This window comes from Herbaspirillum chlorophenolicum, assembly GCF_001189955.1.
GTDB lineage: Bacteria > Pseudomonadota > Gammaproteobacteria > Burkholderiales > Burkholderiaceae_D > Herbaspirillum > Herbaspirillum chlorophenolicum.
Genome location: NZ_LFLT01000009.1, coordinates 56,656 through 153,577, shown reverse-complemented (window position 1 = coordinate 153,577; position 96,922 = coordinate 56,656). Strand labels below are relative to the sequence as shown.

85 protein-coding genes, 3 tRNA genes and 1 pseudogene (1 of these 89 cut by a window edge) are annotated in these 96,922 nt (G+C 62.2%); 58 read left to right on the top strand and 31 right to left on the bottom strand.

What is annotated here, in order from left to right:
• Positions 1-112: 112 nt before the first annotated feature.
• Positions 113-484, top strand: coding sequence for a COG4315 family predicted lipoprotein (locus tag AKL28_RS08475; RefSeq protein ID WP_050467678.1), 372 nt, complete (start codon positions 113-115; stop codon positions 482-484).
• A gap of 36 nt (positions 485-520) precedes the next feature.
• Here AKL28_RS08475 and AKL28_RS08470 read toward each other — a convergent pair whose 3' ends face one another.
• Positions 521-2,572: a site-specific recombinase gene (locus tag AKL28_RS08470; RefSeq protein WP_050467693.1), complete on the bottom strand. Its 2,052-nt coding sequence runs from the start codon at positions 2,570-2,572 to the stop codon at positions 521-523.
• A 331-nt stretch (positions 2,573-2,903) separates the two neighbouring features.
• Between AKL28_RS08470 and AKL28_RS08465 the strand changes: the two genes are divergently transcribed.
• The 3 genes from AKL28_RS08465 (at position 2,904) to AKL28_RS08455 (ending at position 14,051) form a co-directional block, all read left to right on the top strand.
• Positions 2,904-3,092, top strand: coding sequence for a hypothetical protein (locus AKL28_RS08465; RefSeq protein ID WP_050467677.1), 189 nt, complete (start codon positions 2,904-2,906; stop codon positions 3,090-3,092).
• A 315-nt stretch (positions 3,093-3,407) separates the two neighbouring features.
• Complete coding sequence (locus AKL28_RS08460) at positions 3,408-3,596, top strand: YjfB family protein (protein ID WP_050467676.1); 189 nt, start codon at positions 3,408-3,410, stop codon at positions 3,594-3,596.
• A gap of 486 nt (positions 3,597-4,082) precedes the next feature.
• Positions 4,083-14,051, top strand: a complete 9,969-nt coding sequence (locus tag AKL28_RS08455) for an Ig-like domain-containing protein (protein WP_082221417.1) — start codon at positions 4,083-4,085, stop codon at positions 14,049-14,051.
• Between the two features lie 13 nt (positions 14,052-14,064).
• On the opposite strand, the gene AKL28_RS08450 is transcribed toward AKL28_RS08455, so the two are convergent.
• The 4 genes from AKL28_RS08450 to AKL28_RS08435 are packed head-to-tail and all read right to left on the bottom strand — an operon-like array spanning position 14,065 to position 19,854.
• Positions 14,065-16,170, bottom strand: a complete 2,106-nt coding sequence (locus AKL28_RS08450) for an HlyD family efflux transporter periplasmic adaptor subunit (RefSeq protein WP_082221416.1) — start codon at positions 16,168-16,170, stop codon at positions 14,065-14,067.
• Positions 16,167-17,528: an efflux RND transporter periplasmic adaptor subunit gene (locus tag AKL28_RS08445; RefSeq protein ID WP_050467673.1), complete on the bottom strand. Its 1,362-nt coding sequence runs from the start codon at positions 17,526-17,528 to the stop codon at positions 16,167-16,169. Before AKL28_RS08445 ends, AKL28_RS08450 begins: the two co-directional genes overlap by 4 nt.
• Positions 17,525-18,331, bottom strand: coding sequence for an efflux RND transporter periplasmic adaptor subunit (locus tag AKL28_RS08440; RefSeq protein ID WP_050467672.1), 807 nt, complete (start codon positions 18,329-18,331; stop codon positions 17,525-17,527). The genes AKL28_RS08445 and AKL28_RS08440 overlap by 4 nt, the downstream gene beginning before the upstream one ends.
• A gap of 14 nt (positions 18,332-18,345) precedes the next feature.
• Positions 18,346-19,854 (bottom strand): TolC family protein, encoded by a 1,509-nt coding sequence (locus AKL28_RS08435; protein ID WP_050467671.1) that lies wholly within the window; start codon positions 19,852-19,854, stop codon positions 18,346-18,348.
• A gap of 867 nt (positions 19,855-20,721) precedes the next feature.
• On the opposite strand from AKL28_RS08435, the gene AKL28_RS08430 reads away from it, so the two are divergent.
• The 4 genes and pseudogenes from AKL28_RS08430 (at position 20,722) to AKL28_RS08415 (ending at position 24,640) form a co-directional block, all read left to right on the top strand.
• Positions 20,722-21,030, top strand: a complete 309-nt coding sequence (locus AKL28_RS08430) for a helix-turn-helix domain-containing protein (RefSeq protein ID WP_050467670.1) — start codon at positions 20,722-20,724, stop codon at positions 21,028-21,030.
• The gene (locus AKL28_RS08425; protein ID WP_050467669.1) at positions 21,027-22,358 is read left to right on the top strand and encodes a type II toxin-antitoxin system HipA family toxin; all 1,332 of its coding nucleotides are present in this window, start codon (positions 21,027-21,029) and stop codon (positions 22,356-22,358) included. Before AKL28_RS08430 ends, AKL28_RS08425 begins: the two co-directional genes overlap by 4 nt.
• On the top strand, positions 22,355-23,254 hold the full coding sequence (locus AKL28_RS08420) for a pseudouridine synthase (protein WP_050467668.1): 900 nt from the start codon (positions 22,355-22,357) through the stop codon (positions 23,252-23,254). Before AKL28_RS08425 ends, AKL28_RS08420 begins: the two co-directional genes overlap by 4 nt.
• Before the next feature lie 79 nt (positions 23,255-23,333).
• Positions 23,334-24,640: pseudogene (locus tag AKL28_RS08415) on the top strand (M20/M25/M40 family metallo-hydrolase).
• 68 nt (positions 24,641-24,708) lie between these two features.
• Here AKL28_RS08415 and AKL28_RS08410 read toward each other — a convergent pair.
• Complete coding sequence (locus AKL28_RS08410) at positions 24,709-25,377, bottom strand: GntR family transcriptional regulator (RefSeq protein WP_050467667.1); 669 nt, start codon at positions 25,375-25,377, stop codon at positions 24,709-24,711.
• A 146-nt stretch (positions 25,378-25,523) separates the two neighbouring features.
• Here AKL28_RS08410 and dctP point away from each other — a divergent pair, with 146 nt between their 5' ends.
• From dctP to AKL28_RS08335, 15 genes are all read left to right on the top strand, one after another.
• A complete protein-coding gene (dctP, locus tag AKL28_RS08405; RefSeq protein ID WP_050467666.1) occupies positions 25,524-26,546 on the top strand; it encodes a TRAP transporter substrate-binding protein DctP in 1,023 nt (340 codons plus the stop codon).
• Positions 26,543-27,115: a TRAP transporter small permease gene (locus tag AKL28_RS08400; protein ID WP_050467665.1), complete on the top strand. Its 573-nt coding sequence runs from the start codon at positions 26,543-26,545 to the stop codon at positions 27,113-27,115. The genes dctP and AKL28_RS08400 overlap by 4 nt, the downstream gene beginning before the upstream one ends.
• Positions 27,112-28,461 carry a TRAP transporter large permease gene (locus tag AKL28_RS08395; RefSeq protein ID WP_050467664.1) on the top strand — a complete coding sequence of 450 codons (1,350 nt, stop codon included), beginning with the start codon at positions 27,112-27,114 and terminating at the stop codon, positions 28,459-28,461. Before AKL28_RS08400 ends, AKL28_RS08395 begins: the two co-directional genes overlap by 4 nt.
• Positions 28,462-28,463: 2 nt before the next feature.
• Positions 28,464-30,131: a malonate decarboxylase subunit alpha gene (gene mdcA / locus AKL28_RS08390; RefSeq protein ID WP_050467663.1), complete on the top strand. Its 1,668-nt coding sequence runs from the start codon at positions 28,464-28,466 to the stop codon at positions 30,129-30,131.
• 20 nt (positions 30,132-30,151) lie between these two features.
• Positions 30,152-32,242, top strand: a complete 2,091-nt coding sequence (locus tag AKL28_RS08385) for an alpha/beta hydrolase domain-containing protein (protein WP_231602372.1) — start codon at positions 30,152-30,154, stop codon at positions 32,240-32,242.
• A gap of 41 nt (positions 32,243-32,283) precedes the next feature.
• Positions 32,284-32,598: a malonate decarboxylase acyl carrier protein gene (gene mdcC / locus AKL28_RS08380; protein ID WP_050467662.1), complete on the top strand. Its 315-nt coding sequence runs from the start codon at positions 32,284-32,286 to the stop codon at positions 32,596-32,598.
• Positions 32,595-33,491, top strand: a complete 897-nt coding sequence (locus tag AKL28_RS08375) for a biotin-independent malonate decarboxylase subunit beta (protein ID WP_050467661.1) — start codon at positions 32,595-32,597, stop codon at positions 33,489-33,491. The genes mdcC and AKL28_RS08375 overlap by 4 nt, the downstream gene beginning before the upstream one ends.
• Before the next feature lie 11 nt (positions 33,492-33,502).
• Positions 33,503-34,252 carry a biotin-independent malonate decarboxylase subunit gamma gene (gene mdcE, locus AKL28_RS08370; protein WP_050467660.1) on the top strand — a complete coding sequence of 250 codons (750 nt, stop codon included), beginning with the start codon at positions 33,503-33,505 and terminating at the stop codon, positions 34,250-34,252.
• A gap of 13 nt (positions 34,253-34,265) precedes the next feature.
• A complete protein-coding gene (gene mdcG / locus AKL28_RS08365) occupies positions 34,266-34,985 on the top strand; it encodes a malonate decarboxylase holo-[acyl-carrier-protein] synthase (protein WP_156226271.1) in 720 nt (239 codons plus the stop codon).
• Complete coding sequence (gene mdcB / locus AKL28_RS08360; RefSeq protein WP_050467658.1) at positions 34,973-35,944, top strand: triphosphoribosyl-dephospho-CoA synthase MdcB; 972 nt, start codon at positions 34,973-34,975, stop codon at positions 35,942-35,944. The genes mdcG and mdcB overlap by 13 nt, the downstream gene beginning before the upstream one ends.
• Positions 35,945-35,946: 2 nt before the next feature.
• A complete protein-coding gene (locus tag AKL28_RS08355) occupies positions 35,947-36,897 on the top strand; it encodes an ACP S-malonyltransferase (protein ID WP_050467657.1) in 951 nt (316 codons plus the stop codon).
• Between the two features lie 339 nt (positions 36,898-37,236).
• Positions 37,237-37,485: a DUF6139 family protein gene (locus AKL28_RS08350; RefSeq protein WP_050467656.1), complete on the top strand. Its 249-nt coding sequence runs from the start codon at positions 37,237-37,239 to the stop codon at positions 37,483-37,485.
• 60 nt (positions 37,486-37,545) lie between these two features.
• Positions 37,546-37,797, top strand: coding sequence for a hypothetical protein (locus tag AKL28_RS08345; protein ID WP_050467655.1), 252 nt, complete (start codon positions 37,546-37,548; stop codon positions 37,795-37,797).
• Positions 37,798-38,004: 207 nt separating this feature from the next.
• On the top strand, positions 38,005-38,937 hold the full coding sequence (locus AKL28_RS08340; protein ID WP_050467654.1) for a 2-hydroxyacid dehydrogenase: 933 nt from the start codon (positions 38,005-38,007) through the stop codon (positions 38,935-38,937).
• Positions 38,938-39,086: 149 nt separating this feature from the next.
• Complete coding sequence (locus AKL28_RS08335; protein ID WP_050467653.1) at positions 39,087-39,566, top strand: acyl-CoA thioesterase; 480 nt, start codon at positions 39,087-39,089, stop codon at positions 39,564-39,566.
• An 86-nt stretch (positions 39,567-39,652) separates the two neighbouring features.
• On the opposite strand, the gene AKL28_RS08330 is transcribed toward AKL28_RS08335, so the two are convergent.
• Positions 39,653-40,447, bottom strand: a complete 795-nt coding sequence (locus AKL28_RS08330; protein WP_231602371.1) for a 2-keto-4-pentenoate hydratase — start codon at positions 40,445-40,447, stop codon at positions 39,653-39,655.
• Between the two features lie 51 nt (positions 40,448-40,498).
• A complete protein-coding gene (locus AKL28_RS08325) occupies positions 40,499-40,945 on the bottom strand; it encodes a CopD family protein (protein ID WP_050467652.1) in 447 nt (148 codons plus the stop codon).
• A gap of 172 nt (positions 40,946-41,117) precedes the next feature.
• On the opposite strand from AKL28_RS08325, the gene AKL28_RS08320 reads away from it, so the two are divergent.
• Both AKL28_RS08320 and AKL28_RS08315 read left to right on the top strand, forming a co-directional pair.
• Positions 41,118-41,975 (top strand): MOSC domain-containing protein, encoded by an 858-nt coding sequence (locus AKL28_RS08320; protein WP_050467651.1) that lies wholly within the window; start codon positions 41,118-41,120, stop codon positions 41,973-41,975.
• Between the two features lie 182 nt (positions 41,976-42,157).
• Entirely contained in the window at positions 42,158-43,309 is a 1,152-nt protein-coding gene (locus AKL28_RS08315) for a branched-chain amino acid ABC transporter substrate-binding protein (RefSeq protein ID WP_050467650.1), read from the top strand.
• Positions 43,310-43,410: 101 nt separating this feature from the next.
• On the opposite strand, the gene AKL28_RS08310 is transcribed toward AKL28_RS08315, so the two are convergent.
• The 3 genes from AKL28_RS08310 to AKL28_RS08300 all read right to left on the bottom strand — a co-directional run bounded on the left by AKL28_RS08310 (position 43,411) and on the right by AKL28_RS08300 (position 45,774).
• On the bottom strand, positions 43,411-43,905 hold the full coding sequence (locus AKL28_RS08310) for a hypothetical protein (protein WP_050467649.1): 495 nt from the start codon (positions 43,903-43,905) through the stop codon (positions 43,411-43,413).
• A 404-nt stretch (positions 43,906-44,309) separates the two neighbouring features.
• The gene (gene galU, locus AKL28_RS08305; RefSeq protein WP_050467648.1) at positions 44,310-45,335 is read right to left on the bottom strand and encodes a UTP--glucose-1-phosphate uridylyltransferase GalU; all 1,026 of its coding nucleotides are present in this window, start codon (positions 45,333-45,335) and stop codon (positions 44,310-44,312) included.
• A gap of 40 nt (positions 45,336-45,375) precedes the next feature.
• Positions 45,376-45,774, bottom strand: coding sequence for a hypothetical protein (locus AKL28_RS08300; protein WP_156226270.1), 399 nt, complete (start codon positions 45,772-45,774; stop codon positions 45,376-45,378).
• Positions 45,775-46,147: 373 nt separating this feature from the next.
• Between AKL28_RS08300 and AKL28_RS08295 the strand changes: the two genes are divergently transcribed.
• The 8 genes from AKL28_RS08295 (at position 46,148) to AKL28_RS08265 (ending at position 52,938) form a co-directional block, all read left to right on the top strand.
• Entirely contained in the window at positions 46,148-46,402 is a 255-nt protein-coding gene (locus tag AKL28_RS08295; RefSeq protein WP_050467646.1) for a GlsB/YeaQ/YmgE family stress response membrane protein, read from the top strand.
• Positions 46,403-46,599: 197 nt separating this feature from the next.
• Positions 46,600-48,249 (top strand): phosphoglucomutase (alpha-D-glucose-1,6-bisphosphate-dependent), encoded by a 1,650-nt coding sequence (pgm, locus tag AKL28_RS08290; protein ID WP_050467645.1) that lies wholly within the window; start codon positions 46,600-46,602, stop codon positions 48,247-48,249.
• 155 nt (positions 48,250-48,404) lie between these two features.
• Positions 48,405-48,611, top strand: coding sequence for a hypothetical protein (locus AKL28_RS24815; RefSeq protein WP_050467644.1), 207 nt, complete (start codon positions 48,405-48,407; stop codon positions 48,609-48,611).
• A gap of 187 nt (positions 48,612-48,798) precedes the next feature.
• Complete coding sequence (locus AKL28_RS24810; protein ID WP_169801829.1) at positions 48,799-48,948, top strand: hypothetical protein; 150 nt, start codon at positions 48,799-48,801, stop codon at positions 48,946-48,948.
• A 3-nt stretch (positions 48,949-48,951) separates the two neighbouring features.
• On the top strand, positions 48,952-49,368 hold the full coding sequence (locus AKL28_RS08280) for a hypothetical protein (protein ID WP_156226269.1): 417 nt from the start codon (positions 48,952-48,954) through the stop codon (positions 49,366-49,368).
• A gap of 521 nt (positions 49,369-49,889) precedes the next feature.
• Positions 49,890-50,495: a bifunctional adenosylcobinamide kinase/adenosylcobinamide-phosphate guanylyltransferase gene (cobU, locus tag AKL28_RS08275; protein WP_050467642.1), complete on the top strand. Its 606-nt coding sequence runs from the start codon at positions 49,890-49,892 to the stop codon at positions 50,493-50,495.
• Positions 50,489-51,436 (top strand): adenosylcobinamide-phosphate synthase CbiB, encoded by a 948-nt coding sequence (gene cbiB / locus AKL28_RS08270; RefSeq protein ID WP_050467641.1) that lies wholly within the window; start codon positions 50,489-50,491, stop codon positions 51,434-51,436. Before cobU ends, cbiB begins: the two co-directional genes overlap by 7 nt.
• Before the next feature lie 32 nt (positions 51,437-51,468).
• The gene (locus AKL28_RS08265; RefSeq protein ID WP_050467640.1) at positions 51,469-52,938 is read left to right on the top strand and encodes a cobyric acid synthase; all 1,470 of its coding nucleotides are present in this window, start codon (positions 51,469-51,471) and stop codon (positions 52,936-52,938) included.
• Positions 52,939-52,984: 46 nt separating this feature from the next.
• Here the strand turns inward: AKL28_RS08265 and AKL28_RS08260 are convergent, their stop codons facing one another.
• Together AKL28_RS08260 and AKL28_RS08255 are read right to left on the bottom strand one after the other, a co-directional pair.
• On the bottom strand, positions 52,985-53,182 hold the full coding sequence (locus AKL28_RS08260) for a hypothetical protein (RefSeq protein ID WP_050467639.1): 198 nt from the start codon (positions 53,180-53,182) through the stop codon (positions 52,985-52,987).
• A 97-nt stretch (positions 53,183-53,279) separates the two neighbouring features.
• On the bottom strand, positions 53,280-54,152 hold the full coding sequence (locus AKL28_RS08255; protein WP_050467638.1) for an HDOD domain-containing protein: 873 nt from the start codon (positions 54,150-54,152) through the stop codon (positions 53,280-53,282).
• A 128-nt stretch (positions 54,153-54,280) separates the two neighbouring features.
• Here AKL28_RS08255 and AKL28_RS08250 point away from each other — a divergent pair, with 128 nt between their 5' ends.
• A complete protein-coding gene (locus tag AKL28_RS08250) occupies positions 54,281-56,653 on the top strand; it encodes a DUF3141 domain-containing protein (protein WP_050467637.1) in 2,373 nt (790 codons plus the stop codon).
• Between the two features lie 100 nt (positions 56,654-56,753).
• On the opposite strand, the gene phnX is transcribed toward AKL28_RS08250, so the two are convergent.
• Genes phnX through phnD form a run of 5 tightly spaced genes read right to left on the bottom strand, consistent with a single transcriptional unit; the run spans position 56,754 to position 61,242 of the window.
• Positions 56,754-57,581, bottom strand: a complete 828-nt coding sequence (gene phnX, locus AKL28_RS08245; RefSeq protein WP_050467636.1) for a phosphonoacetaldehyde hydrolase — start codon at positions 57,579-57,581, stop codon at positions 56,754-56,756.
• A gap of 27 nt (positions 57,582-57,608) precedes the next feature.
• Positions 57,609-58,694, bottom strand: coding sequence for an iron-containing alcohol dehydrogenase PsrA (gene psrA, locus AKL28_RS08240; RefSeq protein ID WP_050467635.1), 1,086 nt, complete (start codon positions 58,692-58,694; stop codon positions 57,609-57,611).
• A 33-nt stretch (positions 58,695-58,727) separates the two neighbouring features.
• Complete coding sequence (phnE, locus tag AKL28_RS08235; protein WP_050467634.1) at positions 58,728-59,579, bottom strand: phosphonate ABC transporter, permease protein PhnE; 852 nt, start codon at positions 59,577-59,579, stop codon at positions 58,728-58,730.
• Positions 59,579-60,379 (bottom strand): phosphonate ABC transporter ATP-binding protein, encoded by an 801-nt coding sequence (gene phnC, locus AKL28_RS08230; protein ID WP_050467633.1) that lies wholly within the window; start codon positions 60,377-60,379, stop codon positions 59,579-59,581. The genes phnE and phnC overlap by 1 nt, the downstream gene beginning before the upstream one ends.
• Entirely contained in the window at positions 60,376-61,242 is an 867-nt protein-coding gene (phnD, locus tag AKL28_RS08225; RefSeq protein ID WP_082221414.1) for a phosphonate ABC transporter substrate-binding protein, read from the bottom strand. The genes phnC and phnD overlap by 4 nt, the downstream gene beginning before the upstream one ends.
• Before the next feature lie 175 nt (positions 61,243-61,417).
• Between phnD and AKL28_RS08220 the strand changes: the two genes are divergently transcribed.
• The 4 genes from AKL28_RS08220 to AKL28_RS08205 all read left to right on the top strand — a co-directional run bounded on the left by AKL28_RS08220 (position 61,418) and on the right by AKL28_RS08205 (position 63,552).
• Positions 61,418-62,278 carry a LysR substrate-binding domain-containing protein gene (locus AKL28_RS08220; RefSeq protein ID WP_050467632.1) on the top strand — a complete coding sequence of 287 codons (861 nt, stop codon included), beginning with the start codon at positions 61,418-61,420 and terminating at the stop codon, positions 62,276-62,278.
• A gap of 77 nt (positions 62,279-62,355) precedes the next feature.
• Positions 62,356-62,658: a Dabb family protein gene (locus AKL28_RS08215; RefSeq protein WP_050467631.1), complete on the top strand. Its 303-nt coding sequence runs from the start codon at positions 62,356-62,358 to the stop codon at positions 62,656-62,658.
• A gap of 11 nt (positions 62,659-62,669) precedes the next feature.
• Positions 62,670-63,104 carry a PaaI family thioesterase gene (locus tag AKL28_RS08210; RefSeq protein ID WP_050467630.1) on the top strand — a complete coding sequence of 145 codons (435 nt, stop codon included), beginning with the start codon at positions 62,670-62,672 and terminating at the stop codon, positions 63,102-63,104.
• 28 nt (positions 63,105-63,132) lie between these two features.
• The gene (locus tag AKL28_RS08205; protein ID WP_050467629.1) at positions 63,133-63,552 is read left to right on the top strand and encodes a GNAT family N-acetyltransferase; all 420 of its coding nucleotides are present in this window, start codon (positions 63,133-63,135) and stop codon (positions 63,550-63,552) included.
• Between the two features lie 10 nt (positions 63,553-63,562).
• Here the strand turns inward: AKL28_RS08205 and AKL28_RS08200 are convergent, their stop codons facing one another.
• Positions 63,563-65,170, bottom strand: coding sequence for a methyl-accepting chemotaxis protein (locus tag AKL28_RS08200; RefSeq protein WP_050467628.1), 1,608 nt, complete (start codon positions 65,168-65,170; stop codon positions 63,563-63,565).
• A 302-nt stretch (positions 65,171-65,472) separates the two neighbouring features.
• Between AKL28_RS08200 and AKL28_RS08195 the strand changes: the two genes are divergently transcribed.
• Positions 65,473-66,795, top strand: a complete 1,323-nt coding sequence (locus tag AKL28_RS08195) for a dicarboxylate/amino acid:cation symporter (RefSeq protein ID WP_050467627.1) — start codon at positions 65,473-65,475, stop codon at positions 66,793-66,795.
• A gap of 315 nt (positions 66,796-67,110) precedes the next feature.
• Here the strand turns inward: AKL28_RS08195 and AKL28_RS08190 are convergent, their stop codons facing one another.
• The 3 genes from AKL28_RS08190 to ygfZ are packed head-to-tail and all read right to left on the bottom strand — an operon-like array spanning position 67,111 to position 69,342.
• Positions 67,111-67,959: an NRDE family protein gene (locus AKL28_RS08190; protein ID WP_050467626.1), complete on the bottom strand. Its 849-nt coding sequence runs from the start codon at positions 67,957-67,959 to the stop codon at positions 67,111-67,113.
• A complete protein-coding gene (locus tag AKL28_RS08185; RefSeq protein WP_050467625.1) occupies positions 67,950-68,249 on the bottom strand; it encodes a DUF4936 family protein in 300 nt (99 codons plus the stop codon). Before AKL28_RS08185 ends, AKL28_RS08190 begins: the two co-directional genes overlap by 10 nt.
• Positions 68,250-68,277: 28 nt before the next feature.
• Entirely contained in the window at positions 68,278-69,342 is a 1,065-nt protein-coding gene (gene ygfZ / locus AKL28_RS08180) for a CAF17-like 4Fe-4S cluster assembly/insertion protein YgfZ (protein WP_050467624.1), read from the bottom strand.
• Positions 69,343-69,509: 167 nt separating this feature from the next.
• On the opposite strand from ygfZ, the gene mltG reads away from it, so the two are divergent.
• From mltG to AKL28_RS08160, 4 genes are all read left to right on the top strand, one after another.
• Positions 69,510-70,490, top strand: a complete 981-nt coding sequence (gene mltG, locus AKL28_RS08175) for an endolytic transglycosylase MltG (RefSeq protein WP_050467623.1) — start codon at positions 69,510-69,512, stop codon at positions 70,488-70,490.
• Between the two features lie 31 nt (positions 70,491-70,521).
• Entirely contained in the window at positions 70,522-71,130 is a 609-nt protein-coding gene (gene tmk / locus AKL28_RS08170) for a dTMP kinase (RefSeq protein WP_050467622.1), read from the top strand.
• A gap of 12 nt (positions 71,131-71,142) precedes the next feature.
• A complete protein-coding gene (locus AKL28_RS08165; protein ID WP_050467621.1) occupies positions 71,143-72,189 on the top strand; it encodes a DNA polymerase III subunit delta' in 1,047 nt (348 codons plus the stop codon).
• A 61-nt stretch (positions 72,190-72,250) separates the two neighbouring features.
• Complete coding sequence (locus AKL28_RS08160; protein ID WP_050467620.1) at positions 72,251-72,757, top strand: GNAT family N-acetyltransferase; 507 nt, start codon at positions 72,251-72,253, stop codon at positions 72,755-72,757.
• 102 nt (positions 72,758-72,859) lie between these two features.
• Here the strand turns inward: AKL28_RS08160 and AKL28_RS08155 are convergent, their stop codons facing one another.
• Positions 72,860-75,061, bottom strand: coding sequence for a TonB-dependent receptor (locus tag AKL28_RS08155; RefSeq protein ID WP_082221419.1), 2,202 nt, complete (start codon positions 75,059-75,061; stop codon positions 72,860-72,862).
• Positions 75,062-75,502: 441 nt separating this feature from the next.
• On the opposite strand from AKL28_RS08155, the gene AKL28_RS08150 reads away from it, so the two are divergent.
• The 4 genes from AKL28_RS08150 to AKL28_RS08135 all read left to right on the top strand — a co-directional run bounded on the left by AKL28_RS08150 (position 75,503) and on the right by AKL28_RS08135 (position 78,770).
• Entirely contained in the window at positions 75,503-76,663 is a 1,161-nt protein-coding gene (locus AKL28_RS08150) for an ATP-binding protein (protein ID WP_231602370.1), read from the top strand.
• 46 nt (positions 76,664-76,709) lie between these two features.
• Positions 76,710-77,258 carry a response regulator transcription factor gene (locus AKL28_RS08145; RefSeq protein WP_050467618.1) on the top strand — a complete coding sequence of 183 codons (549 nt, stop codon included), beginning with the start codon at positions 76,710-76,712 and terminating at the stop codon, positions 77,256-77,258.
• 61 nt (positions 77,259-77,319) lie between these two features.
• Positions 77,320-78,099, top strand: coding sequence for a TatD family hydrolase (locus AKL28_RS08140; protein ID WP_050467617.1), 780 nt, complete (start codon positions 77,320-77,322; stop codon positions 78,097-78,099).
• Positions 78,096-78,770: an ankyrin repeat domain-containing protein gene (locus AKL28_RS08135; protein WP_050467616.1), complete on the top strand. Its 675-nt coding sequence runs from the start codon at positions 78,096-78,098 to the stop codon at positions 78,768-78,770. Before AKL28_RS08140 ends, AKL28_RS08135 begins: the two co-directional genes overlap by 4 nt.
• 75 nt (positions 78,771-78,845) lie before the next feature.
• Here AKL28_RS08135 and AKL28_RS08130 read toward each other — a convergent pair whose 3' ends face one another.
• The 3 genes from AKL28_RS08130 to hpnD form a co-directional block, all read right to left on the bottom strand.
• Positions 78,846-79,988 carry an alpha-hydroxy acid oxidase gene (locus AKL28_RS08130; RefSeq protein WP_050467615.1) on the bottom strand — a complete coding sequence of 381 codons (1,143 nt, stop codon included), beginning with the start codon at positions 79,986-79,988 and terminating at the stop codon, positions 78,846-78,848.
• Between the two features lie 253 nt (positions 79,989-80,241).
• A complete protein-coding gene (hpnE, locus tag AKL28_RS08125; RefSeq protein WP_331456555.1) occupies positions 80,242-81,636 on the bottom strand; it encodes a hydroxysqualene dehydroxylase HpnE in 1,395 nt (464 codons plus the stop codon).
• The gene (gene hpnD, locus AKL28_RS08120) at positions 81,603-82,436 is read right to left on the bottom strand and encodes a presqualene diphosphate synthase HpnD (RefSeq protein WP_050467613.1); all 834 of its coding nucleotides are present in this window, start codon (positions 82,434-82,436) and stop codon (positions 81,603-81,605) included. The genes hpnE and hpnD overlap by 34 nt, the downstream gene beginning before the upstream one ends.
• Before the next feature lie 325 nt (positions 82,437-82,761).
• Between hpnD and AKL28_RS08115 the strand changes: the two genes are divergently transcribed.
• Positions 82,762-83,598: an HDOD domain-containing protein gene (locus tag AKL28_RS08115; RefSeq protein ID WP_050467612.1), complete on the top strand. Its 837-nt coding sequence runs from the start codon at positions 82,762-82,764 to the stop codon at positions 83,596-83,598.
• A gap of 57 nt (positions 83,599-83,655) precedes the next feature.
• Here AKL28_RS08115 and hpnC read toward each other — a convergent pair whose 3' ends face one another.
• From hpnC to AKL28_RS08095, 4 genes are all read right to left on the bottom strand, one after another.
• On the bottom strand, positions 83,656-84,465 hold the full coding sequence (gene hpnC / locus AKL28_RS08110) for a squalene synthase HpnC (RefSeq protein ID WP_050467611.1): 810 nt from the start codon (positions 84,463-84,465) through the stop codon (positions 83,656-83,658).
• A gap of 81 nt (positions 84,466-84,546) precedes the next feature.
• On the bottom strand, positions 84,547-85,731 hold the full coding sequence (locus tag AKL28_RS08105) for a GGDEF domain-containing protein (protein ID WP_231602369.1): 1,185 nt from the start codon (positions 85,729-85,731) through the stop codon (positions 84,547-84,549).
• Between the two features lie 319 nt (positions 85,732-86,050).
• Positions 86,051-86,332, bottom strand: a complete 282-nt coding sequence (locus AKL28_RS08100; protein ID WP_050467609.1) for a hypothetical protein — start codon at positions 86,330-86,332, stop codon at positions 86,051-86,053.
• Positions 86,333-86,404: 72 nt separating this feature from the next.
• Positions 86,405-86,491 (bottom strand) — tRNA-Leu (locus AKL28_RS08095).
• A gap of 270 nt (positions 86,492-86,761) precedes the next feature.
• On the opposite strand from AKL28_RS08095, the gene AKL28_RS08090 reads away from it, so the two are divergent.
• The 9 genes from AKL28_RS08090 (at position 86,762) to AKL28_RS08050 (ending at position 94,842) form a co-directional block, all read left to right on the top strand.
• A complete protein-coding gene (locus AKL28_RS08090; protein ID WP_050467688.1) occupies positions 86,762-86,956 on the top strand; it encodes a DUF1653 domain-containing protein in 195 nt (64 codons plus the stop codon).
• 86 nt (positions 86,957-87,042) lie between these two features.
• Complete coding sequence (locus tag AKL28_RS08085; RefSeq protein WP_050467608.1) at positions 87,043-87,531, top strand: CreA family protein; 489 nt, start codon at positions 87,043-87,045, stop codon at positions 87,529-87,531.
• A gap of 309 nt (positions 87,532-87,840) precedes the next feature.
• Positions 87,841-89,190, top strand: coding sequence for a trigger factor (tig, locus tag AKL28_RS08080; RefSeq protein WP_050467607.1), 1,350 nt, complete (start codon positions 87,841-87,843; stop codon positions 89,188-89,190).
• 48 nt (positions 89,191-89,238) lie between these two features.
• The gene (gene clpP / locus AKL28_RS08075) at positions 89,239-89,865 is read left to right on the top strand and encodes an ATP-dependent Clp endopeptidase proteolytic subunit ClpP (RefSeq protein WP_050467606.1); all 627 of its coding nucleotides are present in this window, start codon (positions 89,239-89,241) and stop codon (positions 89,863-89,865) included.
• Between the two features lie 240 nt (positions 89,866-90,105).
• Positions 90,106-91,371 (top strand): ATP-dependent Clp protease ATP-binding subunit ClpX, encoded by a 1,266-nt coding sequence (gene clpX / locus AKL28_RS08070; protein ID WP_050467605.1) that lies wholly within the window; start codon positions 90,106-90,108, stop codon positions 91,369-91,371.
• A 285-nt stretch (positions 91,372-91,656) separates the two neighbouring features.
• Positions 91,657-94,065: an endopeptidase La gene (lon, locus tag AKL28_RS08065; RefSeq protein ID WP_050467604.1), complete on the top strand. Its 2,409-nt coding sequence runs from the start codon at positions 91,657-91,659 to the stop codon at positions 94,063-94,065.
• 279 nt (positions 94,066-94,344) lie between these two features.
• Positions 94,345-94,617, top strand: coding sequence for an HU family DNA-binding protein (locus AKL28_RS08060; protein ID WP_050467603.1), 273 nt, complete (start codon positions 94,345-94,347; stop codon positions 94,615-94,617).
• Positions 94,618-94,662: 45 nt separating this feature from the next.
• Positions 94,663-94,738, top strand: a tRNA-Val gene (locus AKL28_RS08055).
• Between the two features lie 27 nt (positions 94,739-94,765).
• Positions 94,766-94,842: transfer RNA gene (locus AKL28_RS08050), tRNA-Asp, on the top strand.
• A gap of 302 nt (positions 94,843-95,144) precedes the next feature.
• Here AKL28_RS08050 and AKL28_RS08045 read toward each other — a convergent pair.
• Positions 95,145-96,098: an alpha/beta hydrolase family protein gene (locus AKL28_RS08045; protein WP_331456554.1), complete on the bottom strand. Its 954-nt coding sequence runs from the start codon at positions 96,096-96,098 to the stop codon at positions 95,145-95,147.
• 269 nt (positions 96,099-96,367) lie between these two features.
• On the opposite strand from AKL28_RS08045, the gene AKL28_RS08040 reads away from it, so the two are divergent.
• Positions 96,368-96,922: the 5' portion of a sensor histidine kinase gene (locus AKL28_RS08040; RefSeq protein ID WP_050467602.1), read on the top strand. It continues 1,230 nt past the right edge of the window; 555 of the gene's 1,785 nt are visible here — the first part of the coding sequence; its start codon is at positions 96,368-96,370; its stop codon lies beyond the right edge, outside the window.

Below are 96,922 nucleotides of genomic sequence, written 5' to 3'. Positions count from 1 at the left end.
GGACACTAGACGCAAAAATATCTTTCCCGGACTGGAATAATCGGGGGAACTTGGCGTATACCGAGTCAAGGGTATGGCAAACCGCGCAACCCGGCCAAAAAAAGGAAACGACATGAGACTGCTTGCAACTTCCCTGATCGCGCTGGCTTGCGCCGGCGCCTCGCTGGGCGCATTCGCACAGGGCGCCGGCGTGAAAGCCATGAATGGCGTGTTGACCGACAGCAAGGGCATGACCGTCTACACCTTCGACAAGGACGCCGCCAACAGCGGCAAGAGCGCCTGCAACGGCCCTTGCGCCAAGCTATGGCCGCCGGTCATGCCGATGGGCACGCCATCCGCGCCGTATTCCAGCATCACCCGCGACGATGGCAGCGCCCAGTTAGCCTATGACGGCAAGCCGCTGTACCTGTACGAGAAAGACAAGAATCCGGGCGACCGCGATGGCGACAACTTCAAGGACGTCTGGCACGTGGTCAAGCCATAAGGCCGGTTTCCGGGCCGGCCACCAGGCCCGGCCCGGTTATGGCTGCCGTGTGCCATCGGCCGGTTCGGCGGGCGCCTGCTGCGCATCCTTGGGCGGCCAGAAGAATTCCCCCGGTTTTTTGAGGAAACGGGCCGACAAGGCCTTGAGCAGCTTGCCGCCTTGGCGGAAACGCACCTGCCTCGAACGCAGCGCCACGAACAGCGCCAGCGCAAAACTCACCCACAGGTTGATCGCGCCCACTGCCAGCACGCCCACCGCCGAGAGAATGAAGGTGTGCATGCCTACGCCCCACTGCAGCGCTTCCATCGAGATCGCCAGATTGGCCGCCGAGAAGGTGATGTGGCGGATGTCGATTGGCAGGCCGAGCAAAAAGCCGATGGTGCCGATCGTTCCCAGCATGATGCCGAAGTAGAAATTCCCCATCAGGCCGCCCAGGCCGGTTTCCAGGTAATCCCCCAGCCGTTGCGCGCGGCGCTGGCCGATGACAGCGGTCAGCCAGCGCGCCCGCACCACGCGCTGCGACATGCGGGTGTAGAGCGCCTTGTTGTCGTAGTAGCCCGAGATCAGCCCGGCCATGAACAGGCATACGCCGGCGATGGCGGCGTGGAACAGCGCCAGGCTGCCGATCGGGTCGAGGTCGTGTAGCAGGTGGGCGGCCTTGTCGGCGTCGACGAAGTGCGAGCCGGTCAGGTGGAAATACCCCGTCACCAGCAAGTAAGCCATCGGGAAGGCCAGCGTCAGGTTGCCCAGCACCGCGATGAACTGCGTGCGGAATACCTGCACGATGATGTCGACCAGGCTTTCGATATCGATGTTGCGGCCGTCGCCGCTGCGGTGCAGGGCGGCGGCGATGCGCGAGGCGGTCATGGCCGGCTGCTTGGTGGCCACGGTGAAATGCAGCACGTGGATCAGCATGAAACCCAGCGAATAATTCATGCTGAACAGGAAGGCTTCCACCAGCGGCGCGGCATGCAACTTGGAAAATATAATCTTGACCAGCGCCATGAAGCCGATGATGAAACCGGCGCCGGCGGCCGAGCGGTACATGGCGCCGAATTCGCGGCGGTTCTCCGCGATGTAGTGCTCGCCGGTGCGGCTGGCGTTTTCGGTGATATTGCGCGCCAGCAGGTTGATGTTGCCGGCCAGGAGTCCGCGGATGGTGTACTTGCGGTTGTGCGCCTCCACCAGTTCCATCGCCAGCGCGAAGCCGATCCGGCGCTTTTCCTGGGCATCTTCATCGGTGTCGGGCTCCGCCAATGCCAGCAGCTGGCGCAGGCGCAGCAGGTTCTGCTCCAGCCGCAGCAGGCGGTAGGTGAGCGACACGCTGGTGCCGATGCGCAGCGCATGCTTGCGGATCTTGTCGACCACTTCCTGGCATTGGTCCAGCAGCACCAGCACATGCCGCGCATCCTCCATCGGCGCGGTCTCGTCCTGCATGCGGCGGCGGTAGCTTTCCATCCAGGTGTGCAATTCCACGTTCTGCATCAGGAACGGCGATTCGAAGGCCTTGACGTCGCTGTAGATGCGGATCAGCTCCGGCTCCATGCCGATGGCGCTGATGCGGTAGGAGAGCACTTGTATCGCTTGCAGCAATTCGGTCAGCGTCTTTCCTTGGTCCGGCAGGTTGGCATTGTGCGGCAGTGGTGGCGTTTGCCCCGCCGTGGCAATGGTTTGCCACAGCGCGTCCCATGCTTCGAATGGCACGGCCTGCAGCCACAGGTGATCGCGCGCATCGGGGAACACGATATCGAGGCAATCCTGCAGGTTGCGCTCATCCAGCGCCGGCGGCAGCACGCGATAGGCAAAGCGGCGGCGCAGCTCATGGAAGAAGCCGTCATTGGAAAGAATGCCGGTATCCGTGTACAGGCTCACCTGGCGCCGTACCGACAGCAGGTGCAGGAGGTAGCTGCGCAGCGCTGCCGCGTAGTGCGGATTATCGTGCAGCAGCCGCGTCAGCGTCAGCACCTGGCCAAGCGCCGAGGCCGGATCGCTTTTGCGCACCGGGCGCAGGCACGCAACCAGTTCGCTGATGCCGGAGAGGTCGCTGGACAGCGGGGCGGAAGCAATTTTTTCGAGGGCAGGCAGCATGAAGTCTTCGTCAGGGAAAAGGGGCAAGTCTAGCGGCGAAGTTTACCTTGCCGGATCCCGGGAGAAATTAACATCTGAAAATTAAGGTAAGGACGATGTAATCACTGTTAAGACTTCGATGGTGCTTGCCGCTAACACATGTGCTTATTGAGTAAAGGGCGCACCTGCATGCTTGTCGGATCAAGAGGCGGCAGGATGTGCGGCGGCATGAGGAAGGGCTGGCGGCAGTTGCGCCAGCCCTTCCATGCATGCCATCGCACGGGGCCGATACGCATGCAATATGCGCGCTTTACGCGATGGCATCCGGTTGCACTTCAATCAAGGAGTTCCTATGGAGATGGCAACTATCGCCAGCGGTGCAGCAACTGCCTGGCTGGTTAACAAGGCGGCGCAGTCCGTCGGCGTGGATTTGACCAAGGTCGCCAAGAATGTGGCGAACGACGTGGTCGATACCGTGGGGGCTGTTCTCAGCCTGCCAGCCAATGTCAATATAGGCCGCATCATCAACACGATAGCCTAGGCATGATGTGCGCAGCAGTTGGGCGCATGTACTTGGATCGCATCCCTCGGGATGCGATTTTTTTGTTCTCATTCAGGTAATGCTTCGGGAGTGTGGCAAGACGGTGAACACTCGTGGATGGCGGGAAAAATCTTTACCGATTTAGTATTTTCTTGATTGTTTGCTAATGAGAATGCCAAACATGTCATGAAAAAAATCACCTTTACGTATTTAAAATCCTTGATCGGTGTAAAGAAACGGGATTGAATGCCGTTATGCAGATACTGTCTGGTTCAATTTGGCCGGCAGTAGTCTTGTCCTTAAAAGGAGTGGTCCATGGATGTTACGCAAATTGCTTCGCTGGCGAGCAACCTTGCCTCGGCGCAAACCTCCGACTCGGTCAATGTGCTGATGCTCAAGAAAGCGCTGGATACACAGGCTGCAGCTGCTATCGGAGTGTTGCAGGCATTGCCGCCGGTTCCGGCAAATCCTAATATCGGCCGTAACGTGAATACGACCGCCTAAACAGTTGTCGTCGGATTTTCAGAAATCGCAGCCTTCGGGCTGCGATTTTTTTTGCCGGTCATCGAGGTGATCGAAGGCGTGCGATCAGTGAAAAGAGGAACGGAACGTAGCGTCTCGGCAGTTGATGCTTTGATTTCATTGAAATTTTTTTGTATTTATCTCAATTTTTTCCTTGCCGAGCATATGGAACTAAGGAAAGATGATTGTCAGCAAGTGTAAAGAGCTGAGACAAGAAGGCCATTGAAAAGATTACCTTCCTCGTTTTGCCCACATCCAGAATCTCATCGGTCTCCCGGCTGCCTGCAATGCGAAAGACAAGGCTTGCGGCGGCCGTACTTATTCGATGGCACGGATGAGCCCCGTCGAAGATGTCAGGGAAGCGCGGGGCTGATAGCAGCGACGGAATAAGATCCGGCCAAAGTTCGAATCACAGCGATTCAGAAGTCTGAAGACTTCATTTCATTGACGTTTTTGAGGGGATTCGTCATGAACGATATTCGCGTTCCTTTTCGCGTATTGCACACGCAACGCACACCATCATCCGCAGCATCGCCACGCCCGTTGCTGCGGCGTTCCTCGCACCTGTTGTCGCTGGAACAGCGCTTCATGTTCGACGCCGCTGCAGTCGCCACCGCTGCCGATGCCGCGCATAACAACGATACGCACGATGCTGCCCATGCGGCGGAAGCCGCAGCCGCCCATCTGGTGCGCGCAGCCGACCCCGGCGCCAATGACGGCAAGAAAGAAGTGGCGTTCGTCGACACCTCGTTGGCCAATTACAAGACGCTGGAAGCCGGGATAAGAGCCGGGGTGGCGATCGTCGAATTCGACGGCAGCGCTGATGGCTTGGCACAGATTGCGCAATGGGCGCGGAACAATACCGGCTATGACGCCATTCACATTCTTTCACACGGTTCCGAGGGCAAGCTCGATCTCGGCACCATGGTGCTGGATGAGTCGGCGCTGGCATCTGATACGGTCAAGGCGGAACTGGCCGACATCGGCCGGGCCTTGAATGCCGGCGGGGATATCTTGCTGTACGGTTGCGACATTGCCGCCGGCAGCGATGGGCAGCTCTTCATCAACGACATCGCACGTCTGACCGGCGCCGACGTGGCCGCATCCACCGACCCTACGGGGGCGGCCGGCCTGGGCGGCAACTGGGTATTGGAAGCGCATGCGGGCGACATCCAGGCCCGCACCCTGCAGATCGACGGCTACGAGGGGCTGATGGGCGTCGTCAACTTTGGCGCCGGCGATATTCCGGGCAATACCCAATCCGTGACAACGCGGGTTGATGGATACGACTTCACGTTTTCAGCAAAATCGGGCTCGACGATTGGCTATAACGTCATTGGAGGAAAGGGCGGCATCTATAGCAGGTCGTCTTCGGCTGCCGATGGCGGCTCCATCACCATTACGGCACCGGTCGGTTATACCTTTGACTTGACGTACCTGTTTGTGAACTGGTCATCGTCCACGGTGCCGACTGCCAACGTGACCGTCACCTATTCCGACGGCAGCACCCGAACGGCTTCGGTTCTGCTCTCCAGTTCCGGGGAAACCGTTAATCTTCCGTTTTCCACGTCCACCATCACAAAGATCGAAATCAGCGCAGGGAGCAGCACCAATTTCCGGGATTTCACCATCACCAACGTCAAGCAGATCCCCGTCGTTACCGACAACAACATCTCGATCATCTCCACCGGCACCGGCCTCGGCGGCGCCTACAAGATCGGCGACACGGTGACCGCGCAGTGGAATAACACCAGCAGCGGCGACAACAGCAGCGGTATTGTGGCGATGGCCTTCGATTTCAGCCAGTTCGGCGCCAGCGCTTACGTCTATGGCACCAATGCCAATGGGATATGGACTGCCAGCTACACCATCACCGCTGGCAACATCGATGCAGTCAACCGCAATGTTTCGGTACTCGCCTCCAATGGCAGCGTGGTCACCCGAGGCGCCGACAGCACCAACCTGACCGTCGACAACATCGCCCCCACCATCACGGCTGGCCAGATCTCGATCACCGGTGCGACCGGCGTCGGCGGGGTGTACAAGATCGGCGACGTGGTCACTGTCACGTGGAACAACACCGCCTCAGGCGACAACAACAGCGACACGATCTACGGTGTCACCGTGGACTTCAGCCAGTTCGGCGGATCGACCGTGGCGGCGACCAATGCCGGCGGCATCTGGACCGCCACCTATACCGTCACCGCGGGATCGATCGATGCGCTTAACCGCACCGCAGCAGTGACAGTCATGGACGATGCCGGCAACACCACGGCGCGGGCCTCGAGTTCGGTCAAGGTAGATAACATCGTACCGACGGTCGTCATCACCAGCAGCACGGGCAATCTTGCTGCCGGTGAAACCGCTACCATCACGTTCAATTTCAGCGAAGACCCGGGCAGCAGTTTCACCCTGGGCGATGTGGCGGTGGTTGGCGGTACGCTATCGGCCATTACCGGCAGCGGCTTGACCCGCACGGCGGTGTTCACGCCGACAGCCAATATCAACAATGGCACGGGCAGCATCACCGTGCTGGCCGGCAGCTATACCGATGCCGCGGGCAACAGCAGCGGCGGCGCCGTCTCCTTCTCGCTGAGTTATGACACGCTGGCGCCGAATGCGCCGTCGGTGCCGGTGATGAGCAGCGCGTCCGACACGGGCGTGTCCAATTCCGACGCCATCACGCGTAACACCACGCCGACCTTCACTGGCACTGCCGAAGCGAACGCAATGGTGATTCTTTACGACACCAATGGCCTCACCGTGCTGGGCACGACGAGGGCCGACGGCAGCGGCAACTGGTCCATCACGACATCGGCGCTCAGCGAGGGGACGCATGTTATCCAGGCCTCGGCCGTGGACAGCGCCGGCAATGTCAGCCAGCGCTCGGCAGGCCTGGTGGTCGTCATCGACACCACGCCGCCGACGGTGGTCATCAGCAGCAACGTGGCGACCCTCAAGATCGGCGAGACGGCCATCATCACCTTTACCTTCAGCGAAGACCCTGGCAGCTCGTTCAATCTGGGGAGCATAGCGGTCAGCGGCGGCACGCTGTCGGCCATTACCGGCGCCGGACTGACGCGCACGGCGATCTTCACGCCGACGGCCAGCACCAACAATGGCACAGCCAGCATCACCGTGGCAGCGGGCGGCTATACCGATATCGCGGGCAACAGCGGCGGCGCGGGGGCCATGCCGACCTTGACTTTCGATACGCTGGCGCCGAATGCGCCACCGGCGCCGGTGATGGACAGCGCCTCCGATACGGGCGTGTCCAATACCGACAACATCACCCGCAACACCACGCCGACCTTCACCGGGACGGCCGAAGCGGGGTCTACCGTGACGCTGTATGACACCAATGGCACCACGGTACTGGGAACTGCGGTGGCGACGGGAGGGACCTGGTCCATTACCGTCTCCGCGTTAAGCGAGGGCACGCATAACATTACGGCGCGCGCCACCGATGCGGCGGGCAACAGAAGCAGCCGCTCCACCGGACTGGCCGTGACCATCGACACCACACCGCCAACGGTGACTATTACCAGCAATGTGGGCAGCCTCAAGAGCGGCGAGACAGCCGTCATCACCTTTACCTTCAGCGAAGACCCGGGCAGCACGTTCACAGCAAGCGATGTGGTGGTCAGTGGCGGGACGCTGTCGGCCATTACCGGTACCGGGCTGACGCGCACGGCAGTCTTCACGCCGACGGTCAACACCAACAGCGGCACGGCCAGTATTACCGTGACTGCGGGCAGCTATACCGATGTGGCGGGCAACAGCGGCGGCGCGGGGGCCATGCCAACCTTGACGTTCGACACGCTGGCACCGAATGCGCCGTCGGTGCCGGTGATGGACAGCGCCTCCGACACGGGCGTATCCAATTCCGATGCCATCACCAGCAACACAAGACCCACCTTCACCGGCACGGCCGAAGCGGGCTCCACGGTGATTCTCTATGACAGCGACGGCATCACTGTGCTGGGATCGGCTATCGCTACCGGCGGCAACTGGTCTATCACGACATCGGTGCTTAGTGAGGGTACGCATATTCTCCATGCCACGGCCGTTGATGCCGCCGGCAACACCAGCCCGCGTTCGACCGGGCTGGTGGTCGTCATCGACACCACACCGCCGACGGTGACTATCACCAGCAATATGGCCAGCCTCAAGAGCGGTGAGACGGCCACCATCACCTTTACCTTCAGTGAAGATCCGGGCAGCACGTTCTCTGCAAGCGATGTGGTGGTCAGCGGCGGGACGCTGTCGGCCATCACCGGTACCGGGTTGACGCGCACGGCGGTCTTCACGCCGACGGCCAATACCAACAGCGGCACGGCCAGCATTACCGTGACCGGGGGCAGCTATACCGATGCAGCCGGCAACAGCGGCGGCGCGGGAGCCATGCCAACCTTGACGTTCGATACGCTGGCGCCGAATGCGCCGTCGGCGCCGGTGATGGACAGTGCCTCCGATACGGGCGTGTCCAATACCGACAACATCACCCGCAATACCACGCCGACTTTCACCGGAACGGCCGAAGTCGGGGCGACCGTCACGCTTTACGACACCGACGGCACTACGGTACTGGGAACTGCGGTCGCGACAGGAGGTAACTGGAGCATCACCGTCTCTGCGCTGAGCGAGGGCACACATACCATCACGGCCCGGGCCACCGATGCCGCAGGAAACGTCGGCGCCAGATCTACCGGACTGGGTGTGACGATCGACACTACGCCGCCGACAGTGGCGATCACCAGCAATGTGGGCAGCCTCAAGAGCGGCGAGACGGCCACCATCACCTTTACCTTCAGTGAAGACCCGGGCAGCACGTTCACGGCAAGCGATGTGGTGGTCAGCGGCGGTACGCTGTCGGCCATCACCGGTACCGGCTTGACGCGCACGGCGGTCTTCACGCCGACGGCCAACACCAACAGCGGCACGGCCAGCATTACCGTGACCGGGGGCAGCTATACCGATGTGGCGGGCAATGGCGGCGGCGCAGGTGCCTCGCCCACGCTGACCTTCAACACTTTGGTACCCGATGCGCCATCGGTGCCGGTGATGAGCAGTACATCCGATACGGGTGTCTCCAGCAGCGACGGCATCACCAGCAATACCACACCCACCTTCACCGGCACGGCTGCGGCCGGTACGACCGTGACCCTGTATGACACAGACGGGACCACTGTGTTGGGAGTGGGGATTGCCGACGGTAGCGGCAACTGGTCCATTACCACTTCTACGCTTGCCGAAGGCAGCCATACCTTGCATGCGACGGCGACCGACGGCTCAGGCAATGTGAGCGGCTTGTCGGCGGCAGCAGCGATCACTATCGACACCACACCGCCAACGGTGACTATTACCAGCAATGTGGGCAGCCTCAAGAGCGGCGAGACGGCTACCATCACCTTTACCTTCAGTGAAGATCCTGGCAGCACGTTCACGGCAAGTGATGTGGCGGTCAGCGGCGGGACGCTATCGGCCATCACCGGCTCCGGGCTGACGCGTACTGCGGTTTTCACGCCGACGGCCAATACCAACAACGGCGCGGCCAGCATTACCGTGACCGCGGGCAGCTATACCGATGTGGCGGGCAACAGCGGTGGCGCGGGCGCTACGCCTACACTGACTTTCAATACCCTGGTGCCGGCAGCCCCTTCGGCGCCGGTCATGGCCAGCAGCTCGGATACGGGCGTTTCCAACAGTGACGGCATTACCAGCATCACCACGCCCACCTTCACCGGGACAGCCGCGGCCGGCACGACCGTGACCCTGTATGACACAAACGGGACCACCGTGCTGGGAACAGGTATTGCCGACGGCAGCGGCAACTGGTCGATTACCACCATCACGCTTGCCGAAGGCAGCCATACCTTGCATGCGACGGCAACCGATGGCGCCGGCAATGTGAGCGGCTTGTCAGCGGCGGCAGCCATCACCATTGACACCACGCCGCCGACGCTGGTCATCAGCAGCAACGTGGTAACTCTCAAGATCGGCGAGACCGCCATCATCACCTTTACCTTCAGTGAAGATCCAGGCAGCACCTTCACGCTGGGCGATATCGTGAGCATTGGCGGCACACTGTCATCCTTTTCTGGCAGCGGCCTGACACGCACGGTGATCTTCACCCCCACGGCGAACACCAACAACGGCACGGCCAGCGTCATCGTGTCGGCCGGCCGCTATACCGATATCGCCGGCAACAGCGGTGGCGCGGGGGCCATGCCGACCTTGACGTTCGATACGCTGGCGCCGAATGCGCCATCGGCGCCGGTGATGGACAGTGCTTCCGACACGGGTGTGTCCAATACCGACAACATCACCCGTAATACCACGCCAACCTTTACCGGAACGGCCGAAGCAGGGGCTACCGTGACGCTGTATGACACCAATGGCACCACGGTGCTGGGAACTGCCGTGGCGACGGGAGGGAGTTGGTCCATTACCGTCTCTGCGTTGAGCGAGGGTACACATACCATCACGGCCCGGGCCACCGATGCCGCAGGAAACGTGGGCGCCCGCTCCACGGGGCTGGGGGTGACGATCGACACCACGCCGCCAACCGTTTCCGTCAGCAGCAATATTGCCAATCTGGCAGTCGGTACGACAGTCACCATCACGTTCACTTTCAGCGAAGATCCCGGTTCCACCTTCACCGCAGGCGATGTAGTGGTTAGCGGCGGCACGTTGTCGGCGATCACCGGAACCGGGCTCACGCGCACGGCAATTTTCACGCCGACGGCGGGCGTCAGCAACGGCACTGCCAGTGTCGCTGTTGCCGCCGGCAGCTATACCGATGCCGCCGGGAACAGCGGCAGCGGCGCTACCTCGCCCCTGTTGAGCGTGCATACGCTGGCGCCGGATGCGCCGTCGGCGCTTACGCTGGTCGGGGGCACGAACAACATCATCAACAGCACTACGCCCACTATCATGGGGACGGCCACGCCGGGTACGCTGGTCACGGTCACGCTCTACGACAGCAATGGCATCACCGTGCTGGGGACCACTGCAACGGCCGGCGGTACCTGGTCAATCACGACATCGACCCTGAGCGAAGGCGTCCATACCATTCACGCCCTGAGTACGGATGCTTCGGGGAATACCAGCGCAGTTTCCACCGGGCTGACCATTACGATCGATATCACGCCGCCGACGGTGGTCATCAGCAGCAACGTGGCGAGTCTCAAGATCGGCGAGACGGCCATCATCACCTTTACCTTCAGCGAAGACCCTGGCAGCTCGTTTAATCTGGGCAGCATAGCGGTCAGCGGCGGCACGCTGTCGGCCATTACCGGCGCCGGACTGACGCGCACGGCGATCTTCACGCCGACGGCCAGCACCAACAACGGCACAGCCAGCATCACCGTGGCAGCGGGCGGCTATACCGATATCGCGGGCAACAGCGGCGGCGCAGGTGCCATGCCGACCTTGACGTTCGATACGCTGGCGCCGAATGCGCCACCGGCGCCGGTGATGGACAGCGCCTCCGATACGGGCGTGTCCAATACCGACAACATCACCCGCAACACCACGCCGACCTTCACCGGGACCGCCGAAGCGGGGTCTACCGTGACGCTGTATGACACCAATGGCACCACGGTACTGGGAACTGCGGTGGCGACGGGAGGGACCTGGTCCATTACCGTCTCCGCGTTAAGCGAAGGCACGCATAACATTACGGCGCGCGCCACCGATGCGGCGGGCAACAGAAGCAGCCGCTCCAACGGACTGGCCGTGACCATCGACACCACACCGCCAACGGTGACTATTACCAGCAATGTGGGCAGCCTCAAGAGCGGCGAGACAGCCGTCATCACCTTTACTTTCAGTGAAGACCCGGGCAGCACGTTCACGGCAAGCGATGTGGTGGTCAGTGGCGGGACGCTGTCGGCCATTACCGGTACCGGGCTGACGCGCACGGCAGTCTTCACGCCGACGGCCAACACCAACAGCGGCACGGCCAGCATTACCGTGACTGCGGGCAGCTATACCGATGTGGCGGGCAACAGCGGTGGCACAGGTGCCTCGCCCACGCTGACCTTCGACACGCTGGCGCCGAATGCGCCGTCGGTGCCGGTGATGGACAGTGCTTCCGACACGGGCGTATCCAATTCCGATGCCATCACCAGCAACACAAGACCCACCTTCACCGGTACGGCCGAGGCGGGCGCCACGGTGACGCTGTACGGTTCCAACGGAATGGCTGTCCTGGGATCAGGCGTTGCCGACGGCAGCGGCCACTGGTCCATCACCGTATCGGCCCTGACCGAAGGCACGCACGAAATCGACGCTTCGGCCACCGATAGCGCCGGCAATACCAGTAACCGTTCTTCTGCGTTATCCGTGACCATCATCACGACGGCGCCGACCCAGACAGTGGGCAATGTGAACTTCTCGGCCCCCGGAGGCATGCTGGCAGGCGAGCTCGTCACGTCCAGCACTGCACACACCATCTCCGGCACGCTGAGCGCGGCGTTGGGCGCGAACCAATCGGTCGAGGTATCGCTCGACAACGGCGCCACCTGGTCAAGCGCGGATGCCACCATTGGCGGCAATACATGGAGGATCGACGGCACGCTCAATGCCGCCGGCTCGACCATCAAGATCAGGGTCGTGGATGTCGCCGGCAATACCGGCGCGACATGGTCGCAGGCCTATACGGTGGATACGACGCCGCCTGTCGTGGCATCGGTATCGGTACCGCCCGACGGCACGTATTCGCTCGGACAGAACCTGGATTTCGTCGTCCATTTTTCCGAAACCGTCATCGTCAATGCCAGCGGCGGCATCCCCTCCATTGCACTGACTCTCGATACCGGCGGTACGGTGCAAGCCACCTATGTCTCCGGTTCCGGAACTGACAGCCTGGTATTCCGCTACACGGTCGGCAACAATGTGCAAGACCTGACCGGCGTCACGGTAGGCGCATTGGCGACCAACGGCGGGCAATTGCGGGACGTCGCGGGCAACGATGCGGTGCTGGCGCTCAATGCCATGGGCAGCACGGCCGCGGTCAATGTGGATGGCCTCGACCCGCATGTAGTCAACGTCAATATCGCCAACGGCAGCGGCGCTTACGGGGCCGGCAGCGTCATCACCATCGTCATCACCTATGACCGCCCGGTGGCGGTCGATACCTTCGGCGGCACGCCTTCGTTCAGCCTCAACAGCGGCGGCGTGGCAACCTATGCCAGCGGCGCGGGAACCTCGACGCTGGTGTTCACCTATACGGTCGCGGCCGGCCAGAATACGGCCGGGCTGGATCTGGGCGGGGCGATGCAGCTCAATGGCGGCGTCGTGACCGATGCGCTGGGCTTCCAGGTCAACGCCTTGCCGACATTGAGTGCGGCATTGAGCAGCCATCCCAATATCGTGATCGACACCATTCCTCCGGCCACGCCGGCCATTGACCGCGTCGACACCAGCGGCCCGCAGCCGGTGTTTGGCGGATCGGCCACATTGGGCAGTGGCGAACGGCTGACGGTGACGGTGGGCGGCGCGACATATAACGTTATCGTGGCGGCCAATGGCAGCTGGAGCCTGAACCTGGCCAGTGCCACACCCAGTAGCGGCAGCCTGTCGCTGGTATCGGGCGGCAATTACACCGTGACTGTCACCGCCATCGACCTGGCCGGCAACAGCAGTAGCGCCAGCACCACGCTGCAAGTGTCGGCCTCGACTCCTCCATCTGTGCTCAGGCCGGTCTTCAGTCGCGCACTGGCGTTCCTGTCGCCGCCGTCGCTGCCGTTGTTCATGTCAAGAACCGATACCGGCAGCGGCGGCAGCGAGCCGACGCTGGTCGTGTCGTCATTCGCGTTGCCCGAATGGAGCCGTGACTTGTCAGAGCCGTCCTCGGCGGAACAGGAGGGGACGGGCGTGCCGGCCGACGCCAAGCTGGCCGATCCAACGGTTCAGAGCAAGCTGACGGTAGGCGGCGGTTTTGCCGTGGCAGTGCTTGCCGGGGGGCAGCCGGGCGACGGGCTGGTGGTCAAGCAGGGCATTCGCGACCAGATGCTGGCGGCTACCAGCTATACCGAGTTCTTCGTGCCGACGGATGCGTTTGCCCACGCTGATCCGCGCGCTGCGGTTTATCTGTCGGCAACCAAGGACGACGGCAAGCCCCTTCCTTATTGGGTGAGCTTCAATCCCGCGACCGGCAAGTTCATCATCGACGCCAAGGCTTGCCTGACGGCCGATGTCAGCGTGAAGGTGGTGGCGTACGACAGTCATGGGAAGGCCGTGGCCACGCAATTCCACATTCGCGTCGGCGAGCAAGGTGCCAATGCGAATTCGGGCGGCAATACCTCGGGCATGTCGCTCGAACATGCCGGTTGTATTGCCTTGTCCGAGCAGATCAGGTTGGCGGCGCAGCCGCATCGGAATGGGATGGTCGAACATCTTGCCAGGCTGGCGGCCACATTGCCTGCCTGATGGGTTGCTCGCCTTAGAACCCGGCCTCGCGCCGGACCACTGCCAGCGCACCGCGCAGATAGCGCCACGCCGGTACGGTCCATTGGCCGCTCAACACTACCGTGCCGCGCCACGCATGTTGCGCCGCCGTGTCGTCGGCCTCGCGCACCTTGAGCGTGACGCGGTAGACCGGCCGCTCGGGGTAGATCTGTCCGTTCTTTTCACGGGCGACGACGGTGCCGCCGAACAGGCTTGCCAGCTCCGCTTCCGGCAAGGTGCGGCTGGCATCGCGGTCGATGCCGATCACTTCCAGCGTGGCGGAAGGGCCTTCAGGCGCATCGGCATGGAAGTGTGCGGTGTCGCCGGTCTTGATCAGATTGATTTCGTCTTCGTCGAGGTAGGTCACCACCGTCAGGCCCTGGTCCGACACCAGCCGCGCCAGCGGTTCCTGTCGCGTCAGCCATACGCCCGGCTGCATGTCCGGCGACAGATCGCGCAGCACGCCGGAAAATGGCGCTACCGGTGCATAGCGCACGGCATCGGCATGGATGGCGGCGATCTCGGCTTGCGCCGCGCTCAATTGCTCCTGCGCCACTTGCCATTGCGCACGCTGTTCGGGATCGAATGGGGCGGCGGTGATCTGCCATTGCAGCCGTTCTTCGCGCGCCGTGGCGGCGCGCAGGCGCCCCTCCAGTTCCGCCGACGACAGCTGCAGCAAGATCGTGCCTGCTGCGACATGCTGCCCTTCGGCTACCGGCATGGCTTGTACCTGCGCACGCAGCGGCGCGTACAGGACCAGTTGCGCTGCCGGGCGCAGCACGGCGGATGTACTGATACGGGCCGGCCAGGGGACGACCAGCAATAGCAGCAACAGCAGGGCGATCGCGGCGCTGAGGCGGGTGCGGCGGCTGCGCCGGATGGCAGGCCACAGCGTTTTCCATGCCTTGAGTTCCTGGACAAACGGGCGCAACACAAACCAGCCGATCTCGACCATGAACAGGAAGATGCCCACGGCCTTGATAAAGAATGCGTAGACCAGCGCGGCGATACCGAGGAACACGGTGAGCCGGTAGATCCATGTCGCATAGGCGAACAGGATCAGGCTGGTGCGGCGCGCGCGCGGAAAATGTTCCGGCGGCGCCTCGCCCAGCGCGAACAGGCGCTCGCGCAGGTCCCAGCGCGCCAGCGCGAATGCGCGCGCATGCAGGTTCGGCATCTGCAGCCAGTCCGAGAGGAAGAAGTAGCCGTCAAAGCGCATGAACGGACTGGCGTTGATGGCCAGCGTGGCGATCAAGGTGGTCGTCGCCAGCAAGAACGCCAGCGATTTCAAGGTGCCTTCGGGCAGCAGCGCCCAGGCCAGCGTCGACCACGCCGCCACCGCCAGTTCGGTCAGCACGCCGGCGCCGACCACTGCCAGGCGCTGATGGCGTTCGGTCAGTTTCCAGACATCGTTGGTATCGGTATAGGCCACCGGCCACAGCACCAGGAACGCCACCCCCATGGTCGGCACCCGGCAGCCGAACCGCTTGGCGGTAATGGCATGCCCCAGCTCATGCAGCACCTTGACCGCCGTCAGCGCGATGCCGTAGCTGATCAGTCCGCGCCAGGAAATGGTATCCACCAGCGTGGCCGAAAACGACTCCCACTGGCGGAATACTTCGATGGCGCCCCAGCCCAGCGCGGCCAGCGTCAGGGCCAGGAACAGCCGCGAATAGAACAGCGACAGGCGCGGCGCCCAGCGTGTCAGCCAGGCGTCGGGCCGCACCAGCGGAATGCGGAAAAACAGGTAGTTGTGCAGCAGGCGATGGCCCCAGCCGCCGCGCCGTTGCTGCAGGCGCGCGGCATAGTCGGCAGCGGCGCCGGCCTGGGGGCGCAGCAACTGGTTCTCGCGCAAGAACAGCAAGGCGGACTCGACGTCGTCCGGCGCGAGTTGCAGCGCGGTGTCATGGCTGACGGCAGCGGCCACCGCTCCGGCCTCGCCCAGATGCCAGCGCCGCAGCATCTCGAAGGTCGGCCAGTCGATCTGGAAGAACTGGTTGCGCACCGGGTCGTGCAAGGTGTGGCTGGGTTGGCCGTCGGCCAGCATTGGTCCGGGCAGCAGCGCCAGCTCTTCTCGCAAGGCGGGCAGCGGGATTCTCATAGGCCGACATGCTGGCGGATGACGGCCAGCGGCCGGCGCAATATCCAGTACACCAGCGGCACCCACGGGCCGGACAATTTGGCCGTGCCCTTGAGCCCGACACGCAGGTCGGACTGTGCCGCCAACCGTGCGCGCACGCGATAGGCATAGCTGCCGTCCGGACGCGGCACGGCGTCATGCGCTACATAGCGCAGCCGCGCCTGTACCGCGGACAGCGGCGAGGACGCCAGGTACAGCTTCACTTCGGCCTCGTCGGTCAGGGGAATGGCGTCGCCGATGGGAAGCCAGGCCTCGACTTCCACATCGCCGGGCATGGCGATGCGCATGATGCGCTCGCCGGTCTGCACCGGCCTGCCGATCCATTCACTGGGGTCGTCGAACAGTGCGATGCCGGCTTGCGGCGCCACGACGCGCGAGCGCTGGAACTGGTCGCGGGTGAAATCGGCCTCGGCCTGCTTCTCTTCGATCTTGCCGCCGAGGTTGGCTAACTGTGTCTTGGACCTGGGGTCGGACAAGGCTTGCTGGGCGTACTGGCGATATTCGGCCTGTGCCGTGGCCAGCCCCTGGGTGGCGATCTCCATGCGTGTGGCGATCGGCGCTTCGTCGAAATTGAACAGCGGCTGGCCGGCCTTGACCTGCTCATTGGGCTGCACCTGGAATTGCGCGATGACGCCGTCCAGCGGCGCGCGGATGAGCGCCGGATTGGCAGGCACCAGCTCGCCTGGCGCCAGCACCGATAGCCGCACCGGACACAGCAGCGCGAGCACGATCAGGGCGGCGAGCAACGCACGCCGCTGCCGCCACCAGGGTTTGGCCGGATTGGGGGCCAGCGCGGTCTTGAGCGTGTGGCCCAGCCGCCGCCAGGACCAGGCCGATGAGGTCGCCTGCTGGCGCGACCAGGCGTAATGCCAGGTATCGCCCCATTCCTTGAACAGCGCGACGGCTTCCTCGCTCCAGGGTACATCGGCGGCAAACAGCAGGCCGCCGCCGGGGAAGGGCAACCACAGGCCGTAAGGCGGTAGCCACTGGGCCCATTGCCCGGCCAATGCCAGCGACAGGCAGTGCGGGTCGACGGCAGCCGCATCAGGCTGGTTCTCCGCCAATGTGCGGCAAGCCTGGTCCAGCCATTGCGCGTAAGGCGCATTGGCTTCGGGTTCGATCACGCCCGACAAGGTATCCACCCCGCGGTCGGCCAGCCATAGGGCGGCCTGGCGATAGGCGCCCAGCGCATGGCTGTCGTTGACCATCAGGAAGCTCAATTCCTCCACGCTGCGCGCAGCCCGGGCGCGGCGGCCCAGGTCCAGCAGCACCAGCAGCGGATGGCGTACCGGTGCGGCGGCTGTCGGCTGTTGGCTCATGGCGGTGCGATCAGCACCTTGCCGCTCATGCCGGCCATCAGCTCATCGAACTGGCCGTCGATGGCAGCGGTGAGCTTGACCGACTGGCTGACCGGGTCCACGCGCGCACCGATGCGCAGGATCTTGGCTGGATAGTTCTTGCCGGTTTCGTCAATGGCGACATTGAATTTCTGGTTCGGCTTGAGCCACACCAGCCATTTGCTGGGCACGATGAAATCCAGTTCCAGCACCGAATCGTCGAGGATATCCAGCAGCGCCTGGCCCGGCTGCACATATTGTTGTTCGCGCGCGCGCTGTTCGGCCACGCGGCCGTTGAACGGCGCGGGGATGCGGCATTTGTCCAGCGAGATGTTCATGTACGACACATCGGCGCGCGCCTTGTTGGCTTCGGCCTGCGACACTTCCAGTTCCAGCTTGCTGACCGAGTTCAGTTCGGCCAGCCGCTTGTTGGCGCTGTAGGTCTGGTCGGCCGCGGCCAGTGCCGCCTTGACCTTTTGCAACTGGGCCTGCTGCAGCGAGCAGTCAAATACGATCAGCGTCTGGCCGGCACGGAAGCGGGCCCCTTCGGGAACCTCGATGCGATTGATCTTGGCGCCGACTTCCGCCGCCAGCGTGGTGTAGCGGCGCGGCGCCAGTTGCGCGCGGATGTCCTGCTTTTCTATTGCGGAGCGCGGCGCTGCAGACGGCGCCATTGGTGTCGGTGCGGCAGGAGCCGTGGGCTGCGCCAGTCCCTCCGCGAAAGGTACCAGCGCCAACAGGCTCACCGCAATGGCGAACCGGTAGCGAACAGGTGATGCAAACATGGAATTCCTTGTCTTTACTTTGCAGCAGCAGCTGCTGCTGCATCCGTTGCCGGCGGCACGGCCGCGCCATCCTGCCATTGCTGCATGGCGTCGCCCACTTGTTTGGTGAGCTGTTCGAGCGAGAGTTCGTTCACGCTGCCGATGTCGGGTTCCATTCCCAGCGTGGCCTGCAGCTTGCCGCGCATGTTCTGCACTTGCGCCATGGACTGGTAGCGGCGCAGCAGGCTGACGATGGCGGCGGCGTTGTTGGAGACCTGTTCCAGCCGGCTCTGCGTTTGCATCATCTCGCGGTTGCGGCTGTGCTCGGCGATCTTCTCGTCGGCATGCCAGATTTCGTCGGAGCGCAGATACTGGCGATAGGCGGCCTCGTACTGCAGGCGCGAGAGATAGACCTGCGCCAGCACGGTCATCTGCGTGGCGATGCGGCGCTGGTCGGCCAGCTTCACGCCGGCCTCGGCGAATCTTTTCTGGGACGGCGCGGCGAGCAGGTTGAAGATGTTGTACGAGAGCTGCATGCCGGTCTCGTTCCAGGTGTTGTTGATCATGTAGCGATCGCTGTCGTGGCGGATGCCGGCATTGAACGACAGGTTGGGAAACAGCTTGAGCATCGTGCGCTTGGTTTCTTCCACGGCAATGCGGCTGCTGTATTGCTGTTCGCGGATGTCGGCATTGTGCGTCATGGCCAGTTCTTCCATCTGCCGCATGGGCATGCCCAGCAACGGAGTGGCAAGGCGGTCGTCCGGTTCCACGACGCGGAAATGCATATCCAGCGGCGCGTTCATCAACTGCGCCAGTTCCAGGCGTCCGACGGACAACTCTTGGTCGATGTTTTCCAGCAGGCGCAGGTTCTCCAGCAACTGGCGCTGGTAGCGCAAGGCATCGATCGGCGAGCGCACGCGTTCGGACTCGGCACGGCGCGCATCCTCCAGGGCGCTCTCGGCATTGATGATCGCCAGGGTCACCTGCTCATTGAGCTTCTGGGCGCTGGCAGTGCGCCAGAAGGCGCTGACCACGTCCTGCACCAGGAGGTGCATGGCCTTGCGGCGGCGTTCGGCGGCGATCAGCACACGGTCGGCCTGCTGCTTGGCGGCGATATAGCTCAGGCCGAAGTCGAGCAGGTTCCAGGTCAGGCCAAGGTCGTAGGTGGTATGGGCGCGGTCGGAGGACACGTAGGGATGCGCCAGCGACGGCTGGCCGGTGACCGAATCGACGCTGTTGGTGATGAGGTCCTTGTTGCGCCGGCTGTAGCCGGCCTGCGCCATGAAGCGCGGCAGCATGTCCCAGGTAGCGGTGTCGAGCTGGTTGAGGGCGAGCGCCTCTTCCATCATCTTGACGCGGCGATCGAGGTTGTACTTGAGCGCGCGTGCGATAGCTTCTTCCAGCGTCAGCGGCGCCGTGATGGGAGGCACGTCCTGCTGCGCGGCGGCGCGATCGGCAGCCGTGCGCGTTGCCAGCTCGGCTTCCGAATACGGTTGCACACCCACCGAGCCGCAGCCCGCCAGCAGCAATGCGGCAACCAGCACAGCTAATGTGCCTCCTGGAGGCTTGAGTCGATGAGAAGCAACAGAAACAAATGAACGAAGAACGTGCAAGCGCAAAGCCGCCATCACTTAACCTTTTTTGTCGAGCAGCCGATGCGAAATCGCGCTGTCATAAGGTGCTGTACACGCCCCCGCGCGTACACACGGAGAAGGGATCCCCGCCCTGGTGGTGTAAATTCTATGGAGACTTTATGGAGGGCGATCTGTAAAGAAGATGCGGTTTTGATGCGTTGTTTTCCAGCGGAACAGATATTGTGCGCCGCAACCTTTCCGTCGGAGCAGATGCCGTGCGTGTGTTGGCCATCGCATCTGCCACGCATGGCGATGCGTGTTCATCAATTACGTTTCAACAGAACGAGTCCGTTACGCAACATCCACCAGCATTTCTCTCATCTTTTGGCCGCCAGGCCAGTCAATTTCACGATGCGCGTTTCTAAAGAAAAAACAGAATGGCAAAGCTGGGCATTCTTAAGGTTTCGCCATGCCGGACGGGGACGTAAGGTTGGGTTTCAGATTTGGATGAGGGATGTGGGGCGAATATTGAGGGGGAGCAGGTGCAACTCCAAGCGGTATGGCCGGGAAGTGGGGGATGATTGGAGTTGGGAGAGAAGGCCGGCATTCGCCGGCTTCTTTTTTTGCGGACGCGTTTTGCGGCGCGGATCGATCGAATGCATAAAGGTCGGAAGCGAAGGTTTTTGCCAAGCCAGCCGGGTGTTCTTACCTAAGGCAGCGATCAAAATGCCTGTTTTATTGGTCTTTTGCAAAAATAAACAATAAATTAGTCATTTCTTGTTTTGAACAGTTTTTTGGGTGAAAATACATTCTCCACCCGAATACCGAGGCATCCCCATGGCCAGCATCCTAGACATCGGTGAACAGATCCGGCGTGCCCGCAAGGCCCGCAAACTGAGCGCGGTCGATCTGGCGGCCCTGGCGGGCATCCATCGCAATACGCTGCTGGCGCTGGAAACCGGCAAAGGCAATATCGAACTGGCCAAGCTGCTGGCCATTTGCGGCGAACTGGCGCTGGAACTGGAGCTGGTGCCGCAGGCGGTGGCCCGGCTGCGTCGCGCCGATGCCGACTCCGCCGGTTCCGGAAGCATGACCGAGCTGTCCGAACAATTGCACGGTTTGATGAATAAGCGGAGCCGTTCATGAGCATGCTGCGTTCCCTGCGCATCCGCCTGGGGCTGGTCGACGTCGGTTCGCTGTTTGCCCTGGATGACGGTCGCTGCTACTTTCGTTTTGACGACGCCTATGCCGCCAACGCCCAGCGCCCCGTGCTCTCGCAGCTTTATCTGGCCTCCAGCGAAGAACGCACCGCCGCCCAGCTTCTCAACCCGACACTGGCCGTCAATCGCGGCGATGGCAAAGGCGGCTTGCCGCCGTTTTTCCAGAACCTGCTGCCAGAGGGGCAGCTACGCAAGCACCTGATACAGCGTGCAGGCTTGCCTCCGGACGACGAGTTCGGCCTGCTGGCCTATTGCGGCAAGGACCTGCCCGGCGATGTCTCGGCACTGGCCGAACAGCTCGATGACAAGCACATGGGGCGCCTACTCGGCCAGGGGCATGACAGTTACGAAATGAGTTCGGGGCAGTCGCCGGTGCCGGATGGCGAATCGCTTTCCGGCGTGCAGCCGAAACTGGCGCTGGTACAGGAGGGCGGGCGCTATGTGATGCGTTCCAAGGACCGGCAGGGCAGCCATTTCATCGCCAAGTTGCCAGCCTCCGACTATCCCAACATGCCGCAGGTGGAATTCGCTTCGCTGACGCTGGCTGCCGCTGCCGGCGTCGATGTCTGCACGTTCGCATTGGAACCGCTGTCGGCGATCGCCGATCACCTGCCGTTCGGTTTGCGCAACGATGCCAGCCGCTTCCTGCTGGTGCACCGTTTCGACCGCGACGCGCCCACACCCACCGGCCGTTTGCATATGGAAGATTTTGCCCAGGTCACCGGTACCGCGCCCGGCGCCAAATATGCGGGTACCTATGCCGCCATCGGCATGGTGCTGCAGGAGCGCAGCGCGCGCGGCGCGGACGATGTGTTTGAACTGCTGCGGCGGATCAAGGTGAACGAGCTGCTCGGCAATTTCGATGCGCACCTGAAAAACTTCAGCCTTCTCTACCGCACGCCGCAGGAGGCAGTCCTGTCGCCGGCCTACGATATCGTCGCCTATGCCGCTTATGTCGGCGGCAATGGCCATGCCCTGAATTTCGTACCGGGGCAAAAGGGCAAGCAACTGCTCACGCCGGCCATCCTGCGCCAGCTCGCCAATATCCTGGGCATTCCGGAACCCAAGCTGCAGGCGGTATTGGTCGACACGGTGGCGCGCGCCATGACGCACTGGCCGGCGCTGATCGCCCAATTGCCGTTCACCGATGCCCAGCGTGGGAGGCTGCTGGCGCATATCGACGCCAATGCCAGCGTGGCCGCATGGCGGCGGCGCGCGGCGCGCAAGCAAGCCGTGCGAGGAGGGCAGGAGTGAGGCCCACGCCTACCTTGCCGGTGCGTGACGGGCTGTCGCCCAGTTATCTGTGGCTACAGCCGGGGCCGTGGCCCGACATGCTGTCCTTCCTGGTCGAACGCCTCACCGCCGTTGCGCCGCAAGTGTGGCGCGAGCGCATGCTGCGCGGCGAAGTGCGCAACCAGCACGGTGAAGCGCTGCGGCCGGAAACACCTTACCGCAGCGGCGACTGCATTTTTTATTACCGCCAATTGCCGCAAGGCGAAGAGCGCATTCCGGTGGAGGAAAAGATCCTTCATGTCGACAGCCATCTGCTGGTGGCCGACAAGCCGCATTTCCTGCCGGTGATCCCGACCGGGCGTTTCGTGCAGGAGACCTTGCTGGTGCGCCTGAAGAAAGAAACCGGGCTGGAGCATCTCACGCCGATCCATCGCCTGGACCGCGAGACGGCCGGCGTGATCGTGTTCTCGCACAATCCGGACAGCCGCGGAAAGTACCAGTCCATGTTCCAGCGGCGCACCATGTACAAGGTGTACGAAGCCATCGCGCCCTTGCGCGCGGAACTGCGATTGCCCGTGGTGCATCGCAGCCGTGTGGAAGAAATTCCAGGGCAATTCTTCAAGATGTACGAGGCGCCGGGCGAGCCCAATTCGGAAACGCATATCTCACTGGCCGAGCCGCGCGGCGAGCTGGGCTTGTACCGTCTCGAACCGGTGACGGGGCGGCGCCATCAGTTGCGCGTGCACATGGCGTCGCTGGGCATTCCGATCCTCAATGACTTGTTCTATCCGAATGCGGTGCCGGTCGGTGTGGCCGATGACCTCGACAAGCCGCTGAAGCTGCTGGCGCGCTCATTGTTCTTCATCGATCCGCTGGATGGCAGCGAACGTCATTTCCACAGCGAACGCACCCTGTGAGATTCCGAACAGGTTCTGAAAACGATGCCGCTACAATTGCTACCCGCAAGACCATGATCCATCCAAGAGAGAGACACAGATGACATTTAATTTCGCACTGCATAAGAAAACCCCTCTGAAAATTCTTGCCGCCACACTGTTCGCACTCGGGGCGCAATCCGCGCTGGCCGCACCGCAGGCGCCGTTCTACGACATGGCGCAACAAGAGAAGGCCGGCCTGATCGACACCATGCGCGACCTGGTCGGCATCGAGTCGGGCAGCCAGGATCTGGAGGGGCTGGCGAAGATCGCCGCGCTGATCCGCGACCGCCTTGCCGCGCTCGGCGGCAAGGTCGAGCTGCTGGATGCGCCCGAGGTCTACCGCATGGGCGACACGCCGGAGAAGATCGGCCAGATCGTGCATGCCGAGTCGTGCATGCCGAGTTCAAGGGCACCGGCAAACGCAAGATCATGCTGATCGCGCACATGGATACCGTCTACTTGCGCGGCATGCTGAAAGACCAGCCGTTCCGCGTCGATGGCAACAAGGCCTACGGCCTGGGCATTGCCGACGACAAGCAGGGCATCGCCACCATCCTGCATACCATCGCCATCCTGCAGAAGGCGGGTTTCAAGGACTATGACACGCTGACCGTTCTGATCAACGGCGACGAGGAAATCAGTTCACCGGGCGGACGCAGCCTGCACACGAAATACGGCGCCGAGCAGGACGTGGTGCTGTCGTTTGAAGGCGGCGGGGCCGACGGGCAGCTGCGCCTGGCTACCAGCGGCATCGCCGCGGCTTACCTGAATGTGGCCGGCAAGTCCTCGCATGCGGGTGCGGCGCCGGAGAAGGGCGTCAACGCGCTGTACGAGCTGTCGCACCAGCTGCTGCAGCTGGACAAGCTGTCGCAGCCCGAGCGCGGTTTGAAGCTGAACTGGACCGTGGCCCAGGCCGGCACCAACCGCAACGTCATCCCGGCCACCGCCAGCGCACAGGCCGATGCGCGCGCGCTGAAGGTGAGCGACTTCGAGCAGCTGCAACAGCGCTTGAACGACGGCATCAAGAAGCAGTTGATCCCCGAGGCCAAGGTCAGCGTGAAGTTCGAGATGCGTCGTCCGCCGCTGGAAGCGACGCCGGCCTCGCGCAAGGTGTCGGCGCATGCGCGCACCATCTATGAAGAAATCGGCATGCCCTTGAAGGTCGCGGAAGTCGCCACCGGCGGCGGTACGGACGCGGCCTTCGCGGCCCTGAAGAGCCGTGGCGCGGTGATCGAAGGCATGGGCCTGAGCGGCTTCGGCGCGCATTCCAACGATGCCGAATATGTGCTGCTCGATACCATCGTGCCGCGCCTGTACCTGTCCACGCGACTGATCATGGATGTGGCGCAGGACAAGGTGAAGTGAAGTTGAAGCAGAAGTAAGGCAGGACAGGCGGCGGCCCCGATGACGGGCCGCCGTTTTTCTTTGCAGATTCAGGCCGCCGACTTCAGCTGGTGCAGCGACGCCACCAGGTCCGCAAAGCGCTGCCCCTGGATCATGATGTGGTGGCGCAGCACCTCTACGGTCTTTTCCGCATCGCCCGCAATGATGGCGTCGACTGCGGCTTCATGCTCGTCGAAAGACATCTTCAGGCGGTCGCGCACCCGTAACTGCAGGCGCCGGTATGGGCGCAGCCGACGGTGCAGCGCACGGGCCTGTTCGGCCAGGAAGCTGTTGTGGCTGCCGGCGTAGATGCGGTCGTGGAAGGCTTCGTTGAGGTAGAAGTAGGCATCCGGGTCGGACGCATCGCGCGCCGCCTTGCAGGCCTGGTGCGCCGCCATCAGCTCGGCGTGTTCGGCCGGCGTCATGCGGCGCGCGGCCAGGCGGCCGCACATGGCTTCGAACTCGGCCATCACCTCGAACATTTCAATCAGTTTCTGCGGACCGATCTCGGCCACGATGGCGCCGCGGCGCGGACGCATCTCGACGATGCCCATCGAGGCCAGCTGGATCAGCGCCTCCCGGATCGGCGTGCGCGAGACCCCGAATTCCTCTGCCAGCGAGGTCTCATCCAGATGCTGGCCCGGTGCCAGCTTGCCTACGGCGATCATTTCTTCAATCGATTCGCGCAGGGTTTCAGAGCGTGTCTTGGCGGTTTCCATCTGGCTATCTTTCGTTGTTGCATCCAAAACAATTATTTTAAATTGGATTGATGCTTGACAATGTATTCGTTTAAAGAGAAATTGTATACACGATGAGATTAAAAAAACACACGTAGCATCCATCAATCCTAGGAGGAGACTCAAACATGACTTCCAAGACACGTCGGCATTTGCTTGGCGCGCTCGCTGCCGCACCTTTCCTGGCAGGCTCGCAACTGGCCTGGGGCCAGACCACGAACCTGAAGATTTCGCACCAGTTTCCCGGCGGCACCATCACTGAAGGCGACTTCCGCGACCGCCTGGTGCGCATGTTCGCCCAGCAGGTCAGCGAGCGCACCAAGGGCAGCCTGAAGTTCGAGATCTATCCCGGCTCTTCGCTGATGAAGACCAATGCGCAGTTCTCCGCCATGCGCAAGGGCGCGCTGGACATGTCGCTGGTGCCGCTAAACTACTCCGGCGGCGAAGTCCCCGAAACCAATATCGGCCTGATGCCGGGCCTGGTAACGTCCTACCAGCAAGGCGCATCGTGGAAGAACGCCGAAGTCGGCAAGGAGCTGGCGCGCATCCTGGGTGAGAAGGGCGTGGTCATCGTCAGCTGGATCTGGCAGGCGGGCGGCGTGGCTTCGCGCGGCAAGCCGATCGTCGATCCGGCCGATGCCAAGGGCATGAAAGTGCGCGGCGGCTCGCGCGAGATGGACCTGATCCTGAAGGAAGCCGGTGCCGCCGTGGTGACGCTGCCTTCCAACGAAATCTACGCGGCGATGCAGACCGGCGCCATGGATGCGGCGATGACCTCGTCGACTTCCTTCATGTCGTTCCGCCTGGAAGAAGTCGCCAAGGCGCTCACCACCGGACGCGACAAGGCCTACTGGTACATGTTCGAACCGCTGATGATGTCCAAGGCTGTATTCGACCGCCTGTCCAAGGACCAGCAGGCCGCCATCATGGCCGTGGGCGCCGACATGGAGCAGTTCGCCATGAAGGCGGCGCAGGCCGATGACATCGCCGTGGCCCAGGTCTACCAGAAGGCCGGCGCCAAGGTGGTCGACCTGAACGCGGAAGTGGTCAAGAAGTGGCAGGACATCGCCCGCAATACCGCCTGGAAGGATTTCGCCGGGCGTAACGCCAGCTGCGCCAACCTGCTGAAGCTGGCGGAGAAGACCCTATGAGTCACGGTTTCGAGATGCCGGGCGCCGCCCCGGCGCGGCCGGCGGTGCCGGCCAGCCCGCCTGTGGCGTGGCTGGCCGCGGCGCTGGAGAAATTCCACAAGCTGGCCGTGTTCCTCGGCATGATCGCGCTGGTGGTGACATCGTGCATCCTGACCTATTCGGTGGTGGTGCGTTATTTTTTCCACCATCCCACCGACTGGCAGGATGAGGCATCGGTATTCATGCTGGTGGGCGTGATTTTCCTGTGCTCGGCCTATGTGCAATCGCTGCGCGGCCATATCGGCATCGAAGCCCTGGCGGGTTTCCTGTCGCCGGTCGCCAACCGTGTGCGCATGTTCATCGTCGACCTGGTGTCCTTCATCTTCTGCGCATTCTTCGCATGGAAATCGTGGACGCTGTTCCATGAGGCCTGGGTGGATGGCCAGACTACATCGTCGACCTTTGCACCGCCGCTGTGGATTCCCTACTCGATGATGGCGCTGGGCATGACCGTCCTCACGCTGCAGCTTCTGGTGCAGGTGCTGGTGCGCATTACCGGCACGGTGGAAGCGAAGGAGGGCGCACAATGAGCCCGCTCATGCTTGGGGTCCTGTACGGGATCGTCACCATCGTCGTCATGTGTTCCGGCATGCCCATCGCCTTCGCGCTGGGCGTGGTGGCTACCGGTTTCATGTACGTTTTCATGCCTGAGTCTTCGCTGGACACCATCACCCAAAACGTCTACGAGGAGATCGCCTCGATCACGCTGCTGTCGATCCCGCTGTTCATCCTGAAGGGGGCGGCGATAGGTAAATCGCCCGCGGGCAAGGACCTGTATTCGGCCATCCATGCCTGGCTCAACCGCGTGCCGGGAGGACTGGGCATCGCCAACGTGTTCGCTTGCGCGCTGTTCGCCGCCATGGCCGGTTCCTCGCCCGCGACCTGCTCGGCGATCGGTTCGGCCGGCATTCCTGAAATGCGCCGGCGCGGCTATTCGCCGGGATTCGCGGCAGGCATCATCGCCGCCGGCGGCACGCTGGGCATCCTGTTGCCGCCGTCGATCACCATGATCCTGTACGCGGTGGCGGCCGAGCAGTCGCTGGGCCGCCTGTTCCTGGCAGGCATCGGCCCGGGCGTGTTGCTGGTGCTGTTGTTTGCTGGCTATGCCGTGTTCCGCGCCCGCAAGGAATACAAGATGGCGCATGCGATCTACAGCGCGGGTGGCGCCAAGTCGGCCTATCTGGATGACGAGCACTTCACATTGGCGCAGAAGGTGGAAATGCTGCCGCGCGTGCTGCCGTTCCTGATCCTGCTGATCGGCGTGATGGTGGCGCTCTATGGCGGGCTGGCCACGCCATCCGAAACCGCCGGCCTGGGCGCGCTGCTGGCGCTGGTGCTGATCGCCATCGTCTACCGCATCTACAAGCCGCGCGAGATCGCTCCCTTCCTCAGTTCCACCATCAAGGAATCCGGGATGCTGCTGCTGATCATCGGCATGTCGCTGCTGTATTCCTACGTGATGAGCTACCTGCACATCAGCCAGTCGGCGGCGCAATGGGTGGTCGACCTGCACTTGTCGAGGTGGCTGCTGCTGGCGGTGATCCTGTTGATGGTGATCGTGCTGGGCTTCTTCCTGCCGCCGGTCTCGATCATCCTGATGACCGCGCCCATCATCCTGCCGCCGCTGAAGGATGCCGGTTTCGACCTGATCTGGTTCGGCATCGTGATGACGGTGGTGATGGAAATGGGTCTGATCCACCCGCCGGTGGGGCTGAATTTGTTCGTGATCAAGAACATCGCGCCGGACATCCCCCTGGGCGACGTGATCAAGGGCACCATTCCTTTCCTGGCGCTGATGTTCCTGGCGGTTGTGCTGTTGTGCATGTTTCCTGGCATCGCGACCGCATTGCCTGACTTACTGATGGGAGTGAAGTAGATATGAGTGGTAGCGAACGCGTCTGGAACGCGCGCCAGAAGAACCGGGACAACCGGCTGGCGCGCGCCGTGGCGGTGCTGGGCGGAAAACTGCAGGGCAAGATCGCGCCGGCGGCGCAACTGGCCGACCTGCTGTATGCGGTGATCGAGCCGGGCGACCGGGTCTGCGTCGAGGGCAACAACCAGAAGCAGGCCGACTTTCTGGCCAAGGGCCTGGCCTCGCTCGACCCGGCGCGCGTGCATGACCTGCACATGCTGTTTTCGGTGCTGGCCTTGCCGGAACATCTGGACGTGTTCGAGAAAGGGATCGCGTCGAAGCTGGACTTTTCCTTCTCCGGCCCGCAGGCAGGCCGGCTGGCGAAACTGGCATCGGCCGGCCGGCTCAATATCGGCGCGATCCATACCTACCTTGAGCTGTTCGGCCGCTACTTCATCGACCTGACGCCGCGTGTGGCGCTGGTGGCCGCGCAGGCGGCCGACCGCCACGGCAACCTGTACACCGGGCCGAATACGGAAGACACGCCGGCGATTGCCGAGGCCACGGCCTTCAGCAGCGGCATCGTGATCGCCCAGGTCAACGAGATCGTCGACGAGCTGCCGCGCGTGGACATCCCGGCCGACTGGGTCAGCTTTGCCATCAAGGCGCCCACGCCGCATTACATCGAACCGCTGTTCACACGCGACCCGGCGCAGATTTCCGAAATCCAGGTACTGATGGCGATGATGGCCATCAAGGGCATCTACGCCGAATACGGCGTGCAGCGCCTGAACCACGGCATCGGCTTCGACACCGCCGCCATCGAGCTGATCCTGCCGACCTATGCCGAGTCGCTCGGCCTGCGCGGCAAGATCTGCAAGCACTGGGCGCTCAACCCGCATCCGGCGCTGATCCCCGCCATCGAGGCCGGCTTCGTCGAATCGATCCATTCCTTCGGTTCCGAGCTGGGCATGGAGGAATACATCCGCGCCCGGCCCGACGTGTTCTTCGTCGGCCCCGACGGCTCCATGCGCAGCAACCGGGCGTTCTCGCAGACGGCCGGCCACTACGGCTGCGACATGTTCATCGGCTCCACGCTGCAGATCGATTTGCAGGGCAATTCTTCCACCGCCACGCTGGGCCGCATCGCCGGTTTCGGCGGCGCCCCCAACATGGGCGCCGACGCGCGCGGCCGGCGCCATGCCAGCCCCGCCTGGCTGAAGGCCGGGGAGCAGGCGCGCGCCGGCAGGAACACCATCCCGCGCGGCCAGAAGCTGGTGGTGCAGACGGTGGAAACCTTCCGCGAGCACATGCAGCCGGCCTTCGTCGAACGGCTGGATGCGTGGCAACTGGGCGAGCAGGCCAAGATGCCGATCCCGCCGGTGATGATCTACGGCGACGACGTGACCCACATCCTGACCGAGGAAGGCATCGCCAACCTGTTGCTGTGCCGCACCGACGAGGAGCGCGAGCAGGCCATCCGCGGCGTGGCCGGCTATACGCCGGTGGGCCTGGCGCGCGACAAGCGCATGGTGGAAAACCTGCGCGACCGCGGCGTGATCCGTCGCGCCGAAGACATGGGCATCGACAAGCGCCTGGCGACCCGCGACCTGCTGGCAGCCAAGAACATGAAGGATCTGGTGCGCGCTTCGGGCGGCTTGTACAACCCGCCCAAACGTTTCCGCAACTGGTAATAATGATCAGAGGAAAAAGCGTGAGCTACGCAACATTATTTTTCGCGGTGCTGGCGTCTTCCGTTGCCGTCGGTGCGGCCGCCCGGGTGACAGAAATCAAGATCGACAAGGTGGAAAGGATTTCGGAGGGACCCCAAGCCTATGAAAAGATATTAGGAAGGGCGTTTGGCACGCTTGATCCCAAAGATCGAAGAAACAAAGACATTACCGACATCTCCCTTGGACTTGGCGCCGATGGGATGCTGCACTATGAAGCCAAGTTCACCTTGGTAAAGCCGGTCGATATGAAGGTATCGAGCGGTTTTCTGTGGCATGACGTGCCCAATCGAGGCGAGGCAGCCAGTCCCGGAGGGCTGGAGACGGACGCGGGAGACATGATGCTGTGGTCCGGATGGCAAGGCGATAATGCCGGCCTGACCGCGATTCCGAAAGACCGGACGACTGGGCTGACGCATTGGGTTGCATTGCCGATGGCTAGAGTCGATGGCGCCTTGGTCACAGGCAAGGTCATGGCCAGAATCGTCAACCAGGAGGGCAAGGATTCGAAGCCTCTCATCGTCCACCGGTTCCCTGTTCCCTATCCTCCCGCCACGCTGGATACGGCTGCCGCGGTGATGAAAACCCATCTGAGAGAAACGGTGCGCGGGGAGGTGACTGAAGGGCCGGACATTCCGTCATCGGATTGGGCATTCGCTAAATGCGATGCGAATCATCCGTTCCCGGGCAGGCCGATTGACATCACCCCCGGCAAGGCAGATCTTCCCGTGCAAATTTGCATGAAGAATGGCTTCGATCCCAAATTGGTTTATCAGCTGGTTTATCCGGCGACCGGAGCTTATGTGCTGGGGGCGGGCATGGCCGCGTTCAGGGACGTAGGATCGTTTTTCAAGTATGCAACAAAGGACGATGCAGGCGTCGCCAACCCTGTTGCGGGCGCGGTTCGGGGGAGTGCGATAAGAGGTGTTTCCCAGTCGGGGAATATGCTTCGCCAGTTCATCTTCATGGGCATGAATGAGGATGAGAAGGGGCGCAAGGTATACGACGGCGCGTGGGCCAGAATTGCCGGCCGCCGGGTCTCCATCAATTCACGGTTTGCGCAGCCGGACGGAACGCTCGAGCTTTACATGATGGGAAGCGAAGGCCCGCAATGGTGGACCGAGTGGGATGACGCCGTCCGGGGCTTGCCGAAAAAATCCATCTTTACCCGCTGCGAAAAAAACGGCACTTGCCCGAAGGTGTTTGAGAGTTTTGGGTCTGCCGAAGTCTACGCGCTGAAAATGACGCCTGAATGGGTCGGGACCGACGCCAAATCGGATATTCCGCTCCCGGCCAATGTGCGCCGCTACTACATTGCATCGACTACACATGGCGGCAACAACGGCGGCTTCAACTGGCAACCGACGACCTCTGCCCAACCGACGTGCCCGGGAAACAATTTCGGAAAAGGGACGCTGGCCGAGAACCCCATCGCTCACATCGAGATGGAGAACGTGCTGAAGGTCGCCATGCGTTCATGGGTGTTGAATAATACGCAGCCGCCGGCGAGCCGGTATCCCACCATCAAAGATGGGAACCTGGTGATCGCGAGCAAGGAAAATATCGGTTTTCCTTCGAACATCCCGGGGATTCCGGACACGATCTTCTCTCCCGATAACTTCATCTTCCCCATCCTTGACTACAACTGGGGTCCCCAGTTCGACCACAGTGAAGCATCGGGTATTCCGACGAATCTGCCGCCGCCCATCAAATCGGTGATACCCATGATGGCGCCAAGGGTCGATGCCGACGGCAACGAAATAGGCGGCGTTCCAACGGTTCTTGCGATGGCGCCATTAGGGACCTACCTGGGCTGGAATATCACGGCCGGCGGATTCCACGCCGGGCAAATCTGCAACTATATCGGCGGGTATGTGCCTTTTGCGAAGACCAAGGAACAGCGCACGGCAACCCGTGATCCCCGTTTGTCGCTTGAAGAACGGTATAAGGATCACGCGGGCTACGTGAAAGTCGTGATAGAGGCCGCCAACAAGGCTTACGCGGAGGGCTACCTGCTTGGGATTGACCGGGACCGCCTGATCCGGGAAGCAAGAGATAGCCAGGTGCTACGCTAAAACACGTAATCACAAAGAACGAAATAACAACGACATCCCCTATGGAAACCTTAACTTTTCATTTTGAAAACGGCGTGCGCCGCCTCAAGGCCAACCCCGAACTGGTCGGCGTGGTCAGTTCCGGCAACCTTGAGGTATTGATCGAGAACGCCGCCCTCGGCGGCGGCTGCGCGATCGAGGTCAAGACCGCCGCGCGTGGCTTCGGCGCCATCTGGGAGGCGGTGATGAACGACTTCTTCCAGCGCTGGCAGCTGGCCGACACGCGCATTTCCATCAACGACATGGGAGCCACTCCGGCGGTGGTCAGCCTGCGCCTGGACCAGGCCGTTGAATCCATGGTGGAGGAAGCCAAATGAGTGCCAGCTACCTGGAAGCCACCGCGCGCGAACGCATCCTGCAAGTACTCGATGCCGGCAGCTTTGCCGAATTGCTGCCGCCCGCGCAGCGCGTGGTCAGCCCGCATTTGGGGCAACTGGATGCCCCGGTCTCGTTTGACGATGGCGTGGTGATCGGCGAAGGCACGCTCGACGGCCGCGCGGTGATGGCGGCGGCGCAAGAGGGCGGCTTCATGGGCGGCGCGGTGGGCGAGGTGCATGGCGCCAAGCTGGTCGGTTTGCTCAAGCGCGCCATCCGCAAGAAAGCCGCGGGTGTGGTGCTGCTGCTGGAAACCGGCGGCGTGCGCCTGCATGAGGCCAACGCCGGGCTGATCGCCGTGTCGGAAGTGATGCGCGCCGTGCTCGATGCGCGTGCTGCAGGCATTCCGGTGATCGTGCTGGTGGGTGGCGCCAACGGCTGCTTCGGCGGCATGGGCATCGTGGCGCGCTGCGCCAGCACGGTGATCATGTCGGAAGAAGGACGGCTGGCGATGTCCGGACCCGAGGTGATCGAGACCGCCAACGGCGTGGAAGAGTTCGACTCGCGCGACCGTGCCCTGGTCTGGCGCACTACGGGTGGAAAACACCGCTACCTGATCGGCGATTGCCAGGTGCTGGTCAATGACGATGTCCATGCTTTCCGCGCCGCCGCAGCGGAGGCGTTGAAGAATGCCGGTCCGACTGCGCTGACGCTGCAGGGACTGGAAGCAGAACAGGAAGTGCTGCGCCAGCGCATTGCGCGTTTCGGTGACGCCCACGATCCGATGGATATCTGGCAGGCGCTGGGCGTGGCACAGCCGGAAGCGGTGCCGATGCTGGAAGCGGAACCCTTCGTCGCCCTGGCCGATGCCCATCGCGTCCGTACCCAAGCATAAGGAATTCAGGCATGCAAACCGCAGTCAATACTGCCGCAGAGGTCAAACAGGTCGACTGGCGCGCGCTTGCGCAGCAGTTGTTTCCGCAGGGGCATGACATTGCCGGGAAGGACAATTTCCTGTCCGGCACGGCCCAGGTCGATGGCGCCACCGTGACCGTGGTCGGCACCACCGGCCATACGCCGATCGGCATCGAGATCGCGCTGGCGCAGGCGGCCAGTATCCTCGACACGGTGCGCGCCCATCCCGGCCGCGCCATCGTCATCCTGGTCGATACGCAGGGCCAGCGCCTGCGCCACCGCGACGAGATGCTGGGCATCAACAGCTACATGGCGCATCTCGGCAAATGCGTGGAACTGGCGCGCCGTTCCGGCCATCGCGTGGTCGGGCTGGTCTACGACCAAGCCTTGTCGGGCGGCTTCATCACCAGCGGGCTGATCGCCGATGCCTGCTATGCCTTGCCGGACGCCACCATCCGCGTCATGGGCTTGCCTGCCATGGCGCGCATTACCAAGGTGCCGCAAGAGCGCTTGACCGAACTGGCCCAGAGCAACCCGGTGTTCGCTCCCGGCCCGGAGAACTATCTGCGCATGGGCGGCGTGGCCGAGATCTGGAGCGGCGATCTGGCGCAGGCGCTGTGTGACGCACTGGCGGTGGATCGCTCGGCCGACCGGCGCGCCGTCACCGGGCTGGAGCGCGGCGGGCGCAAGCTGGCCCAGCGCGTCATCGATGCCGTGGCCGACGATGTGCCGCTCGATTGAACGGGATTGCCGCATGCATGAACGCCATCATCTTGTCTGGCTGAGCGAAGCGGGCTGGCAGCGCGCGCAGGAGCGCGCGGGAGATGCCCGCCAGCGCGAGGCAATGGTGCGCTGGCAGCAGAACCGCTGGCCGGTGGTGGTGCGCCGCGCCGACGCCGATGCGGGTATCGACGCCGCTGCCGGCGATATCTGCGCCGGCATCGCCTTGCCGCCCGACGCGCACGGCAACAAGCCGCGTATCGCCTTGCGCCTGCATGCCTCGGAAGTGGCGGCCAGCCATGCGCCTTTCCTGCTGCGCGACATTGCCGCCGCGCGCTTGCCGGGTCTGCCGCCAGTATGGCATGAGCAGATGGCGCAATTGCAGGAAAGCATGGCGCGTGAAGGGATTGCACTGGCCGTATTCGGTTCGCTGGCCTGGCAGGCCATCACCGGGCAGCAATATGTGCGCGGCGGATCCGATATCGACCTGCTGTTCGAACCGGCCAGCCAGGAGCAATTGGCACAAGGTGTGCGCCTGCTGGCTTACCACGCGATGTTCCTGCCGCTGGATGGCGAAATCGTCTTCCCCGGCGGCGTCGCGGTGTCGTGGAAGGAATGGCGGCAGGTCGCCGTCAAGGGGGGCGATCCCGACAACAAGGTGCTGGTCAAGACGCCGGATGCGGTGAGGCTGGAGCGCGTCGGCGTACTATCGGCAAGCCTGCCGCAACAAGGGGGCCAACGATGCGCAGCCTGAACCGGCCCGCTGGGCAGCCAAGGGAGAATTGGCGCGCCGCGCTCGCGCCGGTGCCGCATTACACGCAGAAGCGCCGCGATGTCCGCGACAACCTCGCTTTCAGCCGCACGCTGGCGCGCCTGGCGCTGCGCAGCCTGTACCAGGAGCTGGTGCTCTATCCCAAGCCGGGGCTGGTCTCGCTGGTGGATAACGGTAGCCATCGCGATATGGACGCGTCCACTTTCATGCGCAGCCTGTTTTCGCTGCGCCGCTATTTTTTCCTGATTGCCGAAGCCGGCATGCAGGGGGCTCCCTTCAAGTATCTGCAGCGCCTGGCGATTGCCGCGGAAGAGCGCATGCTGCGCGCCACCGGCGGCGTCAACACCCATCGCGGCGCCATTTTCGCGTTGGGCATGCTGTGTGCGGCGATGGCCTATTGCCGTGCGCAGAAGATGCCCCTGTCGGACGCGTCGATACGCGCCACGCTGCTGATCCAATGGGGCGATGCGCTGGCCAGCCACACCCATGCGAATGCGCAAGGCCAGACCAGCCACGGGCAACAGGTGGCCGCGGCCCATGCCGTGGGCGGCGCGCGCGAGGAGGGGGCGCTGGGGTTCCCGTCGGTGTTCGAGATCGCGTTGCCGCGCATGCGCCAGACGCTGGAACATGGCCGCGACTGGCAAGAGGCCAAGATCGATGCCTTGTTCGCATTGATGCAGCATGTCAGCGACACCAATGTCTACCACCGTGGCGGTGAACAGGGTGCCGCGCTGGTGCGCGGGCGCAGCGCCGATTTCCTGGCCGCCGGCGGCACCGCCAATCCCGGCTGGCATGCGATGGCCATCGATTGCCATCGGGCCTTCGTGGCGCAGCGCCTTTCGCCGGGCGGTGCGGCCGACCTGCTGGCGGCGGCTTGCCTGGTGCATCAGGCGTGTGCGCTGGGCGAAGGTTCCGGCTTGCCGTTGCGCGGGAGGGGTTAAGCATGCGCCTGGCAATCCTTTGCCCCGGCCAGGGCGGCCAGAATCCCGCCATGTTCGACATGGCGCGCGCTGACGCGAACGGCGCCGCTTTCCTTGCACAATGCGGACTGCAACAGTGGCTGGATGCGCCGCTTGCCGATGTGCTGGCCGACCCGCAGCAGCTCTATGCCAACCGCTATGCACAACCGTTGATTGTTGCAGCCCAGCTTGCCGCCTGGCATGCCATTGCCGATGAGCTTGCCGCTATTGCCGGTACGCCCTCGGTAGTGGCCGGCTATAGCGTTGGCGAATTGTCCGCCTATGCGGTGGCGGGCGTGTTCGATGCCGCAGAGGCCGTCGGTATTGCAGCGCGGCGTGCAGGCTTGATGGATGTTGCCCGGCAACAGGCGCCTGCCATGCAGCGCGAGCAGGGCCTGATGTCGGTGGGGGGAGTGGCAGGCGCTGCGGCGCGTGTTGTGCTGCAACGCCATGGCGCGTATGCCGCCATCGATACCGGCGAAGAGTCGCTGATTGCGGGGGGCGCCAGCCGCGACCTGCGTGCCGCCGCCGACGAGCTGGCCGCAATGGGCGCGCGCACCGGCGAGCTGCCGGTCGGGCTGGCTTCGCATACGCCGCTGATGCAGGCAGCAGTCGCCCCGTTTTCCGATGTGCTGGCGCAGGCTTCCTGTTCGACGCCGTCGCTCACCTTGCTGGCGGGCGTTACCGGGCAGGCCGTCGATGATGCTTTGCAGGCCCGCAGCTTGCTGGCAAGACAACTAGCCGAGACCATCCAGTGGGCCGCCTGCATGGATGCCTGCGCCGAACGCGGCGTCACGGTCGCGCTGGAGCTTGGGCCTTGCTCGGCGCTGTCGCGCATGCTGCGCGAGCGCCATCCGCAGATCGAATGCCGTTCCCTGTCCGATTTCCGCAGCTTTTCCGGAGCGCTGGCCTGGCTGCGGCGCCAGGCCGGTTGAGGCCGGCTGGAAGCGGATTGCCTGTCCTGCCGCGATTACCCCATCCAATGGCTGCTCTACACCGATAGCCGACGCGGGGAGGGCTGGCATCCCCCCTGTGCAAGTGCTATGTTGAAGGCGTGGATGCTGTAAAGCCTTGTCCCATCAGGGTACCGATGTCTGGTATGAGCATTGCCCTGCAATTTCGCATTGCGCTTCGTATCGCATCCCTGCCTGAACTAATGAAACAGGGCCAAGTCGGACAAGTAAGCCGCGTTGCCATGGTGCGGCGCGGGCTGTGCTTGCATCTGTATTCGCAGCATTCCGCAAACAGTGTTCAACCCGACCAGGAGGCCTACGATGAAAGTCGACGTTTACAAACGCCCGGACAGCGACGGACTGTTTTCCTATTTAGTCATCCCGCATCAAAAGCCATTGCCGGAGGAGGTCACCAATACCGATTGGCAGATGCATGAACGGGACGTCAATTTCGAGCGCGACGGACGGCGGCATTTCACGCTGCAGTCGGAAGACGCATTCGTACAGATCAGCCAAAAGGGCTATGCCATCACCCATTTGAGCGACCGCGCCGGCGATGGCGCTTCATGATGCCGCGCGCTGCGGTGTGCCTGTAGCACAATGCAACATGAACCAAAGGAGGAAACCGTCATGCCAACCGAACACATGGGCGACTACGATATCGAGTACTCGGGCGTACGCGTGATCGGCGGCGAAGAGTGGGTGGCCAATGTGGCCATCTTTGGGCCGTCGCACAATCCCATGCACCGCAATCCGGTGTTCCCGTCGCAACGGGTGCTGGCCGACCAGACCTTCGGCGATGAAAAATCGGCCGAGCAGGGGGCCTTGCAGGTAGCGCATGAGCTGCTGGAATGCAGCCGGCACGCGGGGCGGCACCACTGATCCGATGCCGCTGGCGCCCGTTGCGCGCCAGCGGCATCGGGCCAGCCCAGCCATCATGACGCCGGCAGAGCAATGGCGCAGGCGCGGTGGCATGGAAATCGCATAGGGAAAGACGCGCACCCGACGCAAAGGCCGACGCATACAGTTGGCCGCTTTTCACCATAAAATGTCGGGCATCGCGATTTTTCAAATTAACGCCCCGACCCTATGAAGCCGCCACTGCTCGTCCTGATCCACCTCTCCGATTCCAGTTTCGCTACCATCAGCGAACACTACGACATCCTCTACGCCCCCGACAAGCAACGCCGCGCCGACATGATCGCCGGTCCGGCCAAGCACGTTGCGGTGGTGCTGACCAATGGCGGCACCGGGCTGACCGCCGACGAGATGCGCGCCTTGCCGCGCCTGCAACTGGTGTGCGCGTTCGGCGCCGGCTATGAAAACGTCGACGTTGCCCACGCCGAGTCGGCCGGCATCGACATCGCCACCGGCGCCGGCACCAACGAGGACTGTGTGGCCGACCATGCGATGGGTCTCCTGCTGGCCACCGTACGCCATATCCCGGCGCTGGACCAGACCACCCGCGCCGGGGGCTGGCGCGACAGCCTGCCGCTGCAGCCCCAGGTGACAGGCAAGCGCCTGGGTATCGTCGGCCTGGGCAACATCGGCAAGAAGATCGCCCGCCGTGCCGCGGGCTTCGACATCGACGTCGGCTATTGCAACCGCAAGAAGCGCGACGACGTCGATTTCCACTATTTCCCGGACGTGGCGCAACTGGCCGCCTGGGCCGATTTCATCATCATCGCCGCGCCGGGCGGGGCCGATACCAAACACCTGGTGTCCGAGCGCGTGATCAATGAGCTGGGCCCCCAAGGCTACCTGGTCAACATCGGCCGCGGCAGCATCGTCGATACCGCCGCGCTGGCGGCCGCCTTGCGCGAGGGCCGCCTGGCCGGCGCAGGGCTGGATGTCTACGAGAGCGAACCGAAGCCGCCGCAGGAGCTGATCGGCTTGTCCAATGTGGTGCTGACGCCGCACATCGCCGGCTGGTCGCCGGAATCGATCGATGCTTCCGTGCAACAGTTCCTGCGCAACTGCGAAGAGCATTTCGCTGCCGCCGAGCCGGTGGTACGGGCCTGAGCAGGGATTTTGCGGGGCTTTTGAGGGCCGGAAGGCGCCTCAAGGCTGCCCAAGGCTGGTAATATCTGCGGCCACCGGATCGTGCGGGGACGCGTTCCGGCTTTCATTCATTTCAAACGCTGACAGCAATACAGAGAGAGCCAAGCACCATGGATCTGCCATCTCACCAACTCACCATGACGGTCCTGATGACGCCCGACATGGCCAATTTCGCCGGCAATGTGCACGGGGGCACCATCCTGAAGCTGCTGGACCAGGTCGCCTATGCCTGCGCCAGCCGCTACGCGGGCCAGTATGTGGTGACCCTTTCGGTTGACCAGGTGATGTTCCGCCAGCCCATCCATGTGGGTGAACTGGTGACTTTCCTGGCCAGCGTCAATCACACCGGCACTTCGTCGATGGAGATTGGCGTGAAGGTGGTGGCGGAGAATATCCGTACCCAGGAAACGCGCCACGTCAACAGCTGCTTCTTGACCATGGTAGCCGTGGACGACCAGCGCAAGCCGATCGCGGTGCCGCCGCTGCGGCCGTTCTCCCAGGAAGAGAAGCGCCGCTTCGAAGCGGCGGTGCTGCGCAAGTCGCTGCGCAAGGAACTGGAGCGCCGCTTTGAGGAAGCCAAGCCGGGCTGATGGTTGACCACCTTGGGCATCGTCGTGCACCAAAGAAAAACGGGATAGCAAGCTATCCCGTTTTTTTATTGCGCTTTGCGGCTGGCTCAGGTGAGCTCAATGGTTACCGTGCCCAGCGGTCCCAGGTCAGCCAGGATGCGTTGGCCGGCGCGTACCGACAATGGCACGATGGTCGAGCCGCTGGCGACGATCTGGCCTTCTGCCAGCGTCAGCCCATGCTGGGATAGTTCGTTGGCCAGCCAGGTCAGCGCGATGCGCGGGTCGCCGAGTACTTGGGCGCCGCTGCCGTCGCGCTGTTCGCCGCCGCTGATGCGGCCGAAGGTCTGGAGCGCGGCCAGGTCGAGCGAGCGCCAGTCGATGCTGGCCGGCGCGCCCAGTACGAATTGGTCGGCGCAGGTGTTATCGGCGATCAACTGGGCGGCGCCAACCTGCTTGAAGTTGTCGTAACGGGTATCGGGGAGCTCGATGGCGGGGTAGACCGAGCCCACCGCATCAATCACTTCGTCTTGCGAGTAAGGCGCGGTGCGCGGCGGCAAGGATTTGCGCATGCGGAAGGCGACTTCCACCTCGATCACGCTCATCAGGCTGTTTCCCAGCGAGATGACGGCGCCGTCGCGATGTACGCGTTCGGCCAGCAGGCGGCCGGCCAGTGGCGCATCGATATTAAGCAACTGCTGGCCACCGGGGCCGGTGGCGCCGATCTTCCATCCGGCTAGCGGCGCAAAACTGTGCGCTTCCAGCCGTGCCTGGATGGCGTAGGCTTCCGCGCGGTCGGTCGGACGCAGTTCCTGCGGCAACTGTTCGATGCGGCGTCCATGCGCCCAGCAGTCCCATAGCAGGTCGGAGGCCTGCTGGCGTTGTGATTCAGTCAGCACGTACATTTCCCCTTATTGTTGATTGTGGCGATGGCAGCGTAATGCCGATGTTGCGGCTCAGGCCATCATCGGCCCCAGCGTGCCGATAGCGATGGTCAGCAGGCCGAGGCACAGATTGATGCTCACCAGCACGCGGATCTGGCGCAGGGCGCGTGAGGCGCGGTCCCAGTCCTGCTGGGCGGCGGCCAGTTTCAGGCGGCGGAACGGCGCGAAGAATATGTGGCCGAAAATCAGCATCATCAGGATGCCGATGCCGGCCATTGCGTGGACATAGGGCGGCGCGTGGCCACCCATCAGCAGCATCATGTGCAGGCCGCTGCCCAGCACCAGCGCAATGGAAATCCATACCCAGATGAAGAAGCCGCCCAGCGTCGCCGCCATCAGCACCAGGCGCTGCGGCGGCTGCAACACTGCCAGCGCCGGACGCAGCGCCATGTGGGCGAAGAACATGCCGCCGACCCAGATGGTCAGGCCAAGCAGATGGAAAAATTTCGCAATCAGCATTTCAATCCCGTCAGGTAAGAAGCGATTCGCACATTGTCGCATGACAGTGCGCCCGGCGTCGTTTCGCCGGATGGAGAGCGGGATGCCTGTGGTAATGTCATGCTGGAATGGCAAGGCCGTATCGCGTCATTCTTTAGCAATACGGTGACGATCATCGGGAACAGGGAAGGACATGACAATACTCAGCGCAATCAATATCTACCCGATCAAGTCCTGCGGCGGCATCGCCCTGGAGCAGGCGAGCATCGGCCCGCTCGGGCTGGCGCTGGACCGCCACTGGATGGTGGTGGACGGCGCAGGAGAATTCCTGACGCAACGCAGCCATGCGCGCATGGCCTGCATCACTCCCCGTTTCGTGGACGGCGCGATGCTGCTGTCCGCCCCAGGCATGCCCGAACTGCAGCTGGCGGCCGCCGGTGAAGATGGCGCAAGCGTTCAAGTGCAGGTGTGGAAGGACCGCATTGCCGCACTGGACCAGGGCGAACGCGCCCGCCAGTGGTTTTCCGCCTATCTGGAAACCGATGCCCGCCTGGTGCGCTTCGACCCGAATGAAGCGCGCGCCTGCAGCGAACGCTGGACTGGCGAGCACCGTGCGACGACGCAATTTTCCGACGGTTATCCGCTGCTGGTAATCGGCCAGGCATCGCTGGACGACCTGAATGCGCGGCTGGGCGCCAAGGGCGCGCCCGCGTTGCCGATGGAGCGTTTTCGCCCCAATCTGGTGATAGAAGGGCTGGAGGCTTACGAGGAAGACTTCATCGATACCATCACCCTGGAGGATGGCGATGGCGGCGCGGTGGAGCTCAAGCTGGTGAAGCCCTGCGCACGTTGCCCGATGCCGGGAATCGACCAGCGCACCGGCCTGCGCGATCCGCAATGGCCGGACGAGCCGCTGGATACGCTGGCAACCTATCGTGCCAATCCGCGTGTGGATGGCGGCTTGACCTTCGGCCAGAATGCCATCGTCATCGGCGGTGTCGGCGGCACCATACGCGCAGGGCAGGCGTGTGGCTGGGAATTGAATTTCTGAGCCGAAGGCAGGCTGGCAGTTGGAAGTAGGCGCGAAACCTGCTTAGGCATCTGCAAGCGCTGGCAGCGCGGCATGAAACGGGATGGCGCAAGGGCACGGTGACGGGCTCCGATCACTCGGCAGCCGCCGGAGCGAACCGGTATCGGATCGAAAAGGGAAAAGAAAAAGGAAAGGGACAGGGAATGAGGAAGAGGTTCTTGGTTGGCGCCGTCATGCTGGGAATGGCGGCGCTGGGCATGCTGCCCGCATCCGGGCAGGCGGGTGAAAGGACTGTGGTGATCGGCCTGGCGGCGCCGATGAGCGGATTGTCGGGGAGTACCGGCATCAGCCTGGAACACGCGGCGCAATTGGCGATAGACGACCTCAACGAGACGCCGCCGGTGATCGGTGGTGACAAAATCACCTTCAAGCTGTTGCCGCAGGATGACCGTGCCGACCCGCGTACCGGGGAGCTGATCGCCGAATACCTGGTCAAGAGCAAGGTGGCCGCCGTGGTGGGCCACTGGAACAGCGGTGTCGGCATTCCTGCTTCCAGGATCTATGCCGCTGCCGGAATACCGCATGTGTCGCCGGCAGTGACTTCGCCGACCTATACGCAGCAGGGTTTCCCGACTGCCTTTCGCATCGTCCCGCATGACGGCGATGGCGCGCGCCATACCGCGGAATATGTGGTCAGGGAAATGAAGGCCAGGAATATCGTCGTCATCGATGACCGTACGGTTTTCGGCGCCGGCTATGCGGCCGAGTTCAAGAAAAGCGTAGCCGCACTCAATGCCAAGGTCGTCGCGCATTACACGGTCAGCAGCAAGAGCTCGACCTTCAACCACATCCTGCCGGCTGCGCGCAGCCTCAATCCCGATGTCGTCTTTTTTGCCGGCATCGACGCGCAGGCGGCCCAGCTGGTGAGCGAACTCCGCCGTTTGCAGATCACGGCGCCGCTGGTGGGCATCGGGGGCATGGTCGGTCCCACTTTCCTCAGGCTGGCCGGGCCGGCGGCCGAAGGCACCATCGTACTGGAGCCGGGGCCGCCGTCTTACAAAGGGGCGCAATGGACCCGTTTCGAGAGCGCATGGAAGGCCCGGTACAAGGAAGACATTTACCTTTACGCTCCCTTTGCTTACGACGCCGTGCGCACCATTGCCGCTGCCATGCGCGATGCCAACTCGGTGGACACCGACAAGGTGACGACGGAACTGCACAAGATACGTTATCGGGGCATCACCGGGGCCATCTCCTTCGACAAGGACGGGAACCTGCGCGATCCGGTCTTTACGCTCTACGAAGCCAAAGGCGGCCGTTGGCGAGTGATCAAGACGATAGAGGACAAGAGCTGAGCCCGTCAAAAGCGGCCGGCCCATGAAAAAACGCACCGTAAAGACGGTGCGTTTTTTATTTGCCGCGCCAGGTGCAGCGCGGCGCGCCCTGTAGCATGCGCTTACTTCTTGGGGCGGCCGACCTTCAGCGGCGTCAGGCTGCTGAGGATGTCCTTCAGGTCAGCGATCTTCAGGTTCTTGATCAGCGACACGCCGATACGCAGCAGGTCGCTCTTCTTGATCTCGACGCCAACCTTCAGGCAAGACTTCTTGACTTGCGCCAGCACCGCATACTCGTTTTCCGGCATGGTGAAGCTGTCGCGCACTTGCTTGACCTTCTTCGGCTTGGCAGCCTTTTTCTCGGCCTTGGTCGGTGCGGCAGGCTTCTGCGCGGGCTTGGCCGGCACGGCTACAGGCTTCTTGGGTGCAGGTACTGCGGCCTTTGCCGCAGCGGCAGGCGCCTTGGGAGCAGGGGCTGCAGCTTTTGGCGCGGCCTTCGCGGCCGGGCGCGCTGCCGGCTTGGCGGCAGGCTTTCTTACGGCCGGCTTGGCTGCAGGTGCAGCCTTGGCTACGGGCTTTTTCTTTGCGGTTGTTGCTGCTTGAACTCTGGTTGCCATGAACCCTCCTCTGAAAATTAATATAAACAATATATATTGTTTGGGCCGCTGTCGCAATCCGGGCGGCAGCATGTGAACGATTCCATCATGTTTTGCTTGTGTTGCAAACGTTTACATAGTGTATTTCTGTGTTGAAAAAAGACAAATAGATGGAAAGAAGAGGTCGCCACCCAGCGGGACTGGAAAGAAAGGCCCGGGAACACGGGCAGAAAAGAAGCAGATCAGTGCCATGCCGGCGATCCTAGCAAGCTCAGGTTAAAGCTTTGTGACAACGCAGGAAAACAATTTACGTCGGAGCGGCCGGCAAGGCAGGCCCGGAGCGGCGGCGGGGCGAGGGAAAATAAAAAAGCAGCCCGGCCGCGAACGGCTGGACTGCCCAAAGGACTTGGTACTCTACGGGAGGCTTACATGAAACGGCGGGTTGCTGCCGGCTTGCTGTCGCTAGCCGCAGGCAGCGGGCGGCGCTGTTGCGCCGCGGCGGGTTCGAATTCCTGGCTTTCGCCGTTCTTGGCGACGGCAACCTTCAACTGGGCGGTTTGCTGAAGATCATGCTCGGTTTTGAAGTCGCGCAGGAAATGCGCGAAGTCGCTGCCGATTTCCTTGTGCTTGATCCCCATGGCCACGGCGGCTTTCAGGTAGCCCAGCTTGGAGCCGCAATCGAAGCGCCGGCCTTCGTAGCGATATGCCAGGATCTGTTCCGCCGCCAGCAGGGCCGAGATCGCATCGGTGAGCTGGAGCTCCCCGCCGGCGCCGGTGGTGATGTTTTCCAGGTGTTCGAAGATCGCCGGTGTCAGCACATAGCGGCCGACCACGGCCAGGGTGGAGGGGGCGGTGTCGGGCGTCGGTTTTTCGACGATGCCGCTGAGCTGTTCCAGCCGGTCGCGGTACCGGGTGCCGCTGACGATGCCGTATTGGCGGGTATCCTGGCGCGGCACGTCCTGCACGGCCAGCAGGCTCTTGCCTTCGCGTTCGAACATGTCGGCCATCTGCGCCATGACATTTTTCTGGCCGGCGTCGATATCCATGAAATCGTCGGCCAGCAGTACGGCGAAGGGCTCGTTGCCCACCAGCGGCTTGGCCAGCAGCACCGCATGGCCCAGGCCCAGCGGTTCAGCCTGACGCACGTAAGCGCAATTGATATGTTTGGGGATCACGTTCCTGATGGTTTCCAGCAGCTTGAGCTTGCCGGCGGCCTCCAGTTCGCTCTCCAGCTCGTAGGCCTTGTCGAAATGGTCTTCGATGGCGCGCTTGTTGCGGCCGGTGACGAAGATCATGTCGGTGATGCCCGCTTCGACGGCTTCTTCGACAGCGTACTGGATCAATGGTTTGTCGACGATAGGCAGCATTTCCTTGGGTTGCGCCTTGGTGGCGGGCAAGAAACGGCTGCCCAGACCGGCGACAGGAAAGACTGCTTTGGTGATTTTTGTCATGGTAGACCCAAGTAGAGGTTGATTGATGGACGTGGCGTCCTCACCCATTGCTGCGCAGGCTCCAGGCCTGTTTCTTTTCGGTCGTTTTCAATCTCAGGTAGGCCAGGCAGCCGTGGAACAGCGGCGCCGCACCGGGAAAGGCCTGGCTCAGCAAGCCGGTGGCCATATCCAGCAGGGCGCTCCCGGCGTGCAAGCGGTGCTTTCCGGGAACCGGCGCAAGCCGGTCATCGAACGTGATGCGGCGTTCAAGGTTGCCTTCATTGAGCAATTCAAGCACCGATGCCAGTTGCGGAGCCTTGATCGAAATCTGGCGCAGCAGTTGCATCGACTCCTGCGCATGCGCCGCCATGTCGTCACGCTCAGTTTGTCCCGCGGCTGCAGTGCTTTCGCGGACGGGAAAGGTCTGTGAGTGTTCCGGGCATAGTTGGGGGGTATGCATGGCGTCGTGGCTTTCGGTCTGTACCTGCGATTGTCGTGAAGCGGTTGGGTAAGGCAGGGCAGTTGTCTGGCGCCCGGCCGGATTGCCGGTTGCCAATCCCGCTTTTCGTGTTTGACGCAAGCTTAAAAAAAGCCCCGGATGCCAGCTATAGGAAACCCGCTTTTTGAGATGTAGGAAAACAGGAGGAAAACACCGCACCGATCTATACGCTGCGTATGGGCCACGGCAGCCGGGCTTGTCCTACAAGAAAATGGGCCGCTGTCCGATAGCTGGAGGGGAAGCGGCTCCCTATCATTACCTCATCTGTCGCTACCGTCTGTACGGCGTCAGCCGCGAGAAGTCCCATCCACAACATCAAACGAAAGGGAACATCATGGATCATGGAATCATTGCCTGGCTCATCATCGGGGCCGTTGCCGGCTGGCTGGCCGGCGTGCTGGTGAAGGGCGGCGGCTTCGGCTTGCTGGCCGATATCCTGATCGGCATCGTCGGCGCCGTGATCGGCGGCTGGTTGGCCGGATTGCTGGGCATTGCCGTCGGCGGCGGCATTCTGGCATCGATCATCACTGCCACGCTGGGCGCGATCATCTTGCTCGTTATCGTCAGGGCCTTTTCCAGGCGCGCTTGAGTCTGCACCGTTAGAAAAAAAACAGAAAAACGCCCGATGCCTGTGCATCGGGTGTGTTTTTCTGTTTTGTCCGATACGGCAAGCTTGCCCTACAATGCCGTCTCGACAGCTTTACGGTTGTGCATGAGGAGCATTGAGCACACCGTGCCTGCCAATACGCCTGACCTTGTTTCCATCCATCAAGAAAAAGCATCTCCATGAGTAGCGCCAATCCACTGGCCGGCAAACGCGCGGCACCATCGGCACTGGTTAACCTGCCAGTCCTGCTCTCCAATTACTACAGCCTGCGCCCCGATATGGGCGAGGCCACCCACCGGGTTGCCTTCGGCACGTCCGGGCATCGCGGCAATGCCAATGCCCACAGCTTCAATGAGTGGCATGTGCTGGCCATCACCCAGGCCATCTGCGACTACCGCAATGGGCAGGGTTTCACCGGCCCGCTGTTTCTGGGCATCGATACGCACGCCTTGTCCGAGCCGGCCTGGCATAGCGCGCTGGAAGTACTGGCCGGCAACGAAGTGGTGACCATGCTGGCCGAGGGCAGCCCTTATGCGCCTACGCCTGCGGTATCGCACGCGATCCTGGCGCACAATCGGCTTAACCGGTCGGCCCTGGCCGACGGCATCGTCATCACGCCTTCGCACAACCCGCCGGACAATGGCGGCTTCAAGTACAACATGCCCAACGGCGGCCCGGCGGATTCCGATGTCACGGGATGGGTCGAGAAGCGCGCCAACGCCTATCTGGAGAAGCGCCTGGAAGGCGTCAAACGCCTGAGCTTCGAGAAGGCGCTCAAGGCGGGCACCACGCGCCGCTACGACTATCTCGACAGCTATGTCAGCGACCTGCCCAATATCATCGACCTGGCGGCGATCTCCGGCGCCAATGTCCGGATCGGCGTCGACCCGCTGGGCGGCGCCGGCGTGCATTACTGGTCGGCCATCGCCGACCGCTACAAGCTCAACCTGGAGGTGGTCAATACCGAGGTCGACCCCACTTTCCGCTTCGTGCCGCAGGACTGGGATGCGCAGATCCGCATGGACCCGTCTTCGCCGTACGCGATGACCGAACTGATCGCGTTGAAGGAGCGCTTCGACGTCGCGTTGGCCTGCGATACCGACCACGACCGCCACGGCATCATCGCCAGGAGCACGGGCTTGCTGCCCGCCAACAATTATCTCGCCGTCGCCGTCTATTACCTGTTCAGCCACCGCCCCGCATGGCGCGCCGGCGCGGCGGTCGGCAAGACCCTGGTGTCGAGCCAGATGATCAACCGTGTGGCCGCCCATCTCGGCCGCAAGCTGCTGGAAATGCCGGTCGGCTTCAAGTGGTTCGTCGATGGCCTGTATGACGGCAGCATCGCCTTCGGCTGCGAGGAGAGCGCGGGCGCCTCCTTCGTGCGCTTCGACGGCCAGCCCTGGAGCACCGACAAGGACGGCATTACCGCAGCCTTGCTCGCCGCCGAAATGACGGCGCGCACCGGCAACGATCCGGGCCAGATCTACCAGGAACTGACGCAGCAACTCGGCGCGCCGCTCAACGGCCGTATCGAAGCCGCTGCCACGCCGGAGCAGAAGGCGCGCCTGTCCAGGCTTTCGCCCGACGATGTCAGCTCGACCGAACTGGCCGGCGAGACCATCCGCGAAGTGCTGACGACCGCACCGGCGAACGGCAAGCCCTTCGGCGGCCTCAAGATCGTCACCGACAGCGGCTGGTTCGCCGCGCGCCCGTCCGGCACCGAAAACATCTACAAGATCTACGGCGAAAGCTTCCGCGACCAGGCGCATCTGGACAAGATCTTCGCCGAGGCGCAGGAGATCGTGACGCGTGCACTGAAGGCAGGCTGAGCGAGCATCTTCGCTTGCCCGCGAACGCCGGTTGCCGCAGGGTAACCGGCGTTTTTTCTTCCGGACTTCCTACATGCGAATTCTCCAATGTCCTGTTGCCTGACCGTGGCCGCATCCATAGGATGGTGGGATACATTGAGGCAGGAGGGCTGGAGATGAACAAGCGCATGCCACCGGGCGCGCAAGCTGCCGCCGCAAGCCACGCCAGAGACAAGCGTTTCGGCGGCAATTGTGCGCTGACCGGCAAGCACAAGCTGCCGGTGCCGGAGAGCGACGAGCCGCAAGCGGTGGAACCTGACGGTACCGAAGACCCCGGCGCCAGCGCCGACGATGGGTTGATGTCCGGTCAAGGCAAGAATTAAGCCTTCGGCGTATTGTTCACCTGAACTCTGACTGCGCACCTGGAGACAGCCATGCACAAGCCTCAAGATGTCCCGCCGGTGGAGGTTCCACCCCTGGACCCGACGCCGCCGCAGGACCCGATTCCCCACCAGCATCCCAGCCGGCAATGAGCCATGCCGCCGGTCGATGCGCAGCAGGAGGAGCAGTTTGAAAACCGCTTTGCATACACCGCAGGAAACGCCGCCGATTCCCGATCCGCATTTGCCGCCGCCAGAATTGCCCGACGACGACCCGATTCCGGTCGAGGATCCGCCGCTCAACCCGCGTCCTTCGGACAAACCTATCCGCATGCAGTAAAAAATGAAGGCGGCCTTGCGGCATGAGGTGCATTATTGGGAGCAATGCTGGTTTCGTATAGAGGAGCTTGTCATGCATCAACCGGATTCCCTCATCCCCCATTTCGCCCGGATGCTTACGGCGGGTATCGGCTGGGCCATTGCCATGCCGGTGGTGCCGGCGCATCCGGCAGCGCCTGCCGACCGGGATCGCCGGCGTAGCCACAGCGCACACGAACCCGCGGTGAAACAAGCCTCGTCCGACAATGAGATCGGCCGCGGGATCATCGAGGACGATGCCCGCAAACTGGCCGCGCAAAACAAGACAGTGCGCAAAAACGAACGCGACAAGCAAGCGCGCAAGCTGGAGGCGGAAATGGACCAGGCGCTGGCCGATACCTTTCCGGCCAGCGATCCCATCGACCGCTCGTCAGGGCCTTGATGCCGCTGATTGCCGCCGATGTTTCCTTGTTGGCAAGATGGGGCGCCCGTATCCGGTTGCCCTGAGAAGGCCCGGACTTTATACTGCGCGGCGTAGCATCGCTTCAGGTGTTCGGCGCGCAACAGGGGGCACCAAGCCACTGAGCTGAAGCGAATTCAAGGTTGCATCGCGGAGGGCGATCGTACTTGCAGCTTCCACCATTGCAGTTGAAATCCATCAGGCCGGCATGCACCGGCCGATTTGCCGTATGCGAGACGGATTCACGGACTGGGCGATTTTTCGGCATATGTGCCGGCCGCAGCCGTATTTCCGTTACTGGCTCCCGATGCCTTTTCCTGAACGGCGCTCCCACTCCATACCTATTCATCGCACATGGCGAGCGCCGGTTCGATTCTGGCGCGATTCATTCCTCCGAGAGCAAGGTGGCGTATCGCGCACGAACAATCATGCGGCCGCTGATGTGCATACCTGCTTCCATTGGATGAAATGATGTTCGAAGACCGCTGGCAAGGGGAACCCATATGAACGCGACGCAATCGCGGCGCATCCTGATCTTTGGCGGGGCGCGCTCCGGCAAGAGCGCCTATGCCGAGAAACAGGCGCTGGAAGCGACCCAGTCCGGCGCGGACGAGATCGTCTTCATCGCCACTGCCGATCGCACCGCCAGCGCGGCCGACGCCGAGATGGCCGCGCGCATCGCCCACCATCGCCAGCGCCGCCAGGAGCAGGCCGGCCCTTGGCGCACAGTGGAGGAGCCGCTGGCGCTGGGCGAAGCGTTGCGCGCCAACAGCCGTGCCGGCAACGTGGTGCTGGTCGATTGCCTGACGGTGTGGCTGTCCAACCTGCTGTTCGCGGAAGGTTATGTATTTCCCGAGCTGGGGCCGATCGAAGCACCGGCCGCCTTTGCGCTGCAGCGCGAGGACTTCCTGCGCGCACTGCAGGAGGCGCAGGGGACGGTCATCCTGGTGTCCAACGAAGTGGGCATGGGTATCGTGCCGCAGGGCGCGGTATCGCGCTGGTTCGTCGACGAGGCCGGGCGCCTGAACCAGTCGGTGGCGGCGATCTGCGAGCGGGTGCAATGGGTGGCCGCGGGCCTGCCCCTGAACTTCAAGGACGCATCGTGCTGAGCGGCTTGTCCTGGCCCTGGCTGGCCTTGCTGATGGCAGCGGGGCTGGTGCTCGACCTGGTGCTGGGCGAGGCGCGCCGCTGGCATCCGCTGGTCGGTTTCGGCAGCCTGGCCAAGCGTATCGAAGGCGCGCTCAACCAGGCGCCTGCATCGCGCCTGCGCGGCATCCTTGCGTGGGCGCTGGCGGTGCTGCCGGGCGTGGCGCTGGCGGCCTGGATCATCCATCTGGCGCCGTGGTGGCTGGCTTGCCTGTTGCATGCGGCGCTGCTGTATTTCTGCATCGGCCTGCGCAGCCTGCGCGATCACACGCTGCCGATTGCGCTCGCGCTGGCGCGCGGCGACCTGGCGGCAGCGCGTGTACTGACTTCCTATATCGTCAGCCGCGATACGCGCCAATCGAATGAAACCGACCTCGCCAAGGCCGGCGTCGAATCGCTGCTGGAGAACGGCAACGATGCCGTGTTCGGCACGCTGTTCTGGTTCCTGGTCGCGGGCGGGCCGGGCGCCTTGTTGTTCCGGTTGGCCAACACACTGGATGCGATGTGGGGCTACCGTAATGAACGCTTTCTCCATTTCGGCTGGGCCGCGGCACGCATCGACGATGTGCTCAACTGGATTCCGGCCCGGCTGACCGCATGGTCTTACGCCTGGCTTGGCAACCGCGCCCAGGCGCTGGCATGCTGGAAGGAGCAGGCGCCGGCCTGGAGCAGCCCGAACGCCGGGCCGGTGATGGCGGCCGGCGCCGGCGCGCTCTGCGTGGCGCTGGGCGGCCCTGCGGTGTATGACGGCGAAGTCGAACAGCGGCCGCCGCTGGGCTGCGGCAAGCCGGCCGAGGGTGCAGACATTGTCCGCGCCTGGCGTCTGGTGGCGCAGGCAGCCTTGCTGTGGCTAGCCATCGTGGGCGCACTAGCGTTGTTTTCCTTCGGAGTCTTCCATGCTTGAACTGGAGCAGGCGCTGCAGCAATGGAGCGCCGATGGCCGCTGAATTTCCCTTCCATACCCTGATGATCCAGGGCACCACTTCGGATGCCGGCAAGAGCACGCTGGCCGCCGCACTGTGTCGCCTGCTCAGGCGCGACGGCATTGCAGTGGCACCGTTCAAGCCGCAGAACATGGCCTTGAACAGCGCGGTCACCGCCGACGGCGGCGAGATCGGCCGGGCCCAGGCGCTGCAGGCACAGGCCGCCGGCATCGCCCCGCATACCGACATGAACCCGGTGCTACTCAAACCTTCCAGCGACACCGGCGCGCAAGTGATCGTGCATGGCAAGGTGCGCGCCGACATGAGCGCGCGCGACTACCACCGCTACAAGACCGAGGCGATGCAGGCAGTGCTGGAGTCCTACCATCGTCTGCGCAAGCGGTACCAGGCCATCATCGTCGAAGGCGCCGGCAGCCCGGCCGAGATCAACCTGCGCGCGCGCGACATCGCCAACATGGGCTTTGCCGAGGCGGTCGATTGCCCGGTGATCATCGTCGCCGACATCGACCGCGGCGGTGTGTTCGCACACCTGACCGGCACGCTGGATTGCCTCTCCGAGAGCGAGCGTGCGCGCGTGGTGGGCTTTGTCATCAACCGCTTCCGCGGTGACATCAGCCTGCTGCAACCAGGGCTGGACTGGCTGGAACAGCGCACCGGCAAGCCGGTGCTGGCGGTGCTGCCTTATCTGCATGGCCTGCACCTCGATGCGGAAGATGCAATCGCCTCATCGCAGAGCGCGCGCGGGCAATTCCGGGTAGTGGTGCCGGTGCTGCCGCGCATCAGCAACCACACCGATTTCGACGCATTGCGCGCGCATCCGGATGTCGATTTGCAATTCATCGGGTCGGGCAGCCCCATTCCTCCTGCCGACCTGATCATCCTGCCGGGCAGCAAGAATACCCGCGGCGACCTGGCATGGCTGCAGCAGCAAGGCTGGCCCGTTGCGATCCGCAAGCACCTGCGCTACGGCGGCAAGCTGATCGGCATTTGCGGCGGTTTCCAGATGCTGGGCGAGAGCGTGGACGACCCGCATGGCGTGGAAGGTGCGCCGGGCAGCACGCCCGGATTGGGCCTGCTGCCCATGCGTACCGGGCTCACGCGCGACAAGCGGCTGCAGCAGGTCAGCGGCCGCTGCGCTTTCGGCGCAGGCGAGGCGAGCGTGAGCGGCTACGAAATCCACATGGGCGTGTCGGAAGGTGCGGCCTTGCAGCGCCCGGCCTTCGTCATTGACGGGCGCGGCGAAGGGGCCTTGTCGGAAGATGGGCAGATCCTCGGCAGCTACCTGCACGGCATGTTCGATACGCCGCAGGCGTTTTCGGCGCTGCTGTCATGGGCCGGGCTGGATGGCGTCGGGACGGTCGACCTGGATGCGCTGCGTGAAGGGAGCCTGGATCGGCTGGCCGATGCGACGCTGCCTTTGTACGAGGCCTTGAAGAAGCTGGAGTCCCGTTTCGGGCGGTGAGGAAAGTCCCGGTGCATGGCCGGGACGGGGTGCAGCGCTGGTGGCGTCAGTTAAGCGCTTCCTTGGCCGCTTCTTCAGGCGTCAGGCCGTCGTAGAACAGGTCGGTGAACCATTCCACTTGTTCTTCGATGTGTTCCTGGGCCTGGTCGAGCGTGGCGCCGCCTTTGACCAGGAACTGTTCGACTTCGGTGCACCATTGGATCAGGGCTTCGGTTTCCGGATCCAGTTTCTCTTTCTTGGGCATGATGTTTCCTTACTTCGGTAGTGTTGTCCGGATGGTTCGGCAAGGATATGCCAAAGCGGACAAACGTGTTGGAGTAATGGGCCCAGCCCATCGCTCCCTATTCCAGCATCGCATCCAGTCCGGCCGACAATTCCTTCATCGCCGGCATCGCGCGTTCGGCCTTGTCCTGCACGTGCCCGACCAGCAGCGGCATCCAGTCCGGCTCCACCTCGAGTTTCCTGGCGACTTGCGCCGGATAGCTGGCGCGCGCGGCTTCATCGTCGAGCTTGAGCACATCCACGCGCGCGGCCCATGCGCCCAGATGTACCCAGCCGGCGGCGCGGTCGAGCTTGCCCGTGCCCAGCGGCTCAGGCACGTCGCGCAGCGCGGCGGCCAGCGCGTCGGGGAAGTTCCAGATCCTGGCCAGTTCGGCCGACACGTCGGCGTAGTGGAAGCCCCAGCGTTCCTTTTCCCGGTCGGCGCGGGAGGCGTCGAGTACGTTGACCTGCTTGTCCAGCGGCGCCACTTCCGATGCGGCCACGGCGTGCAATTGCAATTGGCCGATGCCATGCATCATGCCGATCGTGAACACGGCGTCGCCGTTGTCCTCGCCGTGGATGCCGGCATGCATGGCCAGCCAGCGCGCGGCGCAGGCCGTGTAGAGGTTGTAGCGCCAGAACTGCGGCAGGTCCATTCCCTTGGTGTTCTTGAAGGCGGCCACCATGCCGTTGCCCAGCACCAGGTTGCGCACCATCACGAAACCCAGCATGCGCAATGCGTCATCCACCGTGCCGACGGTGCGCGAGACATGGAAGAAGGCGGAGTTGGCCAGCCGCAGCAGCTTGGCCGAGAGCGCCGGGTCGGCGGCGATCTGGCGCGCGATATCGGCGGCGGAGACATCTTCCGAGTTGAAGCTGGCGATCAACTGCTGGACTACCTTGGGGACGGTCGGCAGCTTGCCGGGTTGGTCGACCAGGCCGTGAAGCTCCATGAAGATTCCTCCGCGCAATTGTTTTTTATCAATATGGGGAAATGCGGTTTCATTGTCGCAGAGATCATGCGATTTGAAGCGCCATTTCTCCGTATGATGAAGGCAATCGAGCGTTCCTGGGAGGGAGCATGGCAAGCCGCAAGAAACCCATCGACAGCAGCAGTGCGGAGGCGCCGGCCGGCATGGGCTGGGGAGACGTCAATGCCTATCTGACCGATTCCATGCAGCGTACCTTCCTGTTCCTCGACACGCTGTTGGATCGCGGCAACGATTACCTCGAACACCTGGAGCAGGGCACGCCGCCGCTGCTCAAGTTCGCCCATGAGATGGTGCTGGACGGCCACGATTTGCCGCAGCCTTGCAACTATGCCTTGCTGCGCCTGCAGCCGCCGCCGGGCTTGCCGGTCAATCCGCAAGCGCGGCCGGTGGTGGTGGTTGATCCGCGTGCCGGGCACGGGCCGGGCATTGGCGGCTTCAAGTTCGATTCCGAAGTGGGCATGGCGATGAAGGCCGGGCATACGGTCTATTTCGTGACCTTCCGCCCGGAGCCTGAGGACGGCCAGACGCTGACGACGGTGCTGGAGTCCGAGGCGCTGTTCCTGGAAGAGGTGATCCGCCGCCATCCGCAATGCAAGGCCAAGCCGGTGGTGATCGGCAATTGCCAGGCGGGCTGGGCGATGATGACGCTGGATGCGGTGCGCCCCGAATTGTTCGGCCCGCTGATGATGGTGGGCGCGCCTGCTTCCTACTGGGCCGGCAGCTCCAAGCTCAACCCGATGCGCTACAGCGGCGCCACGCTGGGCGGGACATGGCTGGCTTCGCTGGCGGCCGACCTTGGCGCCGATCGTTTCGATGGCGCTTACCTGGTCGAGAACTTCGAGAAACTCAATCCCGCCAATACGTTCTGGAGCAAGTACTACAACCTGTGGTCGTCGGTCGATACCGAGGCGGAGCGCTTCCTGGAATTCGAACGCTGGTGGGGCGGCTTCTTCCGCATGACCGGGGCCGAAATCGAGTCGATTACCGAGAACCTGTTCGTGGGCAACAAGCTGGCGCGCGGCGAACTGGAGATCAAGGGCAAGCAGGTCAATCTGCGCAACATCACGGCGCCTGTCGTGGTGTTCGCTTCGTGGGGCGACAACATCACGCCGCCGCCGCAGGCGCTGAACTGGATCATCGATGCCTGGGGCGACGAGCGCGCCATCGCCGCCGCCGGACGCACCATCGTTTATGTGCTGCATGAGAGCGTGGGCCATCTCGGCATTTTCGTCGGCGGTTCGGTGGCGCTGAAGGAGCATGACCAGCTGGTGAGCTCGCTGGACGTGATCGAGAGCCTGCCGCCCGGCCTCTACGAAATGAAGCTCGATGCCAAAGATGCCAGGGAGACCCGGCGCTGGGACGAGCTGGAGCCGGGCGACTACACCGTGCATTACGAGCACCGCACGATGGACGATATCCGCAAGCTCAATCCTGAAGGGCGCGAGGAGGAGGCGGTGTTTTCCACCATCAGCCAGTGGTCGGAGATCAACGCGAACCTGTACAAGACCTGGCTGCGGCCGTGGGTCAGGATGGTTTCTTCGCGCGAGAGCGCCAACACGCTGATGAAATTGAGTCCGCTGCGCATGCAGCGCCAGTTGTTCTCGGACGCCCATCCGGCTGCCGCCTTCATCCGCCAGCAGGCCGCCCAGGCAAGAACCGCCCGTGCCGAGGTAGGGGAAGACCATCCGCTCAAGCAGTTCGAGCGCCGGATGGCCCAGCGCATCACCGATGAATTGAATGTCTTTCGCGATCAGCGCGATGCCCGCACGGTGCGCATGACCAACCAGTTGTTCGGCCCTAATGGCTTGGGCGCCTGGTTGCCGCCGCGCGAACCCGATGCCGAGGCAGCGCACCGCCGCGCTTTGAAGGAGCTGGGCGAGTATCGCGATGCAGTGCTCGGCAGCATCGCCGACGGCGGCTTTGCCGAAGCGGTATGCCGCATCGTGATCGCCGGCATGGTATCGGTCGGCGCTTTCGAGCGCCGCAGCCTGCGCCTGGCGCGTTTGCTGGCGCAATTGCCGCGGATGCATGCCAGCGTCTCGCCGCAGACCAATTGGGTACAGCTGCTCAAGGAGCAGGCGCGCATCGCAGCGGTGGCGCCGGTCGAGGCGCTCAACGCGCTGGAGCAGATGCTGCCCGACACGGCTACCCGCGAACGCGCATTGGCAGTGTCGGCGGCGGTGATGATGATCGAGCCGACGCTGGCCAATCCGCGCTCGGAGATCATCGAATTCCTGATCGGCACGCTGGGTGTGGACCCGGACAAGGTCATCGTCCTGGCGCGCAAGCTGACTTCGGCCATCGGTGAGCATCCGGAGGAAATCAAGACGCCGGCGAAAAGAAGCAGGGCGGCAACGCCTGGGAAGGCGGCCGCCGGAAAGCCGGCCGTGGAAAAAACAGCGGGAAAAGGGAAAGTACCTGCGGGGAAAGCCCCCGCGCCGCGTACCCGGAAGAAGGCCTGATGGCCAGGTGAGGCGACCGGGGCGGTGCTGAACGGTGCGTGGCCCCGAGTTTCGTCAGGGCCACGGCGATGGGAAATCCGATTGTTTTATCGTCCCCGGTTCAGGGCCGCTCGCCTGTTTTTAGGCGCGCCTCGATTTGCGCGACTACCTCTGGCAAATCCGCCACCGAATCAATCACGTAATGGGCGCCCGCAGCGCGCAGCTTCTCTTCTGCCTGTACCTTGAGTGCCGCCACCTCGGCAGGCTCAAGCGCGGCCAATTGCTGCCGGGTGTATCCGACCTCATTGCCGGACAGCGACACCCCCACGCTCCACATGCCGGCGCGGATGCCTTCCTCGATGCCGGGGACGGTATCGTCGACCTTGATGCAGCCGGCCACGTCACCGATCTTTAGCGCCAATACGTTGGCCAGCGCCATGTAGGGGCCCGGGCGGCCGCCGGCTTGCAGTTCGTCGCCGGCGACTACGTGGTCGGGGGCAATGCCGTCTTTGGCGGCCAGCGGCAGCAGCACATTGAGCACCTCGCGCGGGTAGCCCGAGCAGGAGCCGACCTTCAGGCCGCGTCCACGCAGCCAGGCGAGCATCTGTGCAGCGCCGTCGATGGGTTGCGAATACTCCCCGACCTTGGCGATCTGCATCGGCATGAAGCGCGCGTAGATGGCGTCGACATCCTTGTCGGTCGGCGCACGGCCGGTGTAGCGCTGCCATTGGTTGGCGATGGCCTGGTCGTCCAGCAGCGTGCGGATGTGCTGCCACTTGGACAGGCCCATCGGGCCGCGCGCCTGTTGCAGCGTGATGTCGATGTCGAAGCTCTTGAAGGCGTCGACGAAGATCTGGGTCGGCGCCAGCGAGCCGAAGTCGACCAGGGTGCCGGCCCAGTCGAAGATGACGGCTTCGAGGGCGATGGGGGATTTGTTTGCAGTGGACATGGAAACTCCTTTATCGATGAATCTGTTTCAGTGGATGGCGGCGATGAAATTGCGTCCGCGCGGGCCTTGCAGGGCGCGCTGTACCAGCGCGTCCCAGGCATCGGCGATGCCGTAGTGGGCGGGGTCGATCGACACGCCCAGGTTTTCCAGGAAGCCCGACAGGCGGGCGACGGCGCCGTCCTTGTCGGCGGCGCCGAAGATCTGCAGCAGCAGGGTGTCGACCTGGGCATCGCGGTCGAAGGCCAGGCGCATCACGTGCGGCAGCGAAAACGAACAGGCGATGCCATGCGCCACGCCGTGGTGCAGCGTGATGTCGTAGGACAGCGAGTGCGCCAGCGCGGTCTTGGTGTTGGAGAACGCCAGCCCGGCCTGCAGCGCAGCGACCGCCATGCGTTCGCGCAGGGCCAGGTCGGTGGGCTTGCGCATCAGCAGCGGCAGTGTGGCGACGATCTCGCGCGCGGCGGTCGCAGCCAGACTGGACGAGACCGGATTGCGGTTGACGTTCCAGATCGCTTCCAGTGCGTGCGACAGCGCATCCAGGCCGCTGGCCAGGGTGGCGCCGGGCGGCAGGCTCAGCATCAGCTTGGGATCGATGATGGCGGCTTCGGGCCAGGTCCAGTCGCGGTGCAGCGAATATTTGCTGCCGGCGGCGGCGTCCCAGAGTGTGGCCCAGGGCGTGACTTCACTGCCGGTGCCTGCGGTGGTGGGGATGGCGATCAGCGCCTTGGTGCGGCCAGCCGACAGCGGCGTGCCGTCACGCAGGTGCGCCAGCAATTCATCGAAGCGGCCTGAAGGCGTGGGCGCCAGCATGGCCTTGGCGCAATCGATGACGCTGCCGCCGCCGAAGGCAACCACGCATTCGGCATCGGCATGTTCCGACCAGACGCGCTCATGCATGGCAGACAGCCAACTGACGTCGGGATTGGGTTGCACGGCATTCTCGATGCCGGCCAGTTGCCGGCCGAGCAGGTTGGCGATGTATTGCTCCAGGCCCAGCGCGGCGGCCTCCGGGAAGGTCACCAGCAGGGCGCGGCGCCCGGCCAGCAGCGCGGGCAATTGCGCCAGGCTGCCGCTGCCGGCATGGATGGATACCGGGTTGTGATAGGTCCACATAAGCTTGTTTCCGGGGTTCTCAAATGGGGTGGTTCAATGGACGCGGCCGTCCTGGATCAGTTGGCGCAGGCGGCTGGAGAGGGTGTCGGCGGCCACCACCATCAGCGTCACCACGACGATGCAGGTGGCGGTGTCCTGGTACTTGAACAGCTTCAGGCTGTTGACCAGTTCGAAGCCCAGCCCGCCGGCGCCGACCATGCCGAGCACGGTGGCCTGGCGCAGGTTGACCTCGAATCGGTACAGCACGGTGGCGATCCAGGCCGTGATGACCTGCGGCAGCACGCCGAACGCGATCACCTGCAGCGGACGGGCGCCGGTGGCGCGCAGGGCTTCCAGCGGACCGTCGTCGATCTCCTCGATACTCTCGGCGAAGAACTTGCCGACCATCCCCACGCCATGCAGCGCCAATGCCAGTACGCCGGGGAAGGGCCCCAGGCCCACCGCCGAGACGAACACCAGCGCCAGGATCAGCTCGTTGATGCTGCGCGTGACATTGAGCAACTGGCGCACACCCTGGTACACGACACGGTTGCGGTTCAGGTTGCGGGCAGCGAGGAAGGATACCGGGATGGCGCCCAGCACGCCCAGCAGCGTACCCCACAGCGCGATCTGCACGGTTTCGATGGCCGGGTTGAGCAGGTTGCCGAGGATGTTCCAGTTGGGCGGGAAGGAGCGGCTGAGGAAATCGCCGATCTGCGGCAAGCCGTTGGCCAGTTCGCTCCAGGAGAGCTGCGTGCCTTGCGCGCTCCAGGCCAGTACGAAGGCGGCCAGCGCGACGGCCCCTACGCACAGCAGCCAGGAACGCAGGTTCAGCGGGCGCGGGCCGGTCCAGATGTAGTCGTGGTAGCTGCCGCGCGCCTGGGCAGATTGCATGGGCGTATTCATCACAGGGCTCCTTGCACGGCCAGTTCCGGCGCCGGCTGGCGGGCGGCGGCAGGTTCCGGGCTCTGGAGCTGGTCCAGGCCGGCATAGATCAGGTTGAGGTGCGACTCGCGCAGTTCGTCGCCGCGGCCGTCGAACACCAGCTTGCCGCCGGCCAGGCCGACGATGCGGTCGCCGAATTCACGGGCGTAGTCGACCTGGTGCAGGTTGCACACCACGGTGATGCCCAGTTCGCGGCAGGCCGCGCGCAGGTATTGCAGCACCAGGCGCGAGGTCTTGGGATCGAGGCTGGCCACCGGCTCGTCGGCCAGGATCACCTGCGGCCGCTGCGCCAGGGCGCGCGCGATGCCCACGCGCTGGCGCTGGCCGCCGGAGAGGGCGTCGGTGCGCTCATGCGCCTTGTGGTCGAGTTCGACCCGGCGCAGGCAGTCCATCGCCAGCGCCACATCCTGCCGCGAGAATAGCTGCAGGATGGACGCCAGCGAAGACACCTGGCCGAGGCGGCCGGTCAGTACGTTTTTCAGCACCGACAGGCGCGGCACCACGTTGTGGTGCTGGAAGATCATGGCCACATTGCGGCGCAGCTTGCGTACGTTGCGCGCTTCGGTGGCGTCGTATCCGGCCGCCACCAGTTCGCCGGAAGTCGGTGCGACCAGGCCGTTGATACAGCGCAGCAGGGTCGACTTGCCGGCGCCCGAGGGGCCCAGCACCACCAGGAACTCGCCGGCGGCGACATCGAGGTCGATGCCGCGCAGCACGGCATTGCTGCCGTATTGCTTGGTGAGCGAACGGATCTTGATCATTTCATCGCCTTCAGGTCGAGATTGAGGATCTTGGCGGTGTCGCGCACGACGTTGTAGGCGGCGTCGGTGGTGGGCACGAAGCCGTTGAGCATGCCCTGGTCGCCCCATTGCACGTCCTTGATGTTGGCGAAGGCGGCGGCGATCTTTTGCTTCAACGCCGGATCGAGGTCGCGGCGCCAGACCATCGGCGACTCGGGAATGTCGGGCGAGGTCCACACTACGTTCAGGTCGGACTGCTGCACCACGCCCTTGGCGACGGCGGCGGCCAGGATGCGGTCGGCCACCGCGGCGGCATCGACCTTCTTGTTGGCCACTGCCAGGATGCTGGCGTCATGCGAGCCGGAGAAGATCACCCGCGAGAAGTATTTGTTGGGATCGATGTTGAGCTTTTGCAGGCCGGCGCTGGGGAACAGGTGGCCGGAGGCGGACGACGGATCGACGAAGGCCATGGTGCGCCCCTTCAGTTGCTCCAGGTTCTGGATGCCGCTGTCCTTGCGGGCGATGATCAGGCTCTTGTAGTAGCTCTTGCCGCTCTTCTTGGTTTCGGCCACCGAAAAGGCCTCGACGTTGGCGACCGAGCTGGCCAGCACGTAGGAGAAGGGGCCGAGGTAGGCCACGTCCAGCTTCTTGGCGCGCAGCGCTTCGATGATGCCGTTGTAGTCGGTGGCGATGAAGGGCTTGACGGGCATGCCGAGCTGCTTTTGCAGGCTGTCGATGACGGCCTTGCTGTTTTCCAGCATGGCCTGCGAGTCTTCGGCCGGGATCAGTCCCACGGTCAGGGGCTGTACGGCCAGCACCGGCTGGCTCAGCAGCGATGCGGTCAGGGCGCCCAGGCAGAGGGCGAGGAGGGAGCGTCGTTTCATGTTCTATCCTTAATCTTGTGGCGCGGTCGGCGCCGCCCAAGTGCCGGGCAGCGGTATGCATTCAGGTATGGCAGGGCTTCCAGTCCGGACAAGGCACAGATTAAAGAGGCTTTATGACGGCTGTGTTATCGATATAATCGAAAAAAATGCTTTCAACTATTGATCAAGGCTATAGATGACTCCTTCGCAACTACGCGCTTTCCTGGCGGTGGCCCGCCACCGCGGCTTTTCCGCCGCGGCACGTGTGCTGGGCGTGAGCCAGCCGACCCTGACCACCCAGGTGCAATTGCTGGAGCGCGAACACAATGTCGAGCTGTTCTTTCGCCGTGGACGCCGGCTGGACCTTTCCGAGACTGCGCAGCGCCTGCTGCCGATCGCGCAGAACATTGCCGAGCTGGAGCTGGATGCGCTGAACCTGCTGGTCAATTCTGGTGCGCTGCATGTCGGCCACTTGCGCATCGGCGCGGTCGGGCCGTTCCACGTGATCGAGATGGTGGATGCCTACCGGGCGCGTTATCCCAAGGTCGAGCTATCGATCAAGCTGGGCAATTCGGCGCAGTCGCTGGCCGACCTGGAGAACTACGTCACCGATGTGGCGGTACTGGCCAGCTTCACCGACGATGCGCGTTTTTTTGCGGTGCCTTATGCCGACCATGCGGTGGTGCTGTTCGCGCACCGCAGCCATCCCTTTTACAAACGCGAATCGGTTGCGCTTTCCGAGCTGGCCGACCAGCCGATGCTGATGCGCGAGCAGGGCTCGACCACGCGCCTGGCGCTGGAAAAAGTCTTGCAGGACGCCGGCGTGGCGCCGCAGGTGGTGATGGAGATCGGCAGCCGCGAAGCGCTGCGCGAGGCGGTGGCGCGCGGACTTGGGCTGGGCACGGTGTCGGAGGCCGAGTTCGTGCCGGACCCGCGTTTTCGCATGGTGCGCATCGAGGGCGATCCGGTCAGCACGCACACTTATGTGTATTGCCTGGCCGAGCGACGCGAGGGGCGGCTGGTCGGTTCCTTCATGAAGATCGCGGCGCGCGGCTGAGCGTGTCCCCTGCCTGAAACAGGCCTTTCGCTTATCATTACGGTTTGTCCAAATTTGCAAGCCATCGGAGACCGAACGTGATCAAGCATATCGTGATGTGGAAGTTGAAAGAACAAGCCGAAGGCGCCGACCGCGCGACCAACATCGTCAAGATGAAGGCACTGCTCGATAGCTGTGCCAACGTGGTGCCCGGCATCCTGAAGTTCGAGGCGGTGGTGGCCCAGCCCGGCCTGGAAGCGACTTACGACGTGGTGCTGTACTCCGAGTTCGAATCGCGCGCGGCGCTGGATGCTTACCAGGAGCATCCCGACCATGTCGCCATCAAGCCTTTCATCGGTGCGGTGCGTGAAGGGCGTCAGTGCATGGATTACGAGATCTGACCGGCAAGACGATGAACCTTGCCTTGACCGATGTTTTCCCGCAGGGGAATCCTTATTTGCAGGAACTCGGTGTGGAAGTGCTGGAATACGGCGACGACCGCGCCGTGATGGCGCTGCGCCTGAAGCCGGAATTCATGAACAGCTGGCAGGTGGCCCAGGGCGGCATCTCGATGACGCTGATGGATGTGGCGATGGGCCTGTCGGCGCGCGCCGGCGTGCCGGATGCGAAGTCGTCGGCCACGGTGGAGATGAGCAGCAGCTTCCTGCAGCCGGCTGGCCACGCGGGCGAGACCATCGTCGCGCGCGGGCATACCTATCACCGTTCGACCACCATGTGCTTCTGCCAGGCCGAGCTGTGGAATGGCGACAAGCTGGTGGCCAAGGCCATGGGCACCTTCAAGCTGATCCGCCGGCTCGACATTTCCAGGAAGCTCGACCATGAATAACGAAGCAAGCAATCGCAGGGAGACGCCAATGAAAATCATCGTCGGCAATTGGGAAGAACTGCGCGGCCATGCGCAGCCGATCCGCTTCGAGGTTTTCGTCGACGAACAGAACGTGCCGGCCGAGATCGAGCTGGACGAGATGGATGCGGTGTGCGTGCATGCCGTGGCCTATGCCGAGGACGGTTCGCCGCTGGCCACCGGCCGCCTGTTGCCGGACGGCCATGTGGGCCGCATGGCGGTATTGAAGGCGGGGCGCGGCAAGGGCGTCGGCGGGGCGGTGTTGCAGGCCCTGATCGGGGCCGCGCGTGCGCGCGGCGACAAGGAGGTCATCCTGAACGCCCAGACCCATGCCGAGCCGTTCTACGCCGCCCATGGCTTTGCCCGCGAAGGGGAAGAGTTCATGGAGGCGGGCATTCCTCACATCATCATGCGCGCCAGCCTGGCGTAAGCATTCATCGTTACCGGCGCCGTCCCTCGATGGCGGCCGGTGAACTTCCTGTCCGTCCCAATTCCAGCGTGTTTCCGGCCAGGCGGAAGTAGCCCAGTTGCGTACCGAGTTCAAGGACGTTCTCCGCCACCCGTTCAGCGGTGCTGGCAAGTTCTTCCGAGGCGGCGGCATTGCGCTGCGTGGTTTCATTGAGCTGTGTCACCGCCATGCCGATTTCTTGTACGCCTTCTTCCTGCATGGTGGAAGACAGGGTGATCTGGTTGATTTGTTGGGAAGCCTGGCGGATGCCGTGCAGGGTGCCCTCGACCAGGCGCTGGCTGGTTTCTTCCGCCAGCGTCACGCTTTGTTCGGCGATTTCGCTGATTTCACGCGCGCTGTCCTGGCTGCGTTCGGCCAGCTTGCGAATCTCCATGGCCACGACCGAGAACCCGCGCCCGTTTTCGCCGGCGCGCGCCGCTTCGATGGCGGCGTTGAGCGCCAGCAGGTTGGTCTGGTAGGCGATGTCGTCGATTACCCCGACTTGCCGGGCGATGCCGCGCATGGCTTGCACCGTCGATTGCACGGCGGCGCCGCTCTTGTCGGCATCGGCGGCGGCGGCCAGGGCGATCAGGTCGGTGCGGCGGGCGTGTTCGCCGGTCTCCTGGATGGCGTCGCCCATGCTGGAGATGGCGGTGTTGACTTCTTCCACGGCGACGGCCTGCTCGTTGGAGGCGTGGGCCAGCGCTTGCGCCGTGGCGTTGAGCTGGCGCGAGGAATGGCCCAGCGACTGGGTCGAGAGTGTTACGCGCTGCATGATTTCCGTCAGCCGGTTGCGCATCGATTGCATGGCGTACAACAGGCTGCTGCTGTCGTTGCGGCGCAGCCTGACGTCGATATCTAGGTTGCCTTCGGCGATCTGGCGCACGATGTGGGCAGCATAAGCGGGCTCGCCACCCAATTCCCGGCGCAGGCTCACAATGATCCACACCGCCAGGGAAATGCCCAGCAGCAGACTGATGCCGGCAATCTGCAGGTTATGCAGGCGCAGGCGGCGGTATTCGGCGACCGCTTCGTCGTAGATGGTGCGCGTGGCTTGCTCCTGCAACTGGCCAAGGGTGGCCAGCTGGGATGCCAGCGTACCCAGCAGGGGCGTGATCTGCGGCCATAGCTGGTTGGCCTGGGCGACTTGGCCGGAGTCGATCAGGCTGGTCATGCCGGCGCGCTGTTCCTGGTATTTCTCCCAGCCTTTCTCGAATTCAAGGGCGACGCGGTTTTCCTCATGGGTCATGCCGCTGGCCATATAGGTATGCCAGCTTTCGTTGAGGGATGCATCCAGCGCTTTCAGCCGGGACAGTTGCCGGGCGATCTGCTCCTGCGGCGTCAAGCCGTCGCGCCCGGGCTCGTTCGACACGTTGAGCAGCATCAGCGCACGGCCCATGACATCCCGGTTGAGATAGAGCGCATCGCGCACCTTCGCAATCTGGATCAGGCTCAGCGTACGGTCTTCATAGACGTATTTCAGCTTTTCGTTGCTGGAGGCGATGCCGAGCATGCCGTACCAGGCGACTACCACCACAATGGCGCACAGCACCGTGACCAGGATTCCCAGGCGAACGGTGACCGTCAGTTTGCGTTGCACAATACTTTTCCTATTATTTTTTTCCTGGTTCGTACTATAACGAATTTATTGCACCGCAAGAGGGCGAAATAGCGGGCGAAATGGCCCTGGACGCGCCGTCTTTACCTGTTGATGTGGTTTCCCACAATACCGGCGGATTGGCCTCTGATACATACTGCGCCCGAACCGGAGAGGAGGAGTCTCCCGGACACAAAATAGCCTGAGCGGACGACGAGCCGTGGAGGGCCGGCGGTTTGCCAGGTACTTGAGCGCCATATTTACCTGAGGCAGGCCGGAAATTGATGCTTTTTGGAGAATGACAAATGACGGCAAAACAGCCTTTGTATAAGTCGCTTTACTTTCAGGTCCTGGTCGCCATTGTGATCGGCGTGCTGCTGGGCCACTTCTACCCATCCACTGGCGAAGCCATGAAGCCGCTCGGCGACGGTTTCGTCAAACTGATCAAGATGATCATCGCGCCGGTGATCTTTTGTACCGTCGTGACCGGTATTGCCGGCATGGAAGACATGAAGAAGGTCGGCAAGACCGGCGGCCTGGCCCTGCTGTACTTTGAAATCGTCAGTACCGTGGCGCTGATCATCGGCCTGGTGCTGGTCAACGTGCTCAAGCCGGGCGTCGGCATGAACATCGACCCGGCGTCGCTGGATACCAAGAGCATCGCGGCCTATACCGCCCCCGGCAAGCTGGGCACGGTGACCGATTTCGCCATGAGCATCATCCCTAACAGCATGATCGATGCCTTCGCCAAGGGCGATGTGCTGCAGGTGCTGCTGGTGGCGGTGCTGTTCGGCTTCGCGCTGCATAAGTTCGGCGGCCGCGGCACGATGATTTTCGACTTCATCGAGAAGATCTCGCATGTGCTGTTCTCGGTGGTCGGCATCATCATGAAGGTTGCCCCGATCGGTGCTTTCGGCGCCATGGCCTTCACTATCGGCAAGTACGGCGTGGGTTCGCTGTTCTCGCTGGCCAAGCTGATGGGTACCTTCTACCTGACCTGCCTGCTGTTCGTGTTCGTGGTGCTGGGCATCATTACCCGCCTGCACGGCTTCTCGATCTGGAAGTTCGTCAAGTACATCAAGGAAGAGCTGCTGATCGTGCTGGGCACCTCGTCGTCCGAATCGGTGCTGCCGCGCATGCTGGCCAAGATGGAAAACGCCGGCGCCAAGAAGACCGTGGTCGGCCTGGTGATTCCTACCGGCTACTCGTTCAACCTGGACGGCACCGCGATCTACCTGACCATGGCGGCCGTGTTCATCGCCCAGGCGACCAATACGCCGATGACCTTCGTGCAGGAACTGACGCTGCTGGCAGTGCTGATGCTGACCTCCAAGGGGGCGGCCGGCATTACCGGTTCGGGCTTCATCGTGCTGGCGGCCTCGCTGTCGGCGGTAGGCCACCTGCCGGTGGCAGGCCTGGCGCTGATCCTGGGCATCGACCGCTTCATGTCCGAAGCGCGTGCGCTGACCAACACCGTCGGCAACGGCGTGGCGACCCTGGTTGTGGCGAAATGGAGTGGAGAGCTGGATGAGAAGCGCCTGCAGGCGGTGCTGAACAATGAAACCAGCGAGGAGGCAAGTGCACCGGAAGCCGTGCTGGACCGCACGCAATCCAAGATGCACAACTAAGAAGAGCGATCCCCGGATGGGCCGGAAACGGCGCCACCGGGATGGCCGGCAAGTGGAAAAGCGGACTTCGGTCCGCTTTTCTTTTTGTATCGCCAGCTAATTGCCTTGGGACGATTCCGGCCGCGCAGGGCATGGGCGAAAAAAAAAGCCCACGACCTTGCGGTGTGGGCTTCAATCCAATTCTTTAAGGAGGAAATTGGAGGAGACAGGTGCTACTTTACTGCCGAGCATCAAATCGGGCCAATTTATCTTCCAAATATCAGATATTCGATTTGGTTATTTCTTGGCGGCATTCTGGGGCGGCGGGCATTGCCGTCAGAGGCTGCCGGCTGCCTTGCCATCCGCCGCTGCATCCTTCGCATCCGCCTGCACGCTGGGTTTGCACGGGATCTTGCATTTGGCATCGGTTGGCGGCTCGGCGGCATATTGCACGGCCATCAGATCGACGACATGTTCGGTCAGCAATGGCTCGCCCACGATGGGGACGCGCAACACGGTCGAACAACGGGTGCCGTAGTCCGGCGAGCGGATGAAGATCGGCGAAAGCATGCGCTCCTTTTCCAGGCCGACGCCGGTATCGGGCAGGCGGCAGTCGTTGGCGCGGGTGGCATCGGTCAGCATCTCGAAGAAGGTCTCTTCCGGCGCGCCCTGGCACAGCAGGCTGGCGAACTGCGCCTTGGCCCGCGTGACCTTGGGCCAGGGCGAGTCGAGCAGGGCATTGGACAGGCCATAGACGCCGTAATCCAGCGGTTTGCCGTTGCGTGCGTCTTCCTGGCCGCGGTTTGAATACCACAGCATGTTGTCGCGGTCGCCGACCAGCAGGTTGAAGCCGTTGAAGCGATGGGCGGTGGGTTCGATGTGCCTGAGGTATTCGGCCGGATCCATGTCGCCGGCCAGGTAGTCGGACACCAGCATGCCGCGGGTCGGCGCATCGGCGCGGCGTTCCGATGGCGAACGCACATTGGTCAAGGCGGCAAAGCGGCCGTCGCGGGTAGTGCCAAGCCAGGTGCCGCCGCCTTGCAGGTCGCGGCCGGCGAACACCTTCGGATAATCGCTCCACCAGCCGGCATCGGCCGCCGGGCGGGCATAGAATTCGTCGCGGTTGGCCGCCAGGATCAGCGGCATGCCGGGGATGACTTTCCAGGCGAAGATGATCAGGCACATAAGGCGACATCCTCGAAATGTTCTACATGGCGCGGCCCGTCGATCAGGGCGGGGATTCCTGCCTCGGCCAGCGCCTGCTCCAGCGCACGGCTGAAATCGTCTTCCTGGCCGGATGGAAGACGTTCATAGATTTCCATCCAGGTCTGCTTGCCGTCTTGTTCGCCCGGGCGGCGCTTGATGCCGACGGTGACATCGAAGCGGGTTTGCAATACTGCCTGCACGGCCTTGAGCCTGGCCTGCAGCACCTGCGTTTGCGCGGGCAGGACGCGGTAGTAAATGTAGAGATCCATGGCCTGTGGGCGTGGGTGCGTTGTTCGCTTATTGCGGATCGGCCAGCTCGTAGGGCAGATCGTGGAAATGCAGGGCAGGACCCTCGGCCGAACCCAGGTGAATCTGACCTTCGGCTGCGGCCAGCTTCATTTCCACCAATGCCAGCGAACGCCCTTCGCCGGCTGTTTCGGCATTGACCACCATGCCGCAGGGTTGCGCCGGATCGGCGCTGGAAAACACTTCGTTGCCGGCTACCACTGCATTGCTGTCCACGGTCGCCAGCATGGTGCGGCGCTTGAGTTTGCCGAGGTACTGGCTGCGCGCCACGATTTCCTGGCCGGGGTAGCAGCCCTTCTTGAAATTGACGCCGCCGATCAGCTCGAAGTTGACCATCTGCGGGACGAATTGCTCCTGTGTCGGCGCAGTGATCTGCGGCACGCCGGCGCGGATGTCGGACAGACGCCAGGCTTGCGGGCCGGTCGGCGTCAGGTGCTGGCTCAGCCTGGGCCAGGCGGCAATAGCGATTTCCGGCTTGGTGACCCATTGGTAGCGCGCGTTGCCGGCCGAGTCGGCCAGGCGGAGCAGGGTGCCGTTGGCGTTGTCGATTTTTGCGTAAGGTTCAGCCGGCAGCACCGGATACCATTCGGCCAGCGAATTCTTCGCCGCCGGGCCGGCCAGGCCGATGATGGCGGTATTGGCGCCCTGGTCGGACAGCTTGGCCTTGGCGCGCAGCACAAACATCTGCAGGCGCTTCTGGATGGCGGCCTGCAGCGGGCGCGGCAGTTGCAGGAAGATGAACTCGGGATTGCGCCACATCAGGAAACTGGCCAGTAGCCGGCCTTTGGGCGAGCAATAACCGGCCAGGCGGGCGGCTGAGGTGTCCAGGTGCTCCACGTCATTGGTGAGCTGGCTGTGCAGGAAGCTGGCGGCATCGTCGCCGGCCACGCCGATGATGCCCAGACCGGTCAATGGCGCCATGAAGCTCTCCAGGCTTTCAGGCGCGGGCGCAGAGGCACCAAAACCGAGCAATTCGGCGCCGTCGGCATCGAATTGTGCACCTTGCTGTTTCAGGAAGTCGAGCCAGACGGAGGTCGAGGCGGTCAGTTCAGTCATAAATATAAATAGTTTTGCGTGCGGTTGATGTGCAGCTTGCCGGTTGCCGCTGAAAACACTGCACGGCAGGCAAATTAGGCAACTGCCGTGCCAGCGATTATCATTGATGCCTCGATTATAGTGATGTCCGAAAAAACGCGTCAGGAAACAGGGATTTTGTATTTGGTATGAAGAAGTTATTTGTGACATTGCTCTTGCTGGCGGCCCTGGTGGCGACGGCCGGCATTTATTGGTCCAAGCAGCCCATCGTCGACGCGACCGGGCAGACCATTGCCTTCACCATCACGCCGGGCAGCGGCGTGTCGGGCGCTTCGCAGCAGATTGCGGCGGCGGGCGTGCCGATCAACCCCGACCTGTTCACCATCTACGCGCGTTTGAGCGGCGAGGGCGGACGCATCAAGGCCGGCAGCTACGAGCTCAAACCCGGCTATACGCCGCAACGGCTGCTGCTGCAACTGGTGCGCGGCGAGTTCGCCCAGGAGGCGCTGACCGTGATCGAAGGCTGGAGCTTCAAGCAGATGCGCCGCGCCATCGCCGAACAGCCGGCCCTCAAGCACGACACCATCACCTGGACCGACCAGCAGGTGCTGGCCAAGCTGACGACCGAATATACCCAGCCGGAAGGTCTGTTCTTCCCCGATACCTATCTCTTCGCCAAGGGGGCGAGCGATTTGCAGATCTACAAGCAGGCCTTCGCCCTGATGAACAAGAAACTGAATGAAGCCTGGAGCAAGCGCGACCTGTCGCTGCCGTATCGCACGCCCTACGAAGCCCTGATCATGGCCTCGATCGTGGAAAAGGAAACCGGCCAGAAGTCCGAACGCGGCATGGTGGCCGGCGTGTTCGTCAATCGCCTGCGGGTGGGCATGCTGCTGCAGACCGATCCCACCGTGATCTACGGCATGGGCGAGCGCTACCAGGGCAAGATCCGCAAGGCCGACCTGCTGGCCGATACGCCTTACAACACCTATACCCGCGCGGGCTTGCCGCCTACGCCCATCGCCTTGCCCGGCGCCGCCTCGCTGGCGGCCGCGATGAACCCGGACAAGACCGAGGCCTTATACTTCGTGGCGCGCGGCGACGGCACCAGCCATTTTTCGAGCAGCCTCAACGAACACAATCAGGCCGTCAACCGCTACCAGCGTTGATTCCTCCACTTATTCATTCAGCGGTCCCTTCATGGCATCAGGCAAATTCATTACCTTCGAAGGCATCGACGGCGCCGGCAAGTCGACGCATATCGCTTTCGTCGCAGAGCAACTGCGCGCACGCGGCCTGACCGTGGTCGCCACGCGTGAACCGGGCGGCACCGAGCTGGGCGAAAAGCTGCGCGAACTGCTGCTGCACCAGAAAATGCACCTGGAAACCGAGGCCTTGCTGATGTTCGCCTCGCGCCGCGAACACCTGGCGCAGGTGATCGAGCCGGCGCTGGCGCGCGGCGACTGGGTGATCTCCGACCGTTTTACCGATGCCAGCTTCGCCTACCAGGGCGGCGGCCGCAAGTTGTCACTGGACAAGCTGGACGCGCTGGAACAGTGGGTCCACCCGCACCTGCAGCCGGACCTGACGCTGCTGTTCGATGTACCGCTCGAAGTGGCGCGAGCGCGCCTGGATGCCGAGCGCACCCCGGACAAGTTCGAGCAGGAGAAGGCCAACTTCTTCGCCGCCACCCGTGCCGAATACCTGCGCCGCGCCGCCGAATTCCCGGCGCGCTTTCGCATCATCGATTCCACGCGGCCCATCCCCGAGATCCGGGAAGAGCTGCGCGGCATCGTCGCGGCCCTGTGAGATTGCCATTCCATGAGTACACCCACTAATTCATCGCTGCTGCCCTGGCAGGACGAAAGCTGGAAGCAGCTGCAGCAGTTGCGCGAACGCCTGCCGCACGCCTTGCTGTTCTATGGCGCGCAAGGCACCGGCAAGACCGTCTTCGTCGAAGCCTTCGCCAAGTCGCTGCTGTGCGAGGCGCCGACTCCCGAGGCGCATGCCTGCGGCGCTTGCGCTTCCTGCAACTGGTTCACGCAATACAACCATCCCGACTACCGCCGTGTGCGGCCCGAGGTACTGGAAGACGAGATCGCCAGTGGCGATGAGGGCGAGGGCGGCGAGGAAAAGAAAAGCGCCAAGGCCAGCAAGACGCCCTCCAAGGAAATCAAGATCGACCAGATCCGTGCGCTGGCCGATTTCATGAACGTTTCCACCCACCGCTCCGGTTTGCGGGTGGTGATGCTGTACCCGGCCGAAGCGCTCAACACTGCGGCTGCCAATGCCTTGCTCAAGACGCTGGAAGAACCGCCGCCGGGCACCATGTTCCTGCTGCTGTCGAATCGTCTCGACCGCTTGCTGCCGACCATCCTGTCGCGCTGCCGCAAGTTCGCCCTGTCGGCGCCGCCAAAGGAGGCCGCGCTGGCCTGGCTCAAGGAGCAGGGCGTCAAGGACGCCGATGCCTGGCTGGCCGAACAGGGTGGGGCGCCGTTGGCGGCGCTGGAAGCTGCCCAGGGCGACAGCCGCGAGGTGCTGGACGAACTGTTGCGTCATCTGGCCCAGCCTGGCGTGGACGGCGCATTGCGCACAGCCGACAAGCTGCAGAAGGCGCCGGTGTCCGACCTGGTCGGCTGGGTGCAGCGCTGGCTGTACGACCTGTTCTCATTGAAGTCCGCCGACCACATCCGTTATTACCCGCGTTATGCAAAAGAGCTGGGCCGCTTGGCTGAACGCGCCGATGTCATTGCCATCTCCCGCGCGATCAAGGGCATGGGCGAGCGCCGCGCCATCGCGGACCACCCGTTGTCGGCCAAGTTGTTTATCGAGGAGATGCTGATCGATTACGCCGGCCTGTTCGACTGACCGATCGACCGGTTGATGGCCGTGCCTGCCGGCATTCCTGTTTGTTTTCATTGTTTTTATCATGAGCGCTTCCCACTATTCCCATCGCCTCGCCGTCCAGGGCGACCTGCCGGCCATCGTCGCCATCTACAACAGCACCATCGCCTCGCGCCAGGTGACGGCCGATACCGAACCGGTCGAAGTCCAATCGCGCCAGGCCTGGTTCGATGACCATGATCCGGCCCGGCGCCCGCTGTGGGTAGCCGAGCGGGATGGCGAAATCATCGGCTGGCTGTCCTATTCCAATTTCTATGGCCGCCCGGCTTATGCCGGTACCGCCGAGCTGTCGGTCTACATTCACGAAAAGGCGCGCGGCCTCGGCCTGGGGCGTTACTTCCTGGAGCAGGCGATTGCCCATGCGCCGCAGGTCAAGGTGCATACGCTGCTGGGCTTCGTCTTTGGCCATAACGAGCCCAGCCTGAAGCTGTTCGAGGCCTTTGCTTTCGAACGCTGGGCCCATATGCCGCGCGTGGCGACGCTGGATGGCGTGGAGCGTGATCTAGTGATTTTGGGCAAGCGCGTAGGATGAGCAAGCACTCTGCGGCTTGCTTGGGCAATGCTTAAGTCTTTTGAGAACAAAAAGGGAAGCTGATGCTTCCCTTTTTGTTGTGGCCCGGATTCTTGTTCGAAATTAGAAGTCGACTGTTGCCGACAGCTTGAAGGTACGCGGATTCCCGAGCGTAAGAACGTTGCCGTATTGCGAACTTGCTACCCAATACGATTTGTCGCCGATGTTTTCGATCGCCGCGCGCAACGTGACAGTCTGCTTCTGCATCGCGAATTTGTAGCGTGCCCCCAGATCGACCCGGCTCCACGACGGAATGGTGGTGGTATTGCCAGAGTTCACATATTGCTTGTCGGTGTAGATGTAGTTGGCGGACAGGACCAGATTGCGCATTTGCGGCACTTCCCAGTCTGCGGCAACGTTGAACAGGTTCTTGGACACGCCCGGCGCGTAATTGCCATCCTGGGCGCCAGACTGGGTCTTGTTGAGCTTGGCGTCAATGTATGAGTAGCCGCCGTTCAGGTGAAGACCCTGGACCGGGTCGCCATACATGGTCAACTCGATGCCGCGGTTGGTCTGTTCGCCGATGGCGCCGAAGGTGTAGGTGCTGCCGTTGATGCTATAGCCCGATGTCGGTTTCTTGATTTCAAACAGGCTGATGCCGCCGCCAATCTTATCGGCTTCCAGCTTGATGCCGACTTCGTTCTGCTTGGTCTTGTACGGAGCCAGCGGCTGGCTGGCATTGCTCACCGGGGTCGACAGGTACGTGGCGCCGGCCGTATCGCCCTTGCTCAAGCCTTCGATATGGTTGGCGTAAACCGACACCATGTTCCAAGGTTTGAGGACAATGCCAACCGCCGGCGAGTTGGCCGACTGGTTATAGGTCGAGGACTGGATGCCCGCGCTATATCCCTTGGTCAGGATATTCTGGTGCCGGATGCCCAGCGTCAGCATCAGGCGGTCATCGAGGAATGACAAGGTGTCCGAGATGGCCGCGCTGCGCAAGGTATTGCGCGAGGTTATCCCGGAATCCAGCAACGAAGCGCCGCCTGCATAGTTGGACGTGCCCTTGGCAGGCAAGGCAACATCGGCCGGGTTGTAAATGTTGACGGCATAGGAACCAGGATTGGAATCGAAGCCGCTATAGACGCTTTGCTGCATGGCCGAGAACGAAACATTGGCCTGGTGTTTCACGGGGCCGGTGGCGAACTTCAGCTTGACGCCGGTTTCTCCGCTCAAGGTGTCTTGCTTATTGGAGACGCGCAGCAGGCCGCCGGTGCCGACCCCGTTGGCGCCTACTGTCGGGGAAGAATATGTGCCGTATTCATTGGCATGCTGGGCGCCCGCTGCGGCATAAATCGTCGCATTGGGGGAGAGATCGTACTCACCCCTTACAACGCCGAAGGTATTTTCCAGAAGCGAGTTGGACCACGGCTGTCCGAAATTGCTGCTTGCCGATGGGGCCGATGGCGCAGCGGTGGCGGTAGGGCGCACGTTAACCGTCGAGCGTCCTTGCGTCACGGTCTGTTTTTGATAGGTGAAATCGGCGGAAAGGCGCAGGTTGCCGCTGCGCAGGTCGGAACCGAGGCTGAGCATGCGGGTGTTGCGGCCTTCTTTGTCGATGCTGCCCACGCCATCGCGGGCCAGGGCATTGACGCGTATGCCCAGTTGGTTGTCCGGTCCAAACCGGCGGCCGATGTCGACGCTCGCACCGAGGCGGCTGTCGCCCGTATAGTCAACGGTGAACTGGTTGATTGGGGTATCGGTCGCGCGCTTGGGAACGATGTTGATGGTGCCGCCCAACCCGGTCCCGTCGGGGCTTACCCCATTCAGGAATGCGGTTGCGCCTTTGAGCAATTCAATACGCTCCAGGCTTTCGACCGCGACCAGCTGGCGAGGCACAATGCCGTACAAGCCGTCATAGCTGATGGAGTCGCCCGTCAGGGTAAAACCGCGGATGGTGAACAGTTCCGAAAAATTGCCGTATCCCAGGCCTGTTCGTACCGTAGGGTCTGATGCGAGCGCATCGGCGATGCTCTTGGCTTGCTGGTTCTGAATACCTTCGGCCGTATAGCTGACCACACTGAAGGGGACGTTCATCGTGTCCTGGTTGCCGAGCACACCGATCTTGCCGCCCGTCACGATCTTGCCGCCGGCGTATGCCTTGCCTGGAACCGACTGGTCCTTGTCGGCACTGATGGTGACTTCAGGCAGTGCCGTATCCGTGCCAGGCTGTTTATCTGGTGGAGCGGTTTGCGCATGAACCTGGAAGGGAGTGATGAATGCGAGGGCCAATGCCGCGGCCAGCGGAGTGAGGCGGAGGGACATGAAATCTTTCGTGGAATGCAGCAAGAGCCGGGGCTTTGCTCGATTTGTATTGGATGGGTAAAACTGGGAAAATTATAATTGATAATAATTATTGTTTGCGTTCTCAATTATTATTTGAGGCCCAATTTGCTTCCGCCTGCATAAGAGTGTCTCGGAAATGCAAAAACACGCGATTCCACGGCTTTCAACGCCGGCAAGGTCGTCCATAGCCGCGGCCTGCCCAGCTGTGGCCGGGCAGTTCGGCATCTCACAGGATGTGCCGCTTATAATCCCGCAATGCCTTCGCCACGCTCCTTCTTCATATTGCCCACGGATAATTTTTCTGCCGTCACAGGATGGCGACATCACGCTGTCCTGTCCCGCCTGTTTTGGCTACGCTGGGCCACTATCGGCGGCGAGCTGCTGGTGCTGGCCGGAGCGCATTGGTGGCTGGAAATAAGCTTGCCGTTACCGGCGCTGCTGGGGCTGATCGGTTTGCAGGCAGCCATCAATGCGGCGACGATGGGACGCATGCATGTGGCCCATCCGGCCGGGCAAGGCGAGCTGTTCGTGCAGCTGCTGCTGGATGTAGCGGTGCTGTCGGCTTTGCTGTACTTCTCCGGCGGGGCCACCAATCCTTTCGTGTCTTTCTATTTGCCGGCGCTGGCGGCGGGGGCGGCCACGCTGGCATGGCCCTATGCCGGTGCACTGATGCTGTGCGCGCTGGCCGGTTATTCGGCGCTCGTCTATGTGTACGAGCCGTTGCACATCCATGACCACGAGCAGGCCATGACCTACCACTTGGCCGGGATGTGGATCAATTTCTCGATTTCGGCCTTGCTCATTACCTGGTTCGTTACCCGCATCGCCGCTGCCATGCGTATGCGCGACGCACAACTGGCGCTGGCCCGGGAGCAGCAGTTGCAAGGGCAACGTATCGTCGCGCTGGGTACCCAGGCGGCGGGCGCGGCGCATGCGCTCAATACGCCCCTGTCGACGGTGGCCGTGATCGCCGGGGAAATGCGTCGCGATATGGCCGGCAATGCCGCGCTGGCCATGTATGAAGAAGACCTGCGCATCGTCGAGGAACAGATCGCGGTGTGCAAGCAGGCGCTGGAGAGCATGCGGCTGGACGCCGATGCCCAGGGGCGCAGCGATGAGACCGCAGCGCTGGCGCCGTGGCTGGCCATGTTGATCGATGGCTGGCGCCTGCGGCATCCCGCAGTATTGCTGGCGGCGGATCTGAAGCAGGAAGGGATCGTGGCGGGCCAATTGCAGGAACTGTCGCAGATACTGCTGACCTTGCTCGACAATGCCGCCCATGCGGTCCGGGAGCGCGGCGGCGCCGGCGAGATTCGCTTGTCACTGATTGCCGATGCGGCACGCCAGCCTGCGAAGGAAAACCAAAAGACGGCTATCATTCGGGTAGCCGACAACGGCTGCGGTATCGCGCCTGAGCTGTTGCCCCGCCTGGGTGATGGGCCGGTGGACAGCCGTTCCGGTGGCCGCGGCATCGGCCTGATGCTGGCCTTCGCCGCGGCGGCGCAGATGGGAGGCCGCTTGCAACTGCGTTCAGTGGTGGATGAGGGGACGGTGGCTGAATTGCAGTTTCCCGTATCCTGACGCGGCCTGATTTTACGTATCGACAACGACTGGTTTCTGATTTTTGATGAGCGCTGCTTTCCTGATCCTCGACGACAACGACGTTTTTGCCGGCACGCTGGCGCGCTCGCTCACGCGCAGGGGGTTTCGCGCCACTGTGGCCCACAGCGGCGAGGAGGCACTGGCAGCGGCGCGCAAGGAAAGCTTCGACTACGCCACCATCGACCTGCAGCTGGAAAAGGATTCCGGCCTGCAATGGGTCTCCCCGTTGCGCCAGGCATTGCCGGACGCACGCCTCCTGGTGCTGACCGGTTATGCCAGCATTGCCACCACGGTGCAGGCGATCAAGTCGGGTGCAGACAATTACCTGTCCAAGCCGGCCAATGTCGACTCCATCCTGTCGGCGCTGGCCCACGGGGATGCGCGGGACGAAGCGGCCGACATCGCCCCGCCGGCCGACGAGGCGGCTCCGCTGTCGCTGGAGCGCCTGGAATGGGAACATATCCAGCGGGTATTGGCCGAGCACGAGGGCAATATCTCTTCCACCGCCCGTGCGCTCAACATGCATCGCCGGACTCTGCAGCGCAAGCTCTCCAAGCGGCCGGTGGCGAAGTAGCGCCTTCTCAAAGCCTCCTCCGGGGGCGACACCTGCGGCGCATCGCTTTACAATAGCGGCCATGTATATCGATTCCCATTGCCACATCAATTTTCCCGATCTCGCCGCGCGCTTGCCTGAGATTTTCGGCAAGATGGCTGAAAACAAGGTCAGCCATGCCTTGTGCGTGTCGGTCGACTTGCCTGACTTCCCGCAAGTGCTGGCGCTGGCCGAGCAATATCCCAATATCTACGCATCGGTCGGCGTGCATCCCGACTATGAGGACACGCCCGAACCGGACGTCGAGCAACTGGTCAAGCTGGCCGACCATCCGCGCATCGTCGCCATCGGCGAGACCGGGCTGGACTACTACCGCCTGCAAGGCGACCTGGAATGGCAGCGTGAGCGTTTCCGCACGCATATCCGCGCCTCGCGTGCGACAGGCAAGCCGTTGATCATCCACACCCGCTCGGCGTCGGAAGACACCATCCGCATCATGCGTGAAGAAGGCGCGAGCCCGCAGGCCGGCGGCGCGGCGGGCGTGATGCATTGCTTCACCGAGTCGCAGGAAGTGGCCGATGCCGCCATCGAGCTTGGCTTTTACATCTCGTTTTCGGGCATCGTCACCTTCAAGTCGGCCAAGGACCTGCAGCAGGTGGCGCGCACCATTCCGCTGGAGCGCATGCTGATCGAGACCGATTCACCCTACCTGACGCCGGTGCCGTTCCGCGGCAAGACCAACGAACCCGGCTATGTGCGCCACGTCGGCGAATTCATCGCCGACCTGCGCGGTATTTCCGCTGCCGAAGTCGCACGCCAGACCAGTGACAATTTCTTCAAGCTGTTTGGAATCGCACCATGACGTCTTTGCTGGAAAAGATCCGTTCCCGTGTCGGCCGCTTCGGCCGCGTACTGCTGTACACCTCCATGCTGCTGCCGGGCGCGGCGCGCGCCGGCGCCTATGAAGAGTATTTCCAGGCGATCCGCATGGACAATGTCTACTTCCTGAAGCAGTTGATGCAGCGGGGAATGGGGCCCAACCTGATCGAACCCAGGCGCGGCTATACCGGCCTGATGCTGGCCATCCGGGAGGATTCCATGAAGGCCTTCAGCCTGCTGGTCAACGCGCCTGACGTCAACCTTGAAGCGCAAGCCACCAACGGCGATACGCCACTGATGCTGGCGGCCTTCTACGGCAACATCCCGGTAGTCAAGCTGCTGCTCGCACGCGAGGTTGAAGTCAACCGGCCGGGCTGGGCCGCCTTGCATTACGCCGCCATCAATGGCAGCTCCGAGATCGTCAAGCTGCTGCTGGATGCCTCGGCCTATATCGATGCCGAATCCCCGGATGAGAAAATGACTCCGGTCATGCTGGCCGCCATGCGCGGCCGGGTGGCGGCGGTGGAAGTGCTGCGCGACGGCGGCGCCGATCTCACGCTGAAGAACAAGGATGGCCTGACCGCGATGGATCTGGCGCGGCGCTATGGGCAAACCGAAGTGATCGAGGTGCTGCAGGAAAAACCGCGTTTCTGAACGGTTTTCTTCCATCCATAAAAAATCCCGGGCTACCTTACGGCGCCCGGGATTTTTATTAGCCGTAGCCCGCTATCAGGGCACGAGGATCTGGCGACCAACGTCCTTGATGTCCTTGGTGCCGGTCAGCGCCATGCTCACATCCAGTTCCTTGCGCAGGATTTCCAGCATCTGGGAAACGCCTTCGCCGCCCATGGCGCCCAGGCTGTAGAGGAAGGCGCGGCCGATCATGGTGCCCTTGGCGCCCAGCGCCACGGCCTTCAGGATGTCCTGGCCGGAGCGGATGCCGCCGTCGAACCAGACTTCGATCTGGTCGCCAACCGCTTCGGCAATCGCCGGCAGCGCCTGGATCGACGACATCGCGCCGTCCAGCTGGCGGCCGCCATGGTTGGAAACCACCAGCGCATCGGCGCCGGTCTGGGCCGCGATCTTGGCATCTTCCACGTCCAGGATGCCCTTCAGGATCAGCTTGCCGCCCCATTGTTCCTTGATCCAGGCAACGTCGTCCCAGTTCAGGGTCGGGTCGAACTGGCTGGCGGTCCACTTCGACAGGGTTTGCACGCCGCTGCCGCTGTTGCCACCATTGATGTGGCCGGCCAGGTTGCCGAACGTCTTGCGGCCGCCCAGCGCGCGCAGCGCCCAGCCGGGCTTGCTGGCCAGGTCGAGCAGGGTGTCCAGGGTCAGCTTGGGCGGCACCGACATGCCGTTCTTCAGGTCCTTGTGGCGCTGGCCGAGGATCTGCAGGTCCAGCGTCAGCACCAGGGCCGAGCACTTGGCGGCCTTGGCGCGGTCGATCATCGATTTGACGAAACCGCGGTCACGCATCACGTAAAGCTGGAACCAGAACGGCTTGGTGGTCACGCTGGCGACATCTTCGATGGAGCAGATGCTCATGGTCGACAGCGTAAAGGGAATGCCGAACTTCTCGGCGGCGATGGCGCCCAGCATTTCGCCGTTGGCCCATTGCATGCCGGTCAGGCCGGTTGGCGCAATGGCCACCGGCATGGTGACATCGTGGCCGATCATGGTGGTGCGCGTGCTGCGCTCGTCGACATTGATCGCCACGCGCTGGCGCAACTTCAGCGCGGCCAGGTCGTCGTTGTTGGCGCGATAGGTGCTTTCGGTATAGGAGCCGCTATCGGCGTAGTCGTAGAAGGCCTTGGGAACCCGTTTTTTCGCCAGCAGGCGAAAGTCTTCGACACAGGTCATGACCGGCATATTGTTTTCTCCGTAAAAATGAAACGCGGCACATGGCCGCGGGGCAGGGTGGAGCGCCGGCACGAACCGGAATCGGGGCTGCTCCGAGCTTGTCACTATGCTAGATCAAAGCGGTGATGCGTGGGGTGAATCCATTTCCGTCTATCCATGAAAATTTTATATGACCCAAGGCCCGGAAGGTATCGGAAGAACCCGTGATGAGCTATGGGTTTGGGCTGATATGGGAGCGGATTTCCCTGGTCTGGCACCCGGCTCAGGCGGCCACGATCCGGGCGGCCGCGATGCCGCTGCGCACAGCGCCTTCGAGCGTGGCCGGATAGTCGCCGGCCACATAGTCGCCTGCCAGCGCGAGCCCGGACGGCAAGCCGGTATTGATCGGCCGTTGCAGTCCTGGTGTGCAGGAAAATGTCGCGCGCTTTTCGGTGATTACCTTGCTCCATTGTGGAATGGACAATTCGGGGCGCCCGAAGTCAACCGCCAATTGTTGGGCGATGCCATCCAGCAGCGCCGCGTGGCCGTCTGCGATGGCTTGGCCGGCGGCGCTGACGACTACCGCCAGCAGTCCTGCATCGGCAGCATCGGCGCTCAGTTGCCCACGGTCAAAGGCAAATTGCCCCCATGCACGGCGCTGCGGATCGTCGGCCAGTGCGCAGAACGGCAGCGGCAGGCGCAGTGTCGGCGCATATTGCAGGTAGCAGGTAGTGATCGGTTCGTACGCCAGTGCGTGCAAGGCGCTGGTATCGCAAGCGCTTGCCGGCCCCCGGGCTCCATCCAGCAATTGCGCGGCTGCGTCGGCGCCGGTGGCGATGATTATCCCGGCGAATTCGCCAAGATTGCCGCCCTGACGGTCTTCCAGGCGCCAGGTGCCGGCATCGCCAGTGGCGTGCAAGCAGCCGACCGCAGTGCCGGTGATGGCTTGTCCGCCGCGTTGCCCAATGTACGCTGCGGCGGCTTGCGGCAGGATGGCGCTGAGGTCGATACGCGGAATCAGCATGTCGGACGCCGCACGGCGTGCGCCCAGGCTATCGCGCAGCACGTTCAGGAATACCTTGGCCGACGCGCGTTCAGGGGGCGTGTTCAGTGCGGCGATGCAGAGCGGATTCCACATCAGCCTGATCAGGCGCGGCGTCTGTTCGAAGCGTTCCAGCAGTTCGGCCACGCTGCAGTCCTCGTGCAACTGCCAGCCCATCCAGCGCGCGGTGGTGGAAAAACGCGCCAGCGCCATCTTGTCTTCCTTGCCCAATCCTTTGGCGCGCAGCAACGCGATGGCTACATGCAGCGGCGCTGGCAGGCGCGGTGCGACGAAGTCCATGCCTTCGCCGCCGGCTTGCAGCGGATAGCGCATCTGCAGCGGCAGGCGCAGCAAGGCCTCGGCCGGTTTCACGCCGACTTGCTTCATCAGTTTGAGCGAGGCGCCATAAGCGCCCAGGAGGATGTGCTGGCCATTGTCCAGCGTGCGGCCGTCAATCTCTATGCGGCGTGCACGCCCGCCGAGGATCTTGCCGGCCTCGAACAGGCTGACCTGGCTGCCGGCCGCCGCCAGCGTGACCGCTGCTGCGCAGCCGGCCCAGCCGCCGCCGATGACGGCGTAGTGGCGCGCGGAGTCGTTCGGCATCAGCCGAACACGTAGGTTTTCCACGCCAGCCACAGTTTGCGGATGGGCGTGAGGGAGATGCGCTGGTTCAGCACCTGGTAGCCGTCGCGCTCGATTTCATCGAGCAGGGTGCGGTAGATCTCCGCCATCATCAGGCCGGGGCGCTGTGCGCGGCGGTCTTCCTTGGGCAGCAAGGCGAAGGCTTCGTCGTAGATGGCGTGGGCGCGCTGCACCTGGAATTTCATCAACGCTTCGAAGCGATCGCTGTGGCGGCCGTTGAGGAGGTCGGCGGCGGTCACGTTGAATTGCTGCAGTTCGTTGACGGGCAGGTAGATGCGGCCACGGCGGGCGTCTTCGCCGACATCGCGGATGATGTTGGTGAGCTGGAAGGCCAGGCCCAGCTTTTCCGCATAGAGCAGGGTGCCGCCCTGGGTATGGCCGAAGATGCTGGCCGAGAGGATGCCCACCACGCCGGCCACGTGCCAGCAATAGCGCTGCAGGCCGGGGTAGTCGAGATAGCGGCTTTGGTCGAGGTCCATCTCCATGCCATCGATGATGGCTTGCAGGTGCTCGCCCTTGAGCTGGTAGACGGCCACGTGCGGATGCAAGGCCTTGGTCACCGGGTGGGTCGGGTTGCCTTCCAGCATGGCGGCGATTTCCTTGCGCCACCACATCAGCTTGGTGCGGGCCACCATCGAATCTTCGATTTCATCGACCGTGTCGTCGACTTCGCGGCAGAAGGCGTACAGCGCCGTGATCGCGCGCCGGCGTTCCGGCGGCAGGAACAGGAAGCTGTAGTAAAAGCTGGAGCCGCTGGCGGCGGCCTTCTGTTGGCAGTATTCGTCTGGAGACATGGGTAGCGGCGGTGGGTGCGTGGCGTACAAATGCCTTTTGTGACCTTTTGGCGCCGGAACAGGCAAAATCCGGCAAAGGCGCTATGCTAGCCGAGTGCGCACAGGAGGGCAAATGCGGCGCTACCATCGTATTGCGGCGGGCCATGATGTCCATTAAGCTCAAGGCACCAATTGCCGCCGTAAAAATACGCGTGAAGCCTATAAAAACAGGGCGGTTCCTGCCGATATAGAGGCAACTGAACGATCGCACGGACAAGGAAGACCGCACGCGGATGGCACGATGCGGCGCAACAAACGACCGATAACCTTGGAGGCTGGAGACGTCATGGACAGACTGGAAATCTTTCGCAACATCGCTTCGCAGGCCGGACGGGGGGAGCTGGTGTTCCCGGCCAACGTCAGTGCTTCGATCAAGCTGCAGCAGGCATTGTCGGATCCCGACTGCCACCTGGAGCAGGCAGCCAAGCTGGTGATGGCCGAGCCGCTGGTGTCGGCGCGTACCGTTGCCATTGCCAATTCGGCCGCTTACAACCGCTCCGGCGGCGAGATCAACAACGTGCGCGTTGCCGTCATGCGGCTGGGCTTCCGTACCCTCAACACCATTACCACTTCGGTCATCGTGCGCCAGCTGGGCCGCACCATCAGCAATCCGGCCATGCGCATCAAGGCCGCGCAGCTGTGGGAACACTGTGCCCACGTGGCGGCCACTGCCCACGTGCTGACTTCCAAACTGACCAATGGCGACCCGGAAACGGCGATGTTCGCCGGTATCGTCCATGAAGTTGGCGGCTTTTACCTGCTGTCGCGCACCGATGAGTTCCCGGATTTGCTGGCGGGCGGCGTCGAGGATTGGGCCGAGTATGGCGAGAAGATGATCGGCCGCTCCGTGCTGAAGAAGCTGGGGGTACCGCAGCCAGTGACGGAAGCGATCGAGTCCCTGTGGCATGGCGTGCGGGTGCTGCCGCCGGTCACCATCGGCGATGTCTTGCTGCTGGCCAAGGAGCTGTCGCCGGTGCCTTCGCCGTTCCAGCGCACGGTGGCCGAAGCCGGCATCGGCGGCGAGAGCCTGGTTGATGACTACATCGGCGACCAGTCGTTGCGCGGTTTGCTGGACGATTCGGAAGAGCAGATCCGCTCGCTCACCACGGCCTTGCTGGTCTGATAATAGCGGCTCCGATGCTGTAGCGCCCGCCCGGCTGGAATGGCCTGGCGGGCGTTGTTACATGGTGAGGCCGCGCCAGCCTACCGTCAGCCAATCGGCCTTGCCCAGCTTGGGACGGTGACGAAATACGTCGCCGTTGACCCGCTCGATACGCTCCAGGATGTGCAATCCGCCTTGGACCACCAGCCGCAGCTCCCAGCCGATCCGCCCTGGCAGGCGTTTTGCCAATGGCGCGCCCGAGAGCATCAGCGCCCGCGCACGTTCTACCTCAAACCGCATCAGCGCTTGCCAGCGGGCATCCGCCTGGGCATCGGCAATGTCTTGCTCCTTGACGCCGAATCGCTCCAGGTCTTCCAGTGGAAGATAGATGCGCGACTTTTGCCAGTCGATGGCAACGTCTTGCCAGAAATTGATCAGCTGGAGTGCGCTGCAGATGGCGTCGGAGTCGCGTAAATTTTGTTCGGTCGGCGCTTCGTACAGGTGCAACATCAAGGCGCCGACCGGATTGGCCGAACGGCGGCAATAGTCCAGCAGATCCTCATAGTGCGCATAGCGGGTGGTCACGACATCCTGTTTGAAGGCCGAGAGCAGGTCGCGCATGGGCTGCAGCGGCAACTGGTGTTTTCGTATGGCGTCCTGCAGGCGGCGGAAGATGGGGGCTTCACAATGCCCCGCTTGTGCGATCAGGTCGAGCTGCTGTTCATAATCTTGCAGCGCGGCTAGGCGCTGTGCGGGCTGGGTATCGCCCTCATCGGCAATATCGTCGGCACTGCGCGCGAAGCCATAGATGGCGCTTACCGCAGGCCGCAGGCGGGCAGGCAAAAGCAGGGAGGCGACAGGAAAATTTTCGTAGTGGTCGACAGCCATGAAGCCGCTTTTCTATTCGCATTGAAAAATGTCGAGCCGACTATAATCGATGCGCGTTGGCGGCGCCACCCCGGAGTGTTTTCAATGGGCCAACTGCTCCTGCATGGGGGCGGCGTCAGTCTGCGCTTTATAGATTTCATAGCCGCTCTTGCCATTGCGCTTGACCTGATACATCGCGCTGTCGGCACACTGGATCAGTTCCGACAAGTCGCGCGCATGGTGCGGATAGAGGCTGATGCCGATACTGGCGCCGAGCATATACTGGCTTTCGCCGACCTGTACCTGCTGCATCATCTGGGACAGCAGTTTCTTGGCCACTTCAAAGGCCTGCGCTTCATTTTCCAGCTGGGTGCCGATCACGATGAATTCGTCGCCGCCCACGCGGGCGCAGATGTCGGTGCTGCGCACGATAGCCTTGATCCGTCCGGCGATGGCCTTGAGCACTTCATCGCCTACGTGGTGCCCGGCCGTATCGTTGATGGGCTTGAAGTTGTCGAGGTCGATGTAGAAGATTGCGACCATATGGTGCGGGCGCGTGGCCAGCAGCAGCGCGTGGTCGAACAGGGTGTTCATGTAGCGCTTGTTGTTCAGGCCGGTCAGCGGATCGAGGAAGGCCATGTCCAATGCCTTGGCTTCTGCTTCCAGCAAGCGTTTCTGGAACTGCGAAAGCGTCGCCGCCAGCAGCGACATGTATTGCAGCAACACCAGCACGGTGCCCAGCAGGAAACCGTTCTTGAACCAGCTCGGATAGAGTTCGATGAGCACCGGTCCGCAGAGCCAATGGATGCCCATCGCAGCGGATGCGACAGCGACCGGCAGCAGCCAGCGAGGGATTTCGCTGCGGTTTTTGTAGCTGGCCCATGCCATCCAGAACATGAATCCCGCATTCGCCACTGAATATCCCACGTTGCGCACGAACGGCGAAACATCCGCCATCCATGCGATCAGCAGCCACACTTCGGCCAGTGCCGCCGTGAGCCAGAACCAGCGCCACTTGGCATCGAGATTCAAGAATCGGCACAAGCCGGTCAGCAGGAAGGGTTTTTCCAGAATGTTGATGGCGGCATAGATGGAAACGATCAGGCGCACATCGTGGGTGGGGATCAGCAGGATCAGGCTAAGGCGAGCCAGCAGCGCGAAGGAAATTGAAATGGCCCACCAGCCGGAACCGGAATTGGTGCGTGGAATGCGGCGGGTCCAGAGAAACAGAAGGAAGAAAACGAAATAAACGCTGAAGCCGAAGGTATGCACCATCTCGTACGACATGACCATTTTTCTGCCTTTGCAAGTTACATCACCCGTTCATTGAAAAGCGCTCGGAGCCGCGATGAACCGCTTGCAGGCGAAACGCTTGGTCAATGATTCCCCATATGGCTGGGTTGGATAATAAACAAGGCTAACCGTGCGGTAAACAAAGTGTTGGCGATACGTGCAATTTATCCACAATCCTTGCCTGGCAAGGCTTTGCGCGTACCGTAAATTATTTCCGGGCGGCTATTTTGGCGTGAGTTTTGGTGTGTGAAGGCGAGGCGGCTGGATGTGCTTGTATGTATGACGGCGCATACGTGCAGAGGGGGGACATGCCTTAGAACTTGTCCTTGAGCAGTGCTTCGATGGTCGCAATGCGGGTCTCGACGGTATCGAGCAGCGATTTGGGCATGGTGCCCCCGGCTGCCAATTGCGATGCCAGCGAACGTGCAATGCCCATGGCGCCCTGGGTGAACTGCCGGCCATCCTTGGACAGCACCGCAGCGGCGGTAAACAGTGTCGAGAACAGGATCTGGTCGGCCGTATTGTTCTCGATGAATTTATTGAGCAATGCGTTGTGGCTTTGCTTCAATGCGTCGAATTCTTCCTGAGTGGGCATGGTGGTTCCTGAACGGCCTCCGAGTTCCTGAGTCGTTCAGGACAGGGAGGCATGCAATATCAAGGGATCGTCTGGTGCGAGGAGGGGGACTCGAACCCCCACACCATTGCTGGCGTCAGGACCTAAACCTGGTGCGTCTACCAATTTCGCCATCCTCGCTAAAGGTGTCGGACATCGGTGCGATAGCAGTCTGGAAGCGCCGTTGCAGCAGACTTGCCGCTACCGATGCGGGTAGCATTTTCGTAAAGCGCGCTATTGTACTGCATGCCGTTGCGCATGTCTGTGTTTTTCGGAAACGCCCGATTTCCGGCGCAGCAAACGGCTGCACCGGCTTGCAGCCTGCTGCCGGAAGTTGCGTTTTGCCGGTTCGGTAGTACCATGCCGGGCCTGGCTTTGCGCCAGTTTCAATATCATCTTTCGGGAATTGCCATGACACGCTATCGCCATTACAAAGGCGGCATCTATGAATTTGTCGGCGAGGCCACGTTGGAGTCGGACCTGACGCCCATGATCGTCTATCGCGCTGCCAACGGGACCTTGTGGATACGGCCGCAGGAGGTCTTCCATGAAATGGTCGATGTCGACGGCAAGCAAGTGCCGCGCTTCGAGCTGCTGGTCGACTGAACCGGTTGCTGCCGACGCTAACGGCACATTGTTGCTTCAAGTCTTTTTTCCGATTTCACGTTCACATTCACCGCAGGCAGATATTCATGAAACTCAATGCGCACTCCCTGGCTTGCCTTTTTCTCTGTGTCGGCGCCGTCGTGGCAGGCAGCGCGGTTGCCGATGAGCTTGCGGAGGTGAGTACGGCTTTCCGCTGGCTGGGCAAGAACGATCGTGTGGTCATCGAAGCCTATGACGACCCCAAGGTGCTTGGGGTGACCTGCTATGTTTCCCGTGCGCGTACCGGCGGCGTCAAGGGGACGGTCGGCCTTGCCGAAGACAAGGCGGAAGCATCAATCGCCTGCCGCCAGGTTGCCGCTACGGTGCAATTCAACGGTAAGCTGCCGGTGCAGGAAGACGTGTTCACCGAACGCATGTCCATGCTGTTCAAGCGTCTGCACGTGGTGCGGGTGGTGGACGTCAAGCGCAATACCCTGGTCTACCTGACCTACTCGGACAAGCTGATCGACGGCAGTCCGATGAATGCGGTGACGGCTGTGCCGGTGGCGGCGTCGGCGCCGATTCCGGTCAAGTAATTATCGCGGTTATCCGCCGCCGCCCACCGGCGCTGGTTGCTTGCCAGAAATCAGCACCTTGCGCGGTGGCCGCGATGCGAGATGAAATTCTTGCAACTGCCAGCGTTGGCCTGTGTTTCAAGGCAATGCGGGCACTTTGGATGGGCTTTGCGAGGCCGCGTGTCCAATTTTGGACTCCGCGCGGTTTTTGCGTATAAAATAGAGAGCTTTAGCGCGGTCGGGCAGGCCGTTTCTCGTCTGGGCACATCAATGCGGATGGGAAAACGAATGCTCCGGCTTACGGAATTCTTAATTATTTGGACGATTTAAATGGCAACTGCAGTCGAAACCCTGAGCAAACTCGAACGTCGTATGACCCTGACTTTCCCGCTGGCCGATGTTCAGGCTGAAGTGGAAAAGCGCCTGAAGGTGCGTGCCCGCACTGCCAAGGCGCCGGGCTTCCGTCCAGGTAAAGTGCCGATGAAGATGGTTGCCGCACAGTTCGGCTACCAGGTCGAAACCGAAGTCCTGAACGATAAGGTCGGCCGTGCATTCAATGACGCAGCAGTCGAGAACGACCTGCGCGTGGCCGGTTTCCCGAAGATCGAGCCGAAGACCAGCGAAGAAGCCGGTGAAGGCGCGCTGGCATTCGACGCTACTTTCGAAGTGTATCCGGACGTATCGATCGGCGACCTGTCCGGCGCGGAAGTCGAAAAGACCACCGCATCGGTCTCCGACGCTGAAATCGACAAGACCATCGACATCCTGCGCAAGCAGCGCGTGCACTACCACGTCAAGGGCGAGCAAGGCGCGCACGGCGACGGCGGCGCCGACCAGTCGGCACAAAACGGCGACCGTGTGACTGTCGACTTCGTCGGCAAGATCGACGGCGTGGAATTCCAGGGCGGCAAGGCCGACGATTTCCCGTTCGTGCTGGGCGAAGGCCGCATGCTGCCGGAATTCGAAGCGGCTACCCTCGGCCTGAAGGTAGGCGAATCCAAGAGCTTCCCGCTGCCGTTCCCGGCGGATTACCACGGCAAGGATGTGGCCGGCAAGACTGCAGAATTCACCATCACCCTGAAGAAGGTCGAATGGGCGCATATGCCTGAAGTCGACGCTGACTTCGCACAGTCGCTGGGCATCGAAGACGGCGACCTGGCCAAGATGCGCGAAGACATCAAGAAGAACCTGGAACGCGAAGTGACCGCACGCACCAAGGCCAAGACCAAGGACAGCGTGATGGACGCGCTGATCAAGGTCAGCGACCTGGAAGTGCCCAAGGCCCTGATCGAGCAAGACGTCGAGCGTCTGTCGGAAATGGCCAAGCAAGACATGGCCCAGCGCGGCATGGACCCGAAGGTCATGCAGCTGCCGAAGGAGCTGTTCACCGCCCAGGCTGAGCGTCGTGTCCGTCTGGGCCTGATCCTGGCTGAAGTGGTCAAGCAAAACAAGCTGGATGCCACCGAAGAACAGGTCAAGGCACAGATCGAAGACTTCGCCCAAAGCTACGAAGATCCGCAGCAAGTGCTGAAGTACTACTTCTCCGACCGCCGCCGCCTGGCCGAAGTCGAGGCTCTTGTTTTGGAAGAAAACGTCGTCAACTACGTTCTCGGCAAAGCCAAGGTTTCGGAAAAGCCGGTTTCGTTCGACGAACTGATGGGCAATCAGCCTCAAGCGTAAGCCGCTTTTCTCGCGTACTATCAAAACACTTTACGCAAAGGAAGGCACATGACAGGTCTGATCAAGGAGTCTGCACTGGACACGCAAATGCTCGGCATGGTGCCGATGGTGATTGAACAGAGCGGCCGCGGCGAGCGCGCGTACGACATTTACTCGCGCCTGTTGAAGGAGCGCATCATTTTCCTGGTCGGACCGGTCAATGATGCTTCCGCCAACCTGATCGTCGCCCAGTTGCTGTTCCTGGAAAGCGAAAATCCGGACAAGGATATTTCGCTCTACATCAACTCGCCGGGCGGTTCGGTTTCGGCCGGCATGGCGATCTTCGACACCATGCAGTTCATCAAGCCGCAAGTGTCGACGCTGTGCACCGGTCTGGCCGCGTCCATGGGCGCGTTCCTGCTGGCGGCCGGCGCCAAGGGCAAGCGTTTCTCGCTGCCGAATTCTCGGATCATGATTCACCAACCCTTGGGCGGCGCCCAGGGGCAGGCATCGGATATCGAGATCCAGGCGCGTGAAATCCTGTACCTGCGTGAGCGCCTCAACGCTATTCTTGCTGAAAAGACCGGCCGCTCGGTCGACCAGATCGGCAAGGATACCGATCGCGACAACTTCATGTCGGCTGATGCCGCAGTGGAATATGGTCTGATCGATAAGGTATTGCACGAACGCGCTTGAGTTTGCGCTGCAGTAAAACGCGTAAAAATGCCCGGACGAATTGCCGTCTGGGCATTTTTTTTAGGAATTTCGCAAAGAACGGCTTTTTCGGCTCTGTTTCCTTGATAAATCGGGACGGAGATGACATATAAATGTCACATGGCGAAGTGGGAATTGAACCGAATGGTCGAAAATGACCAAGCCGTGACGAATCCGCATTTCGCAGGTATGATCAGGCCGTAAATTATCTCCTTTAGCTCTATGTCTGAGAAAAAATCTTCTAGCGGCGAAAAATTGCTTTATTGCTCTTTCTGCGGCAAAAGCCAGCACGAAGTCAAAAAGCTGATCGCCGGCCCTTCGGTATTCATCTGTGACGAATGCATCGATTTGTGCAACGACATCATCCGGGATGAAGCCGCCAGCGTGGAGTCTGTTCCAGGCACCAAGTCGGATTTGCCGACCCCGCAGGAAATCTGCGACCTGCTGGACCAATATGTGATCGGTCAGTCGACCGCCAAGCGCATCTTGTCGGTGGCGGTGTACAACCACTACAAGCGCTTGAAGCACTTGGGCAAGAAGGACGATATCGAGCTGGCCAAGAGCAACATCCTGCTGGTCGGCCCCACCGGCTCCGGCAAGACGCTGCTGGCGCAGACGCTGGCGCGCATGCTCAACGTGCCCTTCGTGATTGCCGACGCCACCACGCTGACTGAAGCCGGTTATGTGGGCGAGGATGTCGAGAACATCATCCAGAAGCTGCTCCAGAACTGCAATTACGAAGTCGAGAAGGCGCAGAGGGGCATTGTCTACATCGATGAAATCGACAAGATCTCGCGCAAGTCGGACAATCCGTCGATTACCCGCGACGTGTCGGGCGAAGGCGTGCAGCAGGCGCTGCTCAAGCTGATCGAAGGCACCATGGCATCGGTGCCGCCGCAGGGCGGCCGCAAGCATCCGAACCAGGATTTCGTCCAGATCGACACGACCAACATCATGTTCATCTGCGGCGGCGCGTTCGATGGCCTGGCCAAGATCATTTCCGACCGTTCGGAAAAGAGCGGCATCGGCTTCTCGGCCAGCGTCAAGAGCCAGTCCGAGAAGACGGCGTCCGAAGTGCTGCTCAACGCGGAACCGGAAGACCTGGTGAAGTTCGGCCTGATTCCGGAGCTGGTTGGCCGCCTGCCGGTCATCGCGACCTTGAACGAGCTGGATGAGGCTGCGTTGATCGAAATCCTGATCGAACCGAAGAATGCCTTGGTCAAGCAGTATGCCAAGCTGTTGCAGATGGAAGGTGCGGAACTGGAAATTCGTCCCGCCGCCATGAATGCGATTGCCAAGAAGGCGTTGGCGCGCAAGACCGGTGCACGCGGGTTGCGCTCCATTCTTGAGCATGCCTTGCTCGACGTGATGTATGAATTACCCAGCCAGCAGAATGTGGCCAAGGTTGTGGTTGATGAAAACACCATCACCAACGGCGCCAAGCCGTTGATGATCTACCATGACCAACCGAAGGTTTCCGGCGCCTGAGGCGCTGGATTCCCAAGAAGCAAGGAAGCGTCGCGGTGCAATGCGGCGCTTCATGCAGGAACAGGCCGCATAAAGTCCGGTATCCGCCAAACGCGGTAAAATAAACCGGCGCAATTCACTCTGGCTTCCATCGCAAAGCCACCCGAGGGCGACTTCGTGTGTGGCTTTTTTATTTTGTTGCGATCATGACATCGGTCTTTCTGTCCTGATTTTTTAGCTCAGCCGGACTTGTGTTTTGGTCACTCGTGCCAACATCATTCCCAGTATTCATTGATAAGGCCCGCCATGACGACTCCAATACTTACAGAACAATCGCAGTTGCCGCTGTTGCCGTTACGGGATGTGGTTGTGTTCCCGCACATGGTGATTCCGCTCTTCGTCGGTCGTCCCAAGTCGATCAAAGCGCTGGAAGCGGCCATGGAACAAGGCAAGAGCATCATGCTCGCGGCCCAGAAGGCCGCGGCCAAGGATGAGCCTTCCGCCGATGATATTTATGAAATCGGCTGCGTCGCCAATATCCTGCAGATGCTGAAGTTGCCGGACGGCACGGTCAAGGTGCTGGTCGAAGGCGCGCAGCGTGCGCGCATCCACCACATCAGCGAACTCGAGACGCATTTCGTGGCCGACCTGACTCCGGTCGAGTCCGAGCAGGGTGACGACGCTGAAGTCGAAGCCATGCGCCGCACCATCGTGCAGCAGTTCGACCAGTACGTAAAACTGAACAAGAAGATTCCTCCCGAGATCCTGACCTCGCTGGCCGGTATCGATGATGCCGGCCGCCTGGCCGACACCATTGCCGCGCATCTGCCGCTCAAGCTCGAGCAGAAGCAGGTCATCCTGGAGATTTTCAACGTCGCCAAGCGTTACGAGCACCTGCTCGGCCAACTGGAAGGCGAACTCGACATCCTGCAGGTGGAAAAGCGCATCCGTGGCCGCGTCAAGCGCCAGATGGAAAAGTCGCAGCGCGAGTACTACCTGAACGAACAGGTCAAGGCCATCCAGAAGGAGTTGGGCGAAGGCGAAGACGGCGCGGATCTGGAAGAGCTGGAAAAGAAGATCCTCGCGGCCAAGATGCCCAAGGAAGCGCTGGAGAAGGCGCAGGGCGAACTCAAGAAGCTCAAGCTGATGTCGCCGATGTCGGCCGAGGCGACCGTGGTGCGCAACTATATCGATACGCTGGTGGGATTGCCCTGGAAGAAGAAGTCCAAGGTCAACAATGACCTCACCAACGCCGAGAAGGTGCTGGAAGGCGATCACTACGGCCTGGACAAGGTCAAGGAACGCATTCTTGAATATCTTGCCGTGCAGCAGCGCGTCGACAAGCTGAAGGCGCCGATCCTGTGCTTCGTCGGTCCTCCGGGCGTCGGCAAGACTTCGCTGGGCCAGTCGATCGCCCGCGCCACCAACCGCAAGTTCGTGCGCATGGCGCTGGGTGGGGTGCGTGACGAGGCCGAGATCCGCGGTCACCGTCGTACGTACATCGGCTCCATGCCGGGCAAGATCCTGCAAAGTCTGTCCAAGGTCGGCGTGCGCAACCCGCTGTTCCTGCTCGACGAAATCGACAAGCTGGGCATGGATTTCCGCGGCGACCCGTCGTCGGCCCTGCTCGAAGTGCTGGACCCGGAACAGAACCACACGTTCTCCGACCACTACATCGAAGTGGACTTCGACCTGTCGGACGTGATGTTCGTGGCGACCTCGAACTCCTTCAACATCCCGCCGGCATTGCTGGACCGGATGGAAGTCATCCGCCTGTCGGGCTATACCGAGGACGAGAAGACCAGCATTGCACAGCGTTACCTGCTGCCCAAGCAGATCAAGAACAACGGCTTGAAGGAAGGCGAGATCAGCGTCGCCGAATCGGCGATCCGCGACATCATTCGCTATTACACCCGTGAAGCCGGTGTTCGTTCGCTGGAACGCGAAGTGTCCAAGATCTGCCGCAAGGTCGTGAAGATGCTGCTGCTGAAAAAGCAGGAGAAGAAGGTCACCGTGACTTCGCGCAACCTGGACAAATTCCTGGGCGTGCGCCGCTTCGATTTCGGCATCGCCGAAAAGGAAAACCAGATCGGCCAGGTGGTCGGGCTGGCATGGACCGAAGTGGGCGGCGACTTGCTGACGATCGAGGCGGTCAACATGCACGGCAAGGGGCAGATCATCCGCACCGGTACGCTGGGCGACGTGATGAAGGAATCGATCGAAGCGGCCCGCACCGTCGTGCGCAGCCGTGCCCGCAAGCTGGGCATCAAGAACGAAGTGTTCGAGAAGAGCGATATCCACATCCACGTGCCTGAAGGTGCGACGCCGAAGGACGGCCCGTCCGCAGGTATCGCCATGACGACCGCGCTGGTATCGATTTTCAGCGGCATTCCGGTGCGCGCCGATGTGGCGATGACGGGTGAAATCACGTTGCGCGGTGAAGTACTGCCGATCGGCGGCTTGAAGGAAAAGCTGTTGGCGGCGCATCGCGGTGGGATCAAGACTGTATTGATCCCTGAGCAGAACGTGAAGGATCTCGCCGAGATTCCGGACAACGTCAAGAACAAGCTCGAGATCGTCCCGGTACGCTGGATCGACAAAGTCCTGGAAATTGCGCTGGAACGTCAGCCGGCTGCATTGCCTGAAGATGAGGCGATTGTCGAATCGGCGGTTGCTCCGAAGGACGGGGCTGCTGATCCGGTGGTCAAGCACTGACAAAGAGCTGCCGCAGATAAGCGAAACAGCAAGTTAAGAAAACGCCTCTTCGGAGGCGTTTTTTTTCGGGCGCCGCTTCTGGTTTGATTTCCCTGCGGAAAATGATCTTATCGCCATAAAATTGCCATCAAACCCGGAAACCCGCTTGACACATGGATTTGCGGCTTGTTTAATAACCCTTGCGGGATTTTCCGCAAGGCAAGCGACGGTGAAAAGACTCTGCCGTTGAGTCGCAAGCGCTGTCACTAATAATCAAACTTATTTGTACAAGGGGCGTAAGTGAATAAAGGCGAACTGATTGAACATATTGCCGGTGCCGCAGACATCTCCAAGGCCGCCGCAGGCCGCGCGGTGGATGCCTTCATCGGCGCAGTGAAGACCACGCTGAAGAAGAACGGCACCGTGACCCTGGTTGGTTTCGGTACCTTCGCTGTCGGCAAGCGCGCCGCACGTACCGGCCGTAACCCGCAGACCGGCGCAGCGATCAAGATCAAGGCCGCTAAAGTGCCGAAATTTAAAGCTGGCAAGGCACTGAAAGATGCTATAAAATAACGGACTTCGCTGCTGGTGACAAAGCAGCAAACTGTTAAGGTATCGGGGTGCTTAGCTCAGTTGGTAGAGCGGAGCCCTTACAAGGCTTAGGTCGGGAGTTCGAGCCTCTCAGCACCCACCATCGGTATCGAATAGTTGAACCAGTTCAGGAGTGGTAGTTCAGTTGGTTAGAATACCGGCCTGTCACGCCGGGGGTCGCGGGTTCGAGTCCCGTCCACTCCGCCAGATAAAAACGCCCGCGTAAGCGGGCGTTTTTACGTTTACACCCTGATTCGCGTAGCGAATCTTCCGATTGGAATCGGAGTGGAGCAAGCCGCTTGCGCGGCTTGCGGCGGGGCGAGAAGGGAATCGCTTGCAAGCGATTCCGCGGCCTGCAGCATGTAGGAGAGTCCCGTCCACTCCGCCAGTTAAAAAGGGCCTGCTCATTGAGCAGGCCCTTTTTCTTTGTGTGTCCAGAATTGGGCGTACATAAGGCGCTACCGGGCAGGCAAGAATCCATGCGAACAGCCAATCGGTTTATTGAGCGGTCATAGATTCTTGCGGAAGAAAGCGAGCACCCTGGCATCAAGTTCCTGATGAAAGGCCGCCCGATCAAAGCCGGGAGCATCCGAGCAGATTTCGGGTACTCGCTTTGCCATCTCAATTGGGCACGGTGGTAGAAATGCGAAATGTCCCGAGTTCGGCACTATCTGAAATTCGACCACTGACGTCAATGCGTGAGCAACGGCGGTGACGCTTTCCGGTGTCACGCCGTCGCCGCCGTACTTGGATTGCCAGAGCTGGACAGGCACCTTCACATTCTTGAAACTCTCATCGGTAAAAAAAATGCTAAGCGGATCAGCGATCACGGCCGCCTTGATGCGCGTGTCGTGAGGCAGTACCGGTAATTCTCCTTTACGGGCCCGTTCGCAAACAAGGGGATCCTTATCCTCGCATAATTGCTGAGCGTTGCTGAAAAAGGGGATGGCGCCAATGGCAACGAGCCCGGTATAGCCGCCTCGCGAGAAACCGAAAAATCCCACGCGTTCGGCATCGATCCTTGATGCGTCGCTCCATGAGCCGAGCATGAAATCAATTGTTCGCTTGATGTCGGCCGGTCGCTGAAGCAACACAGAGAAGTCGCTGTTGCGTCTTCCGTTTGTGGCATGGTCGCCATGGTTAATGGCCACGACAATAAACCCGGCATTCGCCAGCGTTTCTGCGGTGTCGAAATGACCAAGAAAAGTCCCGCCCCAGCCGTGGGAAATGACAACAAGCGGCAGCTCCTTGCCGTCAACAGGGCAATCCTTGGCGACGGACATGACGTAGGAGCCAATTTTCACGTCCTCTGGTTGTTTTGCGCATGGATACCAAACTGCGCCTGCCAGTGCCGAGCCATCGTGATCGGCAGGGATTTCCAGGAGGCGAAAACCGGCAGCCTGTCCCGTGGTTGCCGCCAAAACAAGAATGGCAGCGAGGAAGAGTTTCAATGTTTGCATCATGAGGATTAATCCCTCTACGGATCACCCCGGTATGAAGACATGAATCTCCGGTATGGTGATGGGATGCCGTCTGGTAACAAATCGGACGGCTGTTGTTATAGAATAAATCAAAAATAAAATTAGAAAAGCATGGAGATACCACAGGCATCCATTTCAAGAGGTTGACGGACGTGCGCAGGCGCGGGCTGTTTCCGCAGCAGGGCAATATGAATAGAATCCAAACGCTGATGTGAAGCGGAACTGTTGGAGTTTTCTGCATGCCGAAAAAAATGCCGGCCTTCAATCAAACCAAACTAGCCACGGCCAGCACGGCCATCTTCTTCTTTCTGGCATTGCTGCTATCGGTTTGCGTAGCCGGTTTTTCGTATCACTCCGTGCGGGATTTCGAAGAGCGCGCGGTATGGGTGCAGCACACGCATACGGTGCTCAACGTACTGGAAGAGGCGCATTCGACGTTGCGCGACACTGTCAGCAGCGCGCGCGGTTATGCCTTGTCGGGCAATGATGAATACCGGGGCAATTTCGAAGCTGGTGTGCGGCAGCTCAACTCCCTGATGCATGAGCTGCGCCTGCTCATGCACGACAATCCAGCCCAGTTGCAGAAACTATCGGTTACCGAAGACCTTGTGGCACAGCGCCTGGTATTGGCGCGCAAGTTGCTGGAGCTCGCGCCGAAGACGTCCCAGGCGCAACTGCTGGAAGGCAAGACCCTGAGCGATGAGATCCGCGCCAATTTCCTGGACATGAAGGGTTCGGAAAATGCATTGTTGGCCACGCGCTCACAAGAGACTGCCTCCAGCGCCAGGATCACGATCCTGGCAGTG

Coding starts and splice junctions, on each gene's coding strand:
- AKL28_RS08450 (WP_082221416.1), bottom strand. CDS start 16,170: ATGAGAATCCCGCTGCCCGCCTTGCGAGAAGAGCTGGCGCTGCTGCCC.
- phnX (WP_050467636.1), bottom strand. CDS start 57,581: ATGTCCACTGCAAACAAATCCCCCATCGCCCTCGAAGCCGTCATCTTC.
- psrA (WP_050467635.1), bottom strand. CDS start 58,694: ATGTGGACCTATCACAACCCGGTATCCATCCATGCCGGCAGCGGCAGC.
- AKL28_RS08145 (WP_050467618.1), top strand. CDS start 76,710: ATGAGCGCTGCTTTCCTGATCCTCGACGACAACGACGTTTTTGCCGGC.
- mdcB (WP_050467658.1), top strand. CDS start 34,973: ATGCGCAGCCTGAACCGGCCCGCTGGGCAGCCAAGGGAGAATTGGCGC.
- AKL28_RS08330 (WP_231602371.1), bottom strand. CDS start 40,447: ATGTACGTGCTGACTGAATCACAACGCCAGCAGGCCTCCGACCTGCTA.
- phnC (WP_050467633.1), bottom strand. CDS start 60,379: ATGATCAAGATCCGTTCGCTCACCAAGCAATACGGCAGCAATGCCGTG.
- tmk (WP_050467622.1), top strand. CDS start 70,522: ATGGCATCAGGCAAATTCATTACCTTCGAAGGCATCGACGGCGCCGGC.
- AKL28_RS08105 (WP_231602369.1), bottom strand. CDS start 85,731: ATGTCGTACGAGATGGTGCATACCTTCGGCTTCAGCGTTTATTTCGTT.
- AKL28_RS08475 (WP_050467678.1), top strand. CDS start 113: ATGAGACTGCTTGCAACTTCCCTGATCGCGCTGGCTTGCGCCGGCGCC.
- AKL28_RS08310 (WP_050467649.1), bottom strand. CDS start 43,905: ATGGCAACCAGAGTTCAAGCAGCAACAACCGCAAAGAAAAAGCCCGTA.
- AKL28_RS08090 (WP_050467688.1), top strand. CDS start 86,762: ATGACACGCTATCGCCATTACAAAGGCGGCATCTATGAATTTGTCGGC.
- clpX (WP_050467605.1), top strand. CDS start 90,106: ATGTCTGAGAAAAAATCTTCTAGCGGCGAAAAATTGCTTTATTGCTCT.
- AKL28_RS08260 (WP_050467639.1), bottom strand. CDS start 53,182: ATGCCCAAGAAAGAGAAACTGGATCCGGAAACCGAAGCCCTGATCCAA.
- AKL28_RS08325 (WP_050467652.1), bottom strand. CDS start 40,945: ATGCTGATTGCGAAATTTTTCCATCTGCTTGGCCTGACCATCTGGGTC.
- AKL28_RS08185 (WP_050467625.1), bottom strand. CDS start 68,249: ATGGATCTCTACATTTACTACCGCGTCCTGCCCGCGCAAACGCAGGTG.
- AKL28_RS08465 (WP_050467677.1), top strand. CDS start 2,904: ATGGAGATGGCAACTATCGCCAGCGGTGCAGCAACTGCCTGGCTGGTT.
- AKL28_RS08045 (WP_331456554.1), bottom strand. CDS start 96,098: ATGATGCAAACATTGAAACTCTTCCTCGCTGCCATTCTTGTTTTGGCG.
- dctP (WP_050467666.1), top strand. CDS start 25,524: ATGACTTCCAAGACACGTCGGCATTTGCTTGGCGCGCTCGCTGCCGCA.
- AKL28_RS08335 (WP_050467653.1), top strand. CDS start 39,087: ATGGATCTGCCATCTCACCAACTCACCATGACGGTCCTGATGACGCCC.
- AKL28_RS08155 (WP_082221419.1), bottom strand. CDS start 75,061: ATGTCCCTCCGCCTCACTCCGCTGGCCGCGGCATTGGCCCTCGCATTC.
- AKL28_RS08425 (WP_050467669.1), top strand. CDS start 21,027: ATGAGCATGCTGCGTTCCCTGCGCATCCGCCTGGGGCTGGTCGACGTC.
- AKL28_RS08300 (WP_156226270.1), bottom strand. CDS start 45,774: ATGCATACCCCCCAACTATGCCCGGAACACTCACAGACCTTTCCCGTC.
- AKL28_RS08470 (WP_050467693.1), bottom strand. CDS start 2,572: ATGCTGCCTGCCCTCGAAAAAATTGCTTCCGCCCCGCTGTCCAGCGAC.
- AKL28_RS24815 (WP_050467644.1), top strand. CDS start 48,405: ATGAACAAGCGCATGCCACCGGGCGCGCAAGCTGCCGCCGCAAGCCAC.
- AKL28_RS08395 (WP_050467664.1), top strand. CDS start 27,112: ATGAGCCCGCTCATGCTTGGGGTCCTGTACGGGATCGTCACCATCGTC.
- AKL28_RS08205 (WP_050467629.1), top strand. CDS start 63,133: ATGAAAATCATCGTCGGCAATTGGGAAGAACTGCGCGGCCATGCGCAG.
- hpnC (WP_050467611.1), bottom strand. CDS start 84,465: ATGGCTGTCGACCACTACGAAAATTTTCCTGTCGCCTCCCTGCTTTTG.
- hpnD (WP_050467613.1), bottom strand. CDS start 82,436: ATGTCTCCAGACGAATACTGCCAACAGAAGGCCGCCGCCAGCGGCTCC.
- AKL28_RS08130 (WP_050467615.1), bottom strand. CDS start 79,988: ATGCCGGTCATGACCTGTGTCGAAGACTTTCGCCTGCTGGCGAAAAAA.
- AKL28_RS08315 (WP_050467650.1), top strand. CDS start 42,158: ATGAGGAAGAGGTTCTTGGTTGGCGCCGTCATGCTGGGAATGGCGGCG.
- tig (WP_050467607.1), top strand. CDS start 87,841: ATGGCAACTGCAGTCGAAACCCTGAGCAAACTCGAACGTCGTATGACC.
- AKL28_RS08355 (WP_050467657.1), top strand. CDS start 35,947: ATGCGCCTGGCAATCCTTTGCCCCGGCCAGGGCGGCCAGAATCCCGCC.
- AKL28_RS08160 (WP_050467620.1), top strand. CDS start 72,251: ATGAGCGCTTCCCACTATTCCCATCGCCTCGCCGTCCAGGGCGACCTG.
- phnD (WP_082221414.1), bottom strand. CDS start 61,242: ATGAAACGACGCTCCCTCCTCGCCCTCTGCCTGGGCGCCCTGACCGCA.
- AKL28_RS08210 (WP_050467630.1), top strand. CDS start 62,670: ATGAACCTTGCCTTGACCGATGTTTTCCCGCAGGGGAATCCTTATTTG.
- cobU (WP_050467642.1), top strand. CDS start 49,890: ATGAACGCGACGCAATCGCGGCGCATCCTGATCTTTGGCGGGGCGCGC.
- AKL28_RS08100 (WP_050467609.1), bottom strand. CDS start 86,332: ATGCCCACTCAGGAAGAATTCGACGCATTGAAGCAAAGCCACAACGCA.
- ygfZ (WP_050467624.1), bottom strand. CDS start 69,342: ATGACTGAACTGACCGCCTCGACCTCCGTCTGGCTCGACTTCCTGAAA.
- AKL28_RS08135 (WP_050467616.1), top strand. CDS start 78,096: ATGACGTCTTTGCTGGAAAAGATCCGTTCCCGTGTCGGCCGCTTCGGC.
- AKL28_RS08455 (WP_082221417.1), top strand. CDS start 4,083: ATGAACGATATTCGCGTTCCTTTTCGCGTATTGCACACGCAACGCACA.
- AKL28_RS08085 (WP_050467608.1), top strand. CDS start 87,043: ATGAAACTCAATGCGCACTCCCTGGCTTGCCTTTTTCTCTGTGTCGGC.
- AKL28_RS08190 (WP_050467626.1), bottom strand. CDS start 67,959: ATGTGCCTGATCATCTTCGCCTGGAAAGTCATCCCCGGCATGCCGCTG.
- AKL28_RS08250 (WP_050467637.1), top strand. CDS start 54,281: ATGGCAAGCCGCAAGAAACCCATCGACAGCAGCAGTGCGGAGGCGCCG.
- AKL28_RS08460 (WP_050467676.1), top strand. CDS start 3,408: ATGGATGTTACGCAAATTGCTTCGCTGGCGAGCAACCTTGCCTCGGCG.
- AKL28_RS08320 (WP_050467651.1), top strand. CDS start 41,118: ATGACAATACTCAGCGCAATCAATATCTACCCGATCAAGTCCTGCGGC.
- AKL28_RS08440 (WP_050467672.1), bottom strand. CDS start 18,331: ATGTTTGCATCACCTGTTCGCTACCGGTTCGCCATTGCGGTGAGCCTG.
- phnE (WP_050467634.1), bottom strand. CDS start 59,579: ATGAATACGCCCATGCAATCTGCCCAGGCGCGCGGCAGCTACCACGAC.
- AKL28_RS08400 (WP_050467665.1), top strand. CDS start 26,543: ATGAGTCACGGTTTCGAGATGCCGGGCGCCGCCCCGGCGCGGCCGGCG.
- AKL28_RS08220 (WP_050467632.1), top strand. CDS start 61,418: ATGACTCCTTCGCAACTACGCGCTTTCCTGGCGGTGGCCCGCCACCGC.
- galU (WP_050467648.1), bottom strand. CDS start 45,335: ATGACAAAAATCACCAAAGCAGTCTTTCCTGTCGCCGGTCTGGGCAGC.
- AKL28_RS08280 (WP_156226269.1), top strand. CDS start 48,952: ATGAAGGCGGCCTTGCGGCATGAGGTGCATTATTGGGAGCAATGCTGG.
- AKL28_RS08255 (WP_050467638.1), bottom strand. CDS start 54,152: ATGGAGCTTCACGGCCTGGTCGACCAACCCGGCAAGCTGCCGACCGTC.
- AKL28_RS08140 (WP_050467617.1), top strand. CDS start 77,320: ATGTATATCGATTCCCATTGCCACATCAATTTTCCCGATCTCGCCGCG.
- AKL28_RS08375 (WP_050467661.1), top strand. CDS start 32,595: ATGAGTGCCAGCTACCTGGAAGCCACCGCGCGCGAACGCATCCTGCAA.
- mltG (WP_050467623.1), top strand. CDS start 69,510: ATGAAGAAGTTATTTGTGACATTGCTCTTGCTGGCGGCCCTGGTGGCG.
- AKL28_RS08115 (WP_050467612.1), top strand. CDS start 82,762: ATGGACAGACTGGAAATCTTTCGCAACATCGCTTCGCAGGCCGGACGG.
- clpP (WP_050467606.1), top strand. CDS start 89,239: ATGACAGGTCTGATCAAGGAGTCTGCACTGGACACGCAAATGCTCGGC.
- AKL28_RS08165 (WP_050467621.1), top strand. CDS start 71,143: ATGAGTACACCCACTAATTCATCGCTGCTGCCCTGGCAGGACGAAAGC.
- AKL28_RS08195 (WP_050467627.1), top strand. CDS start 65,473: ATGACGGCAAAACAGCCTTTGTATAAGTCGCTTTACTTTCAGGTCCTG.
- AKL28_RS08430 (WP_050467670.1), top strand. CDS start 20,722: ATGGCCAGCATCCTAGACATCGGTGAACAGATCCGGCGTGCCCGCAAG.
- AKL28_RS08350 (WP_050467656.1), top strand. CDS start 37,237: ATGAAAGTCGACGTTTACAAACGCCCGGACAGCGACGGACTGTTTTCC.
- AKL28_RS08445 (WP_050467673.1), bottom strand. CDS start 17,528: ATGAGCCAACAGCCGACAGCCGCCGCACCGGTACGCCATCCGCTGCTG.
- mdcG (WP_156226271.1), top strand. CDS start 34,266: ATGCATGAACGCCATCATCTTGTCTGGCTGAGCGAAGCGGGCTGGCAG.
- AKL28_RS08410 (WP_050467667.1), bottom strand. CDS start 25,377: ATGGAAACCGCCAAGACACGCTCTGAAACCCTGCGCGAATCGATTGAA.
- AKL28_RS08345 (WP_050467655.1), top strand. CDS start 37,546: ATGCCAACCGAACACATGGGCGACTACGATATCGAGTACTCGGGCGTA.
- mdcE (WP_050467660.1), top strand. CDS start 33,503: ATGCAAACCGCAGTCAATACTGCCGCAGAGGTCAAACAGGTCGACTGG.
- mdcC (WP_050467662.1), top strand. CDS start 32,284: ATGGAAACCTTAACTTTTCATTTTGAAAACGGCGTGCGCCGCCTCAAG.
- mdcA (WP_050467663.1), top strand. CDS start 28,464: ATGAGTGGTAGCGAACGCGTCTGGAACGCGCGCCAGAAGAACCGGGAC.
- AKL28_RS08295 (WP_050467646.1), top strand. CDS start 46,148: ATGGATCATGGAATCATTGCCTGGCTCATCATCGGGGCCGTTGCCGGC.
- lon (WP_050467604.1), top strand. CDS start 91,657: ATGACGACTCCAATACTTACAGAACAATCGCAGTTGCCGCTGTTGCCG.
- AKL28_RS08265 (WP_050467640.1), top strand. CDS start 51,469: ATGGCCGCTGAATTTCCCTTCCATACCCTGATGATCCAGGGCACCACT.
- AKL28_RS08340 (WP_050467654.1), top strand. CDS start 38,005: ATGAAGCCGCCACTGCTCGTCCTGATCCACCTCTCCGATTCCAGTTTC.
- pgm (WP_050467645.1), top strand. CDS start 46,600: ATGAGTAGCGCCAATCCACTGGCCGGCAAACGCGCGGCACCATCGGCA.